Origin of the sequence: Sulfitobacter sp. THAF37 (assembly GCF_009363555.1) — a bacterium.
GTDB lineage: Bacteria > Pseudomonadota > Alphaproteobacteria > Rhodobacterales > Rhodobacteraceae > Sulfitobacter.
The window spans coordinates 226,157-336,566 of sequence record NZ_CP045372.1; the positions used below are offsets into that span (position 1 = coordinate 226,157).

115 protein-coding genes (2 of these 115 cut by a window edge) are annotated in these 110,410 nt (G+C 64.8%); 54 read left to right on the top strand and 61 right to left on the bottom strand.

The window, feature by feature from the left end; genetic code table 11:
- Positions 1-509 carry the 3' portion of a DUF1513 domain-containing protein gene (locus FIU94_RS01130; RefSeq protein ID WP_152464034.1) on the top strand. Its footprint begins 574 nt before the window's first position, so 509 of the gene's 1,083 nt are visible here — the last part of the coding sequence; the start codon falls outside the window, past its left edge; the stop codon is at positions 507-509.
- 170 nt (positions 510-679) lie between these two features.
- Here the strand turns inward: FIU94_RS01130 and FIU94_RS01135 are convergent, their stop codons facing one another.
- The 3 genes from FIU94_RS01135 to FIU94_RS01145 form a co-directional block, all read right to left on the bottom strand.
- Positions 680-1,348 (bottom strand): Hint domain-containing protein, encoded by a 669-nt coding sequence (locus tag FIU94_RS01135; RefSeq protein WP_172975822.1) that lies wholly within the window; start codon positions 1,346-1,348, stop codon positions 680-682.
- 209 nt (positions 1,349-1,557) lie between these two features.
- Complete coding sequence (locus FIU94_RS01140) at positions 1,558-2,205, bottom strand: sulfotransferase family 2 domain-containing protein (RefSeq protein WP_152464036.1); 648 nt, start codon at positions 2,203-2,205, stop codon at positions 1,558-1,560.
- Complete coding sequence (locus FIU94_RS01145) at positions 2,202-3,143, bottom strand: DMT family transporter (protein ID WP_254702583.1); 942 nt, start codon at positions 3,141-3,143, stop codon at positions 2,202-2,204. Before FIU94_RS01145 ends, FIU94_RS01140 begins: the two co-directional genes overlap by 4 nt.
- 86 nt (positions 3,144-3,229) lie before the next feature.
- On the opposite strand from FIU94_RS01145, the gene FIU94_RS01150 reads away from it, so the two are divergent.
- The 3 genes from FIU94_RS01150 to FIU94_RS01160 all read left to right on the top strand — a co-directional run bounded on the left by FIU94_RS01150 (position 3,230) and on the right by FIU94_RS01160 (position 6,792).
- Positions 3,230-4,855: an AMP-binding protein gene (locus tag FIU94_RS01150; protein ID WP_152464037.1), complete on the top strand. Its 1,626-nt coding sequence runs from the start codon at positions 3,230-3,232 to the stop codon at positions 4,853-4,855.
- A 204-nt stretch (positions 4,856-5,059) separates the two neighbouring features.
- Entirely contained in the window at positions 5,060-6,073 is a 1,014-nt protein-coding gene (locus FIU94_RS01155; protein ID WP_152464038.1) for a hypothetical protein, read from the top strand.
- Positions 6,073-6,792 carry an SGNH/GDSL hydrolase family protein gene (locus tag FIU94_RS01160; RefSeq protein WP_152464039.1) on the top strand — a complete coding sequence of 240 codons (720 nt, stop codon included), beginning with the start codon at positions 6,073-6,075 and terminating at the stop codon, positions 6,790-6,792. Before FIU94_RS01155 ends, FIU94_RS01160 begins: the two co-directional genes overlap by 1 nt.
- A gap of 7 nt (positions 6,793-6,799) precedes the next feature.
- Here the strand turns inward: FIU94_RS01160 and FIU94_RS01165 are convergent, their stop codons facing one another.
- The 5 genes from FIU94_RS01165 to FIU94_RS01185 all read right to left on the bottom strand — a co-directional run bounded on the left by FIU94_RS01165 (position 6,800) and on the right by FIU94_RS01185 (position 11,925).
- Positions 6,800-8,152 (bottom strand): SPOR domain-containing protein, encoded by a 1,353-nt coding sequence (locus tag FIU94_RS01165; protein WP_152464040.1) that lies wholly within the window; start codon positions 8,150-8,152, stop codon positions 6,800-6,802.
- A 110-nt stretch (positions 8,153-8,262) separates the two neighbouring features.
- On the bottom strand, positions 8,263-8,898 hold the full coding sequence (gene upp, locus FIU94_RS01170) for a uracil phosphoribosyltransferase (RefSeq protein WP_152466904.1): 636 nt from the start codon (positions 8,896-8,898) through the stop codon (positions 8,263-8,265).
- A gap of 137 nt (positions 8,899-9,035) precedes the next feature.
- The gene (locus FIU94_RS01175; protein WP_152464041.1) at positions 9,036-10,223 is read right to left on the bottom strand and encodes a phosphopentomutase; all 1,188 of its coding nucleotides are present in this window, start codon (positions 10,221-10,223) and stop codon (positions 9,036-9,038) included.
- Entirely contained in the window at positions 10,223-11,527 is a 1,305-nt protein-coding gene (locus tag FIU94_RS01180) for a thymidine phosphorylase (RefSeq protein WP_152464042.1), read from the bottom strand. Before FIU94_RS01180 ends, FIU94_RS01175 begins: the two co-directional genes overlap by 1 nt.
- Entirely contained in the window at positions 11,524-11,925 is a 402-nt protein-coding gene (locus FIU94_RS01185) for a cytidine deaminase (RefSeq protein WP_152464043.1), read from the bottom strand. The genes FIU94_RS01180 and FIU94_RS01185 overlap by 4 nt, the downstream gene beginning before the upstream one ends.
- A 204-nt stretch (positions 11,926-12,129) precedes the next feature.
- On the opposite strand from FIU94_RS01185, the gene FIU94_RS01190 reads away from it, so the two are divergent.
- Positions 12,130-14,403: an NADP-dependent malic enzyme gene (locus FIU94_RS01190; protein ID WP_152464044.1), complete on the top strand. Its 2,274-nt coding sequence runs from the start codon at positions 12,130-12,132 to the stop codon at positions 14,401-14,403.
- Positions 14,404-14,459: 56 nt separating this feature from the next.
- Here FIU94_RS01190 and FIU94_RS01195 read toward each other — a convergent pair whose 3' ends face one another.
- Both FIU94_RS01195 and FIU94_RS01200 read right to left on the bottom strand, forming a co-directional pair.
- Complete coding sequence (locus FIU94_RS01195; protein ID WP_152464045.1) at positions 14,460-14,570, bottom strand: malic enzyme; 111 nt, start codon at positions 14,568-14,570, stop codon at positions 14,460-14,462.
- A 144-nt stretch (positions 14,571-14,714) separates the two neighbouring features.
- A complete protein-coding gene (locus tag FIU94_RS01200) occupies positions 14,715-15,524 on the bottom strand; it encodes a MipA/OmpV family protein (RefSeq protein ID WP_152464046.1) in 810 nt (269 codons plus the stop codon).
- Positions 15,525-15,700: 176 nt separating this feature from the next.
- Between FIU94_RS01200 and FIU94_RS01205 the strand changes: the two genes are divergently transcribed.
- A complete protein-coding gene (locus FIU94_RS01205) occupies positions 15,701-17,593 on the top strand; it encodes a propionyl-CoA synthetase (protein WP_152464047.1) in 1,893 nt (630 codons plus the stop codon).
- 30 nt (positions 17,594-17,623) lie between these two features.
- On the top strand, positions 17,624-18,862 hold the full coding sequence (locus FIU94_RS01210; RefSeq protein WP_152464048.1) for an adenylate/guanylate cyclase domain-containing protein: 1,239 nt from the start codon (positions 17,624-17,626) through the stop codon (positions 18,860-18,862).
- A 73-nt stretch (positions 18,863-18,935) separates the two neighbouring features.
- Here the strand turns inward: FIU94_RS01210 and FIU94_RS01215 are convergent, their stop codons facing one another.
- Both FIU94_RS01215 and FIU94_RS01220 read right to left on the bottom strand, forming a co-directional pair.
- Positions 18,936-19,133 (bottom strand): CsbD family protein, encoded by a 198-nt coding sequence (locus tag FIU94_RS01215; RefSeq protein ID WP_152464049.1) that lies wholly within the window; start codon positions 19,131-19,133, stop codon positions 18,936-18,938.
- Positions 19,134-19,248: 115 nt separating this feature from the next.
- Positions 19,249-20,004: an NAD kinase gene (locus tag FIU94_RS01220; protein WP_152464050.1), complete on the bottom strand. Its 756-nt coding sequence runs from the start codon at positions 20,002-20,004 to the stop codon at positions 19,249-19,251.
- Between the two features lie 192 nt (positions 20,005-20,196).
- Between FIU94_RS01220 and glyA the strand changes: the two genes are divergently transcribed.
- Together glyA and FIU94_RS01230 are read left to right on the top strand one after the other, a co-directional pair.
- Entirely contained in the window at positions 20,197-21,474 is a 1,278-nt protein-coding gene (glyA, locus tag FIU94_RS01225) for a serine hydroxymethyltransferase (protein WP_152464051.1), read from the top strand.
- Positions 21,475-21,679: 205 nt separating this feature from the next.
- Entirely contained in the window at positions 21,680-22,075 is a 396-nt protein-coding gene (locus FIU94_RS01230; RefSeq protein WP_152464052.1) for a cupin domain-containing protein, read from the top strand.
- Here FIU94_RS01230 and FIU94_RS01235 read toward each other — a convergent pair whose 3' ends face one another.
- Positions 22,076-22,426 carry a VOC family protein gene (locus FIU94_RS01235; protein ID WP_152464053.1) on the bottom strand — a complete coding sequence of 117 codons (351 nt, stop codon included), beginning with the start codon at positions 22,424-22,426 and terminating at the stop codon, positions 22,076-22,078. It lies immediately after the preceding gene.
- Positions 22,427-22,441: 15 nt separating this feature from the next.
- Entirely contained in the window at positions 22,442-22,816 is a 375-nt protein-coding gene (locus FIU94_RS01240; RefSeq protein ID WP_152464054.1) for a hypothetical protein, read from the bottom strand.
- Positions 22,817-22,870: 54 nt separating this feature from the next.
- Between FIU94_RS01240 and FIU94_RS01245 the strand changes: the two genes are divergently transcribed.
- The 5 genes from FIU94_RS01245 to FIU94_RS01265 all read left to right on the top strand — a co-directional run bounded on the left by FIU94_RS01245 (position 22,871) and on the right by FIU94_RS01265 (position 29,885).
- Complete coding sequence (locus FIU94_RS01245) at positions 22,871-23,635, top strand: alpha/beta fold hydrolase (protein ID WP_152464055.1); 765 nt, start codon at positions 22,871-22,873, stop codon at positions 23,633-23,635.
- Between the two features lie 78 nt (positions 23,636-23,713).
- Positions 23,714-24,925, top strand: a complete 1,212-nt coding sequence (locus tag FIU94_RS01250; protein WP_152464056.1) for a cyclopropane-fatty-acyl-phospholipid synthase family protein — start codon at positions 23,714-23,716, stop codon at positions 24,923-24,925.
- 143 nt (positions 24,926-25,068) lie between these two features.
- On the top strand, positions 25,069-28,551 hold the full coding sequence (carB, locus tag FIU94_RS01255) for a carbamoyl-phosphate synthase large subunit (RefSeq protein ID WP_152464057.1): 3,483 nt from the start codon (positions 25,069-25,071) through the stop codon (positions 28,549-28,551).
- Entirely contained in the window at positions 28,551-29,495 is a 945-nt protein-coding gene (locus FIU94_RS01260) for a diguanylate cyclase (protein WP_152464058.1), read from the top strand. The genes carB and FIU94_RS01260 overlap by 1 nt, the downstream gene beginning before the upstream one ends.
- 102 nt (positions 29,496-29,597) lie before the next feature.
- Positions 29,598-29,885, top strand: a complete 288-nt coding sequence (locus tag FIU94_RS01265; protein WP_152464059.1) for a hypothetical protein — start codon at positions 29,598-29,600, stop codon at positions 29,883-29,885.
- Positions 29,886-29,911: 26 nt separating this feature from the next.
- Here FIU94_RS01265 and FIU94_RS01270 read toward each other — a convergent pair whose 3' ends face one another.
- Positions 29,912-30,718 (bottom strand): hypothetical protein, encoded by an 807-nt coding sequence (locus tag FIU94_RS01270; RefSeq protein ID WP_152464060.1) that lies wholly within the window; start codon positions 30,716-30,718, stop codon positions 29,912-29,914.
- 125 nt (positions 30,719-30,843) lie between these two features.
- Between FIU94_RS01270 and FIU94_RS01275 the strand changes: the two genes are divergently transcribed.
- Complete coding sequence (locus FIU94_RS01275) at positions 30,844-31,968, top strand: beta-ketoacyl-ACP synthase III (RefSeq protein ID WP_152464061.1); 1,125 nt, start codon at positions 30,844-30,846, stop codon at positions 31,966-31,968.
- A gap of 47 nt (positions 31,969-32,015) precedes the next feature.
- Positions 32,016-32,597 (top strand): thymidine kinase, encoded by a 582-nt coding sequence (locus FIU94_RS01280; protein ID WP_152464062.1) that lies wholly within the window; start codon positions 32,016-32,018, stop codon positions 32,595-32,597.
- A 303-nt stretch (positions 32,598-32,900) separates the two neighbouring features.
- On the opposite strand, the gene FIU94_RS01285 is transcribed toward FIU94_RS01280, so the two are convergent.
- From FIU94_RS01285 to FIU94_RS01300, 4 genes are all read right to left on the bottom strand, one after another.
- A complete protein-coding gene (locus tag FIU94_RS01285; protein ID WP_152464063.1) occupies positions 32,901-33,239 on the bottom strand; it encodes a tRNA-binding protein in 339 nt (112 codons plus the stop codon).
- Positions 33,232-34,047, bottom strand: a complete 816-nt coding sequence (gene proC / locus FIU94_RS01290; RefSeq protein WP_152464064.1) for a pyrroline-5-carboxylate reductase — start codon at positions 34,045-34,047, stop codon at positions 33,232-33,234. The genes FIU94_RS01285 and proC overlap by 8 nt, the downstream gene beginning before the upstream one ends.
- Before the next feature lie 34 nt (positions 34,048-34,081).
- Complete coding sequence (locus FIU94_RS01295; RefSeq protein ID WP_152464065.1) at positions 34,082-34,582, bottom strand: YbjN domain-containing protein; 501 nt, start codon at positions 34,580-34,582, stop codon at positions 34,082-34,084.
- Positions 34,583-34,920: 338 nt separating this feature from the next.
- Entirely contained in the window at positions 34,921-35,166 is a 246-nt protein-coding gene (locus FIU94_RS01300; protein WP_152464066.1) for an accessory factor UbiK family protein, read from the bottom strand.
- Positions 35,167-35,259: 93 nt separating this feature from the next.
- Between FIU94_RS01300 and lgt the strand changes: the two genes are divergently transcribed.
- From lgt to FIU94_RS01320, 5 genes are all read left to right on the top strand, one after another.
- Positions 35,260-36,147: a prolipoprotein diacylglyceryl transferase gene (gene lgt, locus FIU94_RS01305; RefSeq protein ID WP_152464067.1), complete on the top strand. Its 888-nt coding sequence runs from the start codon at positions 35,260-35,262 to the stop codon at positions 36,145-36,147.
- Entirely contained in the window at positions 36,144-37,205 is a 1,062-nt protein-coding gene (locus FIU94_RS01310) for a class I SAM-dependent methyltransferase (RefSeq protein WP_152464068.1), read from the top strand. The genes lgt and FIU94_RS01310 overlap by 4 nt, the downstream gene beginning before the upstream one ends.
- Complete coding sequence (gene pgeF, locus FIU94_RS01315; protein ID WP_152464069.1) at positions 37,202-37,957, top strand: peptidoglycan editing factor PgeF; 756 nt, start codon at positions 37,202-37,204, stop codon at positions 37,955-37,957. The genes FIU94_RS01310 and pgeF overlap by 4 nt, the downstream gene beginning before the upstream one ends.
- A 284-nt stretch (positions 37,958-38,241) precedes the next feature.
- Complete coding sequence (locus FIU94_RS20815; RefSeq protein ID WP_172975823.1) at positions 38,242-38,388, top strand: hypothetical protein; 147 nt, start codon at positions 38,242-38,244, stop codon at positions 38,386-38,388.
- 321 nt (positions 38,389-38,709) lie between these two features.
- Positions 38,710-39,498, top strand: a complete 789-nt coding sequence (locus tag FIU94_RS01320) for a Hint domain-containing protein (RefSeq protein ID WP_254702584.1) — start codon at positions 38,710-38,712, stop codon at positions 39,496-39,498.
- Between the two features lie 28 nt (positions 39,499-39,526).
- Here FIU94_RS01320 and FIU94_RS01325 read toward each other — a convergent pair whose 3' ends face one another.
- Positions 39,527-40,027 (bottom strand): Lrp/AsnC family transcriptional regulator, encoded by a 501-nt coding sequence (locus FIU94_RS01325; RefSeq protein ID WP_152464070.1) that lies wholly within the window; start codon positions 40,025-40,027, stop codon positions 39,527-39,529.
- 215 nt (positions 40,028-40,242) lie between these two features.
- Here FIU94_RS01325 and trxB point away from each other — a divergent pair, with 215 nt between their 5' ends.
- The 3 genes from trxB (at position 40,243) to FIU94_RS01340 (ending at position 44,871) form a co-directional block, all read left to right on the top strand.
- Complete coding sequence (gene trxB, locus FIU94_RS01330; protein ID WP_152464071.1) at positions 40,243-41,253, top strand: thioredoxin-disulfide reductase; 1,011 nt, start codon at positions 40,243-40,245, stop codon at positions 41,251-41,253.
- Between the two features lie 70 nt (positions 41,254-41,323).
- Entirely contained in the window at positions 41,324-43,015 is a 1,692-nt protein-coding gene (locus FIU94_RS01335) for an adenylate/guanylate cyclase domain-containing protein (protein ID WP_152464072.1), read from the top strand.
- 140 nt (positions 43,016-43,155) lie between these two features.
- Positions 43,156-44,871 (top strand): bifunctional sulfate adenylyltransferase/adenylylsulfate kinase, encoded by a 1,716-nt coding sequence (locus FIU94_RS01340; protein WP_152464073.1) that lies wholly within the window; start codon positions 43,156-43,158, stop codon positions 44,869-44,871.
- 56 nt (positions 44,872-44,927) lie between these two features.
- On the opposite strand, the gene FIU94_RS01345 is transcribed toward FIU94_RS01340, so the two are convergent.
- The 4 genes from FIU94_RS01345 to FIU94_RS01360 form a co-directional block, all read right to left on the bottom strand.
- On the bottom strand, positions 44,928-45,788 hold the full coding sequence (locus tag FIU94_RS01345) for a glycosyltransferase family 10 (protein WP_152464074.1): 861 nt from the start codon (positions 45,786-45,788) through the stop codon (positions 44,928-44,930).
- The gene (locus tag FIU94_RS01350; RefSeq protein WP_152464075.1) at positions 45,785-46,675 is read right to left on the bottom strand and encodes a PhzF family phenazine biosynthesis protein; all 891 of its coding nucleotides are present in this window, start codon (positions 46,673-46,675) and stop codon (positions 45,785-45,787) included. Before FIU94_RS01350 ends, FIU94_RS01345 begins: the two co-directional genes overlap by 4 nt.
- A 95-nt stretch (positions 46,676-46,770) precedes the next feature.
- Complete coding sequence (locus tag FIU94_RS01355; protein WP_254702585.1) at positions 46,771-46,980, bottom strand: DUF1150 family protein; 210 nt, start codon at positions 46,978-46,980, stop codon at positions 46,771-46,773.
- A gap of 12 nt (positions 46,981-46,992) precedes the next feature.
- Positions 46,993-47,406, bottom strand: coding sequence for an Hsp20 family protein (locus tag FIU94_RS01360; protein WP_152464077.1), 414 nt, complete (start codon positions 47,404-47,406; stop codon positions 46,993-46,995).
- A gap of 160 nt (positions 47,407-47,566) precedes the next feature.
- On the opposite strand from FIU94_RS01360, the gene FIU94_RS01365 reads away from it, so the two are divergent.
- The 3 genes from FIU94_RS01365 to FIU94_RS01375 all read left to right on the top strand — a co-directional run bounded on the left by FIU94_RS01365 (position 47,567) and on the right by FIU94_RS01375 (position 49,420).
- Positions 47,567-47,791, top strand: coding sequence for a YdcH family protein (locus FIU94_RS01365; protein ID WP_152464078.1), 225 nt, complete (start codon positions 47,567-47,569; stop codon positions 47,789-47,791).
- A gap of 80 nt (positions 47,792-47,871) precedes the next feature.
- Positions 47,872-48,360 (top strand): 5-(carboxyamino)imidazole ribonucleotide mutase, encoded by a 489-nt coding sequence (purE, locus tag FIU94_RS01370; RefSeq protein WP_152464079.1) that lies wholly within the window; start codon positions 47,872-47,874, stop codon positions 48,358-48,360.
- The gene (locus FIU94_RS01375) at positions 48,353-49,420 is read left to right on the top strand and encodes a 5-(carboxyamino)imidazole ribonucleotide synthase (protein WP_152464080.1); all 1,068 of its coding nucleotides are present in this window, start codon (positions 48,353-48,355) and stop codon (positions 49,418-49,420) included. The genes purE and FIU94_RS01375 overlap by 8 nt, the downstream gene beginning before the upstream one ends.
- On the opposite strand, the gene FIU94_RS01380 is transcribed toward FIU94_RS01375, so the two are convergent.
- From FIU94_RS01380 to FIU94_RS01395, 4 genes are all read right to left on the bottom strand, one after another.
- Positions 49,410-50,552 (bottom strand): alpha-D-ribose 1-methylphosphonate 5-triphosphate diphosphatase, encoded by a 1,143-nt coding sequence (locus FIU94_RS01380; protein WP_152464081.1) that lies wholly within the window; start codon positions 50,550-50,552, stop codon positions 49,410-49,412. The genes FIU94_RS01375 and FIU94_RS01380 overlap by 11 nt on opposite strands.
- Positions 50,539-51,324 carry an alpha/beta fold hydrolase gene (locus tag FIU94_RS01385; RefSeq protein WP_152464082.1) on the bottom strand — a complete coding sequence of 262 codons (786 nt, stop codon included), beginning with the start codon at positions 51,322-51,324 and terminating at the stop codon, positions 50,539-50,541. Before FIU94_RS01385 ends, FIU94_RS01380 begins: the two co-directional genes overlap by 14 nt.
- Before the next feature lie 82 nt (positions 51,325-51,406).
- On the bottom strand, positions 51,407-52,255 hold the full coding sequence (locus FIU94_RS01390) for a DMT family transporter (protein ID WP_152464083.1): 849 nt from the start codon (positions 52,253-52,255) through the stop codon (positions 51,407-51,409).
- Positions 52,256-52,529: 274 nt separating this feature from the next.
- Complete coding sequence (locus tag FIU94_RS01395; RefSeq protein ID WP_172975824.1) at positions 52,530-53,168, bottom strand: TetR/AcrR family transcriptional regulator; 639 nt, start codon at positions 53,166-53,168, stop codon at positions 52,530-52,532.
- A 59-nt stretch (positions 53,169-53,227) separates the two neighbouring features.
- On the opposite strand from FIU94_RS01395, the gene FIU94_RS01400 reads away from it, so the two are divergent.
- Positions 53,228-53,656, top strand: a complete 429-nt coding sequence (locus FIU94_RS01400; protein ID WP_152464085.1) for a DUF4345 domain-containing protein — start codon at positions 53,228-53,230, stop codon at positions 53,654-53,656.
- Between the two features lie 476 nt (positions 53,657-54,132).
- Here FIU94_RS01400 and groL read toward each other — a convergent pair whose 3' ends face one another.
- From groL to FIU94_RS01415, 3 genes are all read right to left on the bottom strand, one after another.
- Positions 54,133-55,779, bottom strand: coding sequence for a chaperonin GroEL (gene groL, locus FIU94_RS01405; protein ID WP_152464086.1), 1,647 nt, complete (start codon positions 55,777-55,779; stop codon positions 54,133-54,135).
- Positions 55,780-55,843: 64 nt separating this feature from the next.
- Entirely contained in the window at positions 55,844-56,131 is a 288-nt protein-coding gene (groES, locus tag FIU94_RS01410; protein ID WP_152464087.1) for a co-chaperone GroES, read from the bottom strand.
- 274 nt (positions 56,132-56,405) lie between these two features.
- Entirely contained in the window at positions 56,406-57,083 is a 678-nt protein-coding gene (locus FIU94_RS01415) for a DUF2161 domain-containing phosphodiesterase (protein ID WP_152464088.1), read from the bottom strand.
- 52 nt (positions 57,084-57,135) lie between these two features.
- Between FIU94_RS01415 and FIU94_RS01420 the strand changes: the two genes are divergently transcribed.
- From FIU94_RS01420 to FIU94_RS01450, 7 genes are all read left to right on the top strand, one after another.
- Positions 57,136-57,489, top strand: coding sequence for an MmcQ/YjbR family DNA-binding protein (locus tag FIU94_RS01420; protein WP_152464089.1), 354 nt, complete (start codon positions 57,136-57,138; stop codon positions 57,487-57,489).
- 88 nt (positions 57,490-57,577) lie between these two features.
- On the top strand, positions 57,578-58,498 hold the full coding sequence (locus FIU94_RS01425; protein WP_152464090.1) for a manganese-dependent inorganic pyrophosphatase: 921 nt from the start codon (positions 57,578-57,580) through the stop codon (positions 58,496-58,498).
- Between the two features lie 104 nt (positions 58,499-58,602).
- Positions 58,603-59,475 (top strand): TIGR01459 family HAD-type hydrolase, encoded by an 873-nt coding sequence (locus FIU94_RS01430; RefSeq protein WP_152464091.1) that lies wholly within the window; start codon positions 58,603-58,605, stop codon positions 59,473-59,475.
- Between the two features lie 87 nt (positions 59,476-59,562).
- Positions 59,563-60,006 carry a MaoC family dehydratase gene (locus tag FIU94_RS01435; protein WP_152464092.1) on the top strand — a complete coding sequence of 148 codons (444 nt, stop codon included), beginning with the start codon at positions 59,563-59,565 and terminating at the stop codon, positions 60,004-60,006.
- A gap of 81 nt (positions 60,007-60,087) precedes the next feature.
- Complete coding sequence (locus FIU94_RS01440) at positions 60,088-61,020, top strand: bifunctional riboflavin kinase/FAD synthetase (protein ID WP_152464093.1); 933 nt, start codon at positions 60,088-60,090, stop codon at positions 61,018-61,020.
- Positions 61,017-61,481 carry a YcgN family cysteine cluster protein gene (locus FIU94_RS01445; RefSeq protein ID WP_152464094.1) on the top strand — a complete coding sequence of 155 codons (465 nt, stop codon included), beginning with the start codon at positions 61,017-61,019 and terminating at the stop codon, positions 61,479-61,481. Before FIU94_RS01440 ends, FIU94_RS01445 begins: the two co-directional genes overlap by 4 nt.
- 4 nt (positions 61,482-61,485) lie before the next feature.
- Positions 61,486-62,520, top strand: a complete 1,035-nt coding sequence (locus FIU94_RS01450; protein WP_152464095.1) for a low specificity L-threonine aldolase — start codon at positions 61,486-61,488, stop codon at positions 62,518-62,520.
- Between the two features lie 15 nt (positions 62,521-62,535).
- On the opposite strand, the gene FIU94_RS01455 is transcribed toward FIU94_RS01450, so the two are convergent.
- Together FIU94_RS01455 and FIU94_RS01460 are read right to left on the bottom strand one after the other, a co-directional pair.
- Complete coding sequence (locus tag FIU94_RS01455) at positions 62,536-63,366, bottom strand: alpha/beta fold hydrolase (protein ID WP_254702586.1); 831 nt, start codon at positions 63,364-63,366, stop codon at positions 62,536-62,538.
- Complete coding sequence (locus FIU94_RS01460; RefSeq protein ID WP_152464096.1) at positions 63,363-63,959, bottom strand: 2-hydroxychromene-2-carboxylate isomerase; 597 nt, start codon at positions 63,957-63,959, stop codon at positions 63,363-63,365. The genes FIU94_RS01455 and FIU94_RS01460 overlap by 4 nt, the downstream gene beginning before the upstream one ends.
- A 106-nt stretch (positions 63,960-64,065) precedes the next feature.
- On the opposite strand from FIU94_RS01460, the gene FIU94_RS01465 reads away from it, so the two are divergent.
- On the top strand, positions 64,066-65,085 hold the full coding sequence (locus FIU94_RS01465) for a ribose-phosphate pyrophosphokinase (protein WP_152464097.1): 1,020 nt from the start codon (positions 64,066-64,068) through the stop codon (positions 65,083-65,085).
- Between the two features lie 372 nt (positions 65,086-65,457).
- Here the strand turns inward: FIU94_RS01465 and FIU94_RS01470 are convergent, their stop codons facing one another.
- The 7 genes from FIU94_RS01470 to FIU94_RS01500 form a co-directional block, all read right to left on the bottom strand.
- Positions 65,458-65,808, bottom strand: coding sequence for an H-type lectin domain-containing protein (locus FIU94_RS01470; protein ID WP_172975825.1), 351 nt, complete (start codon positions 65,806-65,808; stop codon positions 65,458-65,460).
- 131 nt (positions 65,809-65,939) lie between these two features.
- The gene (locus FIU94_RS01475) at positions 65,940-66,377 is read right to left on the bottom strand and encodes a F0F1 ATP synthase subunit epsilon (protein ID WP_152464098.1); all 438 of its coding nucleotides are present in this window, start codon (positions 66,375-66,377) and stop codon (positions 65,940-65,942) included.
- A 13-nt stretch (positions 66,378-66,390) separates the two neighbouring features.
- Entirely contained in the window at positions 66,391-67,815 is a 1,425-nt protein-coding gene (atpD, locus tag FIU94_RS01480) for a F0F1 ATP synthase subunit beta (RefSeq protein ID WP_152464099.1), read from the bottom strand.
- A 19-nt stretch (positions 67,816-67,834) separates the two neighbouring features.
- The gene (locus FIU94_RS01485; RefSeq protein WP_152464100.1) at positions 67,835-68,710 is read right to left on the bottom strand and encodes a F0F1 ATP synthase subunit gamma; all 876 of its coding nucleotides are present in this window, start codon (positions 68,708-68,710) and stop codon (positions 67,835-67,837) included.
- 14 nt (positions 68,711-68,724) lie between these two features.
- Positions 68,725-70,263, bottom strand: a complete 1,539-nt coding sequence (gene atpA, locus FIU94_RS01490; protein WP_152464101.1) for a F0F1 ATP synthase subunit alpha — start codon at positions 70,261-70,263, stop codon at positions 68,725-68,727.
- On the bottom strand, positions 70,264-70,824 hold the full coding sequence (locus tag FIU94_RS01495) for a F0F1 ATP synthase subunit delta (protein WP_172975826.1): 561 nt from the start codon (positions 70,822-70,824) through the stop codon (positions 70,264-70,266).
- A 588-nt stretch (positions 70,825-71,412) separates the two neighbouring features.
- Positions 71,413-72,168 carry a methyltransferase domain-containing protein gene (locus FIU94_RS01500; RefSeq protein ID WP_152464103.1) on the bottom strand — a complete coding sequence of 252 codons (756 nt, stop codon included), beginning with the start codon at positions 72,166-72,168 and terminating at the stop codon, positions 71,413-71,415.
- A gap of 64 nt (positions 72,169-72,232) precedes the next feature.
- Here FIU94_RS01500 and gloB point away from each other — a divergent pair, with 64 nt between their 5' ends.
- The 3 genes from gloB to FIU94_RS01515 all read left to right on the top strand — a co-directional run bounded on the left by gloB (position 72,233) and on the right by FIU94_RS01515 (position 76,525).
- Positions 72,233-73,000, top strand: coding sequence for a hydroxyacylglutathione hydrolase (gene gloB, locus FIU94_RS01505; RefSeq protein ID WP_152464104.1), 768 nt, complete (start codon positions 72,233-72,235; stop codon positions 72,998-73,000).
- A 235-nt stretch (positions 73,001-73,235) separates the two neighbouring features.
- Positions 73,236-75,557 carry an ATP-dependent Clp protease ATP-binding subunit ClpA gene (gene clpA, locus FIU94_RS01510; RefSeq protein WP_152464105.1) on the top strand — a complete coding sequence of 774 codons (2,322 nt, stop codon included), beginning with the start codon at positions 73,236-73,238 and terminating at the stop codon, positions 75,555-75,557.
- A complete protein-coding gene (locus FIU94_RS01515) occupies positions 75,554-76,525 on the top strand; it encodes a M23 family metallopeptidase (protein ID WP_152464106.1) in 972 nt (323 codons plus the stop codon). Before clpA ends, FIU94_RS01515 begins: the two co-directional genes overlap by 4 nt.
- A gap of 11 nt (positions 76,526-76,536) precedes the next feature.
- On the opposite strand, the gene FIU94_RS01520 is transcribed toward FIU94_RS01515, so the two are convergent.
- The 3 genes from FIU94_RS01520 to FIU94_RS01530 all read right to left on the bottom strand — a co-directional run bounded on the left by FIU94_RS01520 (position 76,537) and on the right by FIU94_RS01530 (position 80,214).
- Complete coding sequence (locus FIU94_RS01520; protein WP_152464107.1) at positions 76,537-78,411, bottom strand: peptidoglycan -binding protein; 1,875 nt, start codon at positions 78,409-78,411, stop codon at positions 76,537-76,539.
- A 2-nt stretch (positions 78,412-78,413) separates the two neighbouring features.
- On the bottom strand, positions 78,414-79,610 hold the full coding sequence (locus tag FIU94_RS01525) for a biopolymer transporter ExbB (RefSeq protein WP_152464108.1): 1,197 nt from the start codon (positions 79,608-79,610) through the stop codon (positions 78,414-78,416).
- A gap of 73 nt (positions 79,611-79,683) precedes the next feature.
- Positions 79,684-80,214, bottom strand: a complete 531-nt coding sequence (locus FIU94_RS01530) for a gamma-glutamylcyclotransferase (RefSeq protein WP_152464109.1) — start codon at positions 80,212-80,214, stop codon at positions 79,684-79,686.
- 67 nt (positions 80,215-80,281) lie between these two features.
- Between FIU94_RS01530 and FIU94_RS01535 the strand changes: the two genes are divergently transcribed.
- A complete protein-coding gene (locus tag FIU94_RS01535; protein WP_172975827.1) occupies positions 80,282-81,280 on the top strand; it encodes a DUF2125 domain-containing protein in 999 nt (332 codons plus the stop codon).
- Between the two features lie 3 nt (positions 81,281-81,283).
- Here the strand turns inward: FIU94_RS01535 and FIU94_RS01540 are convergent, their stop codons facing one another.
- The 5 genes from FIU94_RS01540 to FIU94_RS01560 all read right to left on the bottom strand — a co-directional run bounded on the left by FIU94_RS01540 (position 81,284) and on the right by FIU94_RS01560 (position 86,050).
- The gene (locus FIU94_RS01540; protein WP_152464111.1) at positions 81,284-82,075 is read right to left on the bottom strand and encodes an extensin family protein; all 792 of its coding nucleotides are present in this window, start codon (positions 82,073-82,075) and stop codon (positions 81,284-81,286) included.
- Entirely contained in the window at positions 82,072-82,992 is a 921-nt protein-coding gene (locus FIU94_RS01545; RefSeq protein ID WP_152464112.1) for a prephenate/arogenate dehydrogenase family protein, read from the bottom strand. The genes FIU94_RS01540 and FIU94_RS01545 overlap by 4 nt, the downstream gene beginning before the upstream one ends.
- Complete coding sequence (hisC, locus tag FIU94_RS01550; RefSeq protein ID WP_152464113.1) at positions 82,985-84,076, bottom strand: histidinol-phosphate transaminase; 1,092 nt, start codon at positions 84,074-84,076, stop codon at positions 82,985-82,987. The genes FIU94_RS01545 and hisC overlap by 8 nt, the downstream gene beginning before the upstream one ends.
- A 65-nt stretch (positions 84,077-84,141) precedes the next feature.
- Positions 84,142-85,560 carry a homospermidine synthase gene (locus FIU94_RS01555; protein ID WP_152464114.1) on the bottom strand — a complete coding sequence of 473 codons (1,419 nt, stop codon included), beginning with the start codon at positions 85,558-85,560 and terminating at the stop codon, positions 84,142-84,144.
- 58 nt (positions 85,561-85,618) lie between these two features.
- Positions 85,619-86,050: a thioesterase family protein gene (locus FIU94_RS01560; RefSeq protein WP_216643255.1), complete on the bottom strand. Its 432-nt coding sequence runs from the start codon at positions 86,048-86,050 to the stop codon at positions 85,619-85,621.
- A gap of 362 nt (positions 86,051-86,412) precedes the next feature.
- On the opposite strand from FIU94_RS01560, the gene FIU94_RS01565 reads away from it, so the two are divergent.
- Positions 86,413-86,799 (top strand): hypothetical protein, encoded by a 387-nt coding sequence (locus tag FIU94_RS01565; RefSeq protein ID WP_152464115.1) that lies wholly within the window; start codon positions 86,413-86,415, stop codon positions 86,797-86,799.
- Here FIU94_RS01565 and rpsD read toward each other — a convergent pair.
- Positions 86,796-87,416: a 30S ribosomal protein S4 gene (gene rpsD, locus FIU94_RS01570; RefSeq protein ID WP_152464116.1), complete on the bottom strand. Its 621-nt coding sequence runs from the start codon at positions 87,414-87,416 to the stop codon at positions 86,796-86,798. The genes FIU94_RS01565 and rpsD overlap by 4 nt on opposite strands.
- Positions 87,417-87,696: 280 nt before the next feature.
- On the opposite strand from rpsD, the gene FIU94_RS01575 reads away from it, so the two are divergent.
- Positions 87,697-88,773: a PAS domain-containing protein gene (locus FIU94_RS01575; protein ID WP_152464117.1), complete on the top strand. Its 1,077-nt coding sequence runs from the start codon at positions 87,697-87,699 to the stop codon at positions 88,771-88,773.
- A gap of 8 nt (positions 88,774-88,781) precedes the next feature.
- Positions 88,782-89,156: a response regulator gene (locus FIU94_RS01580; RefSeq protein WP_152464118.1), complete on the top strand. Its 375-nt coding sequence runs from the start codon at positions 88,782-88,784 to the stop codon at positions 89,154-89,156.
- Here FIU94_RS01580 and FIU94_RS01585 read toward each other — a convergent pair.
- Positions 89,118-89,720, bottom strand: coding sequence for a DNA-3-methyladenine glycosylase I (locus FIU94_RS01585; RefSeq protein ID WP_152464119.1), 603 nt, complete (start codon positions 89,718-89,720; stop codon positions 89,118-89,120). The genes FIU94_RS01580 and FIU94_RS01585 overlap by 39 nt on opposite strands.
- A 101-nt stretch (positions 89,721-89,821) precedes the next feature.
- Here FIU94_RS01585 and FIU94_RS01590 point away from each other — a divergent pair, with 101 nt between their 5' ends.
- The 6 genes from FIU94_RS01590 (at position 89,822) to FIU94_RS01615 (ending at position 95,811) form a co-directional block, all read left to right on the top strand.
- Positions 89,822-90,664: an EAL domain-containing protein gene (locus tag FIU94_RS01590; RefSeq protein WP_254702587.1), complete on the top strand. Its 843-nt coding sequence runs from the start codon at positions 89,822-89,824 to the stop codon at positions 90,662-90,664.
- A gap of 132 nt (positions 90,665-90,796) precedes the next feature.
- Positions 90,797-91,972 carry an acetyl-CoA C-acetyltransferase gene (locus tag FIU94_RS01595; protein ID WP_152464121.1) on the top strand — a complete coding sequence of 392 codons (1,176 nt, stop codon included), beginning with the start codon at positions 90,797-90,799 and terminating at the stop codon, positions 91,970-91,972.
- A 48-nt stretch (positions 91,973-92,020) separates the two neighbouring features.
- Complete coding sequence (locus FIU94_RS01600; RefSeq protein WP_368407139.1) at positions 92,021-92,947, top strand: patatin-like phospholipase family protein; 927 nt, start codon at positions 92,021-92,023, stop codon at positions 92,945-92,947.
- A 38-nt stretch (positions 92,948-92,985) separates the two neighbouring features.
- On the top strand, positions 92,986-93,708 hold the full coding sequence (phbB, locus tag FIU94_RS01605) for an acetoacetyl-CoA reductase (RefSeq protein ID WP_152464122.1): 723 nt from the start codon (positions 92,986-92,988) through the stop codon (positions 93,706-93,708).
- Between the two features lie 298 nt (positions 93,709-94,006).
- A complete protein-coding gene (locus FIU94_RS01610; RefSeq protein WP_152464123.1) occupies positions 94,007-94,948 on the top strand; it encodes a transcriptional regulator GcvA in 942 nt (313 codons plus the stop codon).
- Positions 94,945-95,811, top strand: a complete 867-nt coding sequence (locus FIU94_RS01615; RefSeq protein ID WP_152464124.1) for a DMT family transporter — start codon at positions 94,945-94,947, stop codon at positions 95,809-95,811. The genes FIU94_RS01610 and FIU94_RS01615 overlap by 4 nt, the downstream gene beginning before the upstream one ends.
- Here the strand turns inward: FIU94_RS01615 and FIU94_RS01620 are convergent.
- The 3 genes from FIU94_RS01620 to FIU94_RS01630 all read right to left on the bottom strand — a co-directional run bounded on the left by FIU94_RS01620 (position 95,808) and on the right by FIU94_RS01630 (position 97,047).
- Positions 95,808-95,972: a YdcH family protein gene (locus FIU94_RS01620; protein ID WP_152464125.1), complete on the bottom strand. Its 165-nt coding sequence runs from the start codon at positions 95,970-95,972 to the stop codon at positions 95,808-95,810. The two genes, FIU94_RS01615 and FIU94_RS01620, sit on opposite strands and share 4 nt — an antisense overlap.
- A 110-nt stretch (positions 95,973-96,082) precedes the next feature.
- Positions 96,083-96,835 (bottom strand): tRNA1(Val) (adenine(37)-N6)-methyltransferase, encoded by a 753-nt coding sequence (locus FIU94_RS01625; RefSeq protein WP_152464126.1) that lies wholly within the window; start codon positions 96,833-96,835, stop codon positions 96,083-96,085.
- On the bottom strand, positions 96,832-97,047 hold the full coding sequence (locus FIU94_RS01630; RefSeq protein WP_152466909.1) for a DUF2007 domain-containing protein: 216 nt from the start codon (positions 97,045-97,047) through the stop codon (positions 96,832-96,834). The genes FIU94_RS01625 and FIU94_RS01630 overlap by 4 nt, the downstream gene beginning before the upstream one ends.
- Positions 97,048-97,102: 55 nt before the next feature.
- On the opposite strand from FIU94_RS01630, the gene FIU94_RS01635 reads away from it, so the two are divergent.
- Positions 97,103-98,101 carry a polyprenyl synthetase family protein gene (locus FIU94_RS01635; protein WP_152464127.1) on the top strand — a complete coding sequence of 333 codons (999 nt, stop codon included), beginning with the start codon at positions 97,103-97,105 and terminating at the stop codon, positions 98,099-98,101.
- Here the strand turns inward: FIU94_RS01635 and FIU94_RS01640 are convergent.
- The 4 genes from FIU94_RS01640 to soxR all read right to left on the bottom strand — a co-directional run bounded on the left by FIU94_RS01640 (position 98,094) and on the right by soxR (position 103,118).
- Positions 98,094-98,984 (bottom strand): 4-(cytidine 5'-diphospho)-2-C-methyl-D-erythritol kinase, encoded by an 891-nt coding sequence (locus FIU94_RS01640; protein WP_254702588.1) that lies wholly within the window; start codon positions 98,982-98,984, stop codon positions 98,094-98,096. The genes FIU94_RS01635 and FIU94_RS01640 overlap by 8 nt on opposite strands.
- Before the next feature lie 7 nt (positions 98,985-98,991).
- A complete protein-coding gene (locus FIU94_RS01645) occupies positions 98,992-100,707 on the bottom strand; it encodes a tetratricopeptide repeat protein (RefSeq protein ID WP_152464128.1) in 1,716 nt (571 codons plus the stop codon).
- Between the two features lie 141 nt (positions 100,708-100,848).
- Positions 100,849-102,501, bottom strand: a complete 1,653-nt coding sequence (locus tag FIU94_RS01650) for an electron transfer flavoprotein-ubiquinone oxidoreductase (protein WP_152464129.1) — start codon at positions 102,499-102,501, stop codon at positions 100,849-100,851.
- A 161-nt stretch (positions 102,502-102,662) separates the two neighbouring features.
- Complete coding sequence (gene soxR, locus FIU94_RS01655) at positions 102,663-103,118, bottom strand: redox-sensitive transcriptional activator SoxR (RefSeq protein ID WP_152464130.1); 456 nt, start codon at positions 103,116-103,118, stop codon at positions 102,663-102,665.
- Positions 103,119-103,199: 81 nt separating this feature from the next.
- Between soxR and FIU94_RS01660 the strand changes: the two genes are divergently transcribed.
- The 3 genes from FIU94_RS01660 (at position 103,200) to FIU94_RS01670 (ending at position 105,250) form a co-directional block, all read left to right on the top strand.
- Positions 103,200-103,580: a VOC family protein gene (locus FIU94_RS01660; RefSeq protein WP_152464131.1), complete on the top strand. Its 381-nt coding sequence runs from the start codon at positions 103,200-103,202 to the stop codon at positions 103,578-103,580.
- Between the two features lie 137 nt (positions 103,581-103,717).
- Positions 103,718-104,188 (top strand): transcription elongation factor GreA, encoded by a 471-nt coding sequence (gene greA / locus FIU94_RS01665; protein WP_152464132.1) that lies wholly within the window; start codon positions 103,718-103,720, stop codon positions 104,186-104,188.
- A gap of 15 nt (positions 104,189-104,203) precedes the next feature.
- Entirely contained in the window at positions 104,204-105,250 is a 1,047-nt protein-coding gene (locus FIU94_RS01670; RefSeq protein ID WP_152464133.1) for a hypothetical protein, read from the top strand.
- 273 nt (positions 105,251-105,523) lie between these two features.
- On the opposite strand, the gene glp is transcribed toward FIU94_RS01670, so the two are convergent.
- The 4 genes from glp to FIU94_RS01690 all read right to left on the bottom strand — a co-directional run bounded on the left by glp (position 105,524) and on the right by FIU94_RS01690 (position 109,752).
- Positions 105,524-107,635 carry a gephyrin-like molybdotransferase Glp gene (gene glp, locus FIU94_RS01675; RefSeq protein WP_152464134.1) on the bottom strand — a complete coding sequence of 704 codons (2,112 nt, stop codon included), beginning with the start codon at positions 107,633-107,635 and terminating at the stop codon, positions 105,524-105,526.
- Positions 107,632-108,123: a molybdopterin-guanine dinucleotide biosynthesis protein B gene (gene mobB, locus FIU94_RS01680; protein ID WP_152464135.1), complete on the bottom strand. Its 492-nt coding sequence runs from the start codon at positions 108,121-108,123 to the stop codon at positions 107,632-107,634. The genes glp and mobB overlap by 4 nt, the downstream gene beginning before the upstream one ends.
- On the bottom strand, positions 108,120-108,722 hold the full coding sequence (mobA, locus tag FIU94_RS01685; protein WP_152464136.1) for a molybdenum cofactor guanylyltransferase MobA: 603 nt from the start codon (positions 108,720-108,722) through the stop codon (positions 108,120-108,122). Before mobA ends, mobB begins: the two co-directional genes overlap by 4 nt.
- A gap of 148 nt (positions 108,723-108,870) precedes the next feature.
- Positions 108,871-109,752: a formate dehydrogenase accessory sulfurtransferase FdhD gene (locus FIU94_RS01690; protein WP_254702589.1), complete on the bottom strand. Its 882-nt coding sequence runs from the start codon at positions 109,750-109,752 to the stop codon at positions 108,871-108,873.
- 54 nt (positions 109,753-109,806) lie between these two features.
- Between FIU94_RS01690 and FIU94_RS01695 the strand changes: the two genes are divergently transcribed.
- Positions 109,807-110,410 carry the 5' portion of an AzlC family ABC transporter permease gene (locus FIU94_RS01695; protein WP_152464137.1) on the top strand. The gene runs 116 nt beyond the window's last position, so only the first 604 of its 720 coding nucleotides appear in the window; the start codon lies at positions 109,807-109,809; the stop codon falls past the right edge of the window.

Below are 110,410 nucleotides of genomic sequence, written 5' to 3' on the forward strand. Positions count from 1 at the left end.
ACATCCCCACCATGGCGCCAAACCTGACCTATATCGAGGCGGAGCGTATCGTGGAACAGGCCGCCCTGCCCTCTGCCCTGCACAAGAATTCGATCCGTCACCTTGCGGTCGGTCCCGGCGGCGAGGTCGCGCTCGGGATGCAGTGGCAGAGCGAGACACCGGTCGAGGCGCTTGTGGGTCTGCACCGCAGGGGGGCGGAGATCGCCCTGTTCGACGCGCCTGCCGACGCCGTGGACCGGATGCAGGGCTACATCGGCAGTGTCGCCTGCGCGCCCGATGGCGCAACAGTCGCCGTCACCTCGCCCCGCGGCGGGACGGTCCAGTTCTATGACACCGCGACCATGACGCTGGCGCGGTCCGAGCTGCTGGAGGACGTCTGTGGCGTGGCCCCGGCGGCGGACGGCTTTACCGTGACCACCGGCACCGGTGCCCTGCGCTGCCTGGGCGGCACCGGCGGCGCGCGGGCCAGCGCCCCGCTGATGTGGGACAATCACCTGGTCGCGCTCTAACTCCGGCAAAGGGGCCTTGCCGCTCATGTGCATCGGCTTGCGGCATTCGACGCCGCGCCGGACAGGTCGACCGCCCCGGAAAGGGCCGCGTCTCTCACCCGCGGCGCTTCCCGAGATGGGGACGTTCGTTCCGGCTGCGCGGCCCCCTCCAGATGGGCCGCAGCGCCGGGTCAGCAGCAGGCGCCCAGCCCCTCCATCCGCCCGGCTGTCGCCAGGATGCGGTCCTCGGCGCTCAGGCATCCGGCCAGATACGCGGCATCGTGCATCCCCAGCACGTCGTAGACCGGTCGGGCCGGGTCCAGCAGGTTGTCCAGCGCGGGCCGGGCGGTGGGACAATGGATCAGCGCGCCGCCCTCGGCATAGATCACCTGCTCGTCGGCAAAGCCGATCATGACTAGTTCCAACTGCTCCTGCGGGGGTGCCCGGTGGATGCCGCGCAACCCGACCAGCGCCTGTGCAGGCGCGACGGCAAAGGGATCACCGTAGATGTCCGACACCGCATCACTTTCCACCATCACCCCCTGGTCCGGCAGCAGGGTCAATGCGCTGCGGTTGTCCAGCGCACCGGCGGGCACGATCACCGGCCAGCAGGCCGGATCGGTATCCGGCGCGTCAAGGAACAGGGTCACGCGGCGCAATTCGGCAATCCGCTGCATCCCGTGATCAAAGGTCAGCACACAGTCGCCCACCGCCAGCGCCTCGACCGGGCGCCAGCCCAGGTTGGATGCGACCCGTGTCCCGGCGATCAACCCGTGGGTCATCATGGCGAGACCGCCGTCATAGGCCCCGGTCATCTCCGCAGAGCGTCGGCCCGGCTCTTTCGTCTTCCATCCAAACATCTCATCCATCCCCATGGTGAAGCGCCGTGGCAGGGCGCCGGTACAGTTTCTGCGACCAATTGGAGTGATTCCCATGTCCGGTACGGGACGGAAAAACGGCGCAATTGGGGCATTACCCCTAAGGCTGGAAACAGTTTGGTGCAGACTGCAATGATTGTTCCGCAAGACGCGGTAAATCGCAGCGACAAGATTAACGCAGACATGCCCCTTCAGGAGAACGAGTAGCCGAATCGCCCGATGTCGTCGGCACAGCAACGCGCGACGATGTCGCGCAGCGCGGGGGTATAGACACCCCGGTCGACGCCGGCGCAGGCCGAGGCGTTGACATGCGGCAGGTCCAGTCGAAACCCCAGGTGATCCCACAAAGGTGCTGCATCCGCGGCGAAATGCTCAAGCCGGATGTAGGCGCTGCACCGCTCTGCCCCCGTGGCATCGCGCATGTAGCGGGACGCGGGCCAGTGCCGCAGACTGTCCTGCGTGGTCCGATCCGACAGGAACCCCGCAAAATCGCGCGCCAGCGCCAGCGTGACGGCAGGATGATCAAAGGTCTGCCCGCGCAGCCAGCGATAATAGCTCAGGACACGGTCCCAGGGGTTGCGGACCAGGGTAAAGGTGAACATGCCCGCAATCTCGGCCGGGGACACCAGCCCGTCGATGTCCGCAAGCGTGCTGTGCTTCCACAACCGGCCCGCAGATGGCGCATCCTTCAGCCTTTTACGTCGCCGCGCTGCCTTGGGCGTATCGCCCAGCATCATGTCATCCTTCATCGCCCGGTCCTCCAGCGCGAGGGCAAGCGAGGTGCCCCCGGTCTTGGGAATATGGACAAAGATGTAGGACCGCCCCCGGCTGATGATCATGCGCCCTCTCCGGTGGGAGTGCGGCCAGACGACACCGGTTCGTCCGACCGCAGGGCGATGATGCTGCCCGCGCAGGCGATCAACGCCATGCCCGCCAGCCCCAACGGCGGCACGGTCTGTCCCCACAACACCCAGGCCCAGAAACTGGCAAAGACCAGCAACGCGTATTCGAAGACCGCCACATGGCTTGCCTCGCCCAGCAGGTAGCCGCGAAAGATCAGCCCGATCCCGATCAGCGACCCGACCGCCTGAACGAAGATCCAGAACAGCATGGTCGCGTCCACCGGCCCGGCGTCGCGCAGGACAAAGCCCGCGTGCCCCTCGGGCGCGCCCGTGCCGGGGACCAGAACCATGCCGATCAGCCCGAAGATGCCAAGCGCCACAAAGAAACCGGCGGTGAGGGTCAGCGTGCTTTCGCCTTCGCACCAGGCGCGGGTCGCGACCGCCCCGATGGCATAGAGCAGGCCCGCGACGATCGGCGCGAAGGACACCCAGTCCAGCGCGGCGGGATCGGGCCGGATCACCAGAAGCGCCCCGGCAAAGCCGATGCCCACCGCGCCCCAGCGCCAGGGGCCGACCCGCTTGCCCTGAAACAGGATGGAGATCAGCACCACGAACAGCGGCGAGGTAAAGAGCCCCGCCACGACCACACCGATGGGCAACACGGACAGGCAGCCGAAATAGATCAGCATCGCCCCTCCCTGGAACAGGCTGCGCCCCGCGACCGCCCAGGGCCTTCGCGGTCGAAGACTCCCCCACCCCAGCGCAACCAGCGCCGCCATGACCGCCATCGCCATCAACGTGCGGAGGAAATGGAATTGCCAGAGCGACCCGCGCTCGGAAATATGGGGGACGAAATTGTCGGTCAGGCCCAGCGCCGCCATGCCAGCCAGCACGCAAACTGCCGCCAGCCCCGGACTGATTGTCTGATCGCTCACCCGATACCTCTTTTCTTTTCAGCATTTCAAAGACATGTTCGGACCGCAATACTCGATACACCGGGCGCGGAACAGGGAGGACACCGATGGGATGGATGCAGGACGAGACAGGGCTGGACAAATGCGCGGCAAACTACGTGCCGCTGACGCCCCTGTCGCAGCTCAGGCGGGCGAACCGGGTGTTCGCGGACCGCACGGCGGTCGTCTATGGCGACCACAGGGTGAGCTATGCCGAATATCACGACCGGTGCAGCCGACTGGCCTCGGCCATCGCGGCGCGGGGCGTCCGGCCCGGCGATGTTGTGGCAACGCTGCTGCCCAATATCCCCGCCCAGGCCGAGGCGCATTTCGGCGTGCCCGCCTGCGGCGCGGTGCTGAACACGATCAACACCCGGCTCGAAAAGGGGACGGTGGCCTATATCCTTGAGCACGGCGAGGCAAAACTGGCCCTGGTGGACACGGAGTTCGTGCCGCTGGTCGAGGCCGCGCGCGAAGAAATCTCTGGCGAAGGGCCGCAGATCATCGAGGTGCCGGACCCCGCTGCGGGCCATCCGGCGACCGGGCGGCACACGACCTACGAGGAATTCCTGGCCGAAGGCGACGCGGCCTTCGAGTGGATCATGCCCTCCGACGAATGGGAATCCATCGCGCTGAACTACACCTCCGGCACGACCGGACGGCCCAAGGGGGTCGTCTACCACCACCGCGGCGCCTATCTGAACGCGATGGGGCAGGTGCTGAGCTGGCGCATGGTGCTGCACCCGGTCTACCTGACCATCGTGCCGCTGTTTCACTGCAACGGCTGGTGTCACACCTGGATGATGCCGATGGTCGGCGGCACCCTGGTCTGCTGCCGCGACATCACCGGGAAGAACATCTTTGATGCCATCGCGGACGAGGGCGTCACCCATTTCGGCGGCGCGCCTATCGTGCTCAACGCGCTGGTGAACACACCCCAGGAAGACCGGCGCGCGTTCGACCATGTGGTCGAGGTATTCACCGCGGGGGCACCGCCCGCGCCCGCGACCCTGGCCAAGATCGAACCCATGGGTTTCAACGTCACCCAGGTCTACGGCCTGACCGAGACCTACGGTCCGGGCACCGAATGCATGTGGCGGGACGAATGGGAGCCGCTGCAGGGGGCCGACCGCGCGGCCAAAAAGGCGCGTCAGGGCATCGCCATGCCGATCTTCGAAGAGATCACCGTCACCGACGACAGGCTGGCCCCCGTCCCCGCCGACGGGACAACCCAGGGCGAGATCATGTTCCGCGGCAATGGGGTGATGAAGGGTTATCTCAAGAACCCCGACGCGACCGCAGAGGCATTCCAGGGCGGGTATTTCCACTCGGGCGACCTCGCCGTGAAGCACAGCGACGGTTACATCCAGATCGCCGACCGGGCCAAGGACATCATCATTTCGGGGGGCGAGAACATTTCGAGCGTCGAGGTCGAAGGCGTTCTGATGGGGCATCCGGACGTGAACCTTGCCGCCGTGGTGGCCCAGCCCCACGAGAAATGGGGTGAGGTGCCCTGCGCCTTTGTCGAGCTGAAGCCGGGGGCCGCGGAGGACGAAGCGGCGCTGATCGCCTTTGCCCGCGAAAGCCTGGCCGGGTTCAAGACCCCGAAACGGGTGGTGTTCACGGAATTGCCCAAGACCTCTACCGGCAAGATCCAGAAATTCGAACTGCGCAAACAAGCGGCGGCGCTTTGACTGGCGGGGGTCCGGGATCCTTGCCGGCCGCTGGGGGCTGTCTGCCCCCAGACCCCCGAGATTATTTTTCGCATAAAGAAGCGGGGCGGATGGAGAGGGCGCGCTTCGCTGTCCGGGCGTGCGGTGGCTCTGCCGTGCTGGGCCATTGCCGCTGCCACCCCGGATGATATGGTGGGATAAAACGACAGACAGGCCGCCACCCTCATGACCGCCCTCACCAGATACGCCAGGATTGAGGCGACCGCGCTTTGGCGTGCGGCGCCCGATGCCCAGCGGCAGGAGGTGATCGTGTCGATCGGCGATGCGACGCTGGTGATCTCGAACCTGCATGACCGGCCCCTCACCCACTGGTCACTGGCCGCGGTGGCGCGGGCCAACCCCGGCGAAAACCCGGCGATCTACCATCCGGACGGCGACCCCGGCGAGACATTGGAGATCGCCGAGGACGAGACCGACATGATCGAGGCGATAGAGACCCTGCGCCGCGCCATCACCCGCGCCCGCCCCCGGCCCGGCCGCCTTCGGGTGGTGGGTCTGGCGGTGTCTGTCGTGGTGGTGGCGGCGCTGGCGCTGTTCTGGCTTCCCGGCGCGATGCGCGACCACACCCTGCGGGTTGTTCCCGGGGTCAAACGGGTGGAAATCGGGCTGGCCCTGCTGGACCGGATCGAGCGGGTTTCGGGGCCGGCCTGTTCTGACACCGCCGGTCGCGCCGCGCTGGCGCTGCTGTCGAAACGGCTGTCCGCGGGCAAGCTTGCCGTTCTGCCCGACATGACCCGCGAGAGCCTGCACCTGCCGGGCGGTCTGATCCTGCTGGATCGCGGGGTGATCGAGGATTTCGAGGAACCGGATGTCGCCGCCGGATACGTTCTGACCGAAATGACCCGGCGCGCCGCCAGCGACCCGCTGCGCGACCTGCTTGACGTGGTGGGACTGCGCGAAAATTTCCGCCTGCTGACCACGGGCGACATCGCGCCAAAGGCGCTGGACCGCTACGCCGAGCACCTCGTGGCCACGGAATCCGCCCCGGTGGCACCGGCTGCGCAGCTGGCGCGTTTTGCCCAGGCCGAGGTCCGCAGCACGCCCTACGCCTATGCCCGCGACATCACCGGAGAGACCACCCTGCCCCTGATCGAGGGCGATCCGATGGCGGGCAAGCTGACCGCGCCGCTGATGTCGGATGCCAACTGGTTGCGGCTGCAGAGCATCTGCGGCGGATAATGCTGGACCTTGCCGCCCGTCTGGCCCTGTCGCCGGTGCTGCTGGCGCAGGCGGTCGCCGTGCGCCGCCGCGCGCTGCACCTGCCCGAGGCAGCCGGGCCGCGCCGGGGCAAGCTCGGCTCCGGCCCGACCCTGCGCCTGCGCATCATCGGCGACAGTTCCGCCGCCGGCGTGGGCGTCGCACGGCAGCAGGACGCGCTGGCAGGACAGCTTGCCGCGATGCTCTCGCGTCGCCACACGGTCTGCTGGGACCTCGACGCGGCGACCGGCGCGACCACCCGCAGCACCCTGCAGCGGCTGTCCCACAGCGATCAGGCCCCGGCGGACGTGATCGTGACCGCGCTTGGCGTGAACGACGTCACCCGGCAACTGCCCGTACGTCTCTGGCTGCGCCAGCAACGCGCGCTGATCGACCGGCTTCGGGTGCTTTACGCGCCGCGGCTGATCTATGTCTGCGGCATCCCCCCGCTGGGGCATTTTCCGCTGCTGCCCGATCCCCTGCGCTGGGCCCTGGCCCGCCATGCCCGCAAGCTGGAGACCGCCCTGGCGCGCGACCTTGCCGGGAGCGGCGGCGCCCTGCATGTGCCCTTCAACCTGCCCCTGGCGCCTGGCCTTATGGCGTCCGACGGGTTTCATCCCTCCGCCCGGCTCTACACCCTTTGGGCAAAGGAAATGGCCAGCCGGATCACCGCCGACTGGCCATTGATACAGTCCGGTTAAGGCCGGATCAGCGTGCGAATGCGTCGCGGTAGCCAGCCCCCCGCAGCCGGTTCATCGCGGATTGCACCGCCCCGGCTGACCGGAAGGGGCCAGCCTGCACCGTCATGTAGGTCTTGCCGCCCCGGCTGTGTTTGCCGATGCGCGCGGCCATGCCCATCCGGGCGACGTTCTGCGCAGCGCGTCTGGCGTTCGACGGGTTGCCGTAGGTGCCGATCTGAACGAAACGCTTGCCAGCCAACGCAGGGGACGCGGCGGCTGCCTGAGGCTGTGCCGCCTGTGGCGCAGAGCGGCTGGAATAGACCGGCTGCCGCTTGGTCGTGGCGCGTGCGCTTGCGCTGTTGCGCACAATCCGCTTGGCCAACCGACCGTCGCGCTGCACGATCGTCACCTCGCCCAGTTCCCGGCGCTGGGTGACGATGTCGAGGTACGGATAGACCAGCGGGACCGAGGCGGTCACGTCGCGCCCGGTGCGCTGGTTGATCAGGCGGCGCGGCACGGTCTGGGTCCAGATCAGCAGCATGTCGCTGCGCCCCGCCAGGGTCTGTTCCGCACGGTGCGGATTCAGGCGGCCATCGTCCCACACCTGCTTGTACCCCCTGGGCGCACGTACGTTGTCGATGGTATTGATCCGGTTCTGCGCCACGTGCTTGGGCACGATGCGGGTTTTGGCCGTGATCGTGATGTCGTCTGCCGCCCTGCTGACATCGCCCTGCCGTACCGTGGCAACGCGGCTGGGCGCGACGATCGGTTCGGCCTGCGGCCCGCAACGGACAGGTGCGCCGGGTGCGCCCCGAAGGTACTGCCGGGAGAGCGGCGACGCGCCCTCGCAGGCGGAGGCGACACGGGGCGCGGGCCGGGTCTGTGGCGCCGGAGCAGGCGCGGGCGTGGGCGTGGGCGTAGGCGCCGCGACCACCACCGGGGCAGGCACGACACGGGGTTGCGGCTTGGGTGCCGGTGCGGTCTGGCGCACCACGACGGGCGCGGGCGCGGGCTGTCGCCTGACCACTTTGCGCGGCACTTGCGCCGGAGCGGGAGCCGCGACAGGGGCGTCGTTCAACGTGATCTGCACCGGGGGGGGCGCAGAGGTTTCAGCCGGCGCTGCGGAGGCGACCTGCCCGGCCAGGGTTGGCTTGAATCCGCAGACGGTCTGGCGGGCCCGCGTCACGCGCGGAATCCATGACACATCTCCGTCGATGCCCGCGCGGATGAACACGCATCCCTTGCTATCGACATATTGCTTGCCCTTGTAGGAAGCGGGCGGAAATTCCGCTGGCAACTGCTCTTGGGCATCGGCCTGCAAGGCCAGTAAACCGCCAGAGGCGATGATGACAGCAATGGCAACCAGTCTTCTAAGCTTCATCTCGTGCCCCCACACAATCAGAATTCAACATATGGGCCAAGGATGCCCCAGCCTGACCACCGTGTCCAGCGCCCAACCCGGGATCTTGGCGATTTCAGCGCCTGCGCTGGCTACTTCGTGCCGAACATCCGGTCTCCGGCATCGCCGAGGCCCGGCACGATGTAGCCCACGTCGTTCAGCGCCTCGTCCACCGCCGCCGTCACGATGGGCACATCGGGGTGGGCCTCTTTCATCCGGGCGATTCCCTCGGGCGCCGCCAGCAGGCAGAGAAACCGGATATTGGTCGCCCCGGCCTGCTTCAGCAGGTCGATGGCGGCGGCAGAGGAATTGCCCGTGGCCAGCATCGGGTCCACCGCGATCACCAGCCTGTCGTCCAGACCTTCGGGCACCTTGAAGTAATACTGCACCGGCTGCAGCGTCTCTTCGTCCCGGTACAACCCGACAAAGCCGACCCGCGCGGAGGGGATCAGTTCCAGCACCCCGTCCAGCAGCCCGTTGCCCGCCCGCAGAATCGAGATCAGCGCCAGCTTCTTGCCGTCCAGCGTGGGCGCGTCCATCTCCTGCATGGGCGTATTGATCTTCTTAGTGGTCATCGGCAGGCCGCGGGTGACTTCGTAGGCCAGCAGCTGGCTGATCTCGCGCAGGAGTTGCCGGAACACCGCCGTCGGTGTGTCGCGGTCGCGCATGATGGTCAGCTTGTGCTGGACCAGCGGGTGGTCCACCACCGTCAGGTGGTCTTCGGTCATCGGAGGCATGGCAGCAGTTTCCTTTTGCCCCGTTGTCGCGTGAAAATGCATGCTCCGCAAGCATGCACCCCTGTCTTTTTGGTCACGGGCATTCCCGGCGGAACCGGCCTGCCGACCGCGGCAGTACCGCCGGGACCCTAGCCGCCCGTGCCGACGCCCAGGTGGCGCGCCACCAATGCCGCGACATCCTGAAAACCGATCAACCCCAGCGGCCCCTCGTCCGCCCCGGCGACCAGCACCGGCACACGCTCGCGGGTGTGGTCGGTGCCGACCCATGTGGGGTCATTGCCATGATCGGCGGTCAGCACCATGATGTCACCGGGCTGCAGCCGCGCCAGCAGCTTGCCGATCTCGGCGTCGAACCACTCCAGGTGCCGCGCATAGCCCGCCACGTCGCGGCGATGGCCATAAAGGCTGTCGAACTCCACGAAGTTGGCGAAGGTCAGGCTGCCCTGCCCGGCCTCGTTCACCAGGTCGGCCAGATGGTCCATCAGCCGGGCATCGGTGCCCTTGCGGACCTCGTCGATGCCCTGCATGGAAAAGATGTCCCCGATCTTGCCCACCGCATAGACCCGGCGGCCCGCGTCCTGCACCCAGTTGGTCAGGATCGACGCGGGCGGCGTGATGGCGAAATCCCGGCGGTTCGGGGTGCGGGCGAAGCCTGTCTCCGCGCTGCCGGTGAAGGGGCGGGCGATCACCCGGCCCACCTTCATCCCGTGCAGGCGCGGCGCGATGGCCTCGCACAGCGCCAGCAGCCGGTCCAGCCCGAAGCTCTCTTCATGGGCGGCAACCTGGAACACGGAATCGGCGGAGGTGTAGCAGATCGGCCAGCCGGTTTCGCAATGCTGCGCGCCGAGTTCCGCGATGATCGTGGTGCCGGAGGCATGGCAGTTGCCCAGGATGCCGTCCGTCCCTGCGGCCTCTGCCACGAAAGCGGACAGGTCATCGGGAAAGGCGGGGCGCTTGTCCGGGAAATAATGCCAGTCCCAGGGCACCGGCAGGCCCGCCAGTTCCCAGTGGCCCGAGGGGGTGTCCTTGCCCCGCGAGACCTCGGTCGCGGCACCGAAGGTGGCATCGCGCCCGGTCGTCGGCATCGCCTCTCCCTTGGCCAACGCCATTGCCCCTTCAAGGCCCAGCGCCATCAGGTTCGGCAGCTTCAGCGGGCCGGTGCGCCCTTCCTCCGCATCACCCTGCGCGCAGGCCCGCATGATATGGCCCAGCGTGTCGGCCCCGGTGTCCGGCACATCGCCGTTGAAATAGCTCTCCGCATCCGGCGCGCCGCCGATCCCGACCGAATCCATCACCACCAGAAAAGCGCGCGGCATCATCCGACCCTTTCGATGATCAGCGCCGGCAGGTCAGGCGCGGCCGCCCCCAGGGTGAGCGCCCCGGCCACCGCGGCGGCGGCGCTGTCGGCGTGGTCGGACCGGCTGGCATGCACCACCGCCAGTGTCTGCCCCTTGGCCACCTGTGCCCCCAACCGCACCACATCCGACAGGCCCACGGCAGGATTGACGGTATCGCCTTCCACCTTGCGACCGCCGCCCAGATCCACCACCGCAAGGCCCAGCGCCTCGCCGTCTATGGCCCGCACATACCCCGCCGACGTGGCCTTGACCTCGCGGATCACACTGGCCTCGGGCAGGAACCGCTGCCAGCTGTCGACAAAACCGACCGGCCCGCCCATGGCGGCGATCATCCTGCCGAACCTGTCGGCGGCCTCGCCATTGTGGATCACCCGCGCGATGGCCTCGGCCCCGTCCTGCACATCCGCCACCAGCCCGCCGTTGGCCAGCAGCACCCCGCCCAGTGCAGCGGCCACTTCAACGAGCGGCCCGCGCACCGGACCTGTCAGGACGCGCATCACCTCTGCCACCTCCAGCGCGTTGCCCAGGCTCGGGACCAGCGGCTGGCTCATGTCGCTGATCACCGCGGTGGTCCGGCAGCCGGCCGCGTTCGCGGTCGTGGTCAGCGCGCCCGCCAGCGCCCGCGCCGCGGGCAGGTCCTTCATGAAGGCGCCGCTGCCCACCTTGACGTCCAGCACCAGACCGTCCAGCCCCGCGGCCAGCTTCTTGGACAGGATCGACGCCGTGATCAGATCGAGCGAGTCCACCGTGGCCGACACGTCGCGCACCGCGTAAAGCCGCCGGTCCGCCGGGGCGATGTCCGCGGTCGCCCCCACGATGGCGCAACCCGCCTGCGCGACGATCTGGCGAAAGCGCGCCTCGTCCGGCTGGGTGCCGACGCCGGGGATCGCCTCCAGCTTGTCCAGCGTGCCGCCGGTGTGCCCCAGCCCGCGTCCCGAGATCATCGGCACGAAGGCCCCGCAGGCCGCAAGCGCGGGCGCGAGGATCAGCGACACGCAATCGCCCACGCCCCCGGTCGAATGTTTGTCCAGCACCGGCCCGTCCAGATCCCAGGACAGCACCCGCCCCGAATCGCGCATCGCCAGCGTGAGTGCCACCCGCGCATCTTCCGACAGCCCGTTCAGGCAGACCGCCATGGCAAAGGCGCCGGCCTGCGCGTCGCTGACGCCGCCGTCGGCCAGGGCCTGCGCGAACCAGGTCAGGTCATCACGCGACACGTCATCGCCTGCACGCAGCTTCGCCAGAATGGCGCGGGCGTTCATCCTTGGCTTTCCATATGGGCGACTGTGAAGGTGCCCGGCAGAAGCTCGGCGATGGTCGTGTGCTGTTCCTCCCCCCCAAGGGTGGCCATGATCACCGGCACCTCGGCCGCGCCGAATTCGGCCAGTTTCTGACGGCAGCCCCCGCAGGGGGTCACGGGCATCGGGCTGTCGGCGATGACATAGACCTCCTTCAACACGGTCTCGCCCGCCGCCACCATAGCGGCGATTGCGCCCGCCTCGGCGCAGGTTCCCTCGGGATAGGCCACGTTTTCCACGTTGCACCCCACGTAAAGGGTGCCCGACGCGGCCCGCAGCGCCGCCCCCACCTTGAAACCGGAATAGGGCGCATGGGCGTTCTCGCGGACCGCCGTCGCCGCCTGGCGCAATTCTGAAACCATGATCATTCCCTCCAGCCTATGAATGGAAATCCTTGCAGAAAGTATCAAAGGACAAAACCCTTGATTATCGTCCCTCCCCCTGCGTCAGTCGGCGCCCTGTCTCGGCGTGCAATCGGCTTTGCCAAGACCTCCGGCTTGTGACATTCTGGCGGCGACACGGAAATTAGTTTAACGCTAAACAAAATTCAGCAGGAGCCACCGCGCATGTCAGACACGTCCAACCTGCGGCAAGCAGCACTTGACTATCACGCGCTGCCGAAGCCCGGCAAACTTGAGATCCGCGCGACCAAGCCGCTGGCCAACGGGCGCGACCTGGCACGCGCCTATTCCCCCGGCGTGGCCGAAGCCTGCCTTGAGATCAAGGACGACCCGGCTGCGGCGGCGCTCTATACCGCGCGGGCCAACCTGGTGGCGGTGGTCACAAACGGGACGGCTGTGCTGGGCCTTGGCAACATCGGCGCGCTCGCCTCCAAACCGGTGATGGAGGGCAAGGCGGTCCTGTTCAAGAAGTTCGCGAACATCGACTGTTTCGACATCGAAGTGGATCAGAGCGACCCGGAAAAACTGGCCGATATCGTCTGCGCGCTGGAACCGTCCTTTGGCGCGATCAACCTTGAGGACATCAAGGCGCCGGATTGTTTCACCGTTGAACGACTTTGCCGCGAACGGATGAATATCCCGGTCTTCCACGACGACCAGCACGGCACCGCCATCGTCGTCGGCGCCGCGGCCAAGAACGCGCTGCACGTCGCAGGCAAGAAGTTCGAGGACATCAAGGTGGTCTCGACCGGCGGCGGCGCCGCGGGCATCGCCTGCCTGAACATGCTGCTCAAGCTTGGCGTAAAGCGCGAAAACGTGTGGCTGTGCGACATTCACGGGCTGGTCCACACCGACCGCGAGGTCGACATGAACCCGATCAAGTCCGAATACGCGCAGGACAGCGACCTGCGCACGCTGGACGATGTGATCCCCGACGCGGACCTGTTCCTCGGCCTGTCCGGCCCCGGCGTGCTGACGCCCGAGATGGTCGGCAAGATGGCCAGCAGGCCCGTCATCTTTGCCCTGGCGAACCCGACACCGGAAATCCTGCCCGACCTTGCCCGCGCCGTGGCCCCCGATGCGATCATCGCCACGGGTCGGTCGGATTTTCCCAATCAGGTCAACAACGTGCTGTGCTTCCCCTTCATCTTTCGGGGCGCCTTGGATGTGGGCGCCAGTACGATCAACGATGAAATGCAGCTGGCCTGCATCGACGGTATCGCCGCCCTTGCCCGCGCCACGACAAGCGCCGAGGCGGCTGCGGCCTATCAGGGTGAGCAACTGACCTTCGGCCCCGACTACCTGATCCCCAAACCCTTCGATCCGCGGCTGATCGGCGTGGTGTCCTCCGCCGTGGCGCGCGCCGCGATGGAAACCGGCGTCGCGGCACGACCCATCGAGGATCTGGACGCCTACAAGCGCAAGCTGGACAGTTCGGTCTTCAAGTCCGCCCTGCTGATGCGCCCGGTCTTCGAAGCCGCCCGCGTCTCCCCCCGCCGCCTGGTCTTTGCCGAGGGCGAGGACGAGCGCGTGCTGCGCGCCGCACAGGCGATCATCGAGGAGACGGTGGAAACCCCGATCCTGATCGGACGCCCCGATGTGATCGAGAAACGGATCGAACAGGCCGGTCTGAACCTGCGGCTGGGCGACAACGTCGATCTGGTGAACCCCGAGAACGACCCGCGGTATCGCGACTACTGGGAAACCTACCACCACCTCATGGCCCGGCGGGGGGTGTCGCCCGACATCGCCAAGGCCATCATGCGCACCAACACGACCGCCATCGGCGCGGTCATGGTCCACCGGGGCGAGGCCGACAGCCTGATCTGCGGCACCTTCGGGGAATTCCGCTGGCATCTGAACTACGTCGAACAGGTGCTGGGCCGCGACGGGCTGCGCCCGCATGGGGCGCTCAGCATGATGATCCTCGAAGACGGCCCGCTGTTCATCGCGGATACCCATGTGCACCTGCATCCCACCCCCGAGCAGATCGTCGAAGTGGCGCGCGGCGCGGCGCGGCATGTGCGCCGCTTCGGGATCGAACCCAAGATCGCCTTCTGCTCGCAATCGCAGTTCGGCAACCAGGGCGAAGGCACCGGCGGTCGCCTGCGCGCGGCCATCGGCATTCTGGACGCGGCGGGCGATGATTTCTGCTATGAGGGCGAGATGAACATCGACACGGCGCTGGACCCGGACCTGCGCGCCCGGTTGTTGCCCACCAACCGGATGAACGGGGCGGCAAACGTGCTGATCTTTGCCCATGCGGATGCGGCGTCAGGCGTGCGCAACATTCTCAAGATGAAGGGCGGCGGGCTGGAAGTGGGGCCGATCCTCATGGGGATGGGCAACCGCGCACATATCGTGTCGCCCTCGATCACGCCGCGCGGTCTGCTGAACGTGGGCGCCATCGCGGGCACACCTGTAACGCACTACGGCTAAGGCCCCCGGCGCCCGCGGGGCCGCCCCGGCACAGGCCGGAGCGGCGCCTTGCCGCCTCACTTGCGGGGTGCGGACGGTTTGATGTCGGAAACGGTGGCCGGGCCCTTGGGCGCCGGCTTGGCGGCCTTCTGGGATTTCTTCTTCTTGTTGGCGAGCTTGTCACCCATCGTCGTGAACCCTGTCATGACACGGGACCGGCGGGATGCCGTCCCTGGGAACCAGCCTGCCCAACATTGAAAAGCCGGGCTGTCGCAGAATCGACAGCCCGGCATGATTGCGACATCTCGTGTCAGGCGGCCTGCGCCATCGGCTCAGAACCGCCAGTCAAACACCCGGCTGACCCCGAAACGGACGCGCCACTGGTCTTCCGACCCGGCGGCGGTGATCGGGCTGTCGGCGGCTGAATTCTGCAGCCGCTCGTAGGTCACGGCACTTTCCAGCGCCCAGCGGTCGTCCAGCTCATAGATCGCCTCGACGGTGACGCCAGCACCAAGCACGCCGCCATCCGCGGCGAAGGGCGCAAAGGCCGATGTCGCCGCCTGGGCGGGGGTCACACCGAAATAGGTCTGGGCGTATTCGGTATTGCCCATGTTGATGCGCGGGCCCGCAAGGATGGTCAGCCGGTCACTGGGCCGAAAGATCAGATCGCCCCCCAGCGTGCCGGTCACGCCGTGGTGCCCGCCAAAGCCATGACGCACCTCGCCGAAGACCTGCCAGTTGGTCTCGCGGTAGATCAGGCCAAAGCCCAGTTCGACGGCGGCGTCGATGTCGCCGAGGCCCGCCAGCTCCGGGTTGTCCGCCACATCGCGCGAACCCACGTATTTGAACGCGCCCCGCACCGCGAAACCGTTGTCCGGGACCGCCCGCACCCCGTTGCCCAGATCGACGCCGCCCCATTTCAGCGCCCCGAACGTGAACCCCAGATCCGGTGCGGCGGTGAAATCGTCCGAACCGGGATAGGCTGGCGCCGCCGCGATCCCGCCGCGCAGGGCAAAGTTGAACGACCGTTCCTGTGCCGTTGCCGGAAGGGCAACCAGCGCCGAAGTGGCGAGGGTGAGTGCAAGCGGGTATGCGCGCATGAGGATCATCTCCGGATTGGTCAGCAGGTTTGCGTCAATCACCTAGCACAGCCGGGCCGAAAGAACAGGGCGTTTCGCTGCGACGACCTGTAAACGCCACGCCGCGTTGCCCGAACGCCAAAGAAAATTTCTTTGCATTTGTGACAGTGCCCGGTCGAAGCCTCTTGTTCCGCCTCCCCCGCCTCGCGTAACCAATTGCAAACGGGAGGACCCTACGCATGAGCTACCGCGCAACCTACGAGGCCTGGAAGAACGACCCCGAGGCATTCTGGCTGAACGCCGCCAAAAGCATCGACTGGGTCGAGCCGCCGAAACAGGCCCTGTTCGAACGCGGGGCGGACCTGTTTGAATGGTATGCCGACGCGCAGGTGAACGGCTGCTACAACGCGGTGGACCGCCACGTCGAGAACGGGCGCGCCGATCAGCTTGCCATCATCCACGACAGCCCGATCACGGGCACCCAGCAAAAGATCACCTTTGCCGAATTGCAGACCCGCGTGGCGAAACTCGCCGGGGCTCTGCAGGCGCAGGGCGTGACCAAGGGCGACCGCGTGGTCATCTACATGCCCATGGTTCCCGAGGCGATCGACGCCATGCTCGCCTGCGCCCGGATCGGCGCGGTGCATTCCGTGGTCTTTGGCGGATTCGCCGCAAATGAACTTGCCGTGCGCCTCGACGATTGCACGCCCAAGGCGATCCTCGCCGCGTCCTGCGGGCTGGAGCCGGGCCGGGTGGTCGAATACAAACCCCTGCTCGACGGCGCCATCGACATGGCGAAACACAAGCCCGACGTCTGCCTGATCCTGCAACGCGACCAGCATCGCTGTGCGCTGACCGAGGGGCGCGATCTGGACTGGACCGCCGCGCAGGAGGCCGCCGAGCCGGTGGACTGCGTCCCCGTCGAAGGCAACCACCCGGCCTACATCCTCTATACCTCCGGCACCACCGGGGCGCCCAAAGGCGTGGTGCGGCAAACCGCCGGTCATCTGGTCGCGCTGAACTGGACGATGAAGAACGTCTACAACGTCGATCCCGGCGACGTGTTCTGGGCCGCGTCCGACGTGGGCTGGGTCGTGGGCCACAGCTATATCTGCTACGGCCCGTTGATCCACGGAAACACCACGGTCGTGTTCGAGGGCAAGCCCATCGGCACGCCGGACGCGGGCACCTTCTGGCGCATCATCGAAGAGCACAACGTGCGCTCGTTCTTTACCGCGCCCACCGCGATCCGCGCGGTCAAGCGCGAGGACCCCAAGGGCGAGTTCATCCAGAAATACGACCTGTCCAGCCTGCGGGCGCTCTACCTTGCAGGGGAACGCGCCGATCCCGACACGATCATCTGGGCACAGGAAAAGCTGGGCAAGCCGGTCTTTGACCATTGGTGGCAAACCGAAACCGGCTATACCATCGCAGGCAATCCCGCCGGGCTGGAGGCGCTGCCGGTCAAGATCGGCTCTCCGACGGTGCCGATGCCGGGCTACGACGTGCAGATCCTCGATGAGGCGGGCCACCCACAGGCACCGGGCACCCTGGGCGCCATTGCCATCAAACTGCCCCTGCCCCCCGGCACACTGCCGACGCTCTGGAATGCCGAAGACCGCTTTCGCAAAAGCTATCTGACCACCTTTCCGGGCTATTACGAAACCGGCGATGCAGGCATGATGGACGAGGACGGCTATCTCTACATCATGGCGCGCACCGATGACGTGATCAACGTGGCGGGGCACCGCCTGTCCACCGGCGCGATGGAAGAAGTGCTGGCCGGCCACCCGGACGTTGCGGAATGCGCGGTGGTGGGGGTGAGCGACCCGCTGAAAGGACAGGCCCCGGTCGGCTTTGTCTGCCTGTCCAAGGGCGTGAACCGCCCGCACGAAGAGATTGCCGCCGAATGCGTCAAGCGGGTCCGCGACCAGATCGGCCCCGTCGCCGCCTTCAAGCAGGCGCTGGTCATCGACCGTCTGCCCAAGACCCGGTCGGGCAAGATCCTGCGCGCCACCATGGTCAAGATCGCGGACAACGAGGAATTCAAGCTGCCCGCCACCATCGACGACCCCGCCATCCTGGATGAAATCAGGACAGCACTGCAGACAATCGGATATGGTGGCAAGTAATCCGACCTGACACCAACCGGGAGATCCGCCATGACTGCCCCTGTCCGAGAAGCGATGGAGATGACGGCGGCCCTGAAGGATCTCACGGACTGGCTGATCCGGCAGGGTCTGGAGGATGCGCCTGTCGAGGAATGGCTGATCGGATGGTGCGACCGTCTGGTCGCGGCGGGTGTGCCGCTGCAACGGGTCAACCTGTCGATGCGCGCCCATCACCCCGAAATCGGGGCCGTCGCCTTTCGCTGGTTCCGCAGCGGCGTCAACGAACGGTTCGACTACCGGCGCGACGGCGGCGCGTCGCAGGAATACCGGCAAAGCCCGCTTTACTACCTGCTGTCCGGCGAATTCGCCGAGCTGCGGCAGAACCTGACCGTGGCCGACCCCGCACTCGATTTTCCGATCTTCGATGACCTGCGCGCGCAGGGCTGTACCGAATATTACGCCGTCCGTAGGTTCTTTCTGCGGTCGGACCACGACCGCCCGAGCGACGATGAAGCACACCTTGAGCAAGGCATGACCCTGTCGCTCGCCACAGATGCCCCCGGCGGCTTTACCGACGCGCAGCTGGACGCGGTGCGCAGCCAGCTGCCGCCGCTTTGCCTGACCCTCAAGAGCAACGCGAACCGTCGGATGAGCGAGGACATCACCGCCGCTTATCTAGGGCAGGACGCCAGCCGCCGCGTGTTGTCCGGCGCCATCATGCGCGGATCGTCCGAGACCATCTCGGCGGTGGTTCTCTACTTCGATTTGCGAGGGTTTACCAAACTGTCGGAGTCTCTGCCGGGCGCCGCCGTGATCGACCTGCTGAACGCCTGTTTCGCAAAGGCGGTCGAGGTGGTGGAAGACAACGGCGGCAACGTGCTGAAATTCATGGGCGACGGCATGCTGGCGATCTTCGATCTCGATGCCCTGCCCGATGCGCGGCGCATTGCCGTTGCGACGGCGATGAAGCTGCGCACCGCCTTTGCAGAGATGAACACTGCCCGCGCGGCGGAGGGGCTGACATCGACCGATTTCACACTCGCCCTGCACGCGGGCGATGTGCTCTACGGCAATATCGGCGGCAAGACACGGCTGGATTTCACCGTGATCGGCCCCGTCGTCAACACCACCGCCCGGATTCTCGGCATGACCGGACCTCTGGATCAGAGCATCGTGATCTCCTCGGAGGTGGCCGCCCCCCTGCTGGACACAACGCCCGAACTGGTATCGTTGGGCCGATACCGCCTGCGCGGCGTGGCCCAGCGGCAGGAGCTTTTCACGCTTGACTGAGACGGCCCGGGGACGGGCCACAAACGAAAAAGGCGGCCCTCAGGGACCGCCTTTCGTCAAATAGTCAAAACACTTATTGCCGTGCGACGAAATCGTCTACCTGCCGCTCGGCTTCGTCCTTGGCCACGCCGTAACGCTCCTGAATCTTGCCGACCAGCTTGTCACGGTCGCCCTCGGCCTGGGTCACTTCGTCATCGGTCAGCTTGCCCCACTCGGATTTGATCGAGCCGGTCATCTGCTTCCAGTTCCCTTTGATTTCGTCCCAATTCATGTCTGCTCTCCTTTGAAAAAACAGGCCCCCCAGCGCACCTTGCGTGGACGCGGCGGCTTCACCGGATGAACACGCGATAAGCGGATTTGGTTCCCGGCTTTTCGGCATCCAAGCCTCAGGTAAACTGTTCCGAAATCAACCGCTCCTCCAGGCCATGGCCCGGATCGAACAGGATCGTATGCGACACGGACGGCTCCGACGCGATCTCTACCGTGATCACGTCGCGGTAGGACGTGCCGTCGGCGTCCGCCATGACGGGGCGCTTTTCCGGCTCCAGCACGTCAAAGCGGACCCTGGCCTGCTTGGGCAGCAGCGCCCCGCGCCAGCGCCGTGGCCGGAAGGCTGCCATGGCCGTCAGCGCCAGCACATCCGATCCGATGGGCAGGATCGGGCCGTGGGCGGAATAATTATAGGCGGTGGACCCGGCGGGCGTCGCCACCAGCGCGCCATCGCAAACCAGCTCGTGCATGCGCAGCCGCCCGTCCACCGAAATCTGCAACTTGGCCGCCTGCGGACCGGCGCGCAGCAGCGACACCTCGTTGATGGCCAGCGCCGTCGCCATGTTGCCGTTGATCTGGGTGGCCTGCATCACCAGCGGATTGATCACCGCCCTTTCCGCCGCACGCAAACGGTCGATCAGGTCCGTCTCGCTGTATTCGTTCATCAGAAAGCCGATGGTCCCCCGGTTCATCCCGTAGACCGGCACGTCCAGTGCCTGGGTCTCGTGCAGGGTCGCCAGCATGAAACCGTCGCCGCCCAGCGCCACGATCACCTCCGCCTCTGCCGCCGGGACGTTGCCATAGCGCCGCGTCAGGACGGCACGGGCGGTCTGCGCCACGTCGGCACGGCTGGCCACGAAAGCGATTTTCATGCGGTGAGCCGGGATTGGGTGGGGATCATGGCAATGGTTTCCGATGCTGCGCGTCTTCCCTGAATCAAGCACAGATTGCCGATACCTGCCAGTGCTGCCGCGCATATCGGCGCAAGGGTCGCTTTACGGTCTTTCAGGGCCGCGTCCTTTCCGCTACGACACGCGGGAATTTCCGCCGCAAAGGAACCCCGCATGAAAGACTTCTTTACCGCCTCGCTGGCACAGTCCGACCCCGACCTGCTGGCCTCCATCACCGGCGAACTGGGTCGCCAGCGCAACGAGATCGAGCTGATCGCCTCCGAGAACATCGTCTCTGCCGCCGTGCTCGAAGCACAAGGCAGCGTGATGACGAACAAATACGCCGAAGGCTATGCCGGCCGGCGCTACTATGGCGGCTGCGACTGGGTCGATGTGGCCGAGAACCTGGCCATCGAGCGCGCCTGCAAGCTGTTCGACTGCGGGTTCGCCAACGTCCAGCCGAACTCCGGCTCTCAGGCCAACCAGGGCGTGTTCACGGCGCTGCTGCAACCGGGCGACACGATCCTCGGGATGTCGCTGGATGCGGGCGGCCACCTGACCCACGGCGCCGCGCCGAACCAGTCGGGCAAATGGTTCAACGCCGTGCAATACGGCGTGCGCAAGCAGGACAACCTGCTGGATTACGACCAGGTGCAGGAACTGGCGACCGAGCATCAGCCCAAGCTGATCATCGCAGGCGGTTCCGCCATCCCGCGCCAGATCGACTTTGCCCGCATGCGCGAGATTGCCGATTCCGTCGGGGCCTACCTGCACGTGGACATGGCGCATTTCGCGGGCCTCGTGGCGGCGGGCGAACACCCCTCGCCCTTCCCGCACGCCCATGTGGCGACCACCACAACCCACAAGACCCTGCGCGGCCCGCGCGGCGGCATGATCCTGACCAACGACGAGGCGCTGGCGAAGAAATTCAACTCCGCCATCTTCCCCGGCATCCAGGGCGGGCCGCTGATGCATGTGATCGCCGCCAAGGCCGTCGCATTCGGCGAGGCGCTGCGCCCTGAGTTCAAGGATTACATCAAGGCCGTGATCGCCAACGCACAGGCGCTGTCCGACCAGCTCATCAAGGGCGGGCTGGACACCGTGACCCACGGCACCGACACCCATGTCGTGCTGGTCGACCTGCGGCCCAAAGGGGTCAAGGGCAACGCCACCGAAAAGGCATTGGGCCGCGCGCATATCACCTGCAACAAGAACGGCGTCCCCTTCGACCCGGAAAAACCGACCGTCACCTCGGGCATCCGGCTTGGGTCCCCCGCCGGGACCACCCGTGGCTTTGGCGAGGCCGAGTTCCGCCAGATCGCGGACTGGATCATCGAAGTGGTCGACGGGCTGGCCGCCAACGGCGAGGACGGCAACGCCGAGGTGGAAGCCAAGGTGAAAGCCGAGGTCGAGGCGCTCTGCGCGAAATTCCCGCTTTATCCTCAGCTGTGATCGCGCTCAGGGGCGGCGCGTGATCCGTGCCGCCCCGTCCCCCGGACCGTCCCTGATTGTCGGCGGTTCGGAGAGTATTTTTGGCATAAAGAAGCGGGGGTCCTGTGCGCAGTGGCCCCTGTGGCGCCCGGGGTGAATGGCCACGTGACCTGAGGCCCGATGCGACCTAAGCTGCGGCATCAGACCTTTCCCCACGGAGGCCCCCATGATCATCCACCGCGCAGGTTCGCGCCCTTCGACCACGCCAAGCCCCGAGTATTTCACCGGCACCGTGCGGATGGACCCGCTGATCCAGGCGCCCGACCCCGCCCGACTGCGCGGTATCGCCGTGACCTTTGAGCCGGGCGCGCGCACCAACTGGCACACCCATCCGCTGGGCCAGACCCTGATCGTCACAGCCGGTGCGGGCCGCGCCCAGAAAGAAGGCGAAGACGTGGTCGAGATCCGTCCCGGCGACGTGATCTGGATCCCCCCCGGCGAGAAACACTGGCACGGTGCCGCCCCCGATTGCGCGATGACCCACATCGCCCTGCAGGAAGAGCAGGACGGCAGAACCGCCGATTGGATGGAGCCGGTGACGGACGGGCAGTACGGCGGCTAGCTAGACGTGCGACAGGATGTTGATCTCGCGCCCCATGGGATCAACGACAAAGAAACGTCTGACGCCCCAGCTTTCGTCCGTCAACGGATAGGTGACAGTCACCCCCATGTCCCTGGCGCGGGCGTGAACCTCGTCCACGTCGTCCACCTCGACCGAGATGTCAGGCACAGGCGTCCCCGCTCCGCCCTGCGACGCGACGCTCAGTTGCACCGGCCCCAGTTCGCCCGATCCCAGGGTGATGATCCAGCCCTGGTCCATCAGGATATTGAGGTTCAGCAGATCTCTGTAAAAAGCCGCCAGCCCCGGCACATCCGCGCTGGCGAAGTTGCACACGATCCGAATCACGGTCATCGCTCGCCCTCCGTGTCAGACATAGCCGCGCCACCAGAGCCAGACCACGAAGGCCGTGCATACGATCAGCAGGTTCGCCGCCACCACCGCGCCGAGCGCGATAAGACGCCCCTTGCGCCGGTCGGCCAGGTCGATCGCCGACAGATGCGCCGTGACGTCCGACTGGGCGCGGGCAAGGGCACCGCCGTCGATCTGCCGTGCCAGACGGGGGTTGCCCGCCATCTTCTCCGCCCTGGCCAGCTGCGCCGCCTGCCTGCGCACCCGGCGCGGCAGCAACCGGCCCGCCTTGCGCAAGGCGTGCTCAAGATCGCGGCCCCGGACGCCCAGCTTGTCCTGCAGCAGCTGCTGCAGGCTTTGGGTCCTGGCGGTGATGTCCTTCTCGGTCAACATGGGCGTTATCTAAAGCCACTGGTGCCTGACGCGCAATGGCGCTAATCCTTGCCCATGCTCAACTATCTCGAATATGGCACAGCATCGGGCGACCGGCCCACTCTGGTGATCGCGCACGGGCTGTTCGGGTCGGGGCGCAACTGGGGTGTGATCGCCAAGCGGCTGGCGGACGCGCGCCGCGTGGTGACACCCGACATGCGCAACCACGGCAGCAGCCCCCGCGCCCCCACGCAAAGCTACCGCGACATGGCCGCCGACCTTGCGGAACTGGCCGAGACGCTGGGCACGCCCATCGACCTGTGCGGCCATTCGATGGGCGGCAAGGCAGCGATGGCGCTGGCGCTGACCCGGCCCGAGCTGATCAACAGGCTCATCGTGGCCGATATCGCCCCGGTGGCTTATGAGCACAGCCAGTCGCAGTTCATCGACGCGATGCGCCAGGTGGACCTGTCCGGCCTGACCCGCCGGTCCGAAGCCGAAGCGCAACTGGCCGACGCCGGGGTGGAACCCGCGCTGCAAAGCTTCTTTACCCAGTCGCTGGACGTCCCCAACAGGGCCTGGCGGCTGAACCTCGACGTGCTTGAAACCGAGATGCCGGTTATTGTCGGCTGGCCCGACGACCTGGAAGGGGTTTTCGACAGGCCCACCCTGTTCCTGTCCGGCGGTGCGTCGGAATATGTCCGGCGCCAGGACCGCAAGACCATCAAGGCGCTCTTCCCCGCCGCGCGCTTTGCCAAGCTGCCCGGCGCGGGCCACTGGCTGCACGCGGAGCAGCCTCGCCATTTCGAAGCCGCGGTGCGCGCCTTTCTCGACGCTTGAGACTGGCGACAACGCCCGCCCCCTTGCCTTTCGCGGAAAATGGTTAACATTCTAGGCGGAAGAGCATGAGGAAAGGTCATGTGGAAGACGCTATTTGATCGCATGATGCGCGCCATGATGGTGCGCGACAGACTGAGAGCCGAATTTCCCGACGGCACGACAAAGACCTACGGCCCCGAGGGGGGCGAGCTGGCCCAGGTGGTCATCCGCGAAAATGAAACGCTGCGACGGCTGTGCCTGAACCCCGACCTCGGCCTGGGCGAGGGGCTGATGGATGGCACCATCGCCTTGATCGACACCGACCTCGACGATCTTCTCCGAATCATCCTGCAGAACCGTGCATTGGGCGACCAACCGGGGTGGATCAGGACGGCAAACAATGCCCGTTTCCATGCCAGACGTTTCATCCAGCGCAATACGCCCGAAAAGTCCCGCGCGAACGTGGCGCATCACTACGACATCTCGGACGATCTCTACCGGCTCTTTCTCGACGCGGACATGCAATATTCCTGCGCCTATTTTTCCGACCCCGACATGTCGCTTGAGGATGCGCAGGCCGCCAAGAAGGCGCATATCGCCCGTAAACTCTGCCTGTCGCCGGGTCAGCGCGTGCTGGACATCGGCTGCGGCTGGGGCGGCATGGCGCTGACGCTGGCGCGCGACTTCGATGTTCATGTGACCGGAGTGACCCTGTCGGAGAACCAGCTGGCCACCGCGCAGACCCGCGCAAGGGAGGCCGGGCTGGAGGACCGGGTGACGTTTCGCCTGCAGGACTACCGCAAGGTGACAGAGACCTTCGACCGGATCGTCAGCGTCGGCATGCTGGAACATGTGGGCGTGCCGAACTACGGCACCTACTTTGCCAAGGTCGCCCAGCTGCTGCGCCCTGACGGGGTCGCGCTGATCCACAGCATCGGCCGCAGCGCGCCGCCCATGCCGCACAGCTCCTGGCTGAACAAATACATCTTTCCGGGCGGCTATGTACCGTCGCTGTCCGAACTTGCCGACCCGATGGAACAGAGCGGGCTGTGGCAGACCGACATCGAATTTCTGCGGCTGCACTACGCCTATACCCTGCGCCACTGGCGCCAGCGATTCGAGGCCAACATCGACACGGTCCGCACAATGTACGACGATCGGTTCATCCGGATGTTCCGCTATTACTTTGCCATCTGCATCGCGGCCTTCGAGCAGCAGATGCAGGGGGTCTACCAGATCCAGCTGGCGCATCGGCGCGATGCGGTGCCGCTGACCCGCGATTACCTCTACCGGCCCGCTGCCGCCGGCTGAGCCTCCGGGCCACCGTCCGGGCGCCGCGTTCTCCGTTCGGCCCCGCATATTCCCGGGCGCCGGGGCGATGGAGCCCAATCCGGTCTTGCACCCGACCGCGCCATGCCTATAACGCAGACAATTTGCACATCAGGGGGCTGACCATGCCAAAGCGCACCGACATCAAATCAATCATGATCATTGGTGCAGGCCCCATCATCATTGGGCAGGCCTGCGAATTCGACTACTCCGGCGCACAGGCCTGCAAGGCGCTGAAGGAGGAAGGCTACCGGGTCATCCTGGTCAATTCCAACCCCGCAACCATCATGACCGACCCGGGCATGGCCGATGCCACCTACATCGAGCCGATCACCCCCGAGATCGTGGCCAAGATCATCGAAAAGGAACGCCCCGACGCCCTGCTGCCCACCATGGGCGGTCAGACCGGCCTGAACACCTCCCTCGCGCTCGAAGAGATGGGCGTGCTTGAGAAATACGGTGTCGAGATGATCGGCGCCAAACGCGAAGCCATCGAAATGGCCGAAGACCGCAAACTGTTCCGCGAGGCGATGGACCGGCTTGGCATCGAGAACCCCCGCGCGACGATCTGCACCGCGCCGACGGATGCCAAGGGGAAAAAGGACCTTGCCGCGGGGGTGCGTCTGGCGCTGGAGGCGCTGGAGGACATCGGCCTGCCCGCCATCATCCGCCCCGCCTTCACCATGGGCGGCACCGGCGGCGGCGTGGCCTACAACCGTGAGGACTACGAATTCTACTGCCGCTCCGGCATGGATGCCTCGCCCATGGGCCAGATCCTGATCGACGAGTCGCTGCTGGGCTGGAAGGAGTTCGAGATGGAGGTGGTGCGCGACACCGCCGACAATGCCATCATCGTCTGCTCCATTGAAAATGTGGACCCGATGGGCGTGCACACCGGCGACAGCATCACGGTCGCCCCCGCGCTGACGCTGACGGATAAGGAATACCAGATCATGCGCAACCACAGCATCGCGGTGCTGCGCGAGATCGGTGTGGAAACCGGCGGATCGAATGTCCAATGGGCCGTAAATCCCGACGACGGGCGCATGGTGGTGATCGAAATGAACCCCCGCGTCAGCCGGTCCTCGGCACTGGCGTCCAAGGCAACAGGCTTTCCCATCGCCAAGATCGCCGCCAAACTGGCGGTCGGCTTCACACTGGACGAGTTGGACAACGACATCACCGGCGTGACCCCCGCCTCCTTTGAGCCGACCATCGACTATGTCGTCACCAAGATTCCGAAGTTCGCCTTCGAGAAATTTCCCGGGTCTGAGCCGAACCTGACCACCGCCATGAAATCCGTCGGTGAGGCCATGTCGATCGGCCGCACCATCCATGAGAGCCTGCAAAAGGCACTTGCCTCAATGGAATCCGGCCTGACCGGCTTTGATGAAATCGATATTCCGGGCGTCACCCCCCTCACCCCAACCCTCTCCCCCGAAGGGGAGAGGGAGCGGCGCTCCGATCCGGGCGTCACGATTGAAGATCCACGCTCCGCGTCGAACCGCGCGGCGGCCCTCTCCCCTCAGGGGAGAGGGTTGGGTGAGGGGAATCTGCCGCCGGAAGAGCGTGCCGCCCTCGTCAAGGCAATCAGCAAACAGACTCCGGACCGGCTGCGAATAATAGCGCAGGCCATGCGCCATGGAATGTCCAACGACGAAATCCACGGGACCACGATGTTCGACCCCTGGTTCCTGGATCGTATCCGTGAGATCGTGGATGCCGAGCAGGACGTCCGCACAAACGGGCTGCCGCAGGACGCGAACGGATTGCGCGGCCTCAAGATGATGGGGTTCACCGATGCCCGCCTTGCGCATCTGTCGGGGACGTCCGAGGAGGACGTCCGTGCCGTCAGGCTCCACGCCGGCGTAAAAGCCGTTTTCAAACGCATCGACACCTGTGCGGCTGAATTCGAGGCCCAGACGCCTTACATGTATTCCACATACGAGGCGCCGATGATGGGCGATGTGGAATGCGAAGCGCGCCCCACTGACCGCAAGAAAGTGGTGATCCTGGGTGGGGGTCCCAACCGTATCGGCCAGGGGATCGAGTTCGACTACTGCTGCTGTCACGCCTGCTATGCCCTGACCGATGCGGGATATGAGACCATCATGGTCAACTGCAACCCGGAGACCGTTTCAACCGATTACGACACCTCCGACCGGCTCTATTTCGAGCCGCTGACCTTCGAGCATGTGATGGAAATCCTGCGTGTCGAACAGGAAAACGGCACTTTGCACGGTGTCATCGTGCAATTCGGCGGTCAGACACCGCTGAAGCTCGCCAATGCGCTGCAGGACGCCGGCATCCCGATCCTCGGCACCACGCCGGACATGATCGACCTGGCCGAGGACCGCGAGCGGTTTCAGCAGCTTGTGCAGAAGTTGGGCCTGAAACAGCCCAAGAATGCCATTGCCCATTCCGATGCCGAGGCGCTTGAAATCGCCGCCGACATCGGTTTCCCCCTCGTGATCCGGCCATCTTACGTGTTGGGCGGGCGGGCGATGGAGATCGTGCGCGATCAGAAAAGCCTTGAGCGTTACATCCGCGATGCGGTTGTGGTCTCCGGCAAAAGCCCGGTATTGCTGGACAATTACCTGTCCGGCGCGGTCGAGCTGGACGTGGACGCGCTGTGCGACGGCACCGATGTCCACGTGGCCGGCATCATGCAGCATATCGAGGAAGCGGGCGTGCATTCGGGCGACAGCGCCTGTTCGCTTCCGCCCTATTCGCTGGACCCTGCGATCATAGAGGAAGTCACCAAACAGACCCGGGCCCTTGCGCTGGCGCTGAACGTGGTCGGGCTGATGAACATCCAGTTCGCGGTCAAGGATGGCGAAGTCTACCTGATCGAGGTGAACCCGCGCGCCTCGCGCACCGTGCCTTTCGTGGCCAAGGCGACGGATTCGGCCATCGCGTCGATCGCCGCGCGGATCATGGCGGGCGAGCCGTTGTCGAATTTCCCCAAACGCGCGCCCTACCCCGAACAGGCCGCCTATGCCGATGTGCTGCCGCTGGGTGATCCGCTGACCCTGGCGGATCCGGACATGCCGTGGTTCTCGGTCAAGGAGGCGGTGCTGCCTTTCGCCCGCTTCCCCGGCGTCGACACGTTGCTGGGGCCCGAGATGCGCTCCACCGGGGAGGTCATGGGCTGGGACCGCGATTTCCCCCGTGCCTTTCTCAAGGCCCAGATGGGGGCTGGCAACGTGATGCCGCGCACGGGGTGCGCCTTTATCTCGATCAAGGATGAGGACAAGTCGGACAATATGCTGTCGGCCGCGCGCATTCTGCTGGAACAGGGGTTCAGCATCGTCGCGACCCGCGGCACCGCCGACTGGTTGCAGGACAACGGGCACGACTGCGAGGTCGTGAACAAGGTCTACGAGGGCCGGCCGAACATCACCGACATGATGAAGAACGGTGATGTGCATCTGGTTCTGAACACGACCGAGGGCGCGCAGGCGGTGGAGGACAGCAAAAGCATCCGGTCCATCGCGCTGTTCGACAAGATCCCCTATTTCACCACCGCAGCCGGCGCCTATGCCGCCGCCATGGCAATCAAGGCGCAGGCCGAGGACGAGATAGGGGTCAAGGCGCTGCAGGGGTGATGCAACGGGTTCGCTGGATACTGGTCGCTTTTGCCTTCCTGGCGGGCACCATCGCATCTGAACTCTTCTCGGACGCCATTGCGAAGTCCACCCAGATCCGGTTTCTGTCGGACGCGTTAAGACACGAGGTACCGGTCAACCTTATCACGCTCGCGATCTTCCTGGCGGGCGTGCTGGCCGCCAGCATTTCCTATTTCTCGGATCGGCTGAGACGGTCCGAGGCCGAAATCCTGAGACTGTCAAGCGAAGTGGATATCGCGAGTTCCAAGCTGCATGACCTGAACCTGGTAAAATACATCGACAGGACGACCCGGATACCGAACGAAACCAAGTTCGAGGAAGAGCTGGCCGACGTGGGAAAGGCAGCGTCATCGGGCCAGCCCTTCCAGCTTGCCATGATTGATCTGCAAAACTTCGGAACCCTGAACGATACAATCGGATATTCCGCGGCAGATGAGATCATCCGCGCCATCGCTCAGGACATGTTCAAGACGATGCGCCGCAACGAGGGGATGTTCAAGACGACCCCGAATGAAGCGTCAGACAAGTACTTTACCGAAAGGCTCTACCGGAAACACTCCGGCGGCGATGAATTCCTGATCATCGTCGAGGGGCCGGAGTTCGAAGCTCTTGGTTTGCTGAACCGGTTTGCAGGCAACGCCGAAAGGTACAGCGAGATCGCCAGGACACACGGTTCGGACTGGCGGTTCGGGTTTCATGCCGGGATTTGCCCCATCGAAAGGAATGACACAGCCGCGTTGGCCCGCAAGAGGGTCGAAGACTGCCTCCTGGTGGCCAAACGGAGCGACCACGGCCGATCCATGTACTGGTATAGCGAATTGAAGGCCGACGATACTGAGGATGACCGCTGGCAGCGGCTGCCGCCCTTTGCGCAGAACATCTACCGCAAGGCCACCAGTCTCACCTTTGATGATGCGAACTGACCCGCGCCGATACGCTTCACCACCCGGCCCGCGCGCCTGGAAAATCTGTTAAAAGCGGCGAAACATTGCTAGACTTGGGTGATCGACCCACAGGAGGTCCCCATGATCCGCGCCATGCTTCCGGCCATCCTACTGATTTCCGCGTGCGAATCCGCACCCGTCCCCGCGGGGACGGACCTGCCGTTCTTCGGAAACGGCTACCGCTTTGACGGCGACGCCTGCCGCCGGGTGGGTGAGGATGCCTATACCAACCAGTTCCTCGACGACACCGCCGATCTGGTCGGTTGCCCGGCGGACCTGGAAAACCTCGGTGTCTTTGTCATTGACACGGGCGCACGGGAAGTCGCGCGGCGTGACGGTTATGTCCTCTATTCGGTGCCGCGGCGTTAGGGACCGGGCCCGCCACGTCGCTGCCCTTACAGCGCCTGATATTTCTCCATCAGTTTGCCCAGACGCCGGTGCAGCGTTTCCCCGATGACGGCGGCAAGTTGCAGGTCGCGCAGGTCCAATGTGCCCTCCTTCGCCGCCGCATCGAGCAGGGCGCGCAAAGAGACCCATTTCGATGCGACCTGCCCCAGCGCGATCTTGATCCCGATGTCGGGCGCAGGCGGCACGCCCTGCGCCGCGTCCCCCTCGATCAGCAGGGTATTGACCGCTTCGAAGCGACGGATGCCCTCTGTCATCTTCTGCGGCAGGTCGGCCGCACCGAAGGACAGGCGGACATAGCACTGATCCCGCAGCAGCCCCTCCACCAGCGCGCGTTGCGCGGCGAGATGGTTCAGAACCGTCACCTGTTCTTTCGAAAGGACTTCCTCCGGGTAGGTCGCCCCCTCGGCCCGGGCGAGGTCCAGCAGACGCGCTGCCACCTGGTGATTGCGCGACAGCAGCAGCCGCATCGGCACGCTGTGCAGATCCCCGGATGCAATCTGCGCCGCCGACCGGGTCAGCCCGAGGGACAGCCGCCGCAGCTGCAGCAGACGTTCCTGTTCCGCCGCCAGGTCCTGCATCACCTCTTCAAAGTGCCGCGCCTCTTCCACCACGGTTTGGGCATGATGGCTCACCTGGGATCCGGACATCACCAGGCAGGCTGATTTCGTGATCCGCAGCGCCCGCTGGGCCTGATCGGCCAGCAGGATCATGCGCTGCGCGCCGTCCTCCTGCGCCGCAACCGGGCCAATCCCCATCACCAACATGATCGCCACAGCGCCCATTGTCCTGATCATGACTGTCTCCCTCGCTTGTCAGGATCGGGGTACAGGCTAAACTTTAACAGAAGCTGATCGGCGGGCGGCTGCCCTTGCCCATCGGGCCGCAGCGCGGTTAGCTTGAACAAATCGAGAGGGATCCGATGTACACACCCGTCATCACCGGCACCGGCCTGTTCACACCGGAGCAGACCATCACGAACGCGGAGCTTGTCAAATCGTTCAACGCTTACGTGGACCTCTACAATGCCGAGAACGCCGCCGCGATCGACGCCGGAGAGCTGGAGGCCAAGACCTATTCCTCGGAAGAGTTCATCGTCAAGGCGTCGGGGATCGAACAGCGCCACGTGATCGACAAGACCGGCATCCTGGACCCCCGCGTGATGCATCCGCTGCTGCGCCAGCGCAGCGACGACGAACCATCGCTGATGGCGGAAATGGCCATCGACGCGGCGGAGAAGGCCCTGGCGCAGGCGGGCAAGACGGCGGCGGAGGTCGACGCGGTGATCTGCGCCGCCTCGAACCTGGAACGTGCCTATCCCGCGGTGGCGATCGAAATCCAGGACCTGTTGAAAATCAACGGCTTCGCGTTCGACATGAATGTCGCCTGCTCGTCGGCCACATTCGGAATTCAGGCCGCGGCGGACATGGTACGTTCGGGGTCGATCCGCTCGGCGTTGGTGGTCAATCCCGAAATCTGCTCCGCCCATCTGGAATGGCGCGACCGGGACTGCCACTTCATTTTCGGAGACGTCGCGACGGCTGTGCTGATCGAACGAAAGGACGCCGCGCAAGGCCCCCACTTCGAAATCCGCTCGACCCGCTGTGCCACCCAGTTTTCCAACAACATCCGAAACAACAACGGCTTTCTGCGGCGGTCCCGCCCCGACGGCCTGGCCGACCGGCGCGACATGCAGTTCATGCAGAACGGCCGCAAGGTGTTCAAGGAGGTGCTGCCGCTGGTGTCCGACCATGTGGCAGAGCACATGGCCCAGGACGGCGTCGCCAGCGCGGACCTGAAACGCATCTGGCTGCATCAGGCCAACAAGTCGATGAACGATTTCATCGGCCGCAAGGTGCTGGGCCGCGACCCCGCGCCGGGGGAACAGCCCAACATCCTGCAGGAATACGCCAATACCTCATCCGCCGGGTCGATCATCGCCTTCAGCAAATATTCCGACGACCTGCAGGACGGCGACCTGGGGCTGATCTGCTCCTTCGGGGCAGGCTATTCGGTCGGATCGGTGATCGTGCAGAAACACGGCTGACCGCAGCCGCTTGATCCATGCGCCGCAGCTGACGTAAAGGAGGCGCTATGGCCAAGCTTTATTTCCATTATTCGACCATGAACGCCGGGAAATCCACAGTGCTGCTGCAGGCGGCTCACAACTACGTGGAACGCGGGATGCAGCCCTACCTGCTGACCGCCCGGCTGGACACCCGCGCCGGAGAAGCGCGGATCGCCTCGCGCATTGGAATTGGCCAGAAGGCCGACACCTTTGCCGAGGGCGAAGACCTGTTTTCCAAGATCGAGACGCGTCTGGCGCAGGGGCCTTGCGCCTGTGTCTTCGTGGACGAGGCGCAGTTTCTGCAGGTCGAACAGGTCTGGCAACTGGCGCGGGTGGTGGACGACCTGGATGTGCCGGTCATGTGCTTCGGCCTGCGGGTGGATTTTCGCGGCGAATTGTTCCCCGGTTCTGCCACGCTTCTCGCGCTCAGTGACGAGATGCGCGAGGTGCGCACGATCTGCCACTGCGGCAAGAAGGCGACGATGGTGGTGCGCATGGATGCCTCGGGCGCCCCGCAACGCGCGGGGGCGCAGGTACAGATCGGCGGAAACGAGTCCTATGTGTCGCTCTGCCGCCGCCACTGGCGCGAAGCGGTTGGGGATAAGTAGATACCGAGGCGCATAAGGATGCGATTTTTTCGGCCACTTACCCACATAGAGTTGAGCCAAGTTTATCCAAATCGAACATTCGACAGGTTTGATTCACAGAACACGATCGTTCCCCGCCGTTGACGGGACCGCGCGAAGACCGCAATCATCAGCGCAATTTCGGGGGAAAAACCTGCATTCTGGCTGCGCATCTCATCGAAAAACGCGCGGAACGCCCTTCAGCGCGACGAGAGAACCCGCCCGTCGCCCACGCCGGAAAGCTCGTGCAACACCTTACGTCCGGCGCGCAACCCATTGATCTTGTTAATGCATCCGCCCGCCATTGGGCACTTCATGATCGGGCGAGACCAGCACGACAGCCCCATCGGCATCGGGTGCGCCCAGCACCAGCACCTCGGACATGAAGGGTCCGATCTGGCGCGGCGGGAAGTTGACCACCGCCATGACCTGCCGCCCGATCAACCCTTCGGGCGTGTAATGCACGGTGATCTGCGCCGAGGTCTTGCGCGTGCCGATCTCTTCTCCGAAGTCGATCCAGAGCTTGATCGCGGGCTTGCGCGCCTCGGGAAAGGGTTCCGCCCGGATCACTGTGCCGACGCGGATGTCGACCGCCATGAAGTCGTCAAATGAAATCTCAGCCACGGGACAGCTCCCGCGAACGGTCGGCGGCGGCGGCCACCGCGCGTTTCAACAGCGGCGGAAACCCGTTTTCCGCATCCATCAGCACCTGCAGCGCCGCCTGGGTGGTGCCATTGGGGCTGGTCACGTTGCGGCGCAGCTGGGCGGGGTCTTCCTCCGCCTCCATCGCCAGCGCCCCGGCCCCGGCGACCGTCGCCTTCGCCAGTTGCAACGCCAGCTCACGCGGCAGGCCCTGGGCTTCTCCGGCGTCGGCCATCGTCTCCATCAGGTGGAACACATAGGCGGGACCAGAACCGCTGACGCCTGTGACCGCGTCGATCTGGGACTCGTCCGTCAGGCGCACCACGTCGCCCACCGCGCTCAACAGCGCCTCGGCCTCGTCCAGCGCCTGCGCACCTGCGGCCTCATTGCCGACGATGGCCGTGATCCCGCGCGAAATCGCCGCCGGGGTGTTCGGCATGGCGCGGACCACGGGGGTCTGCGCGCCCAGCACCTCTTCGAAATAGGAAATCGGCGTGCCCGCCGCGACGCTGACAAAAACGGTGTCGCCATTGCCCATCGCCTGCAGGCTCGGCAAGGCCTCGGCCATCATCTGCGGCTTGACCGCAACCAGCACCAGCGCGGGCGCCTCGGGCAAAGCTTCGTTCAGCCGCACGCCCTGCCCTTGCAGCCAGTCAGACGGCGCGGGGTCGATCACCCAGACCGAGGCGGGCGGCAAGCCGCGCTTCAGCCACCCGGCCAGCATGGCAGAGCCCATCTTGCCGCACCCCAGCAGCACCAGGCCACCCGCGGCTATTCGACTGTCCTTCATCGTTTCTCTCCCGCATTACTCTTGCGGGCATGTGTTACGCGTGGCCGTAGGCCTCTGCAATGGCCACCTGAAGCGCGTCCCGGGGCGTGCGGTCGCCCCAGATCAGCAGTTGCAGCGCGGGGTAATACCGCTCTGCCGACATGACCGCGGCGGTGATCATCATGTCGATCTGCCCGGCAGAGGCATCCTGCCCCCCGGCCATCACCAGCCCGTAGCGGTAGACCATCAGCTTCTGCTCGGCCCAATAGGTAAAGGATCCGGCCCAGCACTGATCGTTGATGGAATTGAGCAGTTCATAGACACCGGGCAAGGCATGTTCCGGCGGGTCCATGTCAAAGGTGCAGATCAGACGCAGGGTTTCGTCGAAAGCCGACCATGCAAGGGTGATCGAATAGGTGCGCCACTGGCCCTCGACGGCCATGGCGATCTGTTCGTCGGAAATCCGGTCGAAATCCCACTCGTGGTGGGCAGCCAGGTTTTCGACGATATCAATCGGATGAATGTCTTCTTCAAGGTACTGCTCGGACAGGGCCATTTCGCCACCTCTATTTGTTCCAGAGCCGGGGAACGCCTGCGCCACCAGCCATGGATGCCTGCACAAATAGGCGCGGAACGTTGCCGCACCTATACTAGATATGGTGGGCGATAACCGCGCCCACACGCAACCTTTTTCTTGGGGATAAGCCCAAAATAGCGGGGATAAATGCAATATCTTGTGGGGAAGACCGTGACGGGCCCAAAATTTCGACAGGGGCACGTTCCGGCGGGGAAAGGTCCACGCGCCGCAGGATCAGCCGCGGCGACGTCAGGCACCCGGGCGTTCACCCGATGCTGGCAATGAACAGGAATGGCGCGGCAGCGCCGCCTTTCGGTTCAGCCTTTCTTGGCTTCCATCGCGTCGAGCCGCGATTTCAGCGCCTCGTTTTCCTCGCGGGCCTTCTGCGCCATGGCGCGCACAGCGTCGAATTCCTCGCGCGTTACGAAGTCGCGGTCGGCCAGCCAGCGGTCCACCATGCCCTTGAGCGCGGTCTCGGCCTCGGTCCGGGCCCCCTGCGCCACGCCCATCGCATTGGTCATCATCTGGCTGACGTCGTCGAAAAACTTGTTGCGGGTCTGCATGTCTGGCCTCCTGCGTTCACTTTGGCTTTATATGGGATGGAGAAGGCGCAGGCGCAAGGTTGACTTCCCCGCCGTGGCGCGCTCAATCGGCGCATGATCGCGATGCTCCCCTTCCCCGACATTTCGCCCGAGATCTTCTCGATCTCGCTTTTCGGCACGACCTTTGCCCTGCGCTGGTACGCGCTGGCCTATATCGCCGGGATCCTGATCGGCTGGCGCATCGTGGTGCGCGCCACCCGCACCCCGCGCCTGTGGAAGAACGACACGCCCGCGATGACGCCCGCACAGGTGGAGGACCTGCTGTTCTGGGTGATCCTGGGCGTCATTCTGGGCGGGCGTCTGGGCTATGTGCTGTTCTACCAGCCGGGCGTTTACCTCTCGAACCCGCTGCGCGTTCTGCAACTGTGGGAAGGCGGCATGTCCTTTCACGGCGGGGCCCTGGGGGTGATCCTGGCCGGGTGGCTTTATACGCTGCGCCACAAGGTTCCCACCATCTCGACCGGAGATATGGTCTGTCTCGGGCTGGCGCCCGGCCTGTTTCTGGGCCGGTTGGCCAATTTCATCAATGCCGAGCTTTGGGGCAGGCCGACCGACCTGCCCTGGGGCGTCGCCTTTCCGACAGATGCGGCACAATACTGTCCTGACGTCGCAGGTATCTGCGCCCGGCACCCCTCGCAACTCTACGAGGCGCTGCTCGAAGGGTTGATCCTGGGCAGCCTGCTGATCTGGATGGCCTGGCGGCGCGGGGCGCTGAAGCGCGAAGGGCTGATCGGCGGGACCTTCCTCGCGGGCTACGGCCTTGCCCGGTTCGCGGTTGAGTTCGTGCGCCAGCCCGACGCCCAGTTCGTCAGCGAAGGCAACCCGCTGGGGCTGGCCTGGCACGTGGGCGGCGTCGGGCTGACCATGGGCCAGATCCTGTGCCTGCCGATGATTGTGGTGGGGCTTGTGCTGATCCTGCGGGCGCGCCGCCGCCCGGCATGAGCCTGCAGGACCATATCATCGCGCGCATCCGGGCCGAAGGGCCGATGCGGCTGGACGACTATATGCACAGCTGCCTGCTGCATCCGCGGTGGGGCTATTACGCCACGCGCGACCCGCTCGGAGCGGAGGGAGATTTCACCACCGCCCCCGAGATCAGCCAGATGTTCGGAGAGCTGATCGGCCTCGCCCTGGCGCAGAAATGGCTGGACGACGGCGCCCCCGCCCCCTTTACCCTGGCCGAGCTTGGCCCCGGACGCGGCACGCTGATGGCGGACATCCTGCGCGCGAGCGCGCGGGTGCCGGGTTTCGCCGAGGCGGCCGAGGTGGTGCTGGTCGAAGCATCGGACACCCTGCGCGCTGTGCAGGCGCGGACGCTGGCGGCCCATGCCGTCACCCCGGTCACGACCACGGACGCCCTGCCCGACCAGGCGCTCTATCTCGTGGCGAACGAATTCTTCGACGCCCTGCCGATCCGGCAGTTCGTGCGCGACGGCACCGGCTGGCGCGAGCGGCAGGTGGGGCTGCAGGAGGACGCGCTGGTGCTGGGCCTGGGCCCCGCACAGCCGCAGCCGGCGCTGAAGGACAGGCTGGAGGACACCCGCGACGGCGATCTGGTCGAGGTCTGCGAGGCGCTGTCATCCGTGCTGGCGCCGGTCACGGCGCGCATCGCCCGGCATGGCGGAGCGGCGTTGATCGTGGATTACGGCGACTGGCGCACGCTGGGCGACACATGGCAGGCCGTCCACAAGCACGCGGCCACCGATCCGCTGAAGGCACCGGGCACCGCCGACCTGACCGCCCATGTGGATTTCGAGGCGATCGCCCGCGCCGCCGCGCCCTGTGCCCACACCCGAGTGACCCCGCAGGGCGTCTTTCTTGAGCGGTTGGGCATCACGCAGCGTGCGCAACAACTTGCCCGCGGGCTGACCGGTCCGGCGCTGAACAGCCATGTGGCTGCACATCGGCGGTTGACGCATCCGCAGGAAATGGGAAACCTCTTCAAGGTGATCGCCCTGCACCGCCAGGGCGAGGCACCGCCACCGGGACTGGAAACATGACGCTGGAAATCATCACCTCCGACAGCCTCGCCCCCCTGCGCCACGGGTTCTTCACCCGCGCGGGCGGCGCGTCGTCGGGGGTCTTTTCGGGGCTGAACTGCGGGATGGGCAGTTCGGACCAGCGTGAAATCGTGACGATCAACCGCCACCGGGTGGCCGGGGCGATGGACGTACCGCCCGAGCATCTTCTGGGCGTGCATCAGGTGCATTCCGCCAGGGCCGTCACCGTGGACGCGCCGCTGGCAGAACGGCCCCGCGCGGACGCGCTGGTGACGGCGACGCCGGGGCTGGCCCTGTCGGTTCTGGCGGCCGACTGCCAGCCGGTCCTCTTCGCCGACCCACAGGCCGGGGTGATCGGTGCCGCCCATGCGGGTTGGCGCGGGGCGCTTGACGGTGTGCTGCACGCGACGGTCGACGCAATGGTGGCGCTGGGGGCGACCCCGGAGGGGATCACGGCGGTGATCGGCCCCTGCATCAGCCAACGCGCCTACGAGGTCGGGCCGGAATTCTTCGAGGATTTCATCGCCGAAGATCAGAGTTATGCCCGCTATTTCGCCAATGGCGAAGGCGACCGGATGCTGTTCGACCTGCCGGGCTTTGGCCTGAACCGGCTGCGCGCGGCGGGCGTGGGCCATGCCGAATGGACGCGCCATTGCACCTACAGCGACCCGGCCCGATTCTATTCCTACCGGCGCAGCACCCATCGCAGGGAAGCCGACTATGGGCGGCTGATCTCGGCGATCCGGCTCTGATCCTGGCGCAATTGGGGCATCCTTGGCCCCGTTCCTGCCCGAAACAGGTGGCGCAAGGCGGAAACAATCCGCGCGAATTGGCTGGATTGGCCACAAGACTGGCAAGAAAATCCTTAAAACAAAGGGTTTTTCCAATTAGGGCAAGCTGGCCACAAACGCGGCCCGCAAGGCGGCGCATTTTTCCATTTTTTTTAGCAAAGGCCAAAAACACGCCCGATTGGTCCGACATATTGATCCTCAAGCAAGGGCAAAGACCCGACAACATGCAGACCGAGGATGAGACAATGAAAACCAACACACGCTTTATCAAGAATGTCGCTGAAACCGCCGCCAAGAACGACACCGTGATGCCCTGGGCCCGTGGCGCACGCCGCAAGGCGTTTATCGCCAAGCGCGCCGCCGAAGCGACACCGGCCCGCAAGACCGCCTGACGGCAGTACCGGCCAGGCGTTCGTCGCGAGCTTTCCCTCCCGCCTGATCTGGTCGGTACGATTGCAGCCCCCTTCGCGTTGATTCGCGAGGGGGGCTTTTTCGTGCCTGATTGTGGCAGGATCACCGGGAAACGAGGAAACAGAATGGCGGTTTGCGGTGAAATTGGACCAAAATGAGGCACAAATGTTCGGCAAACTTTGACAATCGCCCCCGTTCATGACGATTTAAGTGTCGTTGAATACATGAAATGACAGAACGTTATTTCCGTTGTTGTCGGTGGGGGCCGACACGGATGTGACCAACCTTGAAAGGGTGATCGCATGAACATGACCGCTGCCCCAGGTTCGCGCCTGGCCACCACACTGAAAAGACCGGGTGGATACGACATCCACGCGCCGGGCCCCGCAAACGGCGGGATACGTGCCGCCGCCCCCATGCCCACGCGCAATTTCGAGATTGCCGCGCTGCGCGCGGATGGATCGCTGTATATCGGGCAGGACACCGCCCCGGCGATTCCGCTGTTCGAATCGGCCTTTTCCGCCTTTGCCCGCGGCACGCTGATCCAGACCGTCGCCGGGGAGGTCGCGGTCGAAGACCTGCAACCGGGCGACATGATCAACACGTCGAGCGGCGAACCGGCCAAGCTGGTCTGGATCGGATCTTCGAGTTTCGTGCCTGCCGACGCGGGCCGCCGGATGCCGCTGGTCCGCATCATGGCGGACAGTTTCGGCCAGGGACGGCCGCAGTCCTTCCTGACCGTCGGGCCGGGCGCACGCATCCTGCACACACCGCACCACCTGCGGTCCGAGGCGGGCGGCACCCGGATGTTGACCTCGGTGCGGGAATTCGTGGATGGCGTCAACGTGATCGAGATCGTGCCGCCGACGCCGGTACGGCTGTTCCACATCTGCCTCGACCGGCACGCGGCGATCAACGCAGGCGGGCTGGAGATGGAGACCTTTCATCCCGGCGCCAACGCGACCCGCACGGTCAGCCATTCACTGCGGGACCGCTTTCTGGGCATGTTCCCCCGCATCAGCCACATCACCGACTTCGGGCCGCTCGCCCATCCCCGCGCCCCGGAGGCGGAGTCCGGTCAGGTCGCCTGACCGGAACCGGCCAGCCCCGGGTATTGCGTCAGGGCGCTGTCTTGAGACGTTCTTCCAACACGTCGAAGGGCACGCCCGGCTCATCCTTGGCGCCACGGATGACGAGGCTTGTCTTGACGCTGGCGACATTTGGCGTGGTCAGCAGCTTGCCGGTCAGGAAGCTTTGAAAGCTGGACAGGTCCGGCGCCACGCATTTGATGATGAAGTCCACCTCGCCGTTGAGCATGTGGCACTCCCTGACCAGCGGCCAGTCGCGGCATTTCTGTTCAAAGGCGCTCAGGTCTGCCTCGGCCTGGCTGGCGAGACCCACCATGGCAAAGACCTGAACTTCGAACCCCAGTTCACGGGCATCGACGTCGGCGTGATAGCCGCGGATGTATCCTTGTTCCTCCAGCGTGCGCACGCGGCGCAGACAGGGCGGTGCGGAGATTCCGACCCGCTTGGCAAGCTCCACGTTGGTCATACGGCCATCGGCCTGCAGTTCGGCCAGGATCTTGCGATCAATCGGATCAAGCCGTGTGCCTGCCATGATACCCCCTGTGGATTTTGCACTTCTTATAACAGCGCCGCCGGGCTGCGCAATATTCTTTCGCGAGCACGCAACAATCTTCCGGAAACTACTCTTAGCCCCGGCCCGCAGCGATGGAAAGCCCCTCTGCGCGTCGGGCCTGTCCATCGGGGGTTTAAGCATGGGCGCGGCGGGGCTATATCACGGGGGCTGCAATTGACGTTCGGGGGTGCCATATGGCCGAAACACGCAAGACCAAGGTTCTGATCATCGGCTCCGGCCCGGCGGGCTACACCGCCGGCGTCTATGCCAGCCGCGCCATGCTGGAACCGATTCTGGTGCAGGGCATCGAACCCGGCGGCCAGCTGACCACCACCACCGAGGTCGAGAACTGGCCCGGCGATACAGAGGTGCAGGGCCCCGACCTGATGGTGCGCATGCAGGACCACGCCAAGGCGATGGGAACCGAGATCATCGGCGACATCATCACCGATCTGGACCTCAGCAGCCGCCCGTTCCACGCCAAGGGCGACAGCGGCACGACCTACGTGGCCGACGCCGTGATCCTGGCGACCGGCGCGCGGGCGAAATGGCTCGGCCTGCCGACGGAGGACAAGTTCAAGGGCTTCGGCGTCTCCGCCTGCGCGACCTGTGACGGCTTCTTTTACCGCGGTCAGGAGATCGTCGTGGTCGGCGGCGGCAACACCGCCGTCGAAGAGGCTCTGTTCCTGACCAACTTTGCGTCCAAGGTGACGCTGATCCATCGCCGGGACGAGCTGCGGGCAGAGAAAATCCTGATCGACCGGCTGATGAAGAACCCCAAGATCGAACCGCTGTGGTTTCACACGCTGGAAGAAGTCTATGGCACCGACAGCCCGCTGGGTGTGGAGGGGATCAAGGTCAAGCACGTCGAAACCGGCGAGATCACGGACATCCCCGCCAAGGGCGTGTTCATCGCCATCGGCCATGCGCCCGCCAACGAACTGGTCAAGGACACGCTGGAAACCCATATGGGCGGCTACGTCGTGACCAAACCCGACAGCACCGAAACCTCGGTCCCCGGTGTTTTTGCCGCGGGCGATCTGACCGACCATAAATACCGGCAGGCGGTGACAAGCGCCGGGATGGGATGCATGGCCGCGCTGGAGGCGGAGCGTTTCCTGGCCGAGGTCGGCGACGACGTGGAGATCGAGGGCGGCAAGGAAACCTCCCTGCCGCTTGGCTACGGCGCGCGGGTGGCGGAGTAACCCGCGCTGCCGACGCGCTTGACCCGATCCTTGCGTCCCCGCACTGTCTGACCGACGCAAGGAGCAGATCATGGACGAACTCTGGCGCGGCACCATTGCCACACGGCTGCGCATCGCCAGCGGTCTCGTTCTTTTCGCCTATGCGTTGCTGCATTTTCTGAACATCGGGCTCGGGCTCTTCTCGACCGAGCTGATGCACGCGGCACAGGACCTGCGCCAGATCGTGACCCGCAGCATCCCCGGCACGATCCTGATCTACGGCGCCTTCGCGGTGCATCTGACGATGGTCCTTGCCCGGCTGGCGCTGCGGGGCACATTGCGGATGCCGCCGTGGGAGGCCGCGCAGACCGTCTTTGGCCTGCTGATTCCAGTGCTGCTGATCGCCCATCTGGTGCACACCCGAACCGCGCATGAACTCTTCGGTGTGCAGGACGAGATGGGCTATATCTCTCTGCTGCTCTACAACACGCTGGACGGCTGGAAGCAATGCGCGCTGCTCTTGCTGGTCTGGGCGCATGGCTGCATCGGGCTGCATTTCTGGCTGCGGGGCAAGGCCTGGTGGCGCCGCGCCCTGCCCTGGCTTGCCGGTGTCGCGGCGCTTGTACCCGCCTTTGCGCTTGCCGGCTTTCTGACAGAGGCACGTCGGATCAGCGCGCGTTTCGCGGTACCGCAACAGCGCGAGACGATCTTTGCCGACTACAACTTTCCCGATGCGGACACCTTTGCCCTGCTCATCGGCTGGACCCGCACATTGGGCTGGGGGCTGTTCGGGCTGCTGGTCGCCGTTGCCGCGATCTACGTCGCCAAGGCGGTGCTGGCCCGGCGGCAGTCGGTGCGCGTGCGCTATGTCGACGGGCCGCAGGTCTGGGCGCCCAGAGGGCTGACCCTGCTGGAGGTGTCGCGTCTGCGCGGGGTCCCGCATGCGTCGCTCTGCGGCGGTCGGGGGCGCTGCACCACCTGTCGGGTGCTGGTGGAGGAAGGCGCCGAAGATCTGCCGCCCCCCACGCCGGCCGAAGCACGCAGCCTTGCCGCCGTCCGCGCCGGACCGGGCACCCGGCTGGCGTGCCAGATCGTCCCCGTCGCGCCCACGACCGTCTTTCGCGTGTTCCAGCCCGACGGCCACCGCCGGCACCGCACCCATGCCAGCCAGGGTGAGGAAAAGCGGCTGGCGCTCATGTTCCTCGACATGCGCGGTTTCACGGCCCGTACCACGGGGCAATTGCCCTATGACGTGGTGTTCCTGCTGAACCGGTTCTTCGACGCGGTCGTGCCTGCCGTCACCGGCCAGGGCGGGACGATCGACAAATACCTGGGCGATGGTTTCCTGGCCATTTTTGAAAGCGCCACGCCGCAGGCGTCGGCCCAGTCCGCGCTGCGTGCGATCGAGGGCGTGGCCCGCGCACTGGACACCTTCAACGCGCAACTGGCGGAAGAACGCCAGCCCCCCGTTGCCATCGGCATCGGCGCGCATCTGGGCGATGTCGTACTGGGCGAAATCGGCGCGGTCGGTCAGGCCCCGCGTACCCTGATCGGGGACACGGTGAATACCGCTTCGCGGCTCGAAGGCGTGACGAAAGAGCACGGTGTGCAGGCCATGATCTCGGCACCGCTTCTGTTGGCGGCGGGTCATACCCCCGACCTTGAACAGATGGTCGAGCTTGATCTGCGCGGCGTTCAGGCTCCGCTTGCCGCCTGGCCCGTGGACCACGCCGCCGACCTTGCGGCCCGGCTCAGGGCGCTTTCACCGGCAGGAACCGCCTGAAACCCGCCTTTTTGAGCCATTTTCCGCAATCCATCGCGGATTTTTTCGGTTTCCACGCATGCACTCCTAGACTTGGCCAGCCTCTGGGGGCATAGGGCCTGCGACACGGTCAAGCGAGATAAGGCGAAAGTGAGTTTGATATGACGATGGTGCAGAATCTGTCTCCGATTTCCGAATTGTATGTTTCCTACGATTCCGCTCAGAAAATGAAACACGAGGCGGGCGAGCTGGTCAGCCATGACCTGACACCGCGCCAGATCTGCGATCTGGAGCTCTTGATGAATGGCGGCTTCAACCCTCTGAAAGGTTTTCTGTCCGAAGCCGACTACGACAGCGTCGTAGACACGATGCGGTTGGCGGACGGCACCCTGTGGCCGATGCCGATCACGCTGGACGTGAGCGAGAAGTTCGCCGAATCCCTGGAACTGGGGCAGGATATCGCCCTGCGCGACCAGGAAGGTGTGATCCTGGGGACGATGACGGTCACGGACCGCTGGACACCCGACAAGTCGCGCGAGGCCGAAAAGGTCTTTGGCGCGGATGATGACGCGCATCCCGCGGTCAACTACCTGCACAACCAGGCCGGGAATGTCTATCTCGGCGGCCCTGTCACAGGGATCCAGCAGCCCGTCCACTACGATTTCCGTGCCCGCCGCGACACCCCCAACGAACTGCGTGCCTATTTCCGCAAGATGGGCTGGCGCAAGGTCGTGGCCTTCCAGACCCGCAACCCGCTGCACCGCGCGCATCAGGAACTGACCTTTCGCGCCGCGCGCGAGGCACAGGCCAACCTGCTGATCCATCCGGTCGTCGGCCTGACCAAGCCGGGCGATGTGGACCATTTCACCCGTGTCCGTTGCTATGAGGCGGTGCTGGACAAGTACCCGGCCGCCACCACGTCCATGTCGCTGCTGAACCTCGCCATGCGCATGGCCGGCCCGCGCGAGGCGGTCTGGCACGGGCTGATCCGCAAGAACCACGGCTGCACCCACTTCATCGTGGGACGCGACCACGCGGGCCCCGGCAAGAATTCCGCCGGCGAAGATTTCTATGGCCCCTATGATGCGCAGGACCTTTTCCGCGAACATCAGGAGGAAATGGGCATCGAGATGGTCGACTTCAAACACATGGTCTGGGTCGATGAACGCGCGCAATACGAAGCCATGGACGAGATCGAGGACAAGGACAACGTCACGATCCTGAACATCTCGGGCACCGAGCTGCGCCGCCGCCTGCAGGAAGGGCTGGAGATCCCCGAGTGGTTCTCCTTCCCCGAAGTCGTCGCCGAACTGCGCCGCACCAAGCCGCCGCGCAACAAGCAGGGCTTTACCGTTTTCTTCACCGGCTTCTCGGGCTCGGGTAAATCCACCATCGCCAACGCGCTGATGGTCAAGCTGATGGAGATGGGCGGGCGCCCGGTGACGTTGCTGGACGGCGACATCGTGCGCAAGAACCTCAGCTCCGAGTTGGGCTTCTCGAAAGAGCACCGCGATTTGAACATCCGCCGCATCGGCTATGTCGCGTCGGAGATCACCAAGAACGGCGGCATCGCCATCTGTGCGCCCATCGCGCCTTATGCAACGACCCGCCGCGCGGTCCGCGAGGACATCGAAGCCTTTGGTGCTTTTGTCGAAGTGCATGTGGCCACGTCGATCGAGGAATGCGAACGCCGCGACCGCAAGGGGCTGTACAAGCTGGCGCGTGAAGGCAAGATCAAGGAATTCACCGGTATTTCAGACCCTTACGATGTGCCGCAGAATCCCGAGCTGTCCCTGGACACCGAAAGCGTGGATGTCGACAACTGCGCGCATCAGGTGCTGCTGAAGCTGGAAAGCATGGGGCTGATCGGCGGCTGATCGGGTCCCTTGCCCTGACTTTGGAAACGCAGCCCCCGGGGGCTGCGTTTCGCGTTTCAGAGGCTGTCGCGAATGGCGCGGGCGGCGCGGCCTTCCAGGTTGGCCCAATGTGCCGCCTGCGGCTTGGCCCTGCGCAGCGCGGGGGCAAGCTGGTCATATAGCCCCGCGCTTGCCGCGCGGATCGCATCTTTCATCTGGGCCGCATCCTCGCAGATCACGATCCCGCCTGTCTCCAGGAAATCCCCGATGTTCGGACAGCCCCAATAGATCGGCACCGTCTGGCACAGTACGGCATCGACGATCTTTTCGGTAAAGTAGTTCCGCTCGCGGATGTTTTCGATGACCACGGAAAAACGGTAGGGCGCCAGCCCGTCGGATTTTTCCGAGAAAGGGGCATAGCCGCGCCCCAGAATGTCGACCTCCAGCCCCTCGTCCCTGACCAGATCGACCATCTCGTGCCGCAGCTGGTGGCCCTGGGTGTCGCGCTTGGCCGAGGCGATCAGCGACATGTGCCGCGTCTTGTCGATCTTCAGTCCGGAGGGGTTCGGCACCCAGCTGGTGCCAAAGGGCAGCATGATCCCGTTCGGGATCGCCGCCAGCAGCGCGTCGTCGTGGCAAAGCACGCGGTGAAAGCGCCGCCAAGTCCAGCGCAGCAGCCGCAGGTGCCGCCCATGAATCAAGGCGGGTTCCACCACCATGACAGAGACCTGCGCGGGCGTGGCCCAGCGAAGCTGGAAGTGCATCGCCGTCTTGGGATAGACGATCAGGTGGTCGTGTGGCAGCAGATCCCCCACCTGTCCCCTTGCCAAACGGTCGGGTCGGCCCAAGGGCCAGTGCAGCGTGTCCAGCGGAACCTGCGCCAGCCTGGCGCCCAGTTGCGCCCCATATGGCAGGACAGCGATTGCCGGATGTGTCACGGCCCCTCTCCCTCGGCGCTTAGGAAAACGTCCCCCGACATGATCACGCAGCCCTGCCCGGCGACCTGAACCCCGGTGATGGCGTCGCGCGGTCCCAGGACGTTGACCTGCGCCTGCCCCGGCCTGCCCATGCCGTGCCCCTGTTCGGCCACGTAGGAGGGGCCGTTCAGCAGCCCCCGCGCCCAGAGATAGCTTGCCGCCGCACCGGTGGCCGACCCGGTGAAGGGGTCCTCCGGCGGGCTGGGCGGTGCCATCAGAAGCCGCGCATAGGTGTCACCGGCAGCGGTGGCCCCTTCGAGAGTGATCCAGTAAGGCTCCATGACGTCAGTGCCCTCGTGACCCAATGCCCGCGCGTAGGCCGCGAGCGCCGAAGGGTCGAACCGCAACCGGTCGATGGTATCCCGGTCGCGCAGGACCGTGATGCAGAACGGCAGCCCGGTTGAGACGATCTGCGGCGGGCTGACGATCTCTTCGGGGGCGATACCGCCAATCGCGGCGACGAGCTGGGGGGCGATCTCTGCGCCGAAAGTGGGTGCCACCTGTGTCATGGTGATCAGGTCGCCGGCCACATCGACCGCGACAATGCCCGCCCCGGTTTCCAGCCGCAGCGGCCCGTCACCGATCAAGCCACGGTGGCGCAACGCGGCAACGGTGGCGATGGTGGGGTGGCCCGCAAACGGAATTTCGCGGCTGGCGAGGTAGTATTTGACCGTCAGGTCCGCGACATCGGAAGGCCCGGTAAAGGTGCATTCCACCAGCGACGTCTCGCGCACATAGGCCATGCAGATGTCGTCGGACAGGACGGCACCGCCATGCACCACGGCGCAGCCGTTGCCGCCAAACGGACGGTCGGTAAAGGCATCGACCCAGTCGAAATCAAAGCGCATGGCGTCCCCTCTCCCCGGCAGCAAAAAGGCCGCAGCGCACTGCGGCCTCCTGTAAATCCACGATCTGCGGCACGGGGTAAAGGTCCGTGGTGCCGTTAGTGGACCATCACCGGCGCATAGTCGTGTTCCCGGGCGAGGTGAAACGCCAGCTTGCGGTCGCCGACCAGGGCGAGCTGCTGGCCCTCGGAATCATGGACCGCGTAAAGCTGTTCCAGACCCTCGGCCTGATCGCGCACTTCGCGGGGCAGATCGCTGACGGCGATGGTCTTGACGTATACCGTCCGGTCGCCGTTTTGGGTGGTCATGTCATGCATTGCTTACCCTTTCTTGATCTTTATGGTCTGTACAACTGTTTCAGGTTTGGCGCGGGTCAAGTCCACGTGCAGCAGACCGTTCTCCATTCGGGCCACGCCGACGTCCACACCATCTGCCAGAACGAAGCTGCGCTGGAACTGCCGCGCGGCGATGCCACGGTGCAGGAAAACGCGGTCTTCGCTGTCGTCGCGCTGGCGGCCGCGGATGACAAGCTGCCGGTCCTCCACCGTAATGGCGAGGTCGTCCTCGGCAAAGCCTGCGACGGCCAGCGTGATTCGATAGCTGTAGTCGGAAGTCTGTTCGATGTTGAAGGGCGGATAGCCCTCGTTGCCGGATTTCGCGGTGCGTTCCAGCACCCGCTCCAGCTGTTCGAATCCCAGCATATGGGGATAAGAAGCAAGCGTCAGTTTCGTCATGCGACACGTCCTATTTCAAAGCGACAGTCAGGCACGGGCCCCTGTTGCGGCGACCCGTACCATGAATATGGTGGCACAGGCAGCACGGCGCAAGGGCTATGCGCATTGGGCCGGAGCGCCTATATTGCCGCATACAAGCTGCGATGGAATCACCCGACCGATGAATGCGCCCTCCGACCTGTCCATGAAGAACGACGAAGTCCTGCGGGTCGAGCTGGAGGTGTTCCGGCGCGAACACCGTGATCTGGACGAGGCGATCAGGGCCCTGACCGACCGGACGACAGCCGACCAGCTTACGGTGCAAAGGCTGAAGAAACGCAAACTTCGCCTCAAGGATCTGATCTCGCAGATCGAAGATCGGCTGACCCCCGACATCATCGCCTGAAACATGGCGCCCATGCATTGCCCTGTGGGCGTGTCTGGCTATAGTGCGCGCTCTGAATTCTACGCGAAAGGCTGCTTGGCATGACCCCTCCTCCCGTCGGCATCATCATGGGTTCGCAATCGGACTGGGCCACCATGCGCGAGGCGGCTCTGCTGCTGGACGATCTGGCGATTTCCTATGACACGCGGATCGTGTCGGCCCATCGCACACCGGACCGGCTGTGGGACTATGGCAAGACGGCGGTGGAGCGCGGGCTGCAGGTGATCATCGCCGGTGCGGGCGGCGCGGCGCATCTGCCCGGCATGATGGCGTCAAAGACACGGGTGCCGGTGATCGGCGTGCCGGTCCAGACACGGGCGCTGTCCGGGGTGGATTCGCTGTACTCGATCCTGCAGATGCCCCGCGGTTTCCCGGTCGCGACCATGGCGATCGGCGCTGCGGGCGCGGCCAATGCGGCCTTGATGGCGGCAGGCATCCTTGCGTTGCAGGACAAGGGCGTAGCACAGCGGCTGGACGACTGGCGCGCGGCGCTGAGCGCGTCGATTCCGGAGGTGCCGAGCGATGACTGAGCCACTTGCCCTCGGCAGCACCATCGGCATTTTGGGCGGCGGGCAACTGGGCCGGATGCTGTCGGTCGCGGCCTCGCGTCTGGGGTTCCGGACCCATATCTTCGAACCCGGGGCCGCCCCGCCTGCGGGGCATGTCGCCGATGCCGTCACGACGGCGGACTACGAGGACGAAACCGCGCTGAAGGCATTCGCCAGCGCCTGCGACATCGTCACGTTCGAGTTCGAAAACGTGCCGACCAGCGCGCTGGACCTGATCGAGGCGCAGGTGCCGATCCGTCCGGGCCGCGAGGCGCTGCGCATCAGCCAGGACCGGCTGACGGAAAAGGATTTCCTGCAAGGGCTTGGCCTGAATGTGGCGCCCTATGCCGACATTCCCGATCAGGCCGCGCTGGACGCGGCGGTGGACAGGATCGGCACGCCCTCGATCCTGAAGACCCGGCGGTTCGGATACGATGGCAAGGGTCAGGCCCGGCTGCGCAGCCCCGAGGACGCGGCACAGGCCCTTGACGGCATGAAGGGGGCGCCCTGCGTGCTGGAAGGGTTCGTTGAGTTCAGCCACGAGGTTTCGGTCATTGCGGCGCGCGGCACCTCGGGCGAGGTCGCCTGCTTTGATCCGGGCGAAAACGTCCATCGCGATGGTATCCTGCATACCACCACCGTTCCCGCCCGGCTGTCTGCGGCGCAGCGGACGGATGCGGTGTTGATGGCGGGCCGTATCCTGAATGCGCTGGACTATGTCGGCGTGCTGGGGGTGGAGCTGTTCGTGACGCCCGAGGGGCTGATCGTGAACGAGATCGCGCCAAGGGTCCACAACTCCGGCCACTGGACACAGCAGGGCTGCAACGTGGACCAGTTCGAGCAACATATCCGCGCCATCACGGGCTGGCCGCTGGGCGACGGGTCACGCTATGCCGACGTCGTGATGGAAAACCTGATCGGCGACGACATGGACCGGGTGCCGGATCTGGCCCGCGACAAGGACGTGAGCCTGCACCTTTACGGCAAGGCAGAGGTCAAGGCGGGCCGCAAGATGGGCCACTTCAACCGCGTCATCCGATGAGCCTGTCGGCAATGTCGCCCGACATGTAGGACACCCGACCGGCGACAAAGGTTGCGGCCACCCGGCCTGTCGCGGCATCGAGCACGACCAGATCCGCGCGTTTGCCGTTTTCCAGCACGCCCCGGTCGTCGAGCCCCAGCAGCGCCGCGGGTCCGGCGGACACCAGATGCCAGATCTCGGCCATCGGAGCGACGCCCGCCTGTTCCAGCATCAACGCCGCCCGGCGCGGCGAAGGATAGTGATAATCCGAGGCGATGGCATCGCAATAACCCATCACGATCAGGTCCAGTGCCGACAGGTTGCCGTTGTGTGACCCGCCCCGCACCACGTTGGGCGCGCCCATGATCACCGTGTCGCCCCCCGCGCGGGCCGCTTCTGCGGCGGCCAGCGTTTCGGGAAATTCGGCGATCCGCACGCCCCTGCGGCGCCATGCGGAGCGGCTGTCAGCCGTGGTGTCATCGTGGCTGCCCATCGCCAGCCCTCTGGCGCCCAGCGTTTCGCAGAGCCGGTCCAGCGCGGCGGGCACCTCGCCACTGCGCGCATGCAGGTCATGGATCAGCGCCAGATGCTTCTCCGGGCTGCGCCCGGCCTTGAGCGCCTGCCCCATCAGTCTGCGCGGCTGCTTGCCCGCCTCCAGCCGGTCATGCGGCAGGTGGTCGTTGAATACCACGTATTCGACCCCCCATTCGGCGACCCGTTCCGGCAGTTCGTCATAAAGATCAAGCAGATGGGTTTCGAACCTCAATTGGGCCCGCAGCTCGGTGACGGTCATGTCCTGCGCCGCAAGGATGGCGCGAAAGACCCGGTCGGCAAAGGACAGGCCCCGCATCCCGCCTTCCCAACTGACAAACTGGGCAAGGACCGCCGTGGTGATGCCGCTGGCCGCCAGTTCCGCCTCGCAGGCGATAAGGCCCTCGTCCATCTGCTTCATCGCCCCACGCCGCTGCGCAAGATGACGTTCGAATCCGTCGCCGTGTGGATCAACAATGCCCGGCAAAATCCTGAATCCACGCAGATCCACCGATTTTCCCACAGGGTTATCCACAATTCGCCCGTCGTGGAAGGACAGCGGCGCGTCGCACCACCCGTCGCGGCGCAGCACCATCGCGCCTGTCAGGTCAAGGTCGGGCATCGGGTCCGCCTGTGATGCAGCTGCCCCCGGGACAGCCGAAAGAATCCAGCACCCCGCCAATCCATGTCATGGACCTGTCGAACGCGCCGGAATTGAGAAAGCTCATGGTCTGGGCGATCACGCGCGGGTTGTTCATCATGAAGGTATGGGTGACGGGCAGGACGATGTGATCCCGCATCCCCTCTACCCGCGTGGAAGAGACCGCAACCTTGCCATCGTCCGGACCGGGCAGCAGCGACGAGAAATACGGGTTGAGCGATTGCGACCCCGCGATCACGCCCAGATCGAACGTGACGGGCGGCAGGCTGCGCGGCAGGGACCCGGGCCCGGTGCCCATCTGCGCCCCTGCGGGACCGTTGATCCAGTCGAATGCGGTGATGTCGTCCAGTTCGTCGACGACTTCGCTGCCCTGGTTGGGCGGCGCCAGCATGACGACCCGCCCCACCCGGTCGGTGCCGGAATCGGCCACCCACTGGCGCACCAGTATGCCGCCCATGGAATGGGTGACGAAATCGACCTTGTCGGTCCCGCAGGCGGCGACCGCATCGGGCAGCGTCTGCTTGACCAGCGCCTCGACCGGCGCTTCTGTCGAAGGATAGCCGGGGCGCACCACCCGGTATCCCTCGCCTTCCAGCGCGGCTTCCATCAGGGCGAACGACGCCTCGGTCCGGGCCAGCCCGTGCAGCAGCACGACGCAACGCCCCTGTGCCGTGGCCTGGCCGCAGGCGCTCAGACCGAGCAGGAGAAAGAGGAGGAGGACGATCCGTTTCATGGGCCTCAGATAGACCGGCTGGCATGGTTTTGAAATGCACGGCACCGTGACGTTGCGAAATTTGCCGGTTGGCGCGGGGCCGTCATGCCGGCCCGGTCCGCGTTCTGTTGCCGCTGATCGCCCACCCGATGCCCCCCAGCACGAGAATCGCGGCGAGCAGCAGCAAGGCATCGACCGCCTCTCCCAGCAGCAGCGCCCCCGCAATGATGGCGATCACCGGCACGCTCAGTTGTACGATGGCGGCGGTCGTCTGTTCGAGCCGGGGCAGGACACTGTACCAGAGCGCGTATCCCAGCCCCGATGTCACACCGCCGCACACCATCCCCAGCGCAAGACCCGTGGCGCTGAAATAGAGCCCGGCAGACACCAGCATGACCAGAAGGATCGGCAGGCACAGCAGAAAATTCGCGGCTGTGGCGGCCAGCGGATCGACCGCTCCGCGCCCGAGGATCGTGTAGGCCGCCCAGCCCAGCCCCGCGATGACCATCAGCGCCGCACCCACAGGGTCATTGTTGCCGCCCGCCCCGGGCCAGAGGGCGATCAGCAGACCGGCAAAGGCGACCGCCGCCCCGATGATCTGCCGCGCACCAGGGGCCGCGCCGCGGAGCGCACCGTGGGCGAACATGGTGATCTGGACCACACCGAACAGGATCAGCGCCCCCAGCCCCGCGTCGAGCGTGAGATAGGCCAGCGAAAACCCGATCATGTAGGCCGCCAGGCTGAATGCCCCGGGCAGACGATTGCGCCGCAACAGCGGCAGAGCGCCGCCGCGCAGGGTCATCACCATTCCCAACACCACCGCCCCGGACAGTACCCGCACCAGCGCAAAGCCCGACGGGTCGATATGCCCGCCGTCAATCGCCGCTCGGGTCAGAACCGAATTGGCCGCGAAGGCAATCATGGTGAGGGCGGTGAACAGGGCAAGGCGCATGGCAACAGCAGTAGCGACAGGAGCAGCTTTCGCCAAGACATTGAACGCGCAACCGGAACGACCCCATGCAAAGCAAGGGGGAGCGACCGCTTCGAACCCTTGCTGCATGATGCTGCATTGGGCACCGATATGCTCTTCGAAGGGCGGCCAGGAAAGTGACAAAACAGAACCGGTTCTGCCAGGGTTTGTGACACGAGGTCGGTCCGCCGCGCCCCCAGTATGATGCGTCGACAGCCTGTGTTCCTGTGCGACTGTCAGGCCTGTCCGGGAAAATCTACCGCGCTGTCGCCCCGCGCAGGATCTGGTCCACCATTTCTGACGTGGCGGGCCAGTCATGATCCTTGATGGTCACGAGACAGAGGGACACCCCGATCAATCCCGCGATCAACGTGTCGGTCCGCGCGCGCACTTCCGGTTGCGTCATCGGCACGGCGCGGGCCAGAAGGTCACGGAACCGGTCAAAGTGCCCCTTTGTGCGCGGGTCAGACATGATCGTTGAGACATCCGCGCGCGCGACACCCGCCGACATGAAGACCAGCCGGAACCGCTCGGGGTGCGCCGTCCAGTAGTCGACAAAGGCCCGCGATGCCTCGGACAGGGCGTTGCCATCGGTCGAACTGGCGGCCGCCTCGACCGTCGCGATCATCTCGTCGAGCACGAAGGCCCAGAGATAGAGCAGGATATCTGCCTTTCCGGCAAAATGGGCATAGAGGGTCGCGGGGGAACAGCCTGCGGTCCGCGCGATCTCCCGCATGGAAACCGCTTCCGCGCCTTTGCGCAGATAAAGCTCCAGCGCCTGCGCGCCGATTTGCGTTCGGAACGCTTCTATCTCATGGTCGCTGCGGGGGGGGCGTCCGGGCGAAACGCCCTGACGGGTGGGGGGATCATTTTTTTCGTAACGCGTATCAGACAACTTCCCAGCCCCTCCGAATCTTTGTATGAACGCGTATCAGATAATTCGGAGGTCATCCAATGCCAAGCCCAATCAACCCCGCCCTTCGCCTTGTGCTCGCGCTGGCGGGCACCGGCATCGTCCTGCTGGGGATCGACAACGCCGCCGGGGGTATCGCGACGCTCGGCTGGCAGGTCTCGCCTGATTTCTTTTCCGTCAATGACAGGGATGCCTTCGCCGTGCGCGACAGCCATGCACGGTTTCTCGGTGGGGTCTGGCTTGCCATTGGCCTCGTATTCATTGCGGCCGCGATGCGTCCGATGCCGTTCGCGCGGACTGCGCCCGTCATATGCGGCGCGATTTTCCTGGGCGGTCTTTTGCGGTTCACGCAGGTGCAAGACCTTTCCGTGCTTGCCTCGGGCGACATTCTGCCCTCGCTCGCCCTGGAACTCATTGTGTTTCCACTGATCGGATGGTGGACGATCCGGGAAACCTCGAAGGACCGGTAGGTTTCACCATGCCGACAAACTGGAACCGAACAGGGTGGCGCGTTTTTGATCGTATCTGCGCCTCGGAATTTGCCAAGAACCGATAAATTTCTGTCACCGCCGGATAGGGTCGTTTCACCCCTGCCACCCGAAAGCCGCCCCTGGCGCAGACGCAGCGAACGACGGCTATGGTCCGCTCACCTGACCTTCACACGCGTCGCGACGAAAGGCAGGAAAGAGGCCATGTTCCGTTCTCAAAGCGAAGACCTATTGCCAAAGCAAAGCTTTGGCAGCGCCCGAACCGCCCCCACGGGGCGGGCGCGATCTGCTTCGGAAGTCGGACATGACCGTTTCGTCCGCATTGCCGACAACCGTCCATCAAAGACATCTCGTTCTGAATTGCCCTTTTCGCACAATCACCGCCATGTACCGCCGATCCATGAAAAAGGGGCGCGCCTTGCGGCACGCCCCCGTTTTCTCTGACAGGTCAGAGCAGCTTACATCATGCCGCCCATGCCGCCCATGTCGGGCATGCCGCCACCAGCGCCGCCGCCGTTGTCCTTTTGCGGACGATCGGCAACCATGGCTTCGGTGGTGATCAGCAGACCCGCGATGGAAGACGCGTCCTGCAGCGCGGTGCGCACAACCTTGGCCGGGTCGATCACGCCGAACTTGAACATGTCGCCATATTCTTCGGTCTGCGCGTTGAAGCCGAACTTCAGGTCGCTGCTTTCGCGGATCTTGCCCGCAACCACGGAACCGTCCACACCGGCGTTTTCAGCGATCTGACGCAGCGGTGCTTCCAGTGCCTTGCGCACGATGGAGATACCGACGTTCTGGTCGTTGTTGTCACCAGTCAGGCCGTCCAGCGCCTTGGCACCCTGCACCAGGGCGACACCGCCGCCGACGACGATACCTTCCTGCACAGCCGCGCGAGTCGCGTTCAGGGCGTCATCGACGCGGTCCTTGCGCTCTTTCACTTCGACTTCGGTCATGCCGCCGACGCGGATGACGGCAACGCCGCCCGCCAGCTTGGCAACACGTTCCTGCAGCTTTTCACGGTCGTAGTCGGAGGTGGTTTCTTCGATCTGGTTGCGGATCTGGGCAACGCGTGCCTCGATCTCGGCCTTCTCACCCGCACCGTCGACGACAGTGGTTTCGTCCTTGGTGATGGTGACTTTCTTGGCCGAACCCAGCATGTCCATGGTCACGGACTCGAGCTTCATGCCCAGATCTTCGGAGATCACCTGGCCGCCGGTCAGGATCGCGAGGTCCTGCAGCATCGCCTTGCGACGATCACCAAAGCCCGGCGCCTTCACGGCTGCGATCTTCAGACCGCCGCGCAGCTTGTTGACCACGAGGGTCGCCAGGGCTTCGCCCTCGACGTCTTCCGAGATGATCAGCAGCGGCTTCTGCGACTGGATCACCTGCTCGAGCAGCGGCACCATCGGCTGAAGGCTCGACAGTTTCTTCTCGTGCAGCAGGATGATCGCGTCTTCCAGCTCGACGGTCATCTTGTCGGAGTTGGTGACGAAGTAGGGGCTCAGGTAGCCGCGGTCGAACTGCATGCCTTCGACGACATCGGTCTCTGTTTCCAGGCCTTTGTTCTCTTCGACGGTGATGACACCTTCGTTGCCGACCTTCTGCATCGCGTCCGCGATCTGACGGCCGATTTCCTTTTCGCCGTTGGCGGAAATGGTGCCGACCTGCGCGACTTCGTCGCTGTCGGACACGTCACGGGCCGCGGCCTTGATCGCTTCGACGACTTTGGCGGTTGCCATGTCGATACCACGCTTGAGGTCCATCGGGTTCATGCCCGCTGCGACGGATTTCATGCCTTCCTTGACGATGGCCTGGGCCAGCACGGTCGCGGTGGTGGTGCCGTCGCCTGCTTCGTCATTGGTGCGGGAAGCGACTTCCTTCACCATCTGGGCGCCCATGTTTTCGAACTTGTCTTCCAGTTCGATCTCTTTCGCCACGGACACGCCGTCCTTGGTGATGCGCGGTGCGCCGAAAGATTTGTCCAGAACCACGTTCCGGCCCTTGGGGCCCAGTGTTACTTTCACCGCATCGGCCAGGATGTTCACACCCTTGAGCATCTTGTTGCGGGCATCGGTGTCGAATTTGACGTCCTTAGCAGCCATTTTCTTTTCTCCTCTTGAGAATGTTCAGTTCAGATCAGCGATCAGGGCCAGAGAAGCGCGGGGCTTACTCGATGATCCCCATGATGTCGCTTTCCTTCATCATCAGCATTTCCTGACCTTCGACGGTCACTTCGGTGCCGGACCACTTGCCGAACAGGATCTTGTCACCGGCCTTGACAGCCATCGCGATCAGCTCGCCGTTGTCCTTGCGTGCGCCTTCGCCCACGGCCACGACTTCGCCTTCGGAAGGTTTCTCTTTCGCGCTATCGGGGATGATCAGCCCGCCAGCAGTTTTCTCTTCGCTTTCAGTGCGCTTTACCAGCACGCGGTCGTGAAGCGGTTTCAATGCCATCTTTGTAGCTCCTTAACGCTCAAAGTTTCTCCCAGTCGCCCGTTTGTCCGGGCCATTAGCACTCAATGGGGTCGAGTGATAACGACGCATAGCTAGGGACAGCGGAAAGCCGAGTCAAGCACCCGTTTGCGTAAATTTTTCAGCCCCGGGGCGCATAGGCCGGAACGGCGTCGGAGGCCGACCTAAGCATCCTGCCGAATGGTTCAAGGCAAGCGCCCGGAACACCGATTTATTCAGCAAAACAAGGCCGGATTCGTCAATGGCACCGGAACCGTCAGGCCCCCAGGACCCTTGCACTGACCCCGACCGCCCCGGCCCCGGCGGGGGTCAGCCCATAGACACCTTTTTCTACCTTCTCGAACCAGCCATAGTGGTTGTCGCGCATCATGGTGGTGGCGCGGGTCACGCCGGTCTCGCGGGCCACGTCGGCACCTTTGCTTGCGCCGACTTCGAAGAGGTAGACCGCCAGTTTCAACGCATCCTGCCGGTAGGCGGTGATCAGCCCCGCACGGGTCTGGCCGCCGTCATTGGGGTCGCCCTGCCGGCGGGCGAACTCGCGCAGCAGCGCCGCCTGCCGCTTGGCCGATTTGCGGGGCGCGTAAGGACCCGGATCGCAGTGCACCTCGACCAGGCCGTCAGACAGCCGCACGGTGATCAGCCCCAGCCCCAGCCGCCGCGCCATTGCCGTATTGGATTTAAGCGCCTTGGCAAAGCGTTTGCCGGGCTGCCGCGCCACGGCAAGGTAGACGTCATCCCCCACCTTCAGCCTGTCGAGCCCCTGGTGGAACAGCGCCAGTGAGAACCCCAGCTTGAGCTCGACCAGCACCGGCGGCTCTGCCCCGCGCACCGCCATGACATCAGCGGCGCCCACTTCGGACTTCACGACATAGCCCTGATCTTCCAGATACGCCTTGATCGGCGGGTAGAGATCGGTTTCGCGCGGTCGGGTCATGGCCGCAGACTGGCCTATTTCCGTGCCTGTTCCAAGCGGCTATGATCGTGACATGACACGCGAAGACCTGAAGGCATTCTGCGCCGCCTTGCCGCAGGCGACCCATGTTGTGCAATGGGGCAATGCGGACGTTTACAAGGTGGGCGGCAAGGTCTTTGCGATCATCGGCATGGCCCAGTCCGGGGCATCTGTGACGTTCAAGGCATCGGATCTCGCCTATGAGATCCTGTCGGACAGTCCGGGCCTGCGCCCTGCCCCCTACATGGCCTCGCGTGGTCTGAAATGGATCCAGCATTACGACGCGCCGGGCCTGTCCGACGACAGCCTGCGGGACCATATCGCGGCCTCCTACGAAATGGTGCTGTCCGGCCTGAGCAAAAAGAAACGCGCCGCGCTGGGGCTGTGATGCTGCGCCGCAGCATGAGGGGTGACAAGCCCCGAAAGGCCCCCTATAAGGCGCGCAAATTGATCACTACAACTTCAGGATTCCCTTCATGACAACGCTCGTCTTCGGTCACAAATCCCCCGACACCGACAGCACAGGCTCGCCCATCATCTGGGCCTGGTATCTCAACCAGATCCACGGCGTGGATGCAGCCCCTGCCCTGCTGGGCGAACCCAACACCGAGGCGCTGTTCATGCTCGACCACTGGAAGCTGGACAAGCCGCGCATCATCGACGGGGTCGAGGACGACCAGCCGGTCGTGATCGTGGACACCAACAACCCCGCCGAACTGCCCGACAACATCAACAATGCCGACATCAAGGCGATCATCGACCATCACAAGCTGGTCGGCGGGCTTGAGACCAAGGGCCCGATCCACATCAACATCCAGCCGCTCGCCTGTACCGCGACGATCATGTACAAGGCCATCGGCGACGACATGGCGCAGATGCCGACCGAGATCAAAGGCGCGATGCTGACCTGCATCCTGTCCGATACGCTCGAATTCCGCAGCCCCACCACCACGCAGGAAGACAAGGCCATCGCCTGGGCTTTGGCCAAGGATCTGGGCATCGACATTTCCGACTATGCGGCACAGATGTTCGCGGCCAAATCCGATGTCTCGTCCTTCTCCGAAGCCGAGCTGCTGCGCATGGACAGCAAGGAATACGAGGTCGGCGGCAAGCAGTTCCGCGTCTCCGTTCTGGAAACCACGTCGCCCGCCGCGGTTCTGGACCGCAAGGATGCGCTGATGGCGGCAATGCCCGGTGTCGCGACCGAGGACGGCGCGGATCAGGTGCTGCTGTTCGTCGTGGACATCCTGAACGAGGAAGCCACCATGCTGATCCCGAACGACCTGACCAAGACCGTGGCGGAAAAGAGCTTTGGCGCCAGCGTATCGGGCGACACTGTGGTTCTGCCCGGCATCATGAGTCGGAAAAAGCAGATCATCCCGAACCTCAAGGTCTGAATGGACATCGGGGCCGGCGCACAGCGACCGGCCCTTTTTCTTTCGCGCTGTTTCCGACTGACGGAAATCCGGCTATCGCTGGCGCGATCATCGAGGAGAGCCGCATGACCCGTATCATCACAGACCTGTCCCAGGTTTCCGCGCAATACGACGCGCTGTTCGTCGATCTGTGGGGGTGCGTCCACAACGGCGTGACCGCCTTTCCCGACGCGGTGGCGGCGCTTCAGGCCTACCGCGCGACGGGCGGCAAGGTGATCCTGGTCACAAACTCACCCCGTCCCCGCGCGGGCGTGGAAAAACAGCTGGTGCATTTCGGCGTGCCCGAGGATGCGTGGGATGCGATCGCCACATCCGGGGATTCCGCACGCGCGGCGATGTTTCGCGGCACCGTGGGCGAAAAGGTCTGGTTCATCGGCCAGCCGGGGGAGGAGAAGTTCTTTGAACCTCTGAGCATCCAGAAGAACCCCGTCCCGGTGCGGCAGGTCCCGCTGGAAGAGGCGGAAGGCGTGGTCTGCACCGGCCCGCGCGACCCGCTTGCCGACCTCGATGTGATGCGCCCCGATTTCGAACGGGCGATCCAACGGGGGCTGAAGTTCCTCTGCGCCAACCCGGACATCGTGGTCGACCGGGGAGAGGCGCGCGAATGGTGCGCCGGGGCGCTGGCACAGCTCTACACCGAAATGGGCGGCGAGAGCCTGTATTTCGGCAAGCCCCATCCGCCGATCTACGACCTGGCCCGCCGCCGCCTGTCCGCGCTGGGGGCCGAGGTGCCGGACGACCGCATCCTGGCCATCGGAGACGGGGTGCTGACCGACGTCAAAGGCGCCGTTGGCGAAGACATCGATTCGCTTTTCATCACCGGGGGCCTTGCGGCGTCGGAAACAAAAACCGTTACTCAGCCCGACGACGACGCGCTAACGGCTTACCTTCACAGGGAAAATTCCGCGCCCACCTATGCAATCGGCTTCCTGCGCTAGAAAAAGACCTTGCGTTTCTGCGCCCGCAAAGTAATTAAGTTGCCAGAATAGACCCCATCACGGCACTTTATTACTCAGAGGTACGGAATGTTGGATAATCTTCCACGCGGCACAATTGTCATCGAAGACATCGAAATCGGCATGTTCCGCTATATCCGCAAGGAAGTGACCGATGCGGATATCGAGATGTTCGCGACCGTCTCCACCGACCGTAATCCGGTGCACCTGGACGACGACTATGCGCAGGACACCATCTTTCAGGGCCGCATCGCCCACGGGATGCTGACCGCCGGGCTGATCTCGGCGGTGATCGGGGAACAGCTGCCCGGCCACGGCACCGTCTATCTGGGCCAGACGCTGAAATTCCTTGCACCGGTCCGCCCCGGCGACATGGTCTATGCCGAGGTCAAGGTGACAGACATCGACGTGGCAAAGCGCATCGTCCGGATGGACTGCCATTGCTCCGTGAACGACAAGAAGGTGCTGGTGGGCGAGGCGACCGTGCTGGCGCCTTCGCGCAAATTCGACTGACCCCGGTATCCTGCCCGGATTTTTCAGCCAATGGAATTTGCGTGTCTTGCCCTCCTCCTGAGGGGGGGCTAGGCAAGTGCCATGCAAATCTTGCGCGATTATCAGTACATCGACCCCGCCGACAGGCGTGCGACCGCCGCCATCGGGAACTTTGACGGTGTCCACCGCGGCCATATGTCGGTGATCGAACAGGCCCGTGCGGCGATGCCGGACGCGCCGCTGGGGATCGTTACCTTTGAGCCGCACCCGAGAGAGTTCTTTGCCCCCGATGCGCCGCCCTTTCGGCTGATGGGGCGCGACGCGCGGGCGCACCGGCTGGAAAAGCTCGGGGTGGAAAAACTGTATGAACTGGCGTTCAACAAGAACCTCGCGTCGCTCAGCCCCGAAGCCTTTGCCGCAGATGTGCTGCGCGACGGCCTGGGGCTGAGACATGTGGTGGTCGGCGCCGACTTCTGCTTTGGCAAGGCGCGGGCGGGTACTGCCGCCGATCTCGAACGCTTTGGCCGCGAGATGGGGTTTGGCGTGACCATTGCCAAGCTGATGGAAAGCGACAGCCAGACCGTTTCGTCGACGGCAATCCGGCAGGCGCTGAGCGACGGCGACCCGCGCACCGCCGCCGCCATGCTGGGCCATTGGCACAGGATCGAAGGCCCGGTCATCGGCGGGGAACAGCGGGGCCGCGAGCTGGGGTATCCGACGGCGAATATGTCCATCGACGGCCTGCACCCGCCCGCCTACGGCGTCTATGCCGTGCTGGTCGATGTGCTGGAGGGGCCGCATGCGGGTTCCTACCACGGGGTGGCGAGCCTGGGTGTCCGCCCGATGTTCGGGGAAAACAAGGCCAACTTCGAAACCTTTATCTTCGACTTCGCGGGCGACCTCTACGGCGCGCCGCTTTCGGTCGCGCTGATCGAGCATCTGCGCGGCGAAGAGAAATTCGACAGCCTTGATGCGCTGATCACCCAGATGGACGCAGACAGCGCCGAGGCGCGGCGCATTCTCGGGGCTCTATGACGGACCCGATCCCGCGCAAGGGGCTGCGCCCCCGTTTCTGGGAGACCACGCCGCTGACCGAGATGACCGACCGCGAGTGGGAGGCGCTCTGCGATGGGTGCGGCAAATGCTGCCTGAACAAGCTGGAGGACGAGGACACCGAAGAGGTCGCGCTGACCTGTGTCGCCTGCCGCCTGCTGGACGACGCCACCTGCCGCTGCAGCCATTACGAGAACCGTCATGCCTTTGTGCCCGACTGCATCGTGCTGCGCCCCGACAACCTGGATACGCATGCCTACTGGATGCCCCGGACCTGCGCCTATCGCCTGCTGTGGCAGGGCCGCCCCCTGCCCGACTGGCACCCGCTGATCACCGGCACGCCGCAGTCGGTCCATGATGCCGGTATCTCGGTGCAGGGGCGGACCCTGTCGGAATTCGACGTCCCGTTCGAGGAATGGGAAGACCACATCATAGAGGAGTAACGCCATGTTCTTCAGTTCTGACAACGCGGGCCCCGTACACCCGCAGATCATGGAGCGGATTGTCGCGGACAATACTGGCCACCAGATGCCCTACGGCAACGACACGATCATGCCTGAGGTCCGCGACCGGCTGCGCGACATCTTCGAAGCGCCCGAGGCGGCGGTCTATCTCGTGGCGACCGGGACCGCTGCGAATGTGCTCGCGCTGGCCTGCTACACGCAGCCCTGGCAGACGATATTCTGCTCAAAGGTCGCGCATGTGGAGCAGGACGAATGCAACGCGCCCGAATTCTACACCGGCGCGGCCAAGCTGACGCTGATCGAGACCGACAGCAAGCTGGACCCCGCGAAGCTGGAGGCGGCGATCAAGGGGCAGAAACCCGGCAATGTCCACGGCGCCCAGCCCGGCCCGGTGTCCATCACCCAGGTGACAGAGCGTGGATCGGTCTACAGCCTGGACGAATTGCGGGCCCTGACAGCGGTGGCCAAGGCGCATGATCTGCCCGTGCATCTGGACGGTGCGCGTTTCGCCAATGCGCTGGTCGCGCTTGACTGCACACCGGCAGAGATGACGTGGAAATGCGGTGTGGATGTGGTCAGCTTTGGCGGCACCAAGAACGGCTGCATGGGGGTCGAGGCGGTGATCTTTTTCGACCCCGCCAAGGCCTGGGAGTTCGAACTGCGGCGCAAGCGCGGCGCGCACCTGTTTTCCAAACACCGCTACCTGTCCTCGCAAATGGCGGGCTACCTTGCCGACGATCTGTGGCTGAAGATGGCGCGTCAGGCGAATGACAATGCGGCGCGGCTGGCCGAAGGGATGCGCAAGGCCGGGGCGACCTTCCTGCACGCGCCGCAGGCGAACATGATCTTTGCCAGCTGGCCGCGTGCCATCCACCGCAAGCTGCACGAGGCCGGCGCGCGGTATTACCTGTCGGGCGGCGGGTTGGATGGGCCCGACGACGAGCCGATCGGCGCGCGGCTGGTCTGCGACTGGTCGCTGACCCGCGACGACGTCGACAGTTTCCTGAGCCATTTCTAGGTCAGGAAACTGTCCTCAGACGCGCAGCGCCTCTTGCCCGACCGTGTCGAGGAACTGCTTCCAGATCGCCGCTGTCGCGTCGGGATGGGTGATCGGGGCCATGTGGCCCGCGCCCGGAACGATTGCCTGACGTGCATCCGGAATGCGGGCCACAAGCCCGTCGTTGGCGGCGATGATCGCCGGATCGGCATTCTGCCCCCGCAGCATCAGGGTCGGCACCGCGATTGCGTCCACCCCGCCGGGGCGCAGCAGCCCCCTGTCATCCTCGTAAAGCACGCTGCGGCTGCCCGGCACCACGTGAACGCCGCGCACCATCGCCGCGCGTGTGCGTTCAGGCAGGCTGTCCCAGGAGGGCGCCGCGTCATCGCTCCACATGCCATTGAAGGCCCGCGCGGCCGTTTCCCAGTCGCGGTCCTGCACGGCCTGGGCGAATGGTTCCGAATGGCTTTCGTAAGACTCGATCGTGTCCGGCGCATCCTGCCGGGAGATGGCAAAGAACACCGGTTCGATCACCGTGAGACTGCGGACCCTTTCGGGGTAGGACACCGCGATGCGCAGCGCGGTCATGGCGCCAAAGGAATGGCCGATCACATCCATCGGCGCATCGTCCATCGCGCTGGCCGCCGAGATCACGGCGGTGTCGCTCAGATGGCTGACCTCATCCCAGTCGTCGCTCTTGCCATGACTGGGCATGTCGGGGGCGATCAGCGTGATGTGCCCCGACAGCGCCCGGGCAACGCCTGCCCAGGCCCCTCCGAACGCCATGGTGCAATGCAGCGCCAATGCCCGGCGTGCGCCCTTTCCCAGGGTATGCACATGAGTTTGAAAACCGGGCTGCGCGCTCACAGTTTGCCCGCCAGATGCAGGTCCAGATCGCCGATGCGGTCCTGCCCCCAGAACCGCTGTTCCCCCACGATGTAGAAGGGCGCGCCGAAGACGCCGGCCTCTACTGCCTCTTCCAGATTGCGGGCATAGGTCTCCGCCCCTTCCAGCAGGCCGCTGTCGGCAAGACCCGGATCGAACCCCGCCTCTGTCAGGCAGGCACGGATCACCTCGTCCTGGGCGATGTCCTTTTCGTCGGCCCAGACCGACCGGGTGATGGCATGGGCCAGCAGGCCAAGATCGCCGCCCCCCGCGTTCTGCGCCGCGATAAAGGCATAGGCCGCGGGCGCGCCATTGGTCGGCCAATGGGCGGGCTGCAGATGAAACGGCATGTCCAGTTTGCGCGCCTGGCGCGGCAGTTCCTGTGCGCGGTATTCAATGCGGCTGATGTGGCGCTCCTTGGGCGGGGTACCACCAGTGCGGGAAAAGGCTGCGATGATGTCGAAGGGTTTGTAGGTGATCGTGGCCCCGTGTTTCTGCGCGACCTCCTCCAGCCGCTGTCCGGCAAGGTAGCAATAGGGGGAAAGTGTCGCAAAATAGTAGTCGATCCGGGGCATTTGGACTTCCTTGTGGGGTCATAGCTTGGTGGCACCGTAGCTGCGTGCTAAGCGAGGTTCAACGACACGAATCTGTCACACAGCCGCTGCCACGGAGACCTCCCCCATGCCCCGAACGTCCGAACCCAAGCTGATTTCCGGAAACGCGAACATGCCGCTTGCCAAGGCCATCGCACGGCGGATGTCGCTGCACCGGGGGGTCAACGTGGGGCTGGTCGATGCACGGGTCGAACGGTTCAACGATGGCGAGATTTTCGTGGAAGTGTTCGAGAACGTGCGCGGCGAGGACATGTTCATCATCCAGCCCACGTCGAACCCGGCCAACGACAACCTGATGGAACTGCTGATCATGGCGGACGCGCTGCGACGCTCTTCTGCCGCGCGTGTCACGGCGGTGCTGCCCTATTTCGGCTATGCCCGCCAGGACCGCCGGACCAAGGCGCGCACGCCCATCAGCGCCAAGCTGGTCGCCAACATGCTGGTCGGCACGGGGATCGAGCGGATCCTGACGATGGATCTGCACGCGGCGCAGATCCAGGGGTTCTTCGACATTCCGGTGGACAACCTTTATGCCTCGCCGGTCTTCGCGCTGGACATCAAGAACACCTTCAAGGACCGGATGGACGAGCTGATGATCGTCAGCCCCGACGTCGGCGGTGTGGCCCGCGCGCGCGAGCTGGCCAAACGGGTGAACGCCCCGCTGGCGATCGTGGACAAGCGGCGCGAGAAAGCCGGCGAAGTGGCCGAGATGACGGTGATCGGCAATGTGACCGACAAGACCTGCCTGATCGTGGACGACATCTGCGACACCGCCGGGACGCTCTGCAAGGCGGCGGAAGTGCTGCTGGAAAACGGCGCGAAGGAGGTGCATTCCTACATCAGTCACGGGGTCATGTCCGGCCCGGCGGTGGAACGCGTGACCAAGTCGGTGATGAAGTCGCTGGTGATCACCGACAGTATCCAGCCTTCCGATAACGTCAGGAACGCCACGAACATCCGCATCGTGCCGACCGCCCCGATCTTTGCCCAGGCGATCCTGAACATCTGGAACGGCACATCGGTATCGTCACTGTTCGAGGCCGACACGCTGGGTCCGATCTATGACGGGATGTATGCGGCTGAATAGCCCCTTCCCGACCGTGGCACCGGCGGTGATCGGTGCGATTGAGGTATTTTTGGCATAAAGAAGACTAGGTCGTGTTGGCATTCATTTTCGCCCACCCGTTTCAGTCCAAAATTGCTCAGTTCCAGGCAAGAGCGCGTAGGAATAGCCAGCTATTTCAAGCTCTCTTAACGCAGAAATGGGCAATTTTGGCGAAACCCCTTCGGGGCGCGGCGGATTTTGCCTCTGCCATCCCGGATGTTCGCTTCCAATGATCACATTGCTGCGCTCACATCAGGGCGCCAGCGGCAAAATCCGTCTCGCGCGCGTGGTCGACAATGAATATCAACACGACCTAGGGACAGCGCCCTGAGAATGCGGCGGATGCCTGTGCCCTCAGGCGATGTCCCAGTCGCTTTCGTCGCTCAACTGGCCGATGGCGATCCACGAGATGCGCATGCGCGCAACCCGCGTGTCGCCCCATGTTCTGAATACCATGTCAAAGCCCGATTTCGTGACAGATTCCGCGGTGATGTCCGCCCGCATGATGGTGGCGGCATCGAGATCCCAGAGCGACGGGGACAGCTGCACCGTCGGCGGCTCAAGGTAGGGTTCGGAAAAACGGATGTGGCGCCTGCGTTCGCGCTGGCCCCGGCCGGTCCACATCGCGCCGCCGTCCTCGTAATCGGAGAACAGGGTGACATCGCCACTGTCCACGCCGGTGGTATGACTTCTCAATCTCTTCATGTGCCAGTTATGACCTGAAAACCACGCCGATCAAAGACGCATAATGCACTGGGGTTTCACCATATTTTCCGCAGCGCGGCAAAGAAAAAGCCCCGCCGGGGCGGGGCTGTTCCAATCTTCCAAGGGAAGGATCAGAGGTTGGGCTGTTTCGACGAAAGCCCGATCTCGTCACCGACCGCGACCATGTCGGAGAGCAGCTTGGCCGCGTCATCGACCGGTCCCGGTTCGTTTTCAAAGACTTCCTTGGCCTTGGTGTAGGTGTGCTGCGCCTCTTCGATCATCTCGTCGAGGTGTTCCTGCGTCATGTCGCCACGCGGGACCGCACGCTCTGCCAGGACAGAGACGCCCTGGCTGCTGATCTCTGCGAAGCCGCCGGTAACAACATATTCCGAGGTGCCCTCCGGCCCCTCGACCGAAAGGACGCCGGGGCGCAGCGTGGTGATGGTCGGGGCATGCCCCGCCATCGCCGTCATGTCGCCATCGGCACCGGGAATCTGCACGGAGGTGACCTGCAAGGAGGCCAGCCGCCGCTCCGGCGACACGAGATCGAATTGCAATGTGTCTGCCATCAGTCAGGCTCCCTCAGGCTGCGTCTGCCGCCAGTTTTTCGGCTTTCGCCTTCACTTCGTCGATACCACCGACCATGTAGAATGCACCCTCGGGCAGGTGGTCGAATTCACCGGCCACAACCGCCTTGAAGGACGCGATGGTGTCTTCCAGCGGCACCTGTACACCGTCGGACCCGGTAAAGACCTTGGCCACGTCGAACGGCTGGCTCAGGAAACGCTCGATCTTGCGGGCGCGGGCCACGGTCATCTTGTCCTCTTCGCTGAGTTCGTCCATGCCGAGGATCGCGATGATGTCCTGAAGCGACTTGTAACGCTGCAGGATCTGCTGCACGTCGGTTGCCACCTTGTAGTGCTCTTCGCCGATGATCTGGGGGTCCAGCAGGCGCGAGGACGAGCCGAGCGGGTCCACCGCCGGGTAGATGCCTTTCTCAGAGATCGAGCGGTCGAGAACCGTCGTCGCGTCGAGGTGGGCAAAGGAGGTGGCCGGCGCGGGGTCGGTCAGGTCGTCCGCAGGCACGTAAACGGCCTGAACGGAGGTGATCGAACCGTTCTTGGTCGAGGAGATGCGTTCCTGCATCGCGCCCATGTCGGTCGCCAGTGTCGGCTGGTAGCCCACCGCCGAAGGAATACGGCCGAGCAGAGCCGAAACCTCGGAACCCGCCTGCGTGAAGCGGAAGATGTTGTCGACGAAGAACAGAACGTCGGAACCGGATTCATCGCGGAACTGCTCGGCCAGGGTCAGACCGGACAGGGCAACGCGCATACGCGCACCGGGAGGCTCGTTCATCTGACCGTAGACCAGCGCGATTTTCGAATCCGTCAGGTTATCGGGAACGATAACGCCGGATTCGATCATCTCGTGGTACAGGTCGTTGCCCTCGCGGGTCCGCTCGCCCACGCCCGCAAAAACGGACAGGCCCGAGTGCACCTTGGCGATGTTGTTGATCAGTTCCATGATCAGAACCGTCTTGCCCACGCCGGCACCGCCGAACAGACCGATCTTGCCGCCCTTGGTGTAGGGGGCCAGCAGGTCGATCACCTTGATGCCCGTGGTCAGGATTTCGGTTTCGGTGGACTGCGCGTCGAAAGACGGCGCTTCGCCGTGGATCGCGCGGGTCTCGTCGGTTTCAACCGGACCCTTTTCGTCAACCGGTTCGCCCGTGACGTTCAGGATGCGGCCCAGGGTGGCGGTGCCGACCGGCACCTGGATCGGGGCGCCGGTGTCGGTGACGGAACCGCCGCGCACCAGACCTTCGGTGGCGTCCATCGCAATGGTCCGCACGGTGTTTTCGCCCAGGTGCTGCGCCACTTCGAGAACCAGGGTCTTGCCCTGGTTTTCGGTGTGAAGGGCGTTCAGGATCTCGGGCAGATTGTCTTCGAAGTGCACGTCAACGACGGCGCCGATGACCTGAGTGATTTTGCCGACTGCTTGTGCCATGTCGTTTCTCCGGTTTTGCTTACAGCGCTTCCGCGCCGGAAATGATTTCGATCAGCTCGTTCGTGATGACGGCCTGACGGGAACGGTTGTATTCGATTGTCAGGTCCTCGATCATCTCGCCCGCGTTGCGTGTGGCGTTGTCCATGGCGGACATGCGCGCGCCTTGCTCGGAGGCGGCGTTTTCCAGCAGGCCGGAAAAGATCGCCGTGGCCACGCCGCGCGGCAGAAGATCGGCCAGAATGGCCTCTTCGCTGGGCTCATAGTCGAACAGGCTGTCGGCGCCATCGGCCTCATCCTCTTCGAACGAAGCGGGGATGATCTGCTTGGCCTGCGGGATCTGGCTGACCACGTTCTCGAACTCGGAATAGAACAGCGTCGCGACATCGAACTCACCCGCGTCGAAGCGTGCCAGTACGTCCTTCGCGATGCCCTGCGCATCCGCGTAGCTCAGTCGCTTGACGTCTGACAGGTCGACGTGACCCACCAGCTTGTCGGCGTAGTCGCGGCGCAGCTGATCGCGCCCCTTCTTGCCGACGGTCAGGATCTTGATCTCCTTGCCCTCGCCAATCAGTTTCTGCGCGTGTGTCTTGGCCTTCTTGACGATGTTCGAGTTGAAGCCACCGCAGAGGCCCCGCTCGGACGTCATCACGATCAGCAGGTTGACCTTGTCAGACCCGGTGCCCGTCAACAGTTTGGGCGCGCTGTCGCTACCGCCCACAGAGGCGGAAAGCCGTGCCATCACGGCATTGAAACGCTCGGCATAGGGACGCGACATTTCGGCAGCTTCCTGCGCGCGGCGAAGTTTCGCCGCGGCAACCATTTGCATGGCCTTGGTGATCTTGCGGGTCGATTTGACCGACGAGATCCTGTTTTTAAGGTCCTTGAGATTTGCCATTGGCTTATCTCTCCTTAAGCGAAGTCTGCGGCGTAAGCGTCGAGCGCGGCTTTGATCTTTTCTTCGAGCTCGTCTTTCACCTTGCGGTCATTGTTGGTGATGTCCTTGAGCAGATCGGCGTTCTTGGAGCGCAGGTGCGACAGCAGGCCCTGCTCCCAGCGGCCGACTTTGGACACGTCCAGATTGTCGAGGTAGCCGTGCGTGCCCGCGTAGATGACGCAGACGATCTCGGCGTTCGACAGCGGCGAATACTGCGGCTGCTTCATCAGCTCGGTCAGACGCGCACCGCGGTTCAGCAGGCGCTGGGTCGCGGCGTCGAGGTCGGAACCGAACTGGGCAAAGGCGGCCATCTCGCGGTACTGGGCCAGCGACAGTTTCACCGGACCCGCGACCGAGGACATCGCCTTGGTCTGAGCGGACGACCCCACGCGAGACACCGACAGACCGGTGTTCACGGCGGGGCGGATGCCCTGGTAGAACAGTTCCGTTTCCAGGAAGATCTGGCCGTCGGTGATCGAGATCACGTTGGTCGGAATAAAGGCCGACACGTCGCCGCCCTGGGTTTCGATGATCGGCAGCGCGGTCAGCGAGCCGTTTCCGGCATCGTCGCCCAGCTTCGCCGACCGCTCCAGCAGGCGGGAGTGCAGGTAGAAAACGTCGCCCGGATAGGCTTCGCGGCCCGGCGGGCGGCGCAGTAGCAGGGACATCTGGCGATAGGACACGGCCTGCTTGGACAGGTCATCGTAGACGATCAGCGCGTGGCGGCCGTTGTCGCGGAAGTACTCTGCCATCGCGGTCGCGGCGTAGGGGGCCAGGAACTGCATCGGCGCAGGCTCGGACGCGGTCGCGGCGACAACGATGGAATAGGCCAGAGCGCCGGTGTCTTCGAGCTTTTTCACCAGCTGCGCCACGGTCGAACGCTTCTGGCCGATCGCGACGTAGACGCAGTACATCTTCTTGCTTTCGTCGCCATCGGCGGCTTCGTTGACCTGCTGCTGGTTCAGCATCGCGTCGAGTGCGACGGCGGTTTTGCCGGTCTGACGGTCGCCGATGATCAGCTCGCGCTGGCCGCGGCCGATCGGGATCATGGAGTCGACAGCCTTCAGGCCGGTCGCCATGGGTTCGTGCACGGATTTACGCGGGATGATGCCCGGCGCCTTGACGTCGGCGATGCCGCGCTGGCTGGCGTTGATCGGGCCTTTGCCGTCGATCGGGTTGCCCAGGCCGTCCACGACGCGGCCCAGCAGTTCATCACCGATTGGCACGTCCACGATGGAGTTGGTGCGCTTGACGACGTCGCCTTCCGTGATGTCCCGGTCAGAACCGAAGATCACGACGCCGACGTTGTCGGATTCAAGGTTCAGGGCCATGCCCTGAATGCCGCCGGGAAACTCGACCATCTCGCCGGCCTGCACGTTGTCCAGCCCGTAGACGCGGGCGATACCGTCACCGACGGACAGCACGCGACCAACTTCGGCCACTTCGGCCTCTTGACCGAAATTCTTGATCTGGTCCTTCAGGATTGCAGAAATCTCTGCGGCTTGGATACCCATTTATCCGACCTCTTTCATTACGTTCTGGAGGGAATTGAGCTTCGAGCGGATCGACGTGTCGATCATCTTGGAGCCCACTTTGACGATAAGACCGCCGATGAGGCTTTCATCAACGGTCGTTTGAAGCGTTACGGTCTTGCCGGTATTGGCGGTCAGCGACTTGGCAAGTTTGTCGGACTGCGTCTTGGTCAGCGCCTTGGCCGAAATCACGTCAGCGACGACTTCGCCCTTGTCATCGGCGATCCGGGCGCGCAGCGTCTTGATCAGCTGCGGCAGGACGAAAAGGCGGCGTTTGGTCGCCATCAGCGCCAGCGTGTTCGCCATGATCCCCGACAGGCTCATCTTTTTCGCGATGGCCTCGATCGCCTGGCCCTGCTGGGCGCGGGTGTAGACAGGCGAGCTGATCAGATCGCGAAAATCTTCGCTGTCGTTCAGGGCGTCGCTCAGCGCATCGAGATCGGATTCGATGTCTTTGACCTTGTCGCCGTCCTTGGCCAGATCATAGACCGCTGACGCGTAACGCTGTGCGATACCGGTGGAAATCGAAGCTGTTTCGGACACGTCCATCCTCTCAAAAGTCTGTCCGGATATGCGAAAGAAGTCGCGTCACCGGGTCGTTGGCGCGGCTTGAATAGTCTCAAGACGTCAAAATCAGGGGCGATGTAGCAGGAAGGTTCCCAGCCCGCAACACAGTATAGTGCGACGTTATGGCCCGGATACACCATTATTTATGACGTGCATGGAACTTTGCGACTTTTTCGGGATGGAGCCAGCCTCTCTGGTTGACCCCGGCCAGGAGGCCGAATCCCTTCGAGAGGACCGGGCACGCGCTTTGCGCAGGGTGTTGCTGTCACGTCAGGATACAGACAGTCCTTGAGTATCAGGCGTTATTGTTTCGTATTACGCAACTATCAGCCCAGTTGGATATGGCACCTGATACCCCGTCGCTGACACGGTGCCTTGGCCCTTTTTGCCATTGTCCCAAGATCAAGTCCCGGGGGGGCTTGAGGAGACGACAGCGACCCAGACGCAACCTTCGGCATGATCCTCCCGACAACCGGGGCGCGGCAGATCTGCACGATTCGGCTGTCGGCTGTGGCGGGACGAAAGATTGCCTCGATCGTCATCATCGCCCCCGCCGGAGGAGCGTCAGGCCCGGTGCGCGCGGGCGCTGCCCACGGCAGGTTCAGTCAGACCGTCCAGCACGCTGACACGCTTGCGCTGCCTCTGGGTCCGGCCCTTGGGCGGATAGACCTGCTTGGTCGCCTCCACCATGAAAGCGCCGCCCGCGAGGATCGTGGGCGTGTGGCGGCCGAAGCGTTCGAACAGGCCTGCGGACTTCATCCAGATCCGCTGCTGCGACGGTATCTGGTAGAGCGCGCCCACCTGCCGCTCGGGGATGAACTGATGCCTGCGCAGCTGCGCGTCCAGCTGCCCCGGCGAATACGGCCGCCCGTAGCCAAACGGCGTCCGGTCCCGTCGCGCCCAGAGGCCCGCGCGGTTCGGCACGATGAACAGCGCCTTGCCCCCCGGCCCCAGCACCCGCCAGCATTCCTCCAGCAGGTCCGAGGGCCGCTCGGACGTCTCAAGCCCGTGCAGCAGCACCAGCTTGTCCACGCGCCCGGTCTCCAGCGGCCAGAGGGTTTCTTCGGTCAGGACCGAGGTATTGGGCATGCCCGCGGGCCACGGCATGACGCCCTGTGGCGCGGGCATCAGCGTCATCACCCGCCGCGCCTCGGCCAGATAGGGCCGCAGCAGGGGCGCGGCGAAACCAAAGCCGACCACGGTCTGCCCCTTGGCCTCCGGCCAGAGGCCCAGCATTCGGGTCCGCAACGATTTCTGCGCGGCCCGCCCGAGCGTGCTGCGGTAGTAGAAGTTGCGCAGGTCCTGGACATCAAGATGCATTGCAGCCCATCGCGGTGAGTGTCACTCTGGTTCTGACCTTATCAACAGGAAAGAGGAATACACCATGCCCTTTGATCTGATTACCGTTCCCTGCCTGTCTGACAATTACGCCTATCTCCTGCATGACCGGAAAACCGGCGAGACCGCCTGCATTGACGTGCCGGAGGCCGGACCGATCAAGGCGGCGCTGGAGGATCACGGCTGGACCTTGTCGCAGGTCTGGCTGACGCACCATCACTGGGATCATGTGGACGGGTTGTCCGACCTGCTGGCCGACCACCATGCGTCGGTCGTGGGGGCGGCTGCGGACGCGCACCGGATGCCGGAACTGAACGTGTCGGTCAAGGAAGGCGACACCGTGAAACTGGGCGATCTGTCGGCACGGGTGATCGACGTGTCCGGGCATACCGTGGGCCATATCGCCTTTTACGTCGAAGCCGCCAACGCCGCCTTTACCGCCGACAGCCTGATGGCACTGGGCTGTGGCCGCCTGTTCGAGGGAACGCCGCAGCAGATGTGGGGCTCCATGCAGAAGCTGATGGAACTGCCTGCCGAGACCACCATTTGCTCTGGCCACGAATATACCGCATCCAACGCGAAATTCGCGCTGACCGTTGATCCGGAGAACTCAGCACTTATATCCAGGGCTGAAGCCGTCGAAGATGCCCGCGCCAAGGGCGTGCCGACGGTGCCGTCGAAACTTTCAACCGAACTCGAAACCAATCCCTTTCTGCGCCCCGCCGACCCCGGCATCCGCGCGACACTGGGGATGCCGGACGCCTCTGACAGCGATGTGTTTGCGGAAATCCGCAGGCGCAAGGACGACTTCTGACACCAAAGCGAGAGGCCCGCGGCGACACGCCTGCGGGGCCGCACGAGGTCCGTCAGCAATCCTGCCGCTTCTGACGCCAAAACACCGCGATCACGGCCTTTGTGAAGAAAATTCTCTAGAAAATGCTTGAAGCTGCGCCATGATCAACCAAACTCTAACAGTATGAGGCCATGGTCGGACCGGGGCCCTGTTATTCCACAGCACCCAGCCGACCCCGATCGAAAAGGAGCACCTCGTGCCTTCATTCTCTAATACGCTTGAGCAAGCAATCCATGCCGCGCTGGCCCTGGCCAACGCCCGGCGGCACGAATTCGCGACCCTTGAACACCTTCTCCTGGCCCTGATCGACGAACCCGACGCCGTTCAGGTGATGAAGGCATGTTCGGTCGATGTTTCGGAACTGCGCGACACACTGGTCGAATTCGTGGACGAGGACCTGAGCAACCTCGTCACCGATGTCGACGGATCAGAAGCCGTGCCGACCGCCGCCTTCCAGCGCGTGATTCAGCGCGCCGCAATCCATGTCCAGTCATCTGGCCGAACCGAAGTGACGGGCGCGAACGTGCTGGTCGCCATCTTTGCCGAGCGTGAATCGAACGCCGCCTACTTCCTGCAGGAACAGGACATGACCCGCTACGATGCGGTGAACTACATCGCGCACGGCGTGGCCAAGGACCCCGCCTATGGCGAACAGCGCCCCGTTGCGGGGGCCCCCGAGCACGAGGAAGAGGCCCAGGGCGTCACCGAGGGCGACAAGAAGGAATCCGCGCTGGCAAAGTACTGCGTGGATCTGAACGCGAAATCCCGCGAGGGCGACATCGACCCGCTGATCGGCCGCGAGTCCGAGGTGGAGCGTTGCATCCAGGTGCTGTGCCGCCGCCGCAAGAACAACCCGCTGCTGGTGGGCGACCCCGGCGTGGGCAAGACCGCCATCGCCGAGGGGCTGGCACGCAAGATCGTGGCCGGCGAAACCCCCGAGGTGCTTTCCAAGACCACCATCTACTCTCTCGACATGGGCGCGCTGCTGGCCGGTACACGCTATCGCGGCGATTTCGAGGAGCGGCTGAAGGCCGTCGTGGCCGAGCTGGAAGAGCACAAGGACGCGGTGTTGTTCATCGACGAAATCCACACGGTGATCGGTGCCGGGGCCACGTCGGGCGGCGCGATGGACGCGTCCAACCTGCTTAAACCCGCATTGGCGGGCGGCAAGCTGCGCACAATGGGATCCACCACCTACAAGGAGTTCCGCCAGCACTTCGAGAAGGACCGCGCGCTGAGCCGCCGCTTCCAGAAGATCGACGTCAACGAGCCTTCGGTGGAAGATGCCACCAAGATCCTCAAGGGTCTGAAACCCTATTTCGAGGAGCACCACAGCGTCAAATACACCACCGACGCGATCAAGACTTCGGTTGAGCTGGCACACCGCTACATCAACGACCGCAAACTGCCCGACAGCGCCATCGACGTAATCGACGAGGCCGGAGCGGCACAGCATCTGGTCGCCGCCTCCAAGCGGCGCAAGACCATCGGCACCAAGGAGGTCGAGGCCGTCGTGGCCAAGATTGCCCGCATCCCGCCCAAGAACGTGTCCAAGGACGACGTGGTGGTGCTGAAGGACCTGGAATCGTCGCTCAAGCGCGTGGTCTTTGGCCAGGACAAGGCGATCGAGGCGCTGTCATCTGCCATCAAACTGGCCCGCGCGGGCCTGCGCGAACCCGAAAAGCCCATCGGCAACTACCTTTTTGCCGGGCCGACCGGTGTGGGCAAGACGGAAGTGGCCAAACAGCTGGCGGATACGCTGGGGGTCGAATTGCTGCGCTTCGACATGTCCGAGTACATGGAGAAACATGCGGTGTCGCGTCTCATCGGCGCACCTCCGGGCTACGTCGGCTTTGACCAGGGCGGCATGCTGACCGACGGTGTCGATCAGCACCCGCACTGCGTGCTGCTGCTGGACGAGATGGAAAAGGCGCACCCGGATGTCTACAACATCCTGCTGCAGGTCATGGATCACGGCAAGCTGACCGATCACAACGGCCGGACCGTCGATTTCCGCAACGTGGTGCTGATCATGACCTCGAATGCCGGGGCGACCGAACAGGCGAAGGAAGCGATCGGCTTTGGCCGCGACCGCCGCACAGGCGAGGATACCGCCGCGATCGAGCGGACCTTCACACCTGAATTCCGCAACCGTCTGGACGCCGTGATCAGCTTTGGTCCGCTGCCGAAAGAGGTGATCCTGCGGGTGGTTGAAAAGTTCGTGCTGCAACTCGAAGCGCAGCTGATGGACCGCAACGTGACCATCGAGCTGAGCAAGAAAGCGGCAGAGTGGCTGGCCGACAAGGGCTACGACGACAAGATGGGTGCGCGCCCGCTGGGCCGCGTGATCCAGGAGCACATCAAGAAGCCCCTGGCCGAGGAACTGCTGTTCGGCAAACTGGCCAAGGGCGGCCTGGTGAAGGTCGGCGTCAAGAAGGGCGAACTGGACCTTCAGATCGTCAGCCCGGAAAACCCGCGCCTGTCGGGGAACAAACCGCCGCTTCTGACAGCGGAATGATCCTGAGAGGCGTCATTGCCATTGCCCTGCCCTTCGCCGGTCCTGCACTGGCGGAGGGTCTTCTTTTGCAGTCGCCCGTGGCCTGCGCGCCGACCGATAGCTGCTATATCCAGCAGTACATGGACCGCGACCCGGGTCCGGGCGCCGTCGACTTCACCTGCGCGGAACTGACCTACGACGGGCACAAGGGCACGGATTTCGCCCTGCCGACCCGCGCCGGGATGGCGGCGGGCGTCGATGTGATGGCCAGCGCCCCGGGCGTGGTCAGAGGCGTGCGCGACGGGATGGACGACACCGGCTACACCCCGGAACGCCGCGACGAACTGGCGGGCCGCGAATGCGGCAACGGCGTGGTGATCAGCCACGACAACGGCTGGGAGACCCAGTACTGCCACCTCAAACAAGGCTCCGTCACGGTCGTCAGCGGCCAGACGGTCGGTGCAGGCACCGTGCTGGGGCAGATCGGCCAGTCCGGCAACGCAGCCTTTCCGCATGTGCACCTTTCCGTCCGGGATGCCGACGGCACGCCGGTCGACCCCTTCGATCCCGACGGCAGGCTGGACTGCGACGACACGGCGGGCGAAACGCTCTGGGCGGACCCGCCCGCCTACCGTCCCGGCGGGCTGCTGACACTCGGGTTTTCGGATGCGATCCCCGATTATGCCCTGATCAAGGACGGCGATGCCGCCGCCGACAGCCTGCCCGTCAACGCTCCGGCGCTGGTGATTTTCGCCTATTTTTTCGGCCCGCGTGCGGGCGATACCCTGCGGCTCGACATCACCGGGCCCGAGGGCCAGGTCATCGCAGACGAGATCGCGCTGACGAGACCCCAGGCGCAGGCCTTTCGGGCGATCGGCAAAAGGCGCAGCAGCACGCCCTGGCCCGAAGGCAGCTACACCGGAACGGCAGAGCTGGTCCGCGACGGTACGGCGCTGGACAGCAGGACCGTGCAGATCACCCTGCGCTGAGCCGCGGCAGGTTACTTTTCAGTGAATTTCAGTTCGATCCGGCGGTTCTGTGCGCGGGCATCCTCGCTGTCGCCGGTGGCCACAGGCTGATACTGGCCAAAACCGTTCGCAGCCAGCCGGTCGGGCGCGATTCCCTGAGCGTTGATCATGTACTTTACAACCGATAGCGCCCGCGCCTGCGACAGCTCCCAGTTGTCCGCGAATTCGCCCAGACCGGACAGCGGCACATTGTCGGTATGCCCGTCCACGCGGATCACCCAGTCAATCTCCGGCGGGATGTCGTCGGCGATGGCGCGCAGGATGCCCGCCACCTTGGCGATCTCGCGTTCGCCATCGGGCGACAGTATCGCCCCACCCGGCGGAAACAGCACCTCGGAGGAAAAGACAAAGCGGTCGCCTTCGATCCGCACCCCTTCCTGCGCGCCCAGCAGATCGCGCAGACGGCCGAAGAATTCGGAACGATACTGCTCCAGGTCCTGGGTCTGCGCCTCAAGACGCGCACGCTCCGCCGCTTCCAACTCGGCCCGGCGGCGCTGTTCGGCGGCCACCCGAGCCAGCGCCGTGTTCAGCTCCGAACCCAGAGATTGCAGTTCAACCGCCTGCGCCGCGTCCCGCGCGACCGCGTCGTCCAGCAACGCCTGAAGGTTGCCAAGCTGCTGGCGCAGCGCCGCCACCTGCTGGTTGAGCAATTCCGTCTCACGTTGTGCCTTTGCGCTGGTGGACTTTTCCTCTGCCAGTGCCGACTGCGCCGTCGCCAGCAGGGCTGCGCGTTTCTCGGCCTCGGTGGTCGTGTCCTCTGCCAGGGTCTCTGCCGCCAGTTTTGCCGCCACGGCCTGGGCAAGCTGGTCCCGCAGGTCGTCGCGTTCCTGGGTCAGGGTCTCTGTGGTGTCATCCATCCGGGCCTGCAGGGCATCAATCTCGGCGCGCAATTCCGCCGCGGTTTGCTGCGCCTGAGATCCTTCCGCCGCTTGCGTCTCGGCTTCTTCCAGTTGCAACAGCGTCCGGCTCAGCCGGGCATCAAGGTCCTTTTCAGCCGCGCGCGCCGCCGCCAGCAGGGTCAGGGTATCTTCGGCCTTGCGGCGCTGTTCCTCCAGCGCGAGTGTCATCGCGGTCAGTTCGGCGTCCGCGTTCTCCAGCCGGTCGCGCAGCAGGTCGGCAGCCGCCGCTTCGGCCAGACGCGCTGCCTCTTCCTCGCTCAGCGCCGCCTCGGCCTCCGCCACCTGCTGCGTCAGGTCATCGACCTCGCCCTCGGCTTCGGCGTTGCGGGCGCGCAGATCCGCGACCAGGGCATCCAGCGCCTCGCGACGTGATGCGGCAAGGCGCGCCGCCTCGGCCTGTGCGTCCACTTCCTCCCGCGCACTGGCCAGCGCCAGATTCAGCGCCTCCTGTTCGCTCAGAAGTTCGGCCTGCCGCTCTTGCAGCGCCGCCTCGGACTGTTCCAGCGTCGCCACCTGCCCCAACGCATCGTCGCGGGCCGAAATCAGCGCCGCGACCTGCGCCTCGAAACTGCTGATCCGGGTACGTGCCGCATCCAGTGCCTCGGCCTGGCTGTCACGCTCGCTGGTCAGAGAGGCGATCAGCGCGGTCTGCTGGCTGATCTGGTCCTGCGCGTCGTTCAGCGTGGCGTTCAGCGCCCCCAGCCGCGCCTCAAGCTGCGCGTTCGACCGTTCCTCCACCCCCAGCGCCTGGGCCAGCGCGGCGATTTCCCCGGACAGCTGGTCAAGCTCGCTTTCCTGTCCGGTGATCCGTTCCGTCAGAACGAATTGCACGACCATGAAAATGGTCAGGACGAACATCAGCACCAGCAAGAGACCGGTCATCGCATCCACGAAACCGGGCCAGATCGACCCCTGAAAACGTGAGCCTGTCCGTCGGGACAATGCCATGATCAGCTCTCATCCGGGGTATCTGGTGTGCGCATCCGACGCGGCAGCGACGCAGGCCGCCCGCCTGAGACCGCCTTGGCCAACAAAGAGATGTCGTGGCGCAGTTCCGCCATGGTTTCCTGCCGACCGGCGGAAATTTCTTCGAGTATGCGCAGCATCTGAACGTCGATGGACCGCAGGCGCATGCGGCTTTCTGCGTCGATGCCATCGCCGCCGGTCTTTTCCAGCGTCCCGATCAGCCGTTCCTGCCCCTCCGCGATGCGCTCCAGCGCGGCGGCAGAGGCATCGCGCCCCTCCATCCGCGTTGTCATGCGGTCCACCGCATCGGCCAGCTTGCCCAGCTTTTCATCCACCATCGACCGGCTGATGTCGGACTGGGTGTACATCTGTTGCAGGCTTTGCATCTGCTCTGCCATGTGGTCGACCACGCCCGCCATCATCTGTTGATCGCTGCTGGCGTCGTCGCCGGCAGAAAAGCCGACGCGGGTGATGGAGCTTAGCCAGTCTTCGAGTTCCTGATAGAACCGGTTCTGCCCGTGCCCCGCGAAAAGCTCCAGCAGCCCCACCACCAGCGACCCCGCGAGGCCCAGCAATGACGACCCAAAGGCGACGCCCATACCGCCAAGCTGTGCCTCCAGACCCGTCATCAGGCGGTTAAAGACATTCACGCCGCCCTCGCCTTCCGACGGGGCCAGACTGCGGATGGTATCCACCACCGCCGGAACAGTGGTGGCAAGCCCGTAGAAGGTCCCCAGAAGGCCGAGGAAAATCAGCATGTTGACGATGTAGCGCGTGATCTCGCGCGCCTCGTCGACGCGGGTGGCAACGGAATCCAGGATCGACCGGGTCGATGTCGCGCTGACCTGCATCCGCGCACCGCGTGTCCGCAAAAGCTGCGCCAGCGGCGCCAGCAGCTGCGGCGCAACCGTGTCCGGGTCGGGCTTGTCCGAGGCGAAGTTTTCGATCCAGCGGACCGAGCCGATCAGCTGAAAGACCTGATAGAAACAGGCCAGCACACCGATGACGAAGACAAATACAATGACCCCGTTCAGATAGGGGTTGGCGACGAAGATCGGGAAAACAGACGGCAGGGCAAGAAAGCCGCCCACGGCGGTCAGGGCCAGCACCACCAGCATCAGGGTGATCTGGCGGACCGGTTGGGAAAACTGTGGTGTCGTTGCGCGGTCTGGCTGCGCCATCAGGGCTTGCTCCCGACCCTTTTTCCTGCTCTCGCCGGTGTTTATACCGGATTTGCCGCGTCGTGCCATGTAATTATGAGGTCAGGTGCCTCACCCTTTCGTGCAGCCAGTCCAGTTCGGGGTCCTGCAGGCCGATCTCGGCCAGGTGGCTGGCGGTGTTGTAAAGGTATTCCGGATTCGGGCCGCGCCCGCCGACAGCCCGCGCGATGATCTGCGCCTGTTCCTCTAGCGGCAGCCCCCCGCAATATTGTTCGTGAGTCTCGTCGATGACGTATACCACCGCGCGCACCCGCCTGCCGTCCTCCAGATCCACATCCAGGTTCTTTTCCAGATAGGCAGAGGAGATCAGTTCCCGTTCGCGCAGGTACGCCAGCGTCGCCGCTTCCTGCCCCGGTGCCACGCGCAGGGCGATGCCGGTGCAGGCGCGGTCCGGTTGTTCGTCAAGCGCAAGGACCAGTCCGGGTTCCTCGACGCTGCCGCGATGGTGGATCGACCGCATGCAAAAGGACCGCGCGTATCCCGGCAAAGTGCCGATCACGCTTTCCGCCACGTCGAACCCCGGATTCCACAACAGCGACCCGTATCCGAACACCCACATTTCCATCTGGCTGGTCCTTTCGCTTTGACCCCGGTAAACCGCATCGGCAAGACGAATGAAAGGGGTCTCTTGGATGCGCAGGCTGCTGATATCGCTGATATCGCTCGCCCTCTTGTGGTGCCTGTGGTGGGCGGCGGCCAGTTACGGGCTGCGCGAGGGGGTGACGGCGCTGCTGCGGGACCGCCGCGCGGCGGGCTGGCAGGCGGAGGCGGGGATCGTGCAATCAGGCTTCCCGCTGCACCTCGGGACGACGCTGGAGGGGCTGACGCTTTCGGACCCTGCAGCCGGCAACGCGCTGACAGCAGAGCGGGTCGACCTGTCGGCGCCCGCATGGTGGCCCGGCTACGTGACGATGAAGGTTCCCGAAACGCCGATGACGATCACGCTGTCCGGCCAGCCATTCCGCCTGCGCGCGCAGGACGCCGCCCTGGGGCTGAGGCTGTATCCGGGCCCGGCGCTGGCGCTGGAACGCGCGGAAGTCGAAGGCGGAGAGTTCCTGCTGAGCACAGCGCAGGGGGCCTTGCTGAGCGGGGACGGCCTGTCGCTGAGCGCGACCCGGGAAACGGATGACCCGCGCTATGCCCTTCGGCTGGAGACGCGGGCGGTTTCCCCCGGAGATGTCACCCGCGGCCTGCTGAACCTGCCCGACGACTGGCCACGCGCGTTCGATGCGCTGGCGCTGAACGGCACGGTCGAATTTGACCGCCCGCTGGACCGCAGGCTGCTGAACGGCCCTACGCCGCAGCCCCGCCTGATCGTCCTCGACAGCGTCGATCTGCGCTGGGGCGCGCTGGAGATTGGCGGCGAAGGCCGCGTGTCGGTGGATGAGCGGGGCATTCCCACCGGCGACGTGGTCCTGCGCCTCGCCCAATGGCAGCGGGTGCTGGACCTGGTCTCGGAGACCGGCATGCTGACCCCGACACAGCGCAGCCAGGCCCAGCTGTTGATGGGGGGGCTGGCCAATATCGGGGGGCAGAACGGCGATCTGCAGGTTACGCTGTCCTTTGCCGACGGGCAGATGTCGCTTGGCCCGATCCAGCTTGGCCCGGCACCCCGCATCGTGCTGCGGTAGATCTCAGCGGCAGTAGCTGCCGGACCGATAGCGTGCCGTGTCGAAATGGAAATGGTCGCGATGGAACTTGTTGGCGTCTGGACCCAGCACCGTACCGAAGGGGCCGCAGGCGGCCTGGTGCATCCGGCGCAGCGCCGTCGAATAGCCGCGTGCATTCCAGCCCCGAAGCACGCTGACCTCGTGACCGTCGTTCAGCACAAAGCCGGAAATGTCGATCGCCCGGCCCTTGCCGTGCTCGGATATCTTGGCGCCCTTCTGGTTGTTCCGCCCCCGGCAGGCGTAATGCGCGGCGACACGGATGGAGCGCAGCCCGCCCCCCTTGCCTGCGAGCGCCGGTTTGGCGGCACGGTCCATCCAGACCTTCAACGCATTGGCGGTGGTACAATCCATCACCGCGCCGGTGCTGAGCCTGACACCCGACACCGCACGGACCTTTACGGCGTTCTCCACGCCGCAGCCGCGCAAATTGCCCCGGACGCGGCCCACCGCCTCGCCCTGGATCGCCAGATCACCGCAGACCGCCCCCTTTCTCAGCAGGGCGCGCTGCTCGCGGGCGGCTTTTTCGACCTTTCGGGACCGGAAGAGCGGGCGCAATGACCTGAACAGGCCCCGGCGTTCGGGTTCGGCCTGCTCGGCAAGGACCAGCCCGCCCGCGGCATCGGCAGAGCTGACCGGCGCGGCGGGCACGGCAGGTGCCGCGCGTGGCACCGGGCGCAGCGAACCATCCGGGGCCTGCGCATGCGTGAGCGTGGCCATCGCCACCACGACGCATGCGGCCACCCCGAACCGTTTCATTTCTTGCCTCCTCCCCGGCCGAAATCAGGCGCATCCGTGTCCTGCCCCGCTTCGATGATCCCTTTGCGGATCGCGCGGGTGCGGGTGAAATAATCGTGCAGATGCGCGCCATCACCCTGCCGGATCGCCCGCTGCAGGGCAAACAACTCTTCCGTGAAGCGCCCCAGGATCTCCAGCGTGGCGTCCTTGTTCGACAGGAACACGTCGCGCCACATGGTCGGGTCCGAGGCTGCAATGCGCGTGAAATCACGGAAACCGCCGGCGGAGTATTTGATGACCTCACTGTCGGTGACTCGGCGCAGATCGTCGGCGACGCCCACCATCGTATAGGCGATCAGGTGGGGCGCATGGCTGGTCACGGCAAGGACGCGGTCGTGATGTTCGGCGTCCATCTCATCCACATTGGCGCCGCAGCCTTCCCAGAAGCGGCGCAGCCGGTCGACGGCGGCGGGGTCCGTGTCCGGCACCGGCACCAGCAGGCACCAGCGGTTGTCGAAGAGCTCGGCAAAGCCCGACCGGGGGCCGGAATGTTCGGTTCCCGCCAAAGGGTGGCCGGGGACGAAATGCACCCCCTCGGGGATGTGGGGCCCCACCGTGGCGATGACGTCGCCCTTGACCGAACCGACGTCGGTCACTGTGGCACCGGGCTTGAGTCTGGGGGCGATTTCGGCGGCAACGTCCCCCATGACGCCCACCGGCACGCAGAGCACGACAAGGTCCGCGCCCTCCACCGCCTCGGCAAGGCTGTCGCAGACACGGTCGCACAGGCCGATCTCCCGTGCGGTATCGCGGGTTTCGGCGGAGCGGGCATAGCCCGTGACCTCGCCCGCGAGCCCGGCGCGGCGCATGGCCCAGAACATCGAAGACGCGATCAGCCCCAGACCGACGAGCGCCACGCGATCGTAGATTTCAGCCATGCGCCTCACCATTCTTGAACTGGCGGACCGCGTGAACCACCCTGCGGCAGGACGGTTCGTCGCCCACGGTGATCCGTAGGCAGTGCGGCAGGTTGTAGTTCGCGGAGGGTCGCACCAGCAAACCCTGCGCCGTCAGATGTGCGTTGCAGGCGGCGGCCTCTTCGGGACCGGAGAAGCGGGCCAGCACGAAGTTGGTCAGCGACACGTCCGAAGGAACGCCGATTTCGGCCAGCGCATCGGCCATCCAGCTGCGCATCCGCGCGTTTTCGGCCCGGCAATGGTCGACATAGGCGACATCGCGGATCGCGGCCTCTGCCGCGTCCAGCGCCGCCTGGGACAGGTTGAACGGCCCCCGGACGCGGTTCAGCACGTCGATCACGTGACGCGGCCCGTAGCCCCAGCCGACCCGGAGGCCACCCAGACCGTAGATCTTGGAAAAGGTCCGGGTCATGATGACGTTCTCGCGCGTCTCGACCAGAGAAGCGCCGCCGTCGTAGCCATCGACATATTCCGCATAGGCCCCGTCAAGCACCAGCAGCGCCTGCGGCGGCAGGGCATCCGCCAGCCGCGCCACTTCGCCCGGAGCGATCATGGTGGCGGTCGGGTTGTTGGGATTTGCGATGAACACCAGTGCCGTCTTTGGCCCGCAGGCAGCCAGGATATTGTCGACGTCGGTCACGCGCTCGCGTTCGCGGACCTCGACCGGGGTGGCCCCTGCAGCCAATGCGTTGATCTTGTACATGCCAAAGCCGTGTTCGGTATGTATCACCTCTCCGCCCGGACCGGCGTAGGCCTGGCACAGCAGCGCGATGATCTCGTCCGACCCGGCGCCGCAGATGATATTGTCGGCCTCCAGGTCCAAAACCTCGGCGATGGCCTGCCGCAGGCCCGCGTGATCGGTGGAAGGATAGCGGTGCAGGGTAAAGGCCGCCCTGCGGAACGCTTCCATCGCCGCTTCGGACGGACCCAGAGGGTTTTCGTTGGAGCTGAGCTTGACCACATTCTGGACACCGGCCACATGGCTCGCCCCGCCCTTGTAGAGCTCGATGTCCATGATGCCGGGCTGCGGCGAAATCTGTGTCATGTGGCGCACTCCATACTGATGGCCCACCTTCTAGCGGCCCGTCAGGGCCTGCACCACCGGTTTCGTCAGCTGGCCAGCACGTTGCGGAAGAGCCAGGGATCGCTCTCGTCGATGTCCTCGGGGAAAAGCTCCCACCGGTTCTGCAGCGGCGTCCAGTCCGTGTAATGCGCCTCGACCGGGCCAAGGTAGGGACGCTGGACCTCAAGGCAGCGGGCATGATCCATCTCGTCCGTCTCGACGATGCCGGCGGTCGGGTTCTCCAGCGCCCAGACCATCCCGGCCAGCACGGCGGAGCTGACCTGCAACCCGGTCGCGTTCTGATAGGGGGCGAGTTCGACCGCTTCGGCGTTGCTGAGACGGGAGCCGTACCAGAGCGCATTCTTTTCGTGGCCATAAAGCAGCACGCCCAGCTCGTCGATGCCTTCGCTGATCTCGTCCGGCTCCATGATGTGGTGCTTGGTCTGCGTCACGCCCGAGCCGAACATCTCGTGCAGGGACAGCACCGCGTCGTCGGACGGGTGATAGGCGTAGTGGCAGGTGGGGCGGAACTCCGGCGCGGCGGCCTCGCCCACGGTGTAGTAATCCGATATCGACACGGCCTCGTTATGGGTCACGAGAAAGCCAAACTGCGGCCCCGGCGTGGGGCACCAGGTGTGAACCCGTGTGATCGCGCCGGGACGTTCGAACCAGATCGCCGCCTGACAGCCGCTGTCATAGCTGTGCGCGTTCTCGGGCATCCAGGTCTCATGCGTGCCCCAGCCCAGTTCGGCAGGCTGGAACCCTTCGGCGATGAAACCCTCCACCGACCAGGTATTGACGAAGGTCCCGCGGGGGCGGGGCATGCGGCGGGCCTGCGTGTCGCGCTCGGCGATGTGCACGCCCTTGACCCCCAGAGACTGCATCAGCGTCGCCCAGCCCGCGCGCGTTTCCGGCGTGGTCAGGTCCCTGCCCGTGTCGCGCGCCAGCGTCAGCAGCGCCTCTTTCACGAACCAGCTGACCATCCCCGGATTGGCCCCGCAGCAGGACACGGCCGTCGGGCCGCCGGGGTTGGCCGCGGCCTCATCCCGGACCCGCTGGCGCAGGGCGTAGTTCGTCCGCTCCGCGTTGTTCTGGGTTTCGAAGTAGAACCCTTCCCACGGCTCCACCACCGTGTCGATATAGAGCACCCCCAGCTCGCGGCAGTATTTCATGATATCCAGGCTGGAGGTATCCACGCTGAGGTTCACACAGAACCCCTTGCCATCCTTGAACAGGTCGCCCAGCAGGTCGCGGTAATTATCCCGCGTGACCTTTTCAGCGATGTGGCGGATCTTGCGCTGGCTGAGAAAGGTGTGCACGCCTGCGTCCGGCTCGATCACCACCAGCTGATCGGCGTCGTAATCGAAATGCCGTTCGATCAGAGGCAGCGTGCCCCGCCCGATGGAGCCGAAGCCGATGATCACGACGGGGCCGTCGATGCGCCCGTAGGTGGGGTATGTTGTCATGGCGAGGTCCTCTTGCTTTGGCGGGTCAGCCCGGTGATGCATGACCTGTGCCGCGGGGTCAATCCTGCGGGCTGTCGCCTTTTGGCAGGCAAGCCTCCAGCGCCTGCCGAACATCGTCCGGCCAAGGGATGGAGATGTGCTTGTCGAGGTCCGAGGCCGCCAGGACCTGGGTGCTGGACCAGCGTTTCTCGCCGTTGCAGCTGATCTCGTGGTACATCGTGACCGAAGAGCGACCGACTTTCCTGACGTGGACTTCGAAGGTCAGCTCTTCGCCGAAGAACGAAGGGCTGGAAAAGTCCGAGGACAGGTGGACCGTCGGCGTGCCCCAGCGTTCCTCCCAGATGATGCGGTGCCAGGGCCATCCGAGATGCAGCCAGAATTCTTCGTTCACACCGTTGAGAATGTTGAGGTAGGACGGAAAATAGGCGGTGCCGGATATGTCGCAGTCGCCGAAGTTCAGCATACGGGTGGTCTTGAACGGTACTTGCATCGGTGGGTCCTCCATTGGGAAGGCTTTCTACACGCGGCGGTCCGGCTTTCCCATCCTCAAAAGAAGACATGTCAAAAATGACATGTCTTCTTTGGCGTTTCGAAAAGGCGGCCACCCGGCCTGTCCTGAAGCCGCTCCATGGGAAGGCGTGAGTGATGCAAGATGCGTTTGGGCGTGCCTCGCGAAGCGCCTGTTTGGGTGCCGCGCCCTGCCCCCCCACGCGCACATCGCCCGATCAAGAGCACCGGCGGACCCGCCCACTGGTCCGGTTAACTCCGTCTTCACCCTCTCTCACTACCCAAAAGAAGACATGTCAAAAATGACATGTCTTCTTTCTCAAACGGCGGCGGAGGCGACCGGACATGCTGACCTACAGACCCGATAAGTTCGAAAAGATCTACCATACCGCTGACGGGGCCGCGCTTTGGGCATTCCTGCACCAGCCCGACATCCTCTTGCGCATGGAAACAGCAACCTACCTCGGCCGCCCGGCGGTCGAACCCCTGTCTCCCGCCCTGCTGGCACGGTTCGGCGCCGTGATACATGAACGGCAGATCAGGCAGATGATCGGCCACATGGTGCGGCAGATCATGGAAGCGCGCGGCTACCTGCTGGACCGCAGCGGCGTCCGCATCCGGCGGCGGGGCAACCTGTTCTTCAGCGGCAGCCGCTACCGTCTGCCCGAACAGAAAAAGGCCGCGCCAACTGGTGGCGCGGCCTTTCCGGAATGGACTGGCGAAAAAGCTTAGTTCTTCGCGTAGAATTCGACGACCAGGTTCGGTTCCATCATCACCGGATAGGGCACGTCGCCCAGCGCGGGTGTGCGAACGAACGTCGCGGTCATCTTGGAGTGGTCCGCCTCGATGTAATCGGGCACGTCGCGCTCGGGCAGCTGGGTGGCTTCCAGCAGCGCGACCATCTGCTTGGACCGGTCGCGGACCTCGATCACGTCACCCTCTTTCACGCGGTAGGAGGGGATGTTCACCTTGCGACCGTTCACGCGGACGTGTCCGTGGTTCACGAACTGGCGCGCGGCGAACACGGTCGCCACGAACTTGGCGCGGTAGACCACGGCGTCCAGGCGACGCTCCAGCAGACCGATCAGGTTCTCACCGGTGTCGCCCTTGACGCGCTCGGCTTCACCATAAATGCGGCGGAATTGCTTTTCGGTCAGGTCGCCGTAGTAGCCTTTGAGCTTCTGCTTGGCGCGCAGCTGAATGCCGAAATCGGAAAGCTTGCCCTTGCGGCGCTGGCCGTGCTGGCCGGGGCCGTATTCGCGGCGGTTGACCGGGGACTTCGGACGGCCCCAGATGTTTTCGCCCATGCGGCGGTCGATCTTGTGCTTGGCAGCGGTGCGTTTGGTCACGGCTGTTCTCCTTTATAAGGCCCCGAGGGGCGGTAAAGGGCGTTGTCCTCTGGGTTTCCCCCGACAGGCATCCCCTTGCGGGGGCCACCAACACCAATGAAGCCGCGCTTATACGGGCGCGCCGCGGCGAGTCAATGCATGAATTCCCAAAGAACGCCTGCTTGACTTCCCCCCCGCTTCACCTAATTCGCTCAAAGCCGTCATGCTCTTGTCCAATCGGCAGCGTGGGATGGTAGAAAGTGACCCGGCAACCAGTGACCCACGACGCGTTGAGACCAAAATGAGTGAAGATGAGAAAAGACAGGCACACCGGGCATTCGACGACAGCCCGAAGCGTTTTCGCGAGAAACATGCCGACGACCAGTTTTCCGGAGCCTCCGGGGTTCTGTTCGAACAGGCCATGGCCCAGACCCGTATGGCGATCTGTCTGTCGGACCCCAATGCCGAAGACAGCCCCATCGTCTTTGCGAACCGCGCCTTCATCGAGCTTACGGGCTACGACGAGCAAGAGATCGTAGGCCGCAACTGCCGGTTCCTGCAGGGGCCGGAGACCGATCCGGCGGCGGTCCGGCGCATTCGCACCGCGCTGGAAAGCGAATCCGTCATCGTTGTCGAACTGGTGAACTACCGCAAGAACGGCGAGAAATTCTGGAACGCGCTGCACCTCGGTCCGATCTACAACGAAAACAACGAACTGCTCTATTATTTCGGCAGCCAGTGGGACGTCTCGGATGTGCATGCCGCGCGCGCCGAGGAAGCGAACGCCAAGGCGATGTCGCGCGAGCTGTCGCACAGGATGAAGAACATGTTCTCGGTGATCGCCTCCATCGTCTCGATCACGGGCCGGATGGAGGGGGCGCCCCAAATCGCGGATACCATCAACCAGCGCATCCGCGCCCTGGGCCGCGCCTATGAACCCACGCTGGACGACGCCCGCCTCGGCGCAATCGAGGTCGGACAGGCGGTCCGGTCGGTGCTGTCGCCCTACGACCCCGAACAGGAACGGATCGAGTTCGACGGGAACGGCCTGCGGGCCGAGGCCAACGTGGTGTCGATCCTGGGCCTTTCCCTGCATGAACTGGCCAGCAATGCGATGAAATACGGCGCCCTGGCCGGGGATCACGGCAGGGTCAGGGTCGCCTGGCGGCTGGACGGGGATACCGCCGTCGGCGAGGCCCGGCGGTTATCGCTGGAATGGACGGAAACCGGGGGCGCCACGCCGGAGCGCCGCGAAAGCTCCGGCGGCACCGGACACAGCATCGTGGAAACGCTGCTGCGCTCTGCCGACGGTGGAATTGAATACGACTGGCGGCCCGAAGGGCTACACGCCCACATTACCTTGCCGCTGATATACTAGGAGACCAGATGCCCGAAACGATGAACAGTGTGCGGGGTTGCCGAAAGCGAATACTCGTCCTTGATGACGAGGCGCTGATCCTGATGGACCTTGAGTTTTCCCTGGCGGATGCCGGGTTCACCCCCGTCACTGCAAGCTCGGCGGAGCGCGCACTCGCCCTTATCGAGGAGGATCGGCCCGATGCCGCGGTGCTCGATGTGAACCTGGGGCGGGGCAACACCTGCGAGCCGGTCGCGGCCAGGCTCAAGGATATCGGCGTCCCCTTCGTGCTGCATACCGGCGATCTGGATCGCCAGGGCGAGATGGTGACACGGTTCGAAGTCCCCATCGTGGCCAAACCGTCCTCACCCGAAGAGATCCGGCAGGCGATCCTCAGCCTTTAGTGCCATGTCCGCCACCGGCCCGTGCCGGTGGCAGGTCACGATGTGATCGTTGACCAATCCGCAGGCCTCCATCCAGGCATAGACGATGGTGGGACCGCAGAACTTGAAACCCGCCTTCTTGAGGTCCTTCGACACCTGCGCCGACAGCGGTGTCTGCGGCGGGACGTCCGCCTGCGTGGCAAATCGGTTCTGCAGCGGCACGCCCTGCACGTAGCGCCACACGAATTCCGCAAACCCTTCGCGGGCCTCGATCTGCTGCCAGGCGCGGGCGTTGGCGATGGCCGCCTCGATCTTGCCCCTGTGGCGTATGATGCCCGGATCCTGCAACAGACGGTCGACATCGGCCGCCCCCCATCCGGCGATGCGGTGGGGATCGAACCCTTCAAAGGCGGCGCGGAAATTCTCGCGTTTCTTCAGGATCGTGATCCAGCTCAGCCCGGCCTGAAAGCCGTCCAGGATCAGCTTTTCCCACAGCGCCCTGCTGTCGTATTCCGGCACGCCCCATTCCGTGTCGTGGTAGGCGATATATACCGGATCGTCCCCGGCCCATGCGCAGCGTTCCATCACCGCTCCCCCGTCCAAAAAATTAACGCAAATTCGCCCCTTAAAGCGCCGTTATCACTTTGCCGGACATGTTGGCGCAGACCTTGGGGAAAGTACATGCCGTGACAACCAGACAGAAACACCTACGGGCCGACGTGCCCGCCGATGCCGTCAGCCCGCTGGTCCATGCCGTCAGCGCGCGCGACCGCAGAACGCTCGACATGGTCCGCGACGCCGTCGCGCATGGGGAAACGCTGCTGGCCTATCAGCCTGTGGTCTCGGCCAAAGCGCCCGAAACCATCGCCTTTTACGAAGGGCTGATCCGGGTTCTGGACGCAACCGGGCGTGTCATTCCGGCGCGGGAGTTCATGCCGGTGATCGAGGACACCGAGCTTGGCCGCCAGATCGACGTGATCGCCCTGCGCATGGGGCTGACCGCGTTGCAGCGCCACCCGTCCCTGCGGCTGTCCATCAACATGTCCGCCCGATCCATAGGTTACAAGGAATGGAGCCGCCTGCTCCACCGCGTCCTCGGCCGCGATCCTACCCTGGGCGAACGGCTGATTCTGGAGATCTCGGAAAGCTCGGCCATGACCGTGCCGGAACTGGTAGTGGACCTGATGGATGAACTGCAGCCGCGCGGCGTCTGCTTTGCCCTGGACGACTTCGGCGCAGGTCAGATCGCGATCCGCTATTTCAAGGACTTCCTCTTTGACGTGATCAAGATCGACGGCCAGTTCATCCGTGGTATCGCGCATGACGCGGACAACCGGGCGCTGACCGGGGCGCTGGTATCCATTGCGCGGCATTTCGACATGCTTACCGTGGCCGAAAACGTCGAAACCGCGCGCGACGCCGCCACCCTGGCCGCCCTCGGCCTTGACTGCATGCAGGGATATCATTTCGGCGCACCGACGACCCGGCCCGGCTGGCAGGCCGCGCTGGGGCGAAACGCGGCCGGATAGATCCTTAGACGTAGGTTCAGTTGCCGCCTGTGGGTCCATGAGATATGACGTTTCCAGAGGGCAGAGGAGTCGCGGCATTCACCCCCGCCGCGGGAACACGCTTCTGCACAACACAGAGAGGAACGCTATCTCATGACCAATGTCGTCATTGCATCTGCCGCGCGCACGCCTGTGGGCAGCTTTGGAGGTTCATTCGCCAACACGCCGGCCCATGATCTGGGCGCCGCCGTGCTCCGGGAACTCATCGCCCGTGCGGGCGTCGATGCTGCCGACGTGTCGGAAACGATCCTTGGCCAGGTGCTGACCGCCGCACAGGGCCAGAACCCTGCCCGCCAGGCCCATATCAACGCCGGTCTGCCGACCGAATCCGCCGCATGGTCCATCAACCAGGTCTGCGGCTCCGGTCTGCGCGCCGTGGCACTGGCGGCCCAGCACATCCAGCTTGGGGATGCGTCCATCGTCGCGGCGGGCGGTCAGGAAAACATGACCATGTCGCCGCACGCGCAGAACCTGCGCGCAGGTCAGAAGATGGGCGACCTGCAATTCATCGACACGATGATCAAGGACGGTCTGTGGGACGCCTTCAACGGCTACCACATGGGCCAGACCGCCGAAAACGTCGCCGAGAAATGGCAGATCAGCCGCGACGCGCAGGACGAATTCGCCGTCGCATCGCAGAACAAGGCCGAAGCCGCCCAAAAGGCCGGGAAATTCCAGGACGAAATTGTCGCCTTCACGGTCAAGGGCCGCAAGAGCGACACGGTTGTCGACAGCGATGAATACATCCGCCACGGCGCCACGATCGAAGCCATGCAGAAACTGCGCCCCGCCTTCACCAAGGACGGCTCCGTGACCGCGGCCAACGCCTCGGGCCTCAATGACGGTGCCGCCGGTGCCCTGCTGATGAGCGCGGATGAAGCCGAGAAGCGCGGCATCGAACCGCTGGCCCGGATTGCATCCTATGCCACTGCCGGTCTGGACCCGTCGATCATGGGGGTCGGCCCGATCTACGCCAGCCGCAAGGCGCTGGAAAAGGCCGGCTGGAAGCCCGAGGACCTGGATCTGGTGGAAGCCAACGAAGCCTTCGCCGCACAAGCCTGTGCCGTGAACAAGGACATGGGCTGGGATCCGTCGATCGTCAACGTCAACGGCGGCGCCATCGCCATCGGCCACCCGATCGGTGCCTCGGGGGCGCGCATCCTCAACACCCTGCTGTTCGAAATGAAGCGCCGCGGTGCCAAGAAAGGTCTTGCAACCCTGTGTATCGGCGGTGGCATGGGTGTCGCCATGTGTCTCGAACGCCCCTGAACGGGCTATCGGCGCGGCCTGTCACCCGGGCCGCGCCGGCTTTTGTCGATGTCTGCACCGAAGTCTCACGCATTTGAACAACTGGTCTGCTCGGGCGGCGGGACGCGCTGTTGCTGGCAGGGCGGCTGGCTGGACGTCGTGCGGGACGAGATCGGCCTGAACCCGGACCGCATCACCGGCGTCAGCGGCGGCGCGGGAACCGCGGCTGGCTTCATCACCCGGCGCGGCAGGATGTTTCTAGATGGCCTGTGCAGCGCATTCAGCGATCTGGAAAGCAACATGGACCCCCACGCCATCGGCGAGGACGGATGGAGCCCGCACCAGAGGATGTACCGCGAGGTTGCCGCCGATATCTTCGACGCGTCCGCCATGGCGGAGGTGGCCGATGGCCCGCCATTTCAGATATTGATCGGCCACCCGCCCGCAGGGGCGCTGGCGCGGCTGACGGGCACCGCGGCGACACTGGCCTATGAGGCCGAGCTGCACCTGATCGGCAGCCCCCATTTCGACTGGGCGGAAAAGATCGGCGTGACGAGTACGCTGGTCGACGCGAGGCAGGCCGCGGCGGAAGGCAAGCTGGCCGAACTGATCTGCGCCGCCGCCGTGATCCCGCCCCTGTTCGAGCCGCCGCTTTGGGACGGCAAGCCGGTGATCGACGGCGGCATGGCCGACCAGGCCCCGATGCCGCAGCCGGATCAGGGACGTACGCTGATTCTGCTGACCCGCCCCTACGACCGGATCCCCCAGATCGAACAACGCAGCTACATCAGTCCGACGAAGAGGTCGAGGCCGACAAGATCGACTTTACCGACCCGTCCAAGCTGCGCCGGACATGGGAAGCCGGCGAAGCGGACGGGCGCAAATACCTGTCAAAGCTCAGCGATGGCACAAATTGAACAGCGCGTGTCCCTTCGCTGTTGCCAAGCCATGACAAGCCGCCTAAACGGGTTGTGGTTGAAACAAAATTGCGTCTGATAGATGCATATCGAAATATCGTTACCGGAGGAAATAGAATGTCCCGTGTCGCACTTGTAACAGGCGGTAGCCGCGGAATCGGCGCTGCCATCTCGAAAGAACTGAAGGATGCAGGCTATTCCGTCGCCGCGACCTATGCCGGCAATGACGACGCCGCAGCCGAATTCACCAAGGAAACCGGGATCAAGACCTACAAGTGGAATGTGGCCGACTATGAGTCTTCCAAGAACGGGATCGCGCAGGTCGAATCCGACCTCGGCCCGATCGAAGTGGTGGTCGCCAATGCGGGCATCACCCGCGATGCGCCGTTTCACAAGATGACGCCGGAACAATGGCACCAAGTGATCGACACCAACCTGACCGGCGTGTTCAACACCATCCACCCGGTCTGGCCCGGAATGCGCGAGCGCAAGTTCGGCCGGATCGTTGTGATATCTTCGATCAACGGGCAGAAAGGCCAGTTCGCGCAGGTCAACTATGCCGCGACCAAGGCAGGCGATCTGGGCATCGTGAAGTCGCTGGCGCAGGAAGGCGCGCGTGCCAACATCACCGCCAACGCGATCTGTCCGGGCTACATCGGAACGGACATGGTCATGGCGGTGCCGGAGAAGGTCCGCGAATCCATCATTGCGCAGATCCCCGCAGGCCGCCTGGGCGAGCCCGAGGAAATCGCCCGCGCGGTCAAGTTCCTCGTCGCGGATGACGCGGGCTTCATCAACGGCTCCACCATTTCGGCGAATGGGGCGCAGTTCTTCGTCTGAAGCCGGTTCTTCAACCGGACGCTGGCCGGCTCGAAAGAGCCGGCCATTTTCGTTCCGGCGGCGCGTTCAGCCCGCGTCGCGGTGAAACAGCCAGCCCCAGAAAGCGGTCATGGCAGCCCCTCGTGCGACATGCGCTTTGTCAAAGGCGCGACGGGCGGCGGCGTTCGTTGTGGCTTCGATCATGGGTTCAGTCCTTGGAATAGTTCAGATCGACTTGTCTAAATCTAATCTGATGCCCCGGCGCGCCTTTCACAAACGAGACTTTCCAACCCATCAGTTAAGGTATACTTGACTGACTATGGTCAGCCGCCTGCCCCCGCTCACCGCCTTGAGCGCCTTTGATGCCGCCGCGCGCCACATGTCCTTTGCCAAGGCGGCAGAGGAATTGAACGTAACGCCCGCCGCGCTGAGCTTTCAGATCAAATCTCTTGAAGAGCATCTGGGCACCGCGCTGTTCCGTCGCCTGAACCGACAGGTGGAACTGACCGATGCGGGCCGCGCACTGGCACCGGATGCGCAAGCCGGGTTCGAAACGCTGTTGCGGGGCTGGCGTGCGGCGCAGCGCACTCAGGACCATCAGTCCCTGACCGTGACCGCCGGACCTGCCTTCACCGCCAAATGGCTCGCCCCGCGCCTGTTCCAGTTCGCACAGGAACACCCCGAGATCGAACTGCGCTTTTCCGCCACGCTGCGTCTGGTGGACTTTGCCCGCGACGACGTTGACGTGGCCATCCGCTTTGGCACCGGGCCTGACCCCGGTGTGTATTCACTGCCGCTGGCCGACGAATGGCTGACACCGGTGATGTTGCCGGACCTCGCCGCGCGCTACCCCGAACCGTCCGACCTGCGCGACGCCGTGCTGATCGGCGACGAATCGATGAACTTCCTGGACCCGTCCGCCGATTGGAACGACTGGTTCGCGGCCCTGGGTCTGCCCCCGGTCAAGCCGACGGGCCCGCGGTTCTCGCAGGCCGACCACGCGGTCGATGCGGCACTGGCAGGCATCGGCGTGGTCCTGGGCCGCCGCGCCCTGGTCATCAAGGAACTGGCGGAGGGCCGTCTGGTCGCCCCCTATGGCTGCGCCCTGCCGTCAGGCGGCCGGTTCCGCTTTCTCTGCCCCGAGGGAGCAGAGAACCGGCCCCAGATTGCCGCCTTCCGGGACTGGATCCTGCGCGAGATTGACAAGACCGCCCATATCGCTGATGCCATGACCATTCTGAAAAGGGCGGAGCAGACATGACCCGGACAACCGCGACCGCCGTGGGTTTCATTGCGGTCCTGATGTGGGCGCTGCTCGCCTTGTTTACCGTCGGCTCCGAACCGACACCGCCGCTGCTGCTCAACGCCTTGTGTTTCGCCATCGCTGGCGCGCTGGGGCTGCTCTGGGTGGCGGCCACCGGCACGATGGCGGCGCTGCGACGCGTCCCGATGCGGGTCTACGTTTTCGGGACGCTGGGGCTGTTCGGGTATCATGCCCTTTACTTTTCGGCCCTGCGGCTGGCCCCTGCGGCCGAGGCCGGGCTGATCGCCTATCTCTGGCCGTTGTTGATCGTGATCTTTTCAGGCCTCCTGCCGGGCGAACGGCTGCGCAGCGGCCACATGCTGGGCGCGCTGCTGGGGTTCGCCGGGGCGGCGCTGATCATAACCGGCGGCGGCCTGGGGTTCTCGCCCGAACATCTGCCGGGCTACATGCTGGCCCTGCTCTGCGCGCTGACATGGTCCAGCTATTCCGTTCTGTCGCGGCTGGTGGGCTATGCGCCGACTGCATCGGTCACGGTCTTCTGCCTGGCCTCCGCCGCGCTGTCGCTGCCGCTGCACCTGCTGTTGGAAGACACGGTATTGCCCGACACGGCCCTGGGCTGGGCGGCAATCCTCGGCCTGGGTGTCGGCCCCGTCGGGCTGGCGTTCTTTGTCTGGGACATCGGGGTCAAGCAGGGCGACATCCAGTTGCTGGGAACCAGTTCCTACGCGGCCCCGCTGCTGTCGACGGTCGTACTGGTCATCGCCGGGGTCGCCGCCCCCAGTTTCACGTTGCTGTGGGCGGCTTTGCTGATTACGGGCGGCGCAGGTGTGGCCGCCTATACGAGCATGAAAAGGCGCTAGGCCGAAAGGCGCGCGATTTCTTCCTTCAGGCGCAGTTTTTCCTTTTTCATGGTAGCCACTTCAAGATCATCAATGCCGGGCGAGCGCTGTGCATGCTCCACCGCATCGCTCATCGCCTTGTGTTTCCGCTTCAGGGTCTCCAGATGCGCGTCAAAAGCCATGTAATCCTCCATGTGATGAGTGGGTCCGAGAAGTGGACCACAGAACCGCGGCTCTGTCACGCCGCCACGCAGCATAGCGCCCAAAGTGGTAAAGGTTTGCTTAAAGCCGCTTAAAAGCGCAGCGCCGCACCGTTCCGCAGGGCCGCCTGCACGGCTGGAACATAGTCCTTGTTCGCCTCGGAATGTTGCGCGCCGGCGTGCAGGGCCAGCGCCGGATGCAGGCGGAACGCGCCGCGCCCGTTCTTGCGGGCGCGCAGGATCACACGCTCGGGGGCGCGGCCCTCACGGGCGGCCAGCGGCAACACCTCGACCGAACCGAGGTCGCCCGGAAGCGCACGTATCAGATCCGGCAGCCGCTCGATCCTCTGGATGAAATGCGCCTGGCCTTTGGGCGCGAGACGTTTCGCCGCAACCTTGACCCAGGTGGCCAGCGGCGTGCTCTCTCCGTGCGCGGCCTCCCGTGCCGCATGGTCCGACCGGACAGACGCGCCCCGGTCGTAATAGGGCGGATTGGCAAGCACATGGTCGAACTGCCGCTGGCGCAGCGCGACGGGCAGGTCGGCAACATCCGCCGTGAACACCTCCAGCGCGTCCCCTCCGTTGCAGCGGGCCAGCTCGGCCATGTCGGCCTGCAGTTCGACTGCCGCGAGATGCAGACCCGAAACCCTTGAATTCAGGCACATTATCGCGGTCCCGGCGCCGCAGCCCAGCTCCAGCACCCTCTGTCCGCTTGTGGCCGGAATGCTGGCCGCCAGCAGCACCGCGTCCACGCCCGCGCGGTAGCCTTGCCGCGGCTGCCACAGATGCAACCTGCCGCCGAGAAAGGCATCACGGGTCAGGTCGTTGTCGTCCGCCGGGGTCACAGGCCAAGGGGGATATCATTGTCGCGCAGCACCCTCAGGGCGGCGTCGTGATCGTCGGGATGGACCATCAGCCGTCGTGGAAATATCCCGATGCCGCCTTCGAGCACGCTCATATTTACGTCCATCTCAAAGCAGTCTATATCCTCCCCCCTGAGAAGGGCGGTGGCAAAGGCGATGGTCGTCATGTCGGTGCTGCGCAGAAGTTCCTTCATCACTGTGATCTGGGCCATCTAAGCCCATTTGTCGAGCCTTGGGTGAGGTCAAGTCATGAATATCGCGACAAAGGCAAAACCGCATGACAGGCTCGCCGCCTATCTGACCGAGGACATGGCCGCCGTCGGCGCCTTGATCCGCGAACGGATGGCATCGAAACATGCGCCGCGCATCCCCGAGGTCACGGCTCATCTGGTCGAAGCGGGCGGCAAGCGCCTGCGCCCCATGCTGACCCTCGCCGCGGCCCGCATGTGCGGCTATGACGGCCCCTACCATGTGCATCTCGCGGCCACGGTGGAGTTCATCCACACCGCCACCCTGTTGCACGACGACGTGGTGGACGAAAGCGCCCAGCGCCGCGGACGGCCGACGGCGAATCTCCTGTGGGACAACCAGTCTTCCGTGCTGGTGGGCGATTACCTTTTTGCGCGGTCTTTCCAGCTGATGACCGAACCCGGCTCCATGCGGGTGATGAAGATCCTGTCCAATGCGGCCGCCACCATCGCCGAGGGCGAAGTGTTGCAGCTGACCGCCGCCCGGAACCTCGCCACCGATGAAGAGGTGTACCTTCAGGTGGTGCGGGGCAAGACGGCGGCGCTGTTTTCAGCCGCGACAGAAGTGGGCGGTGTGATCGCTGGCGCGCCCGAGGACCAGGTGCGCGCGCTGTTCGACTACGGCGACGCGCTTGGCGTGGCGTTTCAGATCGTGGACGATCTGCTGGATTACCGCGGCCAGTCCAATGCCACCGGCAAGAACGTCGGCGACGATTTCCGCGAACGCAAGCTGACCCTGCCGGTGATCAAGGCAGTCGCCAGGGCCGATGCAGAGGAACGCGCCTTTTGGGTGCGCACCTTCGAGAAGGGCCGCCAGGAAGAAGGCGATCTGGACACCGCGCTTGCCCTGCTGGACCGGCACAACGCCCTTGCGGAGACCGAGCAGGACGCGATGGGCTGGGCGGATAAGGCCAAGGCGGCACTGCAGCCCCTGCCGGACCATCCGGTCAAGGCGATGCTGTCCGATCTCGCCGATTACGTGGTCAGCCGGATCAGCTGACCCGCGCGCGGGACAGCGGCTGCATATCGCCCAGTTGCGTGGCAGTCACCCACCAGTGCGGATGCCTGCCCGAGAGGCGCGCCGCCACCGTTTTCGCCGATGCCGCGTGATCGAAAAGCCCGAAACAGGTGGCGCCAGACCCTGACATGCGCGCCATGAGGCAGTCCCGCTCCGCCTCCAGCGCCGCCAGCGCATCGCCGATGGCGGGAACCAGAGACAGGGCGGGCGATTGCAGGTCATTGCGTTGCAGCTTCAGCCATGAGATCAGCTCGCCCCGGTTCAGGTCGGTCGGCACGCTCTGTGGCATTGGCGCGTTTTCAGGACAGACCAGCGCGCGAAAGACATCGGGCGTGGACAGGGCCACGCGCGGGTTCACCAGCACGGCATGCAAGCCGGGAAGATCGGGTATCGGCGTCAGTTTCTCGCCAATCCCGCGCATCCGTGCCGGACAGCAGGACAGGCAGACGGGAATATCGGCGCCGAGCGCCAGCAAACGACCGGCCAGATCATCGTCATCAAGGGCGGCGCCCCCTGCCGCCCGCAGCGCGCGCACCGCCGCCGCCGCATCGGCAGAACCGCCGCCGATGCCGGAAGACACCGGCAGGTTCTTTTCCAGCCGGAACCGGCCCCCTTCGGCCCCCGCAAGTGCCGCCGCCCGCAGCACCAGGTTCGACGGGCCGGAATCGAGCCCTTCGCCCTCCGCCCCCGAGACAGACAGAGAGAGCGGCCCGTCGGCAGTGAACTCCAGCCGGTCGCCCACATCCGCAAAAACCACGAGCGAGTCGAGCAGGTGATAGCCGTCGTCCCGGCGGCCGGTGACGTGCAGGGTCAGGTTGATCTTGGCGGGGGCGCGCACACGCACGCGCAGGGGATCGTCAGCCACCGGCCGCTCAGATGTCGCTGCTGGTTTTCAACGGCTCCGCGCCCTCTTCTTTCAGCACCGCGTCGAGCCCGATTTCCAGCTTGCGGCGGATACGTTCGGGGTCGGCCTCGCCATCGTCGTCTTCGGGGTCGATGAACGAGATCGCCCGCCGCCACTGGAACTCGGCCTCGCGCTCGCGCCCGACGGCCCAATAGACGTCGCCGAGGTGGTCGTTGACCACCGGATCGACAGCCTCCAGTTCCACCGCGCGCTCCATCTGGTCGACGGCCTCGTCATAGCGGCCCAGACGGTACAGCACCCACCCCAGCGAATCGACGATATAGCCTGAATCGGGGCTGGCGGCGACGGCGCGCTGGATCATGTCCAGCGCCTCTTCCAGGTTGCGCTGCTGTTCGACCAGCGAATAGCCCAGGTAGTTCAGCACCTGCGGTTGCTCGGGGTTGATGTCGAGCGCCGCACGGAAATCCGCCTCGGCCGCGTCGCTTTCGCCAGAGCGTTCATAGGCGATGCCGCGCGAATAGTAGAGCACCCAGCGCACCGGCGTGTCATCCGCCACCCGCTCGATGGCGGCGTCATAGGCCGCGATGGCGCCCTCCCAGTCTTCTTCTCCGCGCAGGATGTCGCCCAGGGTGGAATGCACCACAGCGAGGTCCCCATGGCTGCGCGCCAGCTGGTTCAACACCTCGATCGCCTGATCTGCACGGCCCGACCGGCGCAGCGCGCCCGCACGGCCCAATTCGGCGGCGTGATAGGTCGGATTGTCCGCCGGGACCGCCGCGAATTCCGCAATGGCCAGATCGTACTGGCCCAGGTTCTCCAGCAGTTCGGCGGTCAGCAGCAGCGCGTCCATATGGTCGGGGCGCAGGTAGCGCGCGACACGAGAATAAAGCAGTACGTAATAGTCGCCCGCGTCCTCGCTCTTGAGCGCGGCGGCAAAGGTAAAGAACACCTCGGCCATGCCGGCCAGCGGGTCGGGCACATGGGTGAACGGCACCGGTTCTCCGGCTTCCAGCGCGCGGATCAGATTATCCAGTTCCGGGTCGGTTCCGGCGCCGAAACTTGTCCGGATCAGGGTCAGCGCCTCTTGCGGTCTTTCAAGCTGCGCCAGGATCTCCGCATGGGCCATGACGCCCCGGCGGGTCTGACCGGCACCGCCGACGCGCCCCTCGCCAAAGATCTCCTCGGCCCCTTCGTAGTCGCCCACGCTCGCCAGAGCCAGAGCCTTGTGATACATCACCAGCCCCTGCATTCCCGGCTCTTCACTCAGCGTGTCAAAGGCCGTCATGGCAGACGTGACATCGCCCGCACCCATATAGGCCCAGGCCTTGACCAGCCCGTCGACCCAGGGGCCGATCCCGGTGGCGTCGCTGCCGCGGTCCAGCAGCGCCTGATAGTCGCCCTTCTTGGCCAGGTCGGCGGTCAGGACCAGCCGGGCCACCTGGCTGCGGTGGTTCTTCTCCTCAAGCGTGCGGGCCAGCGGCAACGCCTTTTCCACCTCTCCCAGCGACAGCAAGGCGAGGCTCCCGCTTTCCATCAGTTCGGCATTGGTAGGGTCCCGCGAAAGCGCCTCGGTGTAGTAGCGCGCCGCCGCCGCGTAATCGCTGGTGACAGCAGCATGCCGCCCCGCCAGATAAGCCCCCGCCACCGATTGCGCCTGCACCGGCGGCGTCAGCGCGGTCCCGGCGGCAAGGACGGCAACCGCACTCAGCACAAGTCTCAACATATCGCTACTGCCTCTCATCGGGAATTTGCGAAAGGCTATCAGGTCCAGCGCCAAGCGCAATGCCGCAGCCCCGCCATGACGCAGCTGTGAGCAAAGGCACGCGGACAGGAAAAAGGCGGGGTCCCCCCGCCCTTGCCCGCATCACATGTTCGGGTAGTTCGGCCCGTCACCGCCCTGCGGCGTGGTCCAGACGATATTCTGCTTGGGATCCTTGATATCGCAGGTCTTGCAGTGCACGCAGTTCTGGAAGTTGATGACAAAACGGTCCTCGCCGGTCTTGTCGTCCTTGACGAACTCGTAGACGCCTGCCGGGCAATACCGGGCCGACGGGCCATCGTATTCAGGCAGGTTCACCTTCACCGGAATGTCGGCGTCCTTCAGGGTGAGGTGCGCAGGCTGGTTTTCCTCGTGATTGGTAAAGGAGAACGAGACATTGGTGAGCCGGTCAAAGCTGAGCTTGCCGTCGGGCTTGGGGTAGTCGATCGGCTTGTGCTTGGAAGCCTTCTCGGTCGCTTCCGCGTCGGTTTTGCCGTGCCCCATCGTCCCCAGCAGCGAAAAGCCGAAGGTGTTGCACCACATGTCAAAGCCGCCGACCGCAAGCGATGTGGTCAGGCCGTACTTGGACCACAGCGGCTTGACGTTGCGCACCTTCTTGAGGTCGGCACCGATGGCGCCACCGCGCACCTCGTCCTCGTAGGCCGTCAGCTCATCCGCCGACCGCCCGGCCGAGATCGCCTCATAGGCTGCTTCCGCCGCGGCCTTGCCGGACAGCATGGCGTTGTGGTTGCCCTTGATGCGCGGCACGTTGACCATGCCCACGGAACAGCCCAGCAGCGCGACACCCGGCGCCACCATCTTGGGCATCGACTGATAGCCGCCCTCGGTGATCGCCCGCGCGCCATAGGCCACGCGCTTGCCGCCTTCGAGCAATTCCTTGACCATCGGATGATGTTTGAACCGCTGGAATTCCATGTAGGGAAAGACATGCGGGTTCTTGTAGCCAAGGTGAACGACGAAACCGACGTAAACCTGGTTGTTGTCGAGATGGTAGATGAAGGATCCGCCACCCGCGTTCTTGCCCAGCGGCCAGCCCATGGTGTGTGTCACCGTGCCTTCACGGTGCTTTTCGGGGTCGATCTCCCAGATTTCCTTCATGCCGAGGCCGTATTTCTGCGGCTCCTTGCCCTCGTCCAGGCCATACTTGGCGATCACCTGCTTGGACAGGCTGCCGCGCACGCCTTCGGACAGGAAGACATACTTGCCGTGCAGCTCCATCCCCGGCTCGTAGCTGGGGCCGGGCTCGCCGTCGGGACCGATCCCCATCTCGCCCGCGACGACGCCCTTGACCTCGCCGTTTTCACCAAAGACCAGTTCGGAACAGGCCATGCCGGGGAACACCTCGACGCCCAGTTCCTCGGCCTGTTCGGCCATCCAGCGGCAGACGTTGCCCATGGACACGATATAATTGCCGTGGTTGTTCATCAGCGGCGGCATGGGAAAATTCGGCACCCGCACCTTGCCCGCCTCGCCCAGCATGTAAAAGTTGTCTTCCTTGACCGGCACCGTCACCGGTGCGCCCTTTTCCTTCCAGTCCGGGATCAGCGCATCAAGGCCGCAAGGGTCCAGCACAGCGCCCGACAGGATGTGCGCGCCGACTTCCGATCCCTTTTCGAGCACCACGACATTGCAGTCGGCATCAAGCTGTTTCAGCCGGATCGCAGCGGAAAGACCCGCTGGCCCCGCGCCCACGATCACCACGTCGTATTCCATTGCTTCGCGTTCGATCTCGGCCATGCTCGGCGCTCCCTCCAAGGCAACATAAAAGTTTCAAAGTGGCTAAACCACGCCACGCGCCTTTGCAATCGGGACGTGGGGTGAAATTTCGCGCAAATCAGCGCGCCACGGGGTGGCAACGCGTTGTCACGCCGCATGTTCCCGTTTCCGCCTCCCGGTGATCAGCCTTCCGGGCGATCACCCATCAGATAGCGCGGCCCCTGCCCGCGGTCCGCTGCCCGATCCGCGGGGTTGTAGAGCGCGCAACTGTCCAGGCTGAGACACCCGCAGCCGATGCAGCTGTCCAGGTTGTCACGCAGCTGCGTCATCGCGTCGATCCGCTGATCCAGCGCGGCCCGGAACCCGGCGCTGATCTGCGCCCAGTCCGCCTTGGTCGGCGTTCGCCCCCCTGGCAGCCGGTCCAGCTCTGCCTTGATCTGCGGCAGGGTAAAGCCGAACTGCTGCGCGATCATGACGAAACTCAGCCGCCGCAGGTCGGCCCGCTGAAACCGCCGCTGGCCCCCGGCATTGCGCCAGGGACGTATCAGGCCCTGCGCTTCGTAGTACCGGATGGCGGATACCGCCAGCCCGGTCCGATCTGCCAGCGCCCCGATTGACAACCCGTCGTTCACAGCCATGAAAAATTCCTCGGAAAAAAGCTTGACCTAAAGTGAGGTTCAGCAATTACGCTGGAAAGATCAACAATAACGGAGAGACCGATGGCCGCACTGCTTGAACACGCCAACTACACCGTATCCGACCCCGCCGCGACCGCCGCCTGGATGGTCAAGCTGTTCGGATGGCATATCCGCTGGCAGGGCGATGCCAAAGCGGGCGGGTATACGATCCATGTCGGGTCCGAAGATCACTACCTCGCGCTCTACAACCCGCGCGGCGCGACCGACGCGGCGAACGACAGCTATACCCGGATTGCAGGGCTCAACCACATCGCGGTGGTGGTCGACGATCTGGATGCCACCGAGGCGGCGATCAAGGCGCATGGATTCAAAACCGGCAATCACGCGGACTACGAGCCGGGCCGCCGGTTCTACTTTCACGACGACGACGGCATCGAATACGAGGTTGTCAATTACAGCTGACCGCGACCCCGCGCCGATCCGAAACCGACCCCTTGCAATCGGATGCAACTTTGGGTCACTTGGTGTCCAACCAAGCAACCAAGGCCGCTCCCGGCAGCAGACCGGGGTGCGGCCTTCCTGACGTGGACGGACAGCCCATGGAAAAGATCCCGATGACCCGCGCGGGCCACACCGCGCTGGAAGCCGAACTGAAGCAGCTCAAGAGCGTGGAGCGCCCCGCCATCATCAAGGCCATCGCCGAAGCGCGCGAGCATGGCGATCTGTCCGAGAACGCGGAATACCACTCTGCCAAGGAAAAGCAGTCCTTCATCGAAGGGCGCATCAAGGAACTGGAGGGCGTGATCTCGCTGGCGGAGGTCATCGACCCGGCAAAGATGTCCGGCCCGATCAAGTTCGGCGCGACCGTGACGCTGGTGGACGAGGACACGGACGAGGAAAAGACCTATCAGATCGTGGGCGAATACGAGGCCAAGATCGAAGACGGTTTGCTGAACATCAAATCGCCCATCGCCCGCGCGCTGATCGGCAAGGAAGAGGGCGATTCGGTCGAAGTTCGCACACCGGGGGGCGAAAAATCCTATGAGGTTCTCAAGATCGTCTACGCCTGACATGAGGCTGACAGCATGACCGATGCACCCGAACCCACCGCCACCGACCAGCCGCCGGCGGAAAGATCGGCCCGCGTGACCCCGCTGGGCATCTACGACAAGCCCAAACCCGATCTGATCACCCCGGTCGAGGTGATCGCCATCGCGCTCAGCGCGGTCTGGCTCGTGGGCTCGGGGATATTCTTTGTCTTTGTCGGTTCCGGCCCCGAGACGGAAACTGAATCGGGTGGCCTGCGGTTCCTGATGACCATGCTGGCGATTTTCATGCCCGTCGGCATGATCTGGGTCGCGGCCACCGCGGCACGGGCCAGCCGGGTCATGCGGGAAGAAAGCCAGCGCCTGCAAGCTGCCATCGACGCAATCCGCCAATCCTATATCTCCCAACAGCAGGGCGGACACATGCGTGCCGAATCTTCAGTGGCGCGCAAGCTGGACGAGATCGCCGCCGCCACCCGCAAGACGGAGACGGCGCTGGCCACGTTCCAGTCCCGCCGCGACGACCGCGCGCGGCCTGCGCCGCCCGCTGCGGCGCCGCAGGTGGACGACCAGCCCACGCTCGCCCTCGGCACGCAGGCCTCCGATATGGTCCCGATGCTGGCGACCGAGGATTTCATCCGCGCGCTGAACTTCCCCGAAACCGCCGAGGATGAAACCGGTTTCGCCTCCTTGCGCCGCGCGCTCAAGGACCGGGCCGCCAAGCAACTGATCCAGGCTGCGCAGGATGTTCTGACCCTGCTCAGTCAGGACGGCATCTACATGGACGACCTGCGCCCCGACCGTGCCCGGCCCGAGGTCTGGCGCCAGTTCGCCCAGGGCGCGCGCGGGCGTCCCATCGCGGCCCTTGGCGGCATCCGGGACCGGTCGTCATTGGCGCTGAGCAACGCGCGGATGAAGCAGGACCCGATCTTCCGCGACGCCGCGCATCACTTCCTGCGCCGGTTCGACAAGACCTTCGCCGCGTTTGAACAAAATGCCTCGGACGGCGAGATCTCGGCCCTTGCCGACACCCGCACCGCCCGTGCCTTCATGCTGCTGGGCCGCTGTGCCGGGACGTTCGATTGAGCGGGGCCAGGTCGTGTTGACATCCATTCTCGCCCACCCGCGCGAGACGGATTTTGCCGCTGGCGCCCTGATGTGAGCGCAGCAATGTGATCATTGGAAGCGAACATCCGGGATGGCAGAGGCAAAATCCGCCGCGCCCCGCAGGGGTTTCGCCAAAATTGCCCATTTCTGCGTTAAGAGAGCCTGAAATAGCTGGCTATTCCTGCGCTCTCTTGCCTGGAACTGAGCACTTTTGGACTGAAACGGGTGGGCGAAAATGGATGTCAACACGACCTAAACCCCGAAACTGCCGTAGGGAATAAACCGCACCATATCGCCCGGTGCCACCTCTGCTGCGGGTTCGGGCAGGTCAACCAGCCCTTCGGCCCAGCTGAGCCCGCTGATCCGCCCCGACCCTTCGGAGGCAAAGACCTCGGCCCTGCCGTCCCGGATGCGGGCGCGCAGATACTCTCGGCGGCCCGCCTTCTTGCGCTTTGAAAACGCGGCGGGCACGTCAAAGCCCAAAGGCTCCGACCAGTCCTGTCCCGCCAGCACTGCCAGCGCGGGCCGCGCAAAGATCAATGTGCAGACCATCGCCGCCACCGGATTTCCCGGCAGGCCAAAGACGGGCTTGCCCCGCCACATCCCCAGTGCCAGCGGACGGCCCGGTTTGACCGCGATGCGCCACAGGCCCATGGTCCCGGCCTCCTGCAGCAGGGCCGAGACGTGATCTTCGTCCCCCGCAGAGGCGCCGCCGCTGGTCAGGATCACATCCACCCGGCCCGCCGCATCGTCCAACATTCGCCGCAGCGCCTCGCGGTCGTCGCCCACCCGGCCCAGATCGACCGGGCGGTGGCCGAATCCGGCCACCAACCCCTGCAGCATGGGGCGGTTCGCGTCGAATATCTGCCCGTCCGATGCCGCCTCGCCCGGCTCGACCAGTTCGTCGCCCGTGGACAGCACGCCGACCCGCAGCGGGGCGCGGACCGCGACCTCGGCCCTCCCCGTCGCCGCCAGCAGCGCAAGGTCGGAAGCGGTGATGCGCCGCCCTGCCTGCAAGACGCGGTCGCCCGCCTTTACGTCCTCCCCCGCCTGCCGGGTGTTGGCCCCCGCCTTGATCGGCCCCCGAAAGCTGATCGCGCCACCGTCCAGCGCCACATCCTCCTGCAGCACAACGGTATCCACACCCTCGGGCAGGGCCGCGCCGGTCAGGACACGGATCGCCTGACCCGCCGGGACCGCCCCCGGACGGTCCCCCGCTGCGGCACGCCCCGGCGCCAGCGGCAACCGGTGCGGCCCCGGTCCGCGTGCCCCGGCAAAGCCATAGCCATCGACCGCCGTGTTCGGCAGCGGCGGGTTCGCCCGCGCGGCCAGGACGTCTTGGGCCGCGATGCGTCCCGACGCGGCGGTGAGCGGCACCGGCTCAATGCCCGTCACCGGCTGCATCCGGCTGCGCAGATGCGTCAGAGCCTCCGCCACCGGTGTCCAGTGCACCCCCGGCGGCAAGGCGAAACAATCGTTGCGCAAGGGCGGCGCATCCTCCGCCGCCGCTGCCGCACGCAGGGCATCCGCCTGCCCCACACCCAGCGACCAGCCTTCTGTCGCATCGCCTTCGTTCAGCAGCGCATCCAGCACCTCCGGCGCCAGCCGCGACAGCGCCCGCGCCAGCACCCGCACCTGCGCGCGGTCCATGATTTCATCCCCTTCGCGCGCGGCGGCGACCGCGTCGGAGATGAGCGAAGGATAGATCTCCACCAGCACCAGTGGCGCATCGCCCCGCTGAAACGGGGCCACGCGCAGCGCATCGCCATAGTGCGCCCGCAGGGATTGCAGACGCGGGATGCCCAGCAGCGCCTGCGAGCCGACCGATCCGGTGGTGTAGAGCTTCCAGCCCGGTTGCGAGCGGGTCATGTCGGCATGGCGCTCCACCCCCCGCCGCTCGGGCAGACCATGCCCCTGCCGCTGCGAGCCGCGGGCGGGCAGCACCGCGTCCTCCTGCCCCGCCGGACAGCCCCAGAACGGCCCCACGCCCGGAAACCGCGCGTTCAGCGCACGCGCCACGTCGAACCGGTTGTTGGAATTGTCGGGGGCGTCCTCGATCATGTCGGCCAGCACTGGCCACAGGCCAAGCGGATCGTCCGAGCCCGTCAGCGCACGGGCGAAACCCACCGGATAGGCAAAGGAGAAATCGAAGCCCGCCACCACGCGCCGTCCCGCCGCGAGTTCCGCGTCAAAGAGCGTCCGAAGCGCCCCCATCGCATCGTGGCGGGTGCGGTGATAGGAACACTCGGGCGCCGCGCCCCGCCGCGCGACGGCGATCCAGATGGAATCGGCGGTGGGCTTTCGGGGTGACGGCGTTGCGCGGGCAGACCAGTCTACCACCACGAAGGTGTCGAATCCGCTCACAGCCCCACCTCGGCCAGAATGAAATCCGCCACCGCACGGGTGTCGTTCAGGTCGAACACCGGTCGGTCGAGGTCGAGCGGCACGTCGCTGGCCACCGCCCGCACGGTGGGATCGTCCGGCGCGATCAGCGGATTGCCGGTCTCGGCGCGGTGCGCTTCCACCTTGGGATGCGCGTCGCGCTTGTAGCCTTCGATCAGCACCAGATCGACCGGCGACAGCCGGGCCAGAAGATGCTCCAGCGTCGGTTCATCTTCGTCGCGCAATTCGTGCATCAGGGCAAACCGGCTGCGCGAGGCCAGCAGAACCTCGGTGGCCCCCGCCACCCGGTGGCGGTGGCTGTCCTTGCCGGGGTGATCGACGTCGAAAGTGTGATGCGCGTGTTTGACGGTCGATACCCGCAGGCCGCGCCCGGTGATCTCGGCCACCAGCCGTTCCATCAGCCCGGTCTTGCCCGCGTTCTTCCAGCCGACGACGCCGTAGAGTCTCATAACATCGCCTCGGCCCGAGCGAGGTCGTCGGGCGTGTTGATGTTGAAGAACGCGGCCTCGTCAGGGAACAAGGCCTCGCGCCCCGCGTGACGGTCCGTCCATTGCACGACCTTGCGCATCCCGTCTTCAAGCGATGCACGAAGGTCATCGCGTAACCCTACGGGCCACAAGCCAAAAGTCGGATGGCGCGCGCGACCGCGTTCGGCGTCCGGCGAGGCGGCCAGCACCAGCGGTTGTGCCATGCCTTCGCCAGCCAACAGCAGTTGCGGCACCAGATCGCAGGGAAAGAACGGCGTGTCGGCGGCGGCGGTCACGATGGCATCAGCCCCCTGTTCCGCCGCCCAGTCGAGACCTGCCAGCACCCCCGCCAGAGGTCCGGCGTAGCCGTCGATGCTGTCGGCCAGCACCGGCAGCCCCAGCGCCGCGAACCGCGCGGCATTCCCGTTGGCATTCAGCGCCAGCGACGCGACCTGCGGGGCCAGCCGCTCGATCACCCGGTCGAGCACGGACACACCGCCGAGCCGCAACAACCCCTTGTCTCCGCCGCCCATGCGCGTTGCCTGACCCCCTGCGAGGATGACACCCAACGGCTGCTTCATCAGCGGCACCCCCGCAGGTCCGCGGCAAGAAAATTCAAATTTTCTTGGCAAAATTCTTGCAAGAATTTTCCCCCGCTCAATCTGACCCCTCCCCGCGCGTTTCCGGTCAAGTTTTGTCCCTCCGACACCGGGGTAAACAACACCGCCATCACGCGCCCCCCTTTCGCCCCGACCGTCCCGGTTCGTCGGCCACGGTCCGTGGATCCACATCGCGCACCAGCCTGTCCTGCCCGCTCAGACAGATGAACCGCCGCCCCTTCAGCCGACCGATCAGGGTCAGCCCCACCTGGCGGGCGATCTCAACCCCCCAGGCGGTGAAACCGGACCGCGAGGCAAGTACCGGGATGCCCATCATCGCCGTCTTGATCACCATTTCCGAGGTCAGCCGCCCGGTGGTGTAGAGGATCTTGTCCGCGCCCCCGACCCCTTCGGACAGCATCCAGCCCGCGATCTTGTCCACGGCGTTGTGACGGCCCACGTCCTCCATGTAGACCAGCGCACGCCCGTCCTGGCACAGGACCGTGCCGTGGATCGCGCCTGCGGCAAGATACAGGCTGGGCGTCCGATTGATCCTGGCCGACAGCGCATAAAGCGCAGAGGTGGCCACGGGGGTCTGCGGCAGGCGCACCTGGTCGAGCCCCTCCATCATGTCGCCGAACACGGTGCCCACGGCGCAGCCCGACGTCCGCGTCCTGCGGCGCATCTTGTCCTCGTAATCAGTCTGCCGCGCGGTCCGGACGACGACGGTTTCCAGTTCCTCGTCGTAGTCGACACGGGTGATTTCGTCGTCCGCGTCCAGCATCCGCTGGTTGCGCAGAAAGCCGAGCGCCAGGTATTCGGGATAGTCCCCGATGGTCATGGCGGTGACGACCTCCTGCCGGTTGAGGTAGATCGTCAGCGGACGTTCCTCGACCACTTGCAGGTCGGTTTCCGCGCCGTCCTGATCCACGCCGCGCACAGCGCGCGTCAGCCGCGCTGCCGCGGGATCGGGCGCGATCAGATATTCCGAAAGATCCGGGTCCTGTGCCAATTGTATCCCCTTTTGTAACAGGCTACCCCTGTGGCCGTAATCTAGGGGCATCGCATGGCCATCACCACCACCAAATCCGCCTACCTGAAGGGCATGGCCGACAGCGCGCCGTTTATTCTGGTGATCATTCCCTTTGCCGCGCTCTTTGGCCTGCTGGCCACCGAAGCGGGCCTTTCGGTGATCGAGGCGCTGTCGTTCTCGGTCGTCGTTATCGCCGGAGCGGCGCAGTTCACCGCCCTGCAGCTGATGCAGGAACAGGCCCCCACCATCATCGTGCTGGCCTCGGCGCTGGCGGTCAATCTTCGGATGGCGATGTATTCCGCTTCTCTCACACCCTGGATCGGGGCGGCGCCGCTGTGGCAGCGGGCGCTGGCCGCCTATCTGACAGTGGACCAGTCCTACGTGGTCTCTGTCGGCCAGTTCGAGAAACAGCCGGACATGACCGTCCCGCAGCGGATGGCCTATTTCTTTGGCTGCGTCACGCCGATCGTGCCTTTATGGTACGCCTTTACCTTCATCGGCGCGTACCTGGGCGCGCGGGTGCCTGAAGAATGGGCACTGGACTTCGCCATTCCCATCACGTTTCTCGCAATGATCGCGCCGATGTTCCGCACGCTGGCGCATGTGGTCGCGGCGTTGGTCGCGGTCGTGGCGAGCC

Excerpts from the sequence above, each read along its gene's own strand:
- FIU94_RS01135 (WP_172975822.1), bottom strand. The coding sequence starts at position 1,348 with ATGTTTGGATGGAAGACGAAAGAGCCGGGCCGACGCTCTGCGGAGATG.
- FIU94_RS01140 (WP_152464036.1), bottom strand. The coding sequence starts at position 2,205 with ATGATCATCAGCCGGGGGCGGTCCTACATCTTTGTCCATATTCCCAAG.
- FIU94_RS01150 (WP_152464037.1), top strand. The coding sequence starts at position 3,230 with ATGGGATGGATGCAGGACGAGACAGGGCTGGACAAATGCGCGGCAAAC.
- FIU94_RS01155 (WP_152464038.1), top strand. The coding sequence starts at position 5,060 with ATGACCGCCCTCACCAGATACGCCAGGATTGAGGCGACCGCGCTTTGG.
- FIU94_RS01160 (WP_152464039.1), top strand. The coding sequence starts at position 6,073 with ATGCTGGACCTTGCCGCCCGTCTGGCCCTGTCGCCGGTGCTGCTGGCG.
- FIU94_RS01165 (WP_152464040.1), bottom strand. The coding sequence starts at position 8,152 with ATGAAGCTTAGAAGACTGGTTGCCATTGCTGTCATCATCGCCTCTGGC.
- upp (WP_152466904.1), bottom strand. The coding sequence starts at position 8,898 with ATGACCGAAGACCACCTGACGGTGGTGGACCACCCGCTGGTCCAGCAC.
- FIU94_RS01175 (WP_152464041.1), bottom strand. The coding sequence starts at position 10,223 with ATGCCGCGCGCTTTTCTGGTGGTGATGGATTCGGTCGGGATCGGCGGC.
- FIU94_RS01180 (WP_152464042.1), bottom strand. The coding sequence starts at position 11,527 with ATGAACGCCCGCGCCATTCTGGCGAAGCTGCGTGCAGGCGATGACGTG.
- FIU94_RS01185 (WP_152464043.1), bottom strand. The coding sequence starts at position 11,925 with ATGGTTTCAGAATTGCGCCAGGCGGCGACGGCGGTCCGCGAGAACGCC.
- FIU94_RS01190 (WP_152464044.1), top strand. The coding sequence starts at position 12,130 with ATGTCAGACACGTCCAACCTGCGGCAAGCAGCACTTGACTATCACGCG.
- FIU94_RS01195 (WP_152464045.1), bottom strand. The coding sequence starts at position 14,570 with ATGGGTGACAAGCTCGCCAACAAGAAGAAGAAATCCCAGAAGGCCGCC.
- FIU94_RS01205 (WP_152464047.1), top strand. The coding sequence starts at position 15,701 with ATGAGCTACCGCGCAACCTACGAGGCCTGGAAGAACGACCCCGAGGCA.
- FIU94_RS01210 (WP_152464048.1), top strand. The coding sequence starts at position 17,624 with ATGACTGCCCCTGTCCGAGAAGCGATGGAGATGACGGCGGCCCTGAAG.
- FIU94_RS01215 (WP_152464049.1), bottom strand. The coding sequence starts at position 19,133 with ATGAATTGGGACGAAATCAAAGGGAACTGGAAGCAGATGACCGGCTCG.
- FIU94_RS01220 (WP_152464050.1), bottom strand. The coding sequence starts at position 20,004 with ATGAAAATCGCTTTCGTGGCCAGCCGTGCCGACGTGGCGCAGACCGCC.
- glyA (WP_152464051.1), top strand. The coding sequence starts at position 20,197 with ATGAAAGACTTCTTTACCGCCTCGCTGGCACAGTCCGACCCCGACCTG.
- FIU94_RS01230 (WP_152464052.1), top strand. The coding sequence starts at position 21,680 with ATGATCATCCACCGCGCAGGTTCGCGCCCTTCGACCACGCCAAGCCCC.
- FIU94_RS01235 (WP_152464053.1), bottom strand. The coding sequence starts at position 22,426 with ATGACCGTGATTCGGATCGTGTGCAACTTCGCCAGCGCGGATGTGCCG.
- FIU94_RS01240 (WP_152464054.1), bottom strand. The coding sequence starts at position 22,816 with ATGTTGACCGAGAAGGACATCACCGCCAGGACCCAAAGCCTGCAGCAG.
- FIU94_RS01245 (WP_152464055.1), top strand. The coding sequence starts at position 22,871 with ATGCTCAACTATCTCGAATATGGCACAGCATCGGGCGACCGGCCCACT.
- FIU94_RS01250 (WP_152464056.1), top strand. The coding sequence starts at position 23,714 with ATGTGGAAGACGCTATTTGATCGCATGATGCGCGCCATGATGGTGCGC.
- carB (WP_152464057.1), top strand. The coding sequence starts at position 25,069 with ATGCCAAAGCGCACCGACATCAAATCAATCATGATCATTGGTGCAGGC.
- FIU94_RS01260 (WP_152464058.1), top strand. The coding sequence starts at position 28,551 with ATGCAACGGGTTCGCTGGATACTGGTCGCTTTTGCCTTCCTGGCGGGC.
- FIU94_RS01265 (WP_152464059.1), top strand. The coding sequence starts at position 29,598 with ATGATCCGCGCCATGCTTCCGGCCATCCTACTGATTTCCGCGTGCGAA.
- FIU94_RS01270 (WP_152464060.1), bottom strand. The coding sequence starts at position 30,718 with ATGATCAGGACAATGGGCGCTGTGGCGATCATGTTGGTGATGGGGATT.
- FIU94_RS01275 (WP_152464061.1), top strand. The coding sequence starts at position 30,844 with ATGTACACACCCGTCATCACCGGCACCGGCCTGTTCACACCGGAGCAG.
- FIU94_RS01280 (WP_152464062.1), top strand. The coding sequence starts at position 32,016 with ATGGCCAAGCTTTATTTCCATTATTCGACCATGAACGCCGGGAAATCC.
- proC (WP_152464064.1), bottom strand. The coding sequence starts at position 34,047 with ATGAAGGACAGTCGAATAGCCGCGGGTGGCCTGGTGCTGCTGGGGTGC.
- FIU94_RS01295 (WP_152464065.1), bottom strand. The coding sequence starts at position 34,582 with ATGGCCCTGTCCGAGCAGTACCTTGAAGAAGACATTCATCCGATTGAT.
- FIU94_RS01300 (WP_152464066.1), bottom strand. The coding sequence starts at position 35,166 with ATGCAGACCCGCAACAAGTTTTTCGACGACGTCAGCCAGATGATGACC.
- lgt (WP_152464067.1), top strand. The coding sequence starts at position 35,260 with ATGATCGCGATGCTCCCCTTCCCCGACATTTCGCCCGAGATCTTCTCG.
- FIU94_RS01310 (WP_152464068.1), top strand. The coding sequence starts at position 36,144 with ATGAGCCTGCAGGACCATATCATCGCGCGCATCCGGGCCGAAGGGCCG.
- pgeF (WP_152464069.1), top strand. The coding sequence starts at position 37,202 with ATGACGCTGGAAATCATCACCTCCGACAGCCTCGCCCCCCTGCGCCAC.
- FIU94_RS20815 (WP_172975823.1), top strand. The coding sequence starts at position 38,242 with ATGAAAACCAACACACGCTTTATCAAGAATGTCGCTGAAACCGCCGCC.
- FIU94_RS01320 (WP_254702584.1), top strand. The coding sequence starts at position 38,710 with ATGAACATGACCGCTGCCCCAGGTTCGCGCCTGGCCACCACACTGAAA.
- FIU94_RS01325 (WP_152464070.1), bottom strand. The coding sequence starts at position 40,027 with ATGGCAGGCACACGGCTTGATCCGATTGATCGCAAGATCCTGGCCGAA.
- trxB (WP_152464071.1), top strand. The coding sequence starts at position 40,243 with ATGGCCGAAACACGCAAGACCAAGGTTCTGATCATCGGCTCCGGCCCG.
- FIU94_RS01335 (WP_152464072.1), top strand. The coding sequence starts at position 41,324 with ATGGACGAACTCTGGCGCGGCACCATTGCCACACGGCTGCGCATCGCC.
- FIU94_RS01340 (WP_152464073.1), top strand. The coding sequence starts at position 43,156 with ATGACGATGGTGCAGAATCTGTCTCCGATTTCCGAATTGTATGTTTCC.
- FIU94_RS01350 (WP_152464075.1), bottom strand. The coding sequence starts at position 46,675 with ATGCGCTTTGATTTCGACTGGGTCGATGCCTTTACCGACCGTCCGTTT.
- FIU94_RS01355 (WP_254702585.1), bottom strand. The coding sequence starts at position 46,980 with ATGACCACCCAAAACGGCGACCGGACGGTATACGTCAAGACCATCGCC.
- FIU94_RS01360 (WP_152464077.1), bottom strand. The coding sequence starts at position 47,406 with ATGACGAAACTGACGCTTGCTTCTTATCCCCATATGCTGGGATTCGAA.
- FIU94_RS01365 (WP_152464078.1), top strand. The coding sequence starts at position 47,567 with ATGAATGCGCCCTCCGACCTGTCCATGAAGAACGACGAAGTCCTGCGG.
- purE (WP_152464079.1), top strand. The coding sequence starts at position 47,872 with ATGACCCCTCCTCCCGTCGGCATCATCATGGGTTCGCAATCGGACTGG.
- FIU94_RS01375 (WP_152464080.1), top strand. The coding sequence starts at position 48,353 with ATGACTGAGCCACTTGCCCTCGGCAGCACCATCGGCATTTTGGGCGGC.
- FIU94_RS01380 (WP_152464081.1), bottom strand. The coding sequence starts at position 50,552 with ATGCCCGACCTTGACCTGACAGGCGCGATGGTGCTGCGCCGCGACGGG.
- FIU94_RS01385 (WP_152464082.1), bottom strand. The coding sequence starts at position 51,324 with ATGAAACGGATCGTCCTCCTCCTCTTTCTCCTGCTCGGTCTGAGCGCC.
- FIU94_RS01390 (WP_152464083.1), bottom strand. The coding sequence starts at position 52,255 with ATGCGCCTTGCCCTGTTCACCGCCCTCACCATGATTGCCTTCGCGGCC.
- FIU94_RS01400 (WP_152464085.1), top strand. The coding sequence starts at position 53,228 with ATGCCAAGCCCAATCAACCCCGCCCTTCGCCTTGTGCTCGCGCTGGCG.
- groL (WP_152464086.1), bottom strand. The coding sequence starts at position 55,779 with ATGGCTGCTAAGGACGTCAAATTCGACACCGATGCCCGCAACAAGATG.
- groES (WP_152464087.1), bottom strand. The coding sequence starts at position 56,131 with ATGGCATTGAAACCGCTTCACGACCGCGTGCTGGTAAAGCGCACTGAA.
- FIU94_RS01415 (WP_152464088.1), bottom strand. The coding sequence starts at position 57,083 with ATGACCCGACCGCGCGAAACCGATCTCTACCCGCCGATCAAGGCGTAT.
- FIU94_RS01420 (WP_152464089.1), top strand. The coding sequence starts at position 57,136 with ATGACACGCGAAGACCTGAAGGCATTCTGCGCCGCCTTGCCGCAGGCG.
- FIU94_RS01425 (WP_152464090.1), top strand. The coding sequence starts at position 57,578 with ATGACAACGCTCGTCTTCGGTCACAAATCCCCCGACACCGACAGCACA.
- FIU94_RS01430 (WP_152464091.1), top strand. The coding sequence starts at position 58,603 with ATGACCCGTATCATCACAGACCTGTCCCAGGTTTCCGCGCAATACGAC.
- FIU94_RS01435 (WP_152464092.1), top strand. The coding sequence starts at position 59,563 with ATGTTGGATAATCTTCCACGCGGCACAATTGTCATCGAAGACATCGAA.
- FIU94_RS01440 (WP_152464093.1), top strand. The coding sequence starts at position 60,088 with ATGCAAATCTTGCGCGATTATCAGTACATCGACCCCGCCGACAGGCGT.
- FIU94_RS01445 (WP_152464094.1), top strand. The coding sequence starts at position 61,017 with ATGACGGACCCGATCCCGCGCAAGGGGCTGCGCCCCCGTTTCTGGGAG.
- FIU94_RS01450 (WP_152464095.1), top strand. The coding sequence starts at position 61,486 with ATGTTCTTCAGTTCTGACAACGCGGGCCCCGTACACCCGCAGATCATG.
- FIU94_RS01460 (WP_152464096.1), bottom strand. The coding sequence starts at position 63,959 with ATGCCCCGGATCGACTACTATTTTGCGACACTTTCCCCCTATTGCTAC.
- FIU94_RS01465 (WP_152464097.1), top strand. The coding sequence starts at position 64,066 with ATGCCCCGAACGTCCGAACCCAAGCTGATTTCCGGAAACGCGAACATG.
- FIU94_RS01470 (WP_172975825.1), bottom strand. The coding sequence starts at position 65,808 with ATGAAGAGATTGAGAAGTCATACCACCGGCGTGGACAGTGGCGATGTC.
- FIU94_RS01475 (WP_152464098.1), bottom strand. The coding sequence starts at position 66,377 with ATGGCAGACACATTGCAATTCGATCTCGTGTCGCCGGAGCGGCGGCTG.
- atpD (WP_152464099.1), bottom strand. The coding sequence starts at position 67,815 with ATGGCACAAGCAGTCGGCAAAATCACTCAGGTCATCGGCGCCGTCGTT.
- FIU94_RS01485 (WP_152464100.1), bottom strand. The coding sequence starts at position 68,710 with ATGGCAAATCTCAAGGACCTTAAAAACAGGATCTCGTCGGTCAAATCG.
- atpA (WP_152464101.1), bottom strand. The coding sequence starts at position 70,263 with ATGGGTATCCAAGCCGCAGAGATTTCTGCAATCCTGAAGGACCAGATC.
- FIU94_RS01500 (WP_152464103.1), bottom strand. The coding sequence starts at position 72,168 with ATGCATCTTGATGTCCAGGACCTGCGCAACTTCTACTACCGCAGCACG.
- gloB (WP_152464104.1), top strand. The coding sequence starts at position 72,233 with ATGCCCTTTGATCTGATTACCGTTCCCTGCCTGTCTGACAATTACGCC.
- FIU94_RS01515 (WP_152464106.1), top strand. The coding sequence starts at position 75,554 with ATGATCCTGAGAGGCGTCATTGCCATTGCCCTGCCCTTCGCCGGTCCT.
- FIU94_RS01520 (WP_152464107.1), bottom strand. The coding sequence starts at position 78,411 with ATGGCATTGTCCCGACGGACAGGCTCACGTTTTCAGGGGTCGATCTGG.
- FIU94_RS01525 (WP_152464108.1), bottom strand. The coding sequence starts at position 79,610 with ATGGCGCAGCCAGACCGCGCAACGACACCACAGTTTTCCCAACCGGTC.
- FIU94_RS01530 (WP_152464109.1), bottom strand. The coding sequence starts at position 80,214 with ATGGAAATGTGGGTGTTCGGATACGGGTCGCTGTTGTGGAATCCGGGG.
- FIU94_RS01535 (WP_172975827.1), top strand. The coding sequence starts at position 80,282 with ATGCGCAGGCTGCTGATATCGCTGATATCGCTCGCCCTCTTGTGGTGC.
- FIU94_RS01540 (WP_152464111.1), bottom strand. The coding sequence starts at position 82,075 with ATGAAACGGTTCGGGGTGGCCGCATGCGTCGTGGTGGCGATGGCCACG.
- FIU94_RS01545 (WP_152464112.1), bottom strand. The coding sequence starts at position 82,992 with ATGGCTGAAATCTACGATCGCGTGGCGCTCGTCGGTCTGGGGCTGATC.
- hisC (WP_152464113.1), bottom strand. The coding sequence starts at position 84,076 with ATGACACAGATTTCGCCGCAGCCCGGCATCATGGACATCGAGCTCTAC.
- FIU94_RS01555 (WP_152464114.1), bottom strand. The coding sequence starts at position 85,560 with ATGACAACATACCCCACCTACGGGCGCATCGACGGCCCCGTCGTGATC.
- FIU94_RS01560 (WP_216643255.1), bottom strand. The coding sequence starts at position 86,050 with ATGCAAGTACCGTTCAAGACCACCCGTATGCTGAACTTCGGCGACTGC.
- FIU94_RS01565 (WP_152464115.1), top strand. The coding sequence starts at position 86,413 with ATGCTGACCTACAGACCCGATAAGTTCGAAAAGATCTACCATACCGCT.
- FIU94_RS01575 (WP_152464117.1), top strand. The coding sequence starts at position 87,697 with ATGAGTGAAGATGAGAAAAGACAGGCACACCGGGCATTCGACGACAGC.
- FIU94_RS01580 (WP_152464118.1), top strand. The coding sequence starts at position 88,782 with ATGCCCGAAACGATGAACAGTGTGCGGGGTTGCCGAAAGCGAATACTC.
- FIU94_RS01585 (WP_152464119.1), bottom strand. The coding sequence starts at position 89,720 with ATGGAACGCTGCGCATGGGCCGGGGACGATCCGGTATATATCGCCTAC.
- FIU94_RS01595 (WP_152464121.1), top strand. The coding sequence starts at position 90,797 with ATGACCAATGTCGTCATTGCATCTGCCGCGCGCACGCCTGTGGGCAGC.
- FIU94_RS01600 (WP_368407139.1), top strand. The coding sequence starts at position 92,021 with ATGTCTGCACCGAAGTCTCACGCATTTGAACAACTGGTCTGCTCGGGC.
- phbB (WP_152464122.1), top strand. The coding sequence starts at position 92,986 with ATGTCCCGTGTCGCACTTGTAACAGGCGGTAGCCGCGGAATCGGCGCT.
- FIU94_RS01610 (WP_152464123.1), top strand. The coding sequence starts at position 94,007 with ATGGTCAGCCGCCTGCCCCCGCTCACCGCCTTGAGCGCCTTTGATGCC.
- FIU94_RS01615 (WP_152464124.1), top strand. The coding sequence starts at position 94,945 with ATGACCCGGACAACCGCGACCGCCGTGGGTTTCATTGCGGTCCTGATG.
- FIU94_RS01620 (WP_152464125.1), bottom strand. The coding sequence starts at position 95,972 with ATGGCTTTTGACGCGCATCTGGAGACCCTGAAGCGGAAACACAAGGCG.
- FIU94_RS01630 (WP_152466909.1), bottom strand. The coding sequence starts at position 97,047 with ATGAAGGAACTTCTGCGCAGCACCGACATGACGACCATCGCCTTTGCC.
- FIU94_RS01635 (WP_152464127.1), top strand. The coding sequence starts at position 97,103 with ATGAATATCGCGACAAAGGCAAAACCGCATGACAGGCTCGCCGCCTAT.
- FIU94_RS01645 (WP_152464128.1), bottom strand. The coding sequence starts at position 100,707 with ATGTTGAGACTTGTGCTGAGTGCGGTTGCCGTCCTTGCCGCCGGGACC.
- FIU94_RS01650 (WP_152464129.1), bottom strand. The coding sequence starts at position 102,501 with ATGGCCGAGATCGAACGCGAAGCAATGGAATACGACGTGGTGATCGTG.
- soxR (WP_152464130.1), bottom strand. The coding sequence starts at position 103,118 with ATGGCTGTGAACGACGGGTTGTCAATCGGGGCGCTGGCAGATCGGACC.
- FIU94_RS01660 (WP_152464131.1), top strand. The coding sequence starts at position 103,200 with ATGGCCGCACTGCTTGAACACGCCAACTACACCGTATCCGACCCCGCC.
- greA (WP_152464132.1), top strand. The coding sequence starts at position 103,718 with ATGGAAAAGATCCCGATGACCCGCGCGGGCCACACCGCGCTGGAAGCC.
- FIU94_RS01670 (WP_152464133.1), top strand. The coding sequence starts at position 104,204 with ATGACCGATGCACCCGAACCCACCGCCACCGACCAGCCGCCGGCGGAA.
- mobB (WP_152464135.1), bottom strand. The coding sequence starts at position 108,123 with ATGAGACTCTACGGCGTCGTCGGCTGGAAGAACGCGGGCAAGACCGGG.
- mobA (WP_152464136.1), bottom strand. The coding sequence starts at position 108,722 with ATGAAGCAGCCGTTGGGTGTCATCCTCGCAGGGGGTCAGGCAACGCGC.